The organism is Geodermatophilus sabuli (genome assembly GCF_010686765.1).
Classification (GTDB): Bacteria; Actinomycetota; Actinomycetes; order Mycobacteriales; family Geodermatophilaceae; genus Geodermatophilus; species Geodermatophilus sabuli_A.
In genome coordinates, this window is sequence record NZ_JAAGWF010000009.1 from 171,501 (window position 1) to 282,282 (window position 110,782).

Annotated in this window: 121 protein-coding genes and 4 tRNA genes (2 of these 125 only partly in view); 22 read left to right on the forward strand and 103 right to left on the reverse strand. The window is 73.2% G+C overall.

The annotated features are described in order from the left end of the window. From alr to GCU56_RS09520, 8 genes are all read right to left on the reverse strand, one after another. Nucleotides 1–224: the 5' end (the start) of an alanine racemase gene (gene alr, locus GCU56_RS09485; RefSeq protein WP_163481666.1), read on the reverse strand. Its footprint begins 910 nt before the window's first position; the window shows 224 of its 1,134 coding nt (coding positions 1–224); it begins with the start codon at nt 222–224; its stop codon lies beyond the left edge, outside the window. Continuing rightward, the gene (locus tag GCU56_RS09490; protein ID WP_163481484.1) at nt 224–1,687 is read right to left on the reverse strand and encodes an NAD(P)H-hydrate dehydratase; all 1,464 of its coding nucleotides are present in this window, start codon (nt 1,685–1,687) and stop codon (nt 224–226) included. Before GCU56_RS09490 ends, alr begins: the two co-directional genes overlap by 1 nt. Before the next feature lie 162 nt (nt 1,688–1,849). Then, nucleotides 1,850–2,248, reverse strand: a complete 399-nt coding sequence (locus GCU56_RS09495; RefSeq protein ID WP_163481485.1) for a holo-ACP synthase — start codon at nt 2,246–2,248, stop codon at nt 1,850–1,852. A 177-nt stretch (nt 2,249–2,425) separates the two neighbouring features. Continuing rightward, nucleotides 2,426–4,288, reverse strand: coding sequence for a glutamine--fructose-6-phosphate transaminase (isomerizing) (gene glmS, locus GCU56_RS09500; protein ID WP_163481486.1), 1,863 nt, complete (start codon nt 4,286–4,288; stop codon nt 2,426–2,428). Between the two features lie 61 nt (nt 4,289–4,349). Beyond that, on the reverse strand, nt 4,350–5,693 hold the full coding sequence (glmM, locus tag GCU56_RS09505) for a phosphoglucosamine mutase (RefSeq protein WP_163481487.1): 1,344 nt from the start codon (nt 5,691–5,693) through the stop codon (nt 4,350–4,352). 11 nt (nt 5,694–5,704) lie between these two features. After that, a complete protein-coding gene (gene rpsI, locus GCU56_RS09510; protein WP_163481488.1) occupies nt 5,705–6,124 on the reverse strand; it encodes a 30S ribosomal protein S9 in 420 nt (139 codons plus the stop codon). After that, entirely contained in the window at nt 6,121–6,564 is a 444-nt protein-coding gene (gene rplM, locus GCU56_RS09515) for a 50S ribosomal protein L13 (RefSeq protein ID WP_163481489.1), read from the reverse strand. The genes rpsI and rplM overlap by 4 nt, the downstream gene beginning before the upstream one ends. 156 nt (nt 6,565–6,720) lie before the next feature. After that, nucleotides 6,721–7,206, reverse strand: coding sequence for a carbonic anhydrase (locus GCU56_RS09520; RefSeq protein ID WP_163481490.1), 486 nt, complete (start codon nt 7,204–7,206; stop codon nt 6,721–6,723). Between the two features lie 79 nt (nt 7,207–7,285). Here GCU56_RS09520 and moeA point away from each other — a divergent pair, with 79 nt between their 5' ends. From moeA to GCU56_RS09535, 3 genes are all read left to right on the forward strand, one after another. Then, nucleotides 7,286–8,488, forward strand: coding sequence for a molybdopterin molybdotransferase MoeA (gene moeA / locus GCU56_RS09525; protein ID WP_204331763.1), 1,203 nt, complete (start codon nt 7,286–7,288; stop codon nt 8,486–8,488). Between the two features lie 79 nt (nt 8,489–8,567). Further along, nucleotides 8,568–9,038, forward strand: a complete 471-nt coding sequence (gene moaC / locus GCU56_RS09530; RefSeq protein WP_163481492.1) for a cyclic pyranopterin monophosphate synthase MoaC — start codon at nt 8,568–8,570, stop codon at nt 9,036–9,038. After that, entirely contained in the window at nt 9,035–9,532 is a 498-nt protein-coding gene (locus GCU56_RS09535; protein WP_163481493.1) for a molybdenum cofactor synthesis domain-containing protein, read from the forward strand. Before moaC ends, GCU56_RS09535 begins: the two co-directional genes overlap by 4 nt. A gap of 121 nt (nt 9,533–9,653) precedes the next feature. On the opposite strand, the gene fdhD is transcribed toward GCU56_RS09535, so the two are convergent. Next, complete coding sequence (gene fdhD, locus GCU56_RS09540) at nt 9,654–10,487, reverse strand: formate dehydrogenase accessory sulfurtransferase FdhD (RefSeq protein ID WP_163481494.1); 834 nt, start codon at nt 10,485–10,487, stop codon at nt 9,654–9,656. Between the two features lie 41 nt (nt 10,488–10,528). Here fdhD and mobA point away from each other — a divergent pair, with 41 nt between their 5' ends. Together mobA and GCU56_RS09550 are read left to right on the forward strand one after the other, a co-directional pair. Further along, nucleotides 10,529–11,146 (forward strand): NTP transferase domain-containing protein, encoded by a 618-nt coding sequence (mobA, locus tag GCU56_RS09545; protein ID WP_163481495.1) that lies wholly within the window; start codon nt 10,529–10,531, stop codon nt 11,144–11,146. A 9-nt stretch (nt 11,147–11,155) separates the two neighbouring features. Then, complete coding sequence (locus GCU56_RS09550) at nt 11,156–11,821, forward strand: NAD(P)H-binding protein (RefSeq protein ID WP_163481496.1); 666 nt, start codon at nt 11,156–11,158, stop codon at nt 11,819–11,821. Here the strand turns inward: GCU56_RS09550 and truA are convergent, their stop codons facing one another. From truA to rpsL, 37 genes are all read right to left on the reverse strand, one after another. Next, nucleotides 11,822–12,670 carry a tRNA pseudouridine(38-40) synthase TruA gene (gene truA / locus GCU56_RS09555; RefSeq protein WP_163481667.1) on the reverse strand — a complete coding sequence of 283 codons (849 nt, stop codon included), beginning with the start codon at nt 12,668–12,670 and terminating at the stop codon, nt 11,822–11,824. A gap of 4 nt (nt 12,671–12,674) precedes the next feature. Next, nucleotides 12,675–13,079: a hypothetical protein gene (locus GCU56_RS09560; RefSeq protein ID WP_163481497.1), complete on the reverse strand. Its 405-nt coding sequence runs from the start codon at nt 13,077–13,079 to the stop codon at nt 12,675–12,677. Further along, the gene (rplQ, locus tag GCU56_RS25135) at nt 13,076–13,708 is read right to left on the reverse strand and encodes a 50S ribosomal protein L17 (protein WP_163481498.1); all 633 of its coding nucleotides are present in this window, start codon (nt 13,706–13,708) and stop codon (nt 13,076–13,078) included. Before rplQ ends, GCU56_RS09560 begins: the two co-directional genes overlap by 4 nt. Before the next feature lie 151 nt (nt 13,709–13,859). Next, the gene (locus GCU56_RS09570; protein WP_163481499.1) at nt 13,860–14,939 is read right to left on the reverse strand and encodes a DNA-directed RNA polymerase subunit alpha; all 1,080 of its coding nucleotides are present in this window, start codon (nt 14,937–14,939) and stop codon (nt 13,860–13,862) included. A 154-nt stretch (nt 14,940–15,093) separates the two neighbouring features. After that, nucleotides 15,094–15,720: a 30S ribosomal protein S4 gene (gene rpsD, locus GCU56_RS09575; protein WP_163481500.1), complete on the reverse strand. Its 627-nt coding sequence runs from the start codon at nt 15,718–15,720 to the stop codon at nt 15,094–15,096. A 32-nt stretch (nt 15,721–15,752) separates the two neighbouring features. Then, entirely contained in the window at nt 15,753–16,160 is a 408-nt protein-coding gene (rpsK, locus tag GCU56_RS09580; protein ID WP_091380976.1) for a 30S ribosomal protein S11, read from the reverse strand. Between the two features lie 96 nt (nt 16,161–16,256). Next, nucleotides 16,257–16,637, reverse strand: coding sequence for a 30S ribosomal protein S13 (rpsM, locus tag GCU56_RS09585; RefSeq protein WP_163481501.1), 381 nt, complete (start codon nt 16,635–16,637; stop codon nt 16,257–16,259). A 14-nt stretch (nt 16,638–16,651) separates the two neighbouring features. Then, nucleotides 16,652–16,765, reverse strand: coding sequence for a 50S ribosomal protein L36 (gene rpmJ, locus GCU56_RS09590; protein ID WP_012950458.1), 114 nt, complete (start codon nt 16,763–16,765; stop codon nt 16,652–16,654). A 70-nt stretch (nt 16,766–16,835) separates the two neighbouring features. Beyond that, nucleotides 16,836–17,057 carry a translation initiation factor IF-1 gene (gene infA, locus GCU56_RS09595; RefSeq protein ID WP_012950459.1) on the reverse strand — a complete coding sequence of 74 codons (222 nt, stop codon included), beginning with the start codon at nt 17,055–17,057 and terminating at the stop codon, nt 16,836–16,838. A 283-nt stretch (nt 17,058–17,340) separates the two neighbouring features. Next, nucleotides 17,341–18,201 carry a type I methionyl aminopeptidase gene (gene map / locus GCU56_RS09600; RefSeq protein ID WP_239522012.1) on the reverse strand — a complete coding sequence of 287 codons (861 nt, stop codon included), beginning with the start codon at nt 18,199–18,201 and terminating at the stop codon, nt 17,341–17,343. Between the two features lie 14 nt (nt 18,202–18,215). Then, complete coding sequence (locus GCU56_RS09605; RefSeq protein WP_345771750.1) at nt 18,216–18,842, reverse strand: adenylate kinase; 627 nt, start codon at nt 18,840–18,842, stop codon at nt 18,216–18,218. Nucleotides 18,843–18,850: 8 nt separating this feature from the next. Continuing rightward, the gene (secY, locus tag GCU56_RS09610; RefSeq protein WP_163481503.1) at nt 18,851–20,161 is read right to left on the reverse strand and encodes a preprotein translocase subunit SecY; all 1,311 of its coding nucleotides are present in this window, start codon (nt 20,159–20,161) and stop codon (nt 18,851–18,853) included. A gap of 197 nt (nt 20,162–20,358) precedes the next feature. After that, the gene (gene rplO / locus GCU56_RS09615; protein ID WP_163481504.1) at nt 20,359–20,802 is read right to left on the reverse strand and encodes a 50S ribosomal protein L15; all 444 of its coding nucleotides are present in this window, start codon (nt 20,800–20,802) and stop codon (nt 20,359–20,361) included. 24 nt (nt 20,803–20,826) lie between these two features. Continuing rightward, a complete protein-coding gene (gene rpmD / locus GCU56_RS09620) occupies nt 20,827–21,009 on the reverse strand; it encodes a 50S ribosomal protein L30 (protein WP_163481505.1) in 183 nt (60 codons plus the stop codon). A 1-nt stretch (nt 21,010) separates the two neighbouring features. Beyond that, nucleotides 21,011–21,625 carry a 30S ribosomal protein S5 gene (rpsE, locus tag GCU56_RS09625; RefSeq protein ID WP_163481506.1) on the reverse strand — a complete coding sequence of 205 codons (615 nt, stop codon included), beginning with the start codon at nt 21,623–21,625 and terminating at the stop codon, nt 21,011–21,013. A gap of 31 nt (nt 21,626–21,656) precedes the next feature. Beyond that, complete coding sequence (rplR, locus tag GCU56_RS09630) at nt 21,657–22,061, reverse strand: 50S ribosomal protein L18 (RefSeq protein ID WP_163481507.1); 405 nt, start codon at nt 22,059–22,061, stop codon at nt 21,657–21,659. Then, entirely contained in the window at nt 22,061–22,600 is a 540-nt protein-coding gene (gene rplF / locus GCU56_RS09635) for a 50S ribosomal protein L6 (RefSeq protein WP_163481508.1), read from the reverse strand. The genes rplR and rplF overlap by 1 nt, the downstream gene beginning before the upstream one ends. Nucleotides 22,601–22,612: 12 nt before the next feature. Then, nucleotides 22,613–23,023 carry a 30S ribosomal protein S8 gene (rpsH, locus tag GCU56_RS09640; protein WP_163481509.1) on the reverse strand — a complete coding sequence of 137 codons (411 nt, stop codon included), beginning with the start codon at nt 23,021–23,023 and terminating at the stop codon, nt 22,613–22,615. A 160-nt stretch (nt 23,024–23,183) separates the two neighbouring features. Further along, a complete protein-coding gene (locus GCU56_RS09645; RefSeq protein WP_113838243.1) occupies nt 23,184–23,369 on the reverse strand; it encodes a type Z 30S ribosomal protein S14 in 186 nt (61 codons plus the stop codon). A 19-nt stretch (nt 23,370–23,388) separates the two neighbouring features. Next, nucleotides 23,389–23,976 (reverse strand): 50S ribosomal protein L5, encoded by a 588-nt coding sequence (rplE, locus tag GCU56_RS09650; RefSeq protein WP_163481510.1) that lies wholly within the window; start codon nt 23,974–23,976, stop codon nt 23,389–23,391. Nucleotides 23,977–23,981: 5 nt separating this feature from the next. Then, complete coding sequence (rplX, locus tag GCU56_RS09655) at nt 23,982–24,329, reverse strand: 50S ribosomal protein L24 (RefSeq protein ID WP_440588738.1); 348 nt, start codon at nt 24,327–24,329, stop codon at nt 23,982–23,984. Between the two features lie 2 nt (nt 24,330–24,331). Beyond that, nucleotides 24,332–24,700, reverse strand: a complete 369-nt coding sequence (gene rplN / locus GCU56_RS09660; RefSeq protein WP_091929103.1) for a 50S ribosomal protein L14 — start codon at nt 24,698–24,700, stop codon at nt 24,332–24,334. Between the two features lie 220 nt (nt 24,701–24,920). Then, complete coding sequence (gene rpsQ / locus GCU56_RS09665) at nt 24,921–25,223, reverse strand: 30S ribosomal protein S17 (RefSeq protein WP_163481511.1); 303 nt, start codon at nt 25,221–25,223, stop codon at nt 24,921–24,923. Then, a complete protein-coding gene (gene rpmC, locus GCU56_RS09670; RefSeq protein ID WP_135136019.1) occupies nt 25,220–25,453 on the reverse strand; it encodes a 50S ribosomal protein L29 in 234 nt (77 codons plus the stop codon). The genes rpsQ and rpmC overlap by 4 nt, the downstream gene beginning before the upstream one ends. Beyond that, a complete protein-coding gene (gene rplP / locus GCU56_RS09675) occupies nt 25,453–25,869 on the reverse strand; it encodes a 50S ribosomal protein L16 (protein WP_163481512.1) in 417 nt (138 codons plus the stop codon). The genes rpmC and rplP overlap by 1 nt, the downstream gene beginning before the upstream one ends. A 3-nt stretch (nt 25,870–25,872) precedes the next feature. Then, entirely contained in the window at nt 25,873–26,796 is a 924-nt protein-coding gene (rpsC, locus tag GCU56_RS09680) for a 30S ribosomal protein S3 (RefSeq protein WP_163481513.1), read from the reverse strand. Continuing rightward, nucleotides 26,796–27,263, reverse strand: a complete 468-nt coding sequence (gene rplV / locus GCU56_RS09685) for a 50S ribosomal protein L22 (protein ID WP_163481514.1) — start codon at nt 27,261–27,263, stop codon at nt 26,796–26,798. The genes rpsC and rplV overlap by 1 nt, the downstream gene beginning before the upstream one ends. 31 nt (nt 27,264–27,294) lie before the next feature. Beyond that, entirely contained in the window at nt 27,295–27,576 is a 282-nt protein-coding gene (gene rpsS / locus GCU56_RS09690; protein WP_135140046.1) for a 30S ribosomal protein S19, read from the reverse strand. Nucleotides 27,577–27,599: 23 nt separating this feature from the next. Beyond that, complete coding sequence (gene rplB, locus GCU56_RS09695; protein ID WP_163481515.1) at nt 27,600–28,433, reverse strand: 50S ribosomal protein L2; 834 nt, start codon at nt 28,431–28,433, stop codon at nt 27,600–27,602. Between the two features lie 52 nt (nt 28,434–28,485). After that, nucleotides 28,486–28,788 (reverse strand): 50S ribosomal protein L23, encoded by a 303-nt coding sequence (gene rplW, locus GCU56_RS09700; RefSeq protein WP_163481516.1) that lies wholly within the window; start codon nt 28,786–28,788, stop codon nt 28,486–28,488. Further along, nucleotides 28,785–29,600, reverse strand: a complete 816-nt coding sequence (rplD, locus tag GCU56_RS09705; protein WP_345771751.1) for a 50S ribosomal protein L4 — start codon at nt 29,598–29,600, stop codon at nt 28,785–28,787. The genes rplW and rplD overlap by 4 nt, the downstream gene beginning before the upstream one ends. After that, nucleotides 29,597–30,262: a 50S ribosomal protein L3 gene (gene rplC / locus GCU56_RS09710; RefSeq protein WP_163481517.1), complete on the reverse strand. Its 666-nt coding sequence runs from the start codon at nt 30,260–30,262 to the stop codon at nt 29,597–29,599. The genes rplD and rplC overlap by 4 nt, the downstream gene beginning before the upstream one ends. A gap of 15 nt (nt 30,263–30,277) precedes the next feature. After that, nucleotides 30,278–30,583 (reverse strand): 30S ribosomal protein S10, encoded by a 306-nt coding sequence (rpsJ, locus tag GCU56_RS09715; RefSeq protein ID WP_012950483.1) that lies wholly within the window; start codon nt 30,581–30,583, stop codon nt 30,278–30,280. A gap of 115 nt (nt 30,584–30,698) precedes the next feature. Then, nucleotides 30,699–31,892 carry an elongation factor Tu gene (gene tuf / locus GCU56_RS09720; protein WP_163481518.1) on the reverse strand — a complete coding sequence of 398 codons (1,194 nt, stop codon included), beginning with the start codon at nt 31,890–31,892 and terminating at the stop codon, nt 30,699–30,701. 61 nt (nt 31,893–31,953) lie between these two features. Beyond that, complete coding sequence (gene fusA / locus GCU56_RS09725) at nt 31,954–34,050, reverse strand: elongation factor G (RefSeq protein ID WP_163481519.1); 2,097 nt, start codon at nt 34,048–34,050, stop codon at nt 31,954–31,956. 86 nt (nt 34,051–34,136) lie between these two features. Beyond that, nucleotides 34,137–34,607, reverse strand: a complete 471-nt coding sequence (rpsG, locus tag GCU56_RS09730) for a 30S ribosomal protein S7 (RefSeq protein ID WP_026857011.1) — start codon at nt 34,605–34,607, stop codon at nt 34,137–34,139. Further along, nucleotides 34,607–34,981 carry a 30S ribosomal protein S12 gene (rpsL, locus tag GCU56_RS09735; protein WP_012950487.1) on the reverse strand — a complete coding sequence of 125 codons (375 nt, stop codon included), beginning with the start codon at nt 34,979–34,981 and terminating at the stop codon, nt 34,607–34,609. Before rpsL ends, rpsG begins: the two co-directional genes overlap by 1 nt. Nucleotides 34,982–35,535: 554 nt before the next feature. Between rpsL and GCU56_RS09740 the strand changes: the two genes are divergently transcribed. The 5 genes from GCU56_RS09740 to GCU56_RS09760 all read left to right on the forward strand — a co-directional run bounded on the left by GCU56_RS09740 (nt 35,536) and on the right by GCU56_RS09760 (nt 38,740). Further along, a complete protein-coding gene (locus GCU56_RS09740; RefSeq protein ID WP_163481520.1) occupies nt 35,536–36,507 on the forward strand; it encodes a hypothetical protein in 972 nt (323 codons plus the stop codon). Between the two features lie 131 nt (nt 36,508–36,638). Next, the gene (locus tag GCU56_RS09745; protein ID WP_163481521.1) at nt 36,639–36,854 is read left to right on the forward strand and encodes a hypothetical protein; all 216 of its coding nucleotides are present in this window, start codon (nt 36,639–36,641) and stop codon (nt 36,852–36,854) included. Between the two features lie 65 nt (nt 36,855–36,919). Continuing rightward, nucleotides 36,920–37,960, forward strand: a complete 1,041-nt coding sequence (locus tag GCU56_RS09750) for an LLM class F420-dependent oxidoreductase (protein WP_163481522.1) — start codon at nt 36,920–36,922, stop codon at nt 37,958–37,960. 59 nt (nt 37,961–38,019) lie between these two features. Further along, on the forward strand, nt 38,020–38,448 hold the full coding sequence (locus GCU56_RS09755) for a hypothetical protein (RefSeq protein ID WP_163481523.1): 429 nt from the start codon (nt 38,020–38,022) through the stop codon (nt 38,446–38,448). Next, entirely contained in the window at nt 38,438–38,740 is a 303-nt protein-coding gene (locus GCU56_RS09760; RefSeq protein ID WP_163481524.1) for a transcriptional regulator, read from the forward strand. Before GCU56_RS09755 ends, GCU56_RS09760 begins: the two co-directional genes overlap by 11 nt. A gap of 60 nt (nt 38,741–38,800) precedes the next feature. Here the strand turns inward: GCU56_RS09760 and GCU56_RS09765 are convergent, their stop codons facing one another. From GCU56_RS09765 to GCU56_RS09810, 10 genes are all read right to left on the reverse strand, one after another. Then, a complete protein-coding gene (locus tag GCU56_RS09765) occupies nt 38,801–42,706 on the reverse strand; it encodes a DNA-directed RNA polymerase subunit beta' (protein ID WP_163481525.1) in 3,906 nt (1,301 codons plus the stop codon). Between the two features lie 89 nt (nt 42,707–42,795). Next, a complete protein-coding gene (gene rpoB, locus GCU56_RS09770; RefSeq protein ID WP_163481526.1) occupies nt 42,796–46,305 on the reverse strand; it encodes a DNA-directed RNA polymerase subunit beta in 3,510 nt (1,169 codons plus the stop codon). 555 nt (nt 46,306–46,860) lie between these two features. Continuing rightward, nucleotides 46,861–47,253: a 50S ribosomal protein L7/L12 gene (gene rplL / locus GCU56_RS09775; protein WP_163481527.1), complete on the reverse strand. Its 393-nt coding sequence runs from the start codon at nt 47,251–47,253 to the stop codon at nt 46,861–46,863. 18 nt (nt 47,254–47,271) lie between these two features. Then, entirely contained in the window at nt 47,272–47,883 is a 612-nt protein-coding gene (gene rplJ / locus GCU56_RS09780; protein WP_163481528.1) for a 50S ribosomal protein L10, read from the reverse strand. A gap of 261 nt (nt 47,884–48,144) precedes the next feature. After that, entirely contained in the window at nt 48,145–49,050 is a 906-nt protein-coding gene (locus GCU56_RS25140; RefSeq protein WP_163481529.1) for a GNAT family N-acetyltransferase, read from the reverse strand. Between the two features lie 188 nt (nt 49,051–49,238). Then, nucleotides 49,239–49,958, reverse strand: coding sequence for a 50S ribosomal protein L1 (gene rplA, locus GCU56_RS09790; protein ID WP_163481530.1), 720 nt, complete (start codon nt 49,956–49,958; stop codon nt 49,239–49,241). Between the two features lie 140 nt (nt 49,959–50,098). Further along, entirely contained in the window at nt 50,099–50,527 is a 429-nt protein-coding gene (gene rplK / locus GCU56_RS09795; RefSeq protein WP_012950499.1) for a 50S ribosomal protein L11, read from the reverse strand. 112 nt (nt 50,528–50,639) lie between these two features. Continuing rightward, nucleotides 50,640–51,518 carry a transcription termination/antitermination protein NusG gene (nusG, locus tag GCU56_RS09800; RefSeq protein WP_345771752.1) on the reverse strand — a complete coding sequence of 293 codons (879 nt, stop codon included), beginning with the start codon at nt 51,516–51,518 and terminating at the stop codon, nt 50,640–50,642. Between the two features lie 41 nt (nt 51,519–51,559). After that, complete coding sequence (gene secE / locus GCU56_RS09805; protein WP_163481531.1) at nt 51,560–52,108, reverse strand: preprotein translocase subunit SecE; 549 nt, start codon at nt 52,106–52,108, stop codon at nt 51,560–51,562. A 107-nt stretch (nt 52,109–52,215) separates the two neighbouring features. Beyond that, nucleotides 52,216–52,288, reverse strand: a tRNA-Trp gene (locus GCU56_RS09810). A gap of 373 nt (nt 52,289–52,661) precedes the next feature. Here GCU56_RS09810 and GCU56_RS09815 point away from each other — a divergent pair. After that, nucleotides 52,662–53,918, forward strand: a complete 1,257-nt coding sequence (locus GCU56_RS09815) for a pyridoxal phosphate-dependent aminotransferase (RefSeq protein WP_163481532.1) — start codon at nt 52,662–52,664, stop codon at nt 53,916–53,918. A 51-nt stretch (nt 53,919–53,969) separates the two neighbouring features. On the opposite strand, the gene GCU56_RS09820 is transcribed toward GCU56_RS09815, so the two are convergent. The 7 genes from GCU56_RS09820 to GCU56_RS09850 form a co-directional block, all read right to left on the reverse strand. Then, nucleotides 53,970–55,403: a peptidase M1 gene (locus GCU56_RS09820; protein WP_345771753.1), complete on the reverse strand. Its 1,434-nt coding sequence runs from the start codon at nt 55,401–55,403 to the stop codon at nt 53,970–53,972. Continuing rightward, nucleotides 55,400–55,828, reverse strand: coding sequence for a MaoC/PaaZ C-terminal domain-containing protein (locus GCU56_RS09825; protein WP_163481533.1), 429 nt, complete (start codon nt 55,826–55,828; stop codon nt 55,400–55,402). The genes GCU56_RS09820 and GCU56_RS09825 overlap by 4 nt, the downstream gene beginning before the upstream one ends. Continuing rightward, nucleotides 55,825–56,271 (reverse strand): FAS1-like dehydratase domain-containing protein, encoded by a 447-nt coding sequence (locus GCU56_RS09830; protein WP_163481534.1) that lies wholly within the window; start codon nt 56,269–56,271, stop codon nt 55,825–55,827. The genes GCU56_RS09825 and GCU56_RS09830 overlap by 4 nt, the downstream gene beginning before the upstream one ends. A gap of 30 nt (nt 56,272–56,301) precedes the next feature. After that, the gene (gene rpmG / locus GCU56_RS09835; protein ID WP_163481535.1) at nt 56,302–56,466 is read right to left on the reverse strand and encodes a 50S ribosomal protein L33; all 165 of its coding nucleotides are present in this window, start codon (nt 56,464–56,466) and stop codon (nt 56,302–56,304) included. Between the two features lie 113 nt (nt 56,467–56,579). After that, nucleotides 56,580–56,653: transfer RNA gene (locus GCU56_RS09840), tRNA-Met, on the reverse strand. A gap of 45 nt (nt 56,654–56,698) precedes the next feature. Continuing rightward, a tRNA-Thr gene (locus tag GCU56_RS09845) sits at nt 56,699–56,771 on the reverse strand. 150 nt (nt 56,772–56,921) lie between these two features. Next, nucleotides 56,922–59,354, reverse strand: coding sequence for a putative bifunctional diguanylate cyclase/phosphodiesterase (locus tag GCU56_RS09850; RefSeq protein ID WP_345771754.1), 2,433 nt, complete (start codon nt 59,352–59,354; stop codon nt 56,922–56,924). Nucleotides 59,355–60,040: 686 nt separating this feature from the next. Between GCU56_RS09850 and GCU56_RS09855 the strand changes: the two genes are divergently transcribed. Then, nucleotides 60,041–60,469 carry a pilus assembly protein TadG-related protein gene (locus GCU56_RS09855; protein WP_163481536.1) on the forward strand — a complete coding sequence of 143 codons (429 nt, stop codon included), beginning with the start codon at nt 60,041–60,043 and terminating at the stop codon, nt 60,467–60,469. Nucleotides 60,470–60,537: 68 nt separating this feature from the next. Here the strand turns inward: GCU56_RS09855 and GCU56_RS09860 are convergent. Continuing rightward, nucleotides 60,538–60,619, reverse strand: a tRNA-Tyr gene (locus GCU56_RS09860). A 103-nt stretch (nt 60,620–60,722) separates the two neighbouring features. Between GCU56_RS09860 and GCU56_RS09865 the strand changes: the two genes are divergently transcribed. After that, a complete protein-coding gene (locus tag GCU56_RS09865; protein WP_163481537.1) occupies nt 60,723–61,214 on the forward strand; it encodes a YajQ family cyclic di-GMP-binding protein in 492 nt (163 codons plus the stop codon). Nucleotides 61,215–61,280: 66 nt separating this feature from the next. Here GCU56_RS09865 and htpX read toward each other — a convergent pair whose 3' ends face one another. Beyond that, entirely contained in the window at nt 61,281–62,156 is an 876-nt protein-coding gene (htpX, locus tag GCU56_RS09870) for a zinc metalloprotease HtpX (protein WP_163481538.1), read from the reverse strand. A gap of 196 nt (nt 62,157–62,352) precedes the next feature. On the opposite strand from htpX, the gene GCU56_RS09875 reads away from it, so the two are divergent. Both GCU56_RS09875 and GCU56_RS09880 read left to right on the forward strand, forming a co-directional pair. Then, nucleotides 62,353–64,302 carry a 2-oxoacid:acceptor oxidoreductase subunit alpha gene (locus tag GCU56_RS09875; RefSeq protein ID WP_163481539.1) on the forward strand — a complete coding sequence of 650 codons (1,950 nt, stop codon included), beginning with the start codon at nt 62,353–62,355 and terminating at the stop codon, nt 64,300–64,302. Next, entirely contained in the window at nt 64,299–65,390 is a 1,092-nt protein-coding gene (locus GCU56_RS09880) for a 2-oxoacid:ferredoxin oxidoreductase subunit beta (protein WP_163481540.1), read from the forward strand. Before GCU56_RS09875 ends, GCU56_RS09880 begins: the two co-directional genes overlap by 4 nt. 93 nt (nt 65,391–65,483) lie before the next feature. Here GCU56_RS09880 and GCU56_RS09885 read toward each other — a convergent pair whose 3' ends face one another. The 18 genes from GCU56_RS09885 to GCU56_RS09970 all read right to left on the reverse strand — a co-directional run bounded on the left by GCU56_RS09885 (nt 65,484) and on the right by GCU56_RS09970 (nt 86,752). Then, nucleotides 65,484–66,542, reverse strand: coding sequence for a PQQ-dependent sugar dehydrogenase (locus GCU56_RS09885; RefSeq protein WP_345771755.1), 1,059 nt, complete (start codon nt 66,540–66,542; stop codon nt 65,484–65,486). A 219-nt stretch (nt 66,543–66,761) separates the two neighbouring features. Continuing rightward, nucleotides 66,762–67,820, reverse strand: a complete 1,059-nt coding sequence (locus GCU56_RS09890; protein ID WP_163481542.1) for a polyprenyl synthetase family protein — start codon at nt 67,818–67,820, stop codon at nt 66,762–66,764. Then, complete coding sequence (gene nuoN / locus GCU56_RS09895; protein ID WP_163481543.1) at nt 67,820–69,382, reverse strand: NADH-quinone oxidoreductase subunit NuoN; 1,563 nt, start codon at nt 69,380–69,382, stop codon at nt 67,820–67,822. Before nuoN ends, GCU56_RS09890 begins: the two co-directional genes overlap by 1 nt. Continuing rightward, nucleotides 69,382–71,055, reverse strand: coding sequence for an NADH-quinone oxidoreductase subunit M (locus GCU56_RS09900; protein ID WP_163481544.1), 1,674 nt, complete (start codon nt 71,053–71,055; stop codon nt 69,382–69,384). The genes nuoN and GCU56_RS09900 overlap by 1 nt, the downstream gene beginning before the upstream one ends. A gap of 67 nt (nt 71,056–71,122) precedes the next feature. Continuing rightward, nucleotides 71,123–73,018 carry an NADH-quinone oxidoreductase subunit L gene (nuoL, locus tag GCU56_RS09905; protein ID WP_204331765.1) on the reverse strand — a complete coding sequence of 632 codons (1,896 nt, stop codon included), beginning with the start codon at nt 73,016–73,018 and terminating at the stop codon, nt 71,123–71,125. An 18-nt stretch (nt 73,019–73,036) separates the two neighbouring features. After that, complete coding sequence (nuoK, locus tag GCU56_RS09910) at nt 73,037–73,336, reverse strand: NADH-quinone oxidoreductase subunit NuoK (protein ID WP_163481545.1); 300 nt, start codon at nt 73,334–73,336, stop codon at nt 73,037–73,039. Nucleotides 73,337–73,409: 73 nt separating this feature from the next. Beyond that, complete coding sequence (locus tag GCU56_RS09915; RefSeq protein ID WP_163481546.1) at nt 73,410–74,270, reverse strand: NADH-quinone oxidoreductase subunit J; 861 nt, start codon at nt 74,268–74,270, stop codon at nt 73,410–73,412. Continuing rightward, nucleotides 74,267–74,941 carry an NADH-quinone oxidoreductase subunit NuoI gene (nuoI, locus tag GCU56_RS09920; RefSeq protein ID WP_163481547.1) on the reverse strand — a complete coding sequence of 225 codons (675 nt, stop codon included), beginning with the start codon at nt 74,939–74,941 and terminating at the stop codon, nt 74,267–74,269. Before nuoI ends, GCU56_RS09915 begins: the two co-directional genes overlap by 4 nt. Continuing rightward, nucleotides 74,934–76,409: an NADH-quinone oxidoreductase subunit NuoH gene (nuoH, locus tag GCU56_RS09925; protein WP_163481548.1), complete on the reverse strand. Its 1,476-nt coding sequence runs from the start codon at nt 76,407–76,409 to the stop codon at nt 74,934–74,936. Before nuoH ends, nuoI begins: the two co-directional genes overlap by 8 nt. Then, entirely contained in the window at nt 76,406–78,868 is a 2,463-nt protein-coding gene (locus GCU56_RS09930; RefSeq protein WP_163481549.1) for an NADH-quinone oxidoreductase subunit G, read from the reverse strand. The genes nuoH and GCU56_RS09930 overlap by 4 nt, the downstream gene beginning before the upstream one ends. A gap of 73 nt (nt 78,869–78,941) precedes the next feature. Beyond that, on the reverse strand, nt 78,942–80,270 hold the full coding sequence (gene nuoF / locus GCU56_RS09935; protein ID WP_163481550.1) for an NADH-quinone oxidoreductase subunit NuoF: 1,329 nt from the start codon (nt 80,268–80,270) through the stop codon (nt 78,942–78,944). Between the two features lie 3 nt (nt 80,271–80,273). After that, on the reverse strand, nt 80,274–81,284 hold the full coding sequence (gene nuoE, locus GCU56_RS09940; protein WP_163481551.1) for an NADH-quinone oxidoreductase subunit NuoE: 1,011 nt from the start codon (nt 81,282–81,284) through the stop codon (nt 80,274–80,276). Next, a complete protein-coding gene (locus GCU56_RS09945; protein ID WP_163481552.1) occupies nt 81,281–82,603 on the reverse strand; it encodes an NADH-quinone oxidoreductase subunit D in 1,323 nt (440 codons plus the stop codon). Before GCU56_RS09945 ends, nuoE begins: the two co-directional genes overlap by 4 nt. A 79-nt stretch (nt 82,604–82,682) precedes the next feature. Then, nucleotides 82,683–83,432, reverse strand: a complete 750-nt coding sequence (locus GCU56_RS09950) for an NADH-quinone oxidoreductase subunit C (protein WP_163481553.1) — start codon at nt 83,430–83,432, stop codon at nt 82,683–82,685. Continuing rightward, nucleotides 83,429–84,097, reverse strand: coding sequence for a NuoB/complex I 20 kDa subunit family protein (locus tag GCU56_RS09955; RefSeq protein WP_163481554.1), 669 nt, complete (start codon nt 84,095–84,097; stop codon nt 83,429–83,431). Before GCU56_RS09955 ends, GCU56_RS09950 begins: the two co-directional genes overlap by 4 nt. Before the next feature lie 14 nt (nt 84,098–84,111). Next, on the reverse strand, nt 84,112–84,474 hold the full coding sequence (locus GCU56_RS09960) for an NADH-quinone oxidoreductase subunit A (RefSeq protein WP_163481555.1): 363 nt from the start codon (nt 84,472–84,474) through the stop codon (nt 84,112–84,114). A gap of 98 nt (nt 84,475–84,572) precedes the next feature. Next, the gene (locus GCU56_RS09965; RefSeq protein WP_163481556.1) at nt 84,573–85,832 is read right to left on the reverse strand and encodes a geranylgeranyl reductase family protein; all 1,260 of its coding nucleotides are present in this window, start codon (nt 85,830–85,832) and stop codon (nt 84,573–84,575) included. A gap of 194 nt (nt 85,833–86,026) precedes the next feature. Further along, nucleotides 86,027–86,752 (reverse strand): demethylmenaquinone methyltransferase, encoded by a 726-nt coding sequence (locus GCU56_RS09970; RefSeq protein WP_163481557.1) that lies wholly within the window; start codon nt 86,750–86,752, stop codon nt 86,027–86,029. Between the two features lie 35 nt (nt 86,753–86,787). On the opposite strand from GCU56_RS09970, the gene GCU56_RS09975 reads away from it, so the two are divergent. The 3 genes from GCU56_RS09975 to GCU56_RS25150 are packed head-to-tail and all read left to right on the forward strand — an operon-like array spanning nt 86,788 to nt 88,981. Further along, the gene (locus tag GCU56_RS09975) at nt 86,788–88,062 is read left to right on the forward strand and encodes an isochorismate synthase (RefSeq protein ID WP_163481558.1); all 1,275 of its coding nucleotides are present in this window, start codon (nt 86,788–86,790) and stop codon (nt 88,060–88,062) included. 29 nt (nt 88,063–88,091) lie between these two features. Further along, nucleotides 88,092–88,640: a DNA polymerase beta superfamily protein gene (locus GCU56_RS25145; RefSeq protein WP_204331766.1), complete on the forward strand. Its 549-nt coding sequence runs from the start codon at nt 88,092–88,094 to the stop codon at nt 88,638–88,640. Continuing rightward, nucleotides 88,637–88,981, forward strand: coding sequence for a nucleotidyltransferase domain-containing protein (locus GCU56_RS25150; protein WP_204331876.1), 345 nt, complete (start codon nt 88,637–88,639; stop codon nt 88,979–88,981). Before GCU56_RS25145 ends, GCU56_RS25150 begins: the two co-directional genes overlap by 4 nt. A gap of 1 nt (nt 88,982) precedes the next feature. Here GCU56_RS25150 and GCU56_RS09985 read toward each other — a convergent pair whose 3' ends face one another. Genes GCU56_RS09985 through GCU56_RS09995 form a run of 3 tightly spaced genes read right to left on the reverse strand, consistent with a single transcriptional unit; the run spans nt 88,983 to nt 91,995 of the window. Further along, nucleotides 88,983–89,345: an iron chaperone gene (locus GCU56_RS09985; RefSeq protein WP_163481559.1), complete on the reverse strand. Its 363-nt coding sequence runs from the start codon at nt 89,343–89,345 to the stop codon at nt 88,983–88,985. Beyond that, nucleotides 89,345–91,051: a 2-succinyl-5-enolpyruvyl-6-hydroxy-3-cyclohexene-1-carboxylic-acid synthase gene (menD, locus tag GCU56_RS09990; RefSeq protein WP_163481560.1), complete on the reverse strand. Its 1,707-nt coding sequence runs from the start codon at nt 91,049–91,051 to the stop codon at nt 89,345–89,347. The genes GCU56_RS09985 and menD overlap by 1 nt, the downstream gene beginning before the upstream one ends. Beyond that, on the reverse strand, nt 91,048–91,995 hold the full coding sequence (locus GCU56_RS09995; RefSeq protein ID WP_163481561.1) for an o-succinylbenzoate synthase: 948 nt from the start codon (nt 91,993–91,995) through the stop codon (nt 91,048–91,050). The genes menD and GCU56_RS09995 overlap by 4 nt, the downstream gene beginning before the upstream one ends. 89 nt (nt 91,996–92,084) lie before the next feature. Here GCU56_RS09995 and menE point away from each other — a divergent pair, with 89 nt between their 5' ends. Beyond that, on the forward strand, nt 92,085–93,218 hold the full coding sequence (menE, locus tag GCU56_RS10000; protein WP_163481562.1) for an o-succinylbenzoate--CoA ligase: 1,134 nt from the start codon (nt 92,085–92,087) through the stop codon (nt 93,216–93,218). A 2-nt stretch (nt 93,219–93,220) separates the two neighbouring features. Then, complete coding sequence (locus GCU56_RS10005; protein ID WP_163481563.1) at nt 93,221–94,093, forward strand: 1,4-dihydroxy-2-naphthoate polyprenyltransferase; 873 nt, start codon at nt 93,221–93,223, stop codon at nt 94,091–94,093. Between the two features lie 71 nt (nt 94,094–94,164). On the opposite strand, the gene GCU56_RS10010 is transcribed toward GCU56_RS10005, so the two are convergent. Both GCU56_RS10010 and GCU56_RS25155 read right to left on the reverse strand, forming a co-directional pair. Continuing rightward, entirely contained in the window at nt 94,165–94,479 is a 315-nt protein-coding gene (locus tag GCU56_RS10010; RefSeq protein ID WP_163481564.1) for a DUF4229 domain-containing protein, read from the reverse strand. Then, nucleotides 94,466–94,909 carry an Lrp/AsnC ligand binding domain-containing protein gene (locus tag GCU56_RS25155; protein WP_163481675.1) on the reverse strand — a complete coding sequence of 148 codons (444 nt, stop codon included), beginning with the start codon at nt 94,907–94,909 and terminating at the stop codon, nt 94,466–94,468. Before GCU56_RS25155 ends, GCU56_RS10010 begins: the two co-directional genes overlap by 14 nt. Nucleotides 94,910–95,010: 101 nt before the next feature. On the opposite strand from GCU56_RS25155, the gene GCU56_RS10020 reads away from it, so the two are divergent. Then, entirely contained in the window at nt 95,011–95,229 is a 219-nt protein-coding gene (locus tag GCU56_RS10020; RefSeq protein WP_163481565.1) for a hypothetical protein, read from the forward strand. 42 nt (nt 95,230–95,271) lie between these two features. On the opposite strand, the gene GCU56_RS10025 is transcribed toward GCU56_RS10020, so the two are convergent. From GCU56_RS10025 to GCU56_RS10095, 15 genes are all read right to left on the reverse strand, one after another. Continuing rightward, nucleotides 95,272–95,556 carry a hypothetical protein gene (locus tag GCU56_RS10025; protein ID WP_163481566.1) on the reverse strand — a complete coding sequence of 95 codons (285 nt, stop codon included), beginning with the start codon at nt 95,554–95,556 and terminating at the stop codon, nt 95,272–95,274. A gap of 128 nt (nt 95,557–95,684) precedes the next feature. Beyond that, nucleotides 95,685–96,617, reverse strand: a complete 933-nt coding sequence (gene ccsB, locus GCU56_RS10030) for a c-type cytochrome biogenesis protein CcsB (RefSeq protein ID WP_163481567.1) — start codon at nt 96,615–96,617, stop codon at nt 95,685–95,687. Next, nucleotides 96,607–98,256 carry a cytochrome c biogenesis protein ResB gene (gene resB, locus GCU56_RS10035; RefSeq protein WP_163481568.1) on the reverse strand — a complete coding sequence of 550 codons (1,650 nt, stop codon included), beginning with the start codon at nt 98,254–98,256 and terminating at the stop codon, nt 96,607–96,609. The genes ccsB and resB overlap by 11 nt, the downstream gene beginning before the upstream one ends. Before the next feature lie 82 nt (nt 98,257–98,338). Then, nucleotides 98,339–99,160, reverse strand: coding sequence for a cytochrome c biogenesis CcdA family protein (locus GCU56_RS10040; protein ID WP_163481569.1), 822 nt, complete (start codon nt 99,158–99,160; stop codon nt 98,339–98,341). Between the two features lie 4 nt (nt 99,161–99,164). Further along, a complete protein-coding gene (locus tag GCU56_RS10045) occupies nt 99,165–99,740 on the reverse strand; it encodes a TlpA family protein disulfide reductase (RefSeq protein WP_163481570.1) in 576 nt (191 codons plus the stop codon). After that, on the reverse strand, nt 99,737–100,372 hold the full coding sequence (locus GCU56_RS10050) for a histidine phosphatase family protein (RefSeq protein ID WP_163481571.1): 636 nt from the start codon (nt 100,370–100,372) through the stop codon (nt 99,737–99,739). The genes GCU56_RS10045 and GCU56_RS10050 overlap by 4 nt, the downstream gene beginning before the upstream one ends. Then, nucleotides 100,372–101,745 carry a glutamate-1-semialdehyde 2,1-aminomutase gene (gene hemL, locus GCU56_RS10055; protein WP_163481572.1) on the reverse strand — a complete coding sequence of 458 codons (1,374 nt, stop codon included), beginning with the start codon at nt 101,743–101,745 and terminating at the stop codon, nt 100,372–100,374. The genes GCU56_RS10050 and hemL overlap by 1 nt, the downstream gene beginning before the upstream one ends. Beyond that, complete coding sequence (locus GCU56_RS10060) at nt 101,742–102,245, reverse strand: hypothetical protein (RefSeq protein ID WP_163481573.1); 504 nt, start codon at nt 102,243–102,245, stop codon at nt 101,742–101,744. Before GCU56_RS10060 ends, hemL begins: the two co-directional genes overlap by 4 nt. A gap of 2 nt (nt 102,246–102,247) precedes the next feature. Then, complete coding sequence (gene hemB / locus GCU56_RS10065) at nt 102,248–103,231, reverse strand: porphobilinogen synthase (protein WP_163481574.1); 984 nt, start codon at nt 103,229–103,231, stop codon at nt 102,248–102,250. Continuing rightward, nucleotides 103,228–104,775 (reverse strand): uroporphyrinogen-III synthase, encoded by a 1,548-nt coding sequence (locus GCU56_RS10070; protein ID WP_163481575.1) that lies wholly within the window; start codon nt 104,773–104,775, stop codon nt 103,228–103,230. Before GCU56_RS10070 ends, hemB begins: the two co-directional genes overlap by 4 nt. An 85-nt stretch (nt 104,776–104,860) precedes the next feature. Beyond that, entirely contained in the window at nt 104,861–105,799 is a 939-nt protein-coding gene (gene hemC, locus GCU56_RS10075) for a hydroxymethylbilane synthase (protein WP_163481576.1), read from the reverse strand. Next, complete coding sequence (gene hemA / locus GCU56_RS10080; RefSeq protein WP_163481577.1) at nt 105,796–107,238, reverse strand: glutamyl-tRNA reductase; 1,443 nt, start codon at nt 107,236–107,238, stop codon at nt 105,796–105,798. The genes hemC and hemA overlap by 4 nt, the downstream gene beginning before the upstream one ends. After that, entirely contained in the window at nt 107,235–107,900 is a 666-nt protein-coding gene (locus GCU56_RS10085) for a redox-sensing transcriptional repressor Rex (protein WP_163481578.1), read from the reverse strand. The genes hemA and GCU56_RS10085 overlap by 4 nt, the downstream gene beginning before the upstream one ends. A gap of 255 nt (nt 107,901–108,155) precedes the next feature. Next, nucleotides 108,156–108,407: a glutaredoxin family protein gene (locus tag GCU56_RS10090; RefSeq protein ID WP_163481579.1), complete on the reverse strand. Its 252-nt coding sequence runs from the start codon at nt 108,405–108,407 to the stop codon at nt 108,156–108,158. Next, nucleotides 108,400–109,959, reverse strand: coding sequence for an AMP-binding protein (locus GCU56_RS10095; RefSeq protein ID WP_163481580.1), 1,560 nt, complete (start codon nt 109,957–109,959; stop codon nt 108,400–108,402). Before GCU56_RS10095 ends, GCU56_RS10090 begins: the two co-directional genes overlap by 8 nt. A gap of 203 nt (nt 109,960–110,162) precedes the next feature. On the opposite strand from GCU56_RS10095, the gene GCU56_RS10100 reads away from it, so the two are divergent. Beyond that, nucleotides 110,163–110,782: the 5' portion of a sigma-70 family RNA polymerase sigma factor gene (locus tag GCU56_RS10100; RefSeq protein WP_163481581.1), read on the forward strand. Its footprint extends 82 nt past the window's final position; only the first 620 of its 702 coding nucleotides appear in the window; its start codon is at nt 110,163–110,165; its stop codon lies beyond the right edge, outside the window.

Genomic DNA, 110,782 nt, shown 5'->3' on the forward strand with positions numbered 1-110,782 from the left:
GTGACGCCCGCCGCGCGCAGCGCGAGCGCCTCCTCCACGACGGCCACGCCGAGCGCGTCGGCACCGCCGGCGAGGGTCGCCCGGGCAGCGGGGACCAGCCCGTGCCCGTAGCCGTCGGCCTTGACCACCGCCATCAGCGGGCGGCCGACCCGCTCGCGCAGCACCGCCGTGTTGGCGGCGATGGCGTCCAGGTCGACGACCACCTCGGCCCGGGCTCCGTTCATCACGGGTGCCAGTCTCCCAGGTGGTCGACGGCGCTCCGGGACAGCCGGGCCAGGGTCGCGGGCAGCCGGCGGACCAGGTCACCGGCGATCAGGGGTCCGCCCTCCGCGGCCAGCTGGCCGGCCCGCCCGTGCACGTGGGCGGCGACGGCGGCGGCCCGGACCGCCGGCAGCCCGGTGGCCAGCAGTGCCCCACCGATGCCGGAGAGCACGTCGCCGGTGCCCGCGGTGGCCAGCCAGGGCGTGCCGGTGCCGTTGACGTAGGCGGTGCCGTCGGCGCCGGCGACGACGGTGGCGTCGCCCTTGAGCAGGACGACGGCGCCGAGGTCGGCGGCCAGCCGGCGGGCGGCGCCGACCCGGTCGTCCCCCACCTCCGCCCCGAACCGGGCGAACTCGCGGTCGTGCGGCGTCAGGACGGTCGGGGCGTTGCGGTCCCGGACCAGCCCGGGGTCCCGTGCGGCGATCGTCAGGGCGTCGGCGTCGACCAGCACCGGCAGGTCGGTGGCCAGCACCTCGGCCAGCAGGCCGGCCGCGGCGTCGTCGGTGCCCATGCCGGGGCCGACCACCCAGGCCTGCACCCGGCCCGCGTCGGCCGGGCGGCCGTCGGTGACGATCGCCTCCGGCCACGCGGCCCGCACCCCGCCGGCCGCCGTCCCGGCGTAGCGGACCAGGCCGGGCCGGGTGCGCAGCGCCGCCCCGGTGCAGAGGACGGCGGCACCGGGGTACGCCGACGAGCCGGCGACGACGCCGACCACGCCGCGCGAGTACTTGTCGTCGTCGCTGGTGGGCGGCTCGATCGCGGCCGCGGCGTCCGCGTCGGTCAGCCGGCTGACCGACGGAGGCGGCAGGTGACCGGCCAGGCCGATGTCGACGAGGTGGACGCGCCCGGCGTACCCGCGCCCCCGGCCCACGACCAGCCCGACCTTGACCGCGCCGAAGGTGACGGTGTGCTGGGCGGGGAACGCCGCCCCCGCGACCGCGCCGGTGCTCGCGTCCACCCCGCTGGGGACGTCGACGGCGACCAGGAGCCCGGGTCCGGTGGCCGCGCGCTCCACCAGCGCGGCGGCGGCCGGGCGCAGTTCCCCGGTCCCACCGATGCCGACGATCCCGTCGAGGACGAGGTCGGCCCGCTCGAGTCCGGTCGGCCCGTCAGGACCGGTCACCCGCCCACCGGCCGCCCGCAACGCCACCAGGCCGGCCGGGTGCGCGCGGTCGGGGTCGAGGAGCACGGCGGTGACCCGCGCACCCCGGCGGGCCAGGTGGGCGCCGGCGAACAGGGCGTCCCCGCCGTTGTTGCCCGCGCCCACCAGCGCGGTGACCCGCACGCCGTGCGTCCGGCCCAGCAACTCCTGGCAGACGGTGGCCAGGCCGGTCGCCGCCCGCTGCATCAGGGCGCCCTCGCGGGTGGTGGCCAGGAGCGGCGCCTCGGCGGCCCGGACCTCCTCGGCGGTGTACAGCCCGCTCACGTGCCCTCCGGTTCGCTCCCGCGGGGCGCTCCGCTCCTCGCTCGCTGGCGCTCGCTGCGATGCTCACGCCCCTGTTCGCTCACGTGCCCTCCGGTTCGCTCCCGCGGGGCGCTCCGCTCCTCGCTCGCTGGCGCTCGCTGCGATGCTCACGCCCCTGTCCGCTCACGTGCCCTCCGGTTCGCTCCCGCGCGCCAGCCCCTCCGCGACGACCACCGCCGAGGCGATCCCGCCGTCGTGGCTCAGGGACAGGTGCCAGGAGGTGATGCCCAGCGCAGCCGCACGCCCGGCGACGGTGCCGCGCACGCGCAGGTGCGGCCGCCCGTTCTCCCCGGTGACCACCTCGGCGTCGTGCCAGCGCAGGTCGCCGGGAGCCCCCAGCGCCTTGACCATCGCCTCCTTGGCGGCGAAGCGGGCCGCCAGCGACTCCCCGGTGCGCGGCCCGCCGCTGGGAGTCCGCTGCTCGGCGGCGGTGAACAGCCGGTCGCGCAGGCCGGGGGTGCGGGTGAGCGACTCCGCGAAGCGGGCCACCGGCACCACGTCGATCCCGACCCCGATGATCACGCCGTCAGTCTGCCCTGCGTGCGCCGCCACCGCCGTCCTGCCCAGGCCCGGCGACGACGGCTCCGCCCTCGCCGAGACGGCTCCTGCCGCACCGTTCCCGCTCCGACCTCACGACCGGTGCTGAGGTCGGAGCCGGGAGGACCAGGTCACCTGATCATCGGCGGGGCGGGCGGCCGGTCATTCGACGGTGACGCTCTTGGCCAGGTTGCGGGGCTGGTCGACGTCGTAGCCGCGGGTGTCGGCGATCTCGCAGGCGAGCACCTGCAGCGGCACCGTGGTGACCACCGGCGCCATCAGGGTCGGCGTGCGCGGCACCCGGATGATGTGGTCGGCGTAGGGGACGACGTCCTCGTCCCCCTCCTCCGCGATCACGATGGTGCGGGCACCGCGGGCGCGGACCTCCTGGATGTTGGAGACCACCTTGCCGTGCACCGACTCCCGGGCGCGCGGGGACGGGACGACGACCACGACCGGGGTGCCCTGGTCGATCAGCGCGATCGGCCCGTGCTTGAGCTCCCCCGCGGCGAACCCCTCGGCGTGGATGTAGGCCAGCTCCTTGAGCTTGAGCGCTCCCTCGAGGGCCACCGGGAAGGCCACGTGCCGGCCGAGGAACAGGATCGTGCCGGCGTCGGCCAGGGAGCGGCCGAGCGCGCGCACCGGCTCCATCTGGGTCAGCACCTCGGCGACCGCCTCCGGCAGCTTCCGCAGGTCCTCGACGATGGTGGCCACCTCGTCGGCGTACTTGATGCCGCGCACCTGGGCAAGGAAGAGACCCACCAGGTAGCAGGCGACCACCTGGGTGAGGAACCCCTTGGTGGAGGCGACCGCCACCTCCGGACCGGCGTGCGTGTAGAGGACGGCGTCGGACTCGCGCGGGATGGTCGACCCGTTGGCGTTGCAGATGGCCAGCACGCGGGCCTTCTGGTCCTTGGCGTGCCGCAGCGCCATCAGGGTGTCCATCGTCTCGCCGGACTGGCTGATCACGACGACGAGCGTCGAGCGGTCCAGCACCGGGTCGCGGTAGCGGAACTCGCTGGCGACCTCCACCTCGACCGGGATCCGGGTCCAGTGCTCGATGGCGTACTTGGCGATCAGCCCGGCGTGGTAGGCGGTGCCGCAGGCGACCACGAACACCTTGTCGATGTCGCGCAGGTCCTGGTCGGAGAGTCGCACCTCGTCCAGGGCCAGCTCGCCGTTCGGGCCGAGCCGGCCGAGCAGGGTGTCGGCCACCGCCCGCGGCTGCTCGGCGATCTCCTTGAGCATGAACCAGTCGTAGCCGCCCTTCTCGGCGGCGGCGGCGTCCCAGTCGACGGTGTAGGCGTGCGGCTCGACGGCGTTGCCGGAGAAGTCGGTGACGGTCAGGCCGCGCTCGCGGTCGATCTCGACGACCTGGTCCTGGCCCAGCTCGCGCGCCTCGCGGGTGTGCGCGATGAACGCGGCGACGTCGGAGCCGAGGAAGTACTCGCCGTCGCCGACGCCGACCACCAGCGGGCTGTTGCGGCGCGAGGCGACGAGGGTGTCGGGCTCGTCGGCGTGGGAGGCGACGAGGGTGAAGGCGCCCTCCAGCCGGCGGCTGGTCGCGCGCATGGCCTCGGCCAGCCGTCCCGGGCCGGCCGGCGTCTGCGCGTAGACCGACGCGAGCAGGTGGGCGGTCACCTCGGTGTCGGTCTCCGAGCTGAACTCGATGCCGTCGGCCTCGCACTCGGCGCGCAGCGCGGCGAAGTTCTCGATGATCCCGTTGTGGATCACCGCGACCTTGCCGTCGGCGGAGACGTGCGGGTGGGCGTTGCGGTCGGTCGGCCCACCGTGGGTCGCCCAGCGGGTGTGCCCGATCCCGATCGTCGAGCCCGGCAGCGGCTGTTCACCGAGCTGCTTCTCGAGGTTGGCCAGCTTCCCGGCCTTCTTGGCCGTCGCCATCCCGCCGTCGGTCAGGACGGCGACGCCGGCCGAGTCGTAGCCCCGGTACTCCAACCGCCGCAGGCCCTCGAGGACGACGTCCAGGGCATTCTGCGGGCCGACGTATCCCACGATTCCGCACATTGGGACGAGGGTACCGGCGGAAGCCGCCCCGACCGTCCCTCGTGTGGGCGAGAGCCCGGTCTCAGTTGCAGCGGGCGACGACCTCGGCGAGCTTCGCGGCGATCCCGTCGGCCAGCTCCTGGGTGGGCGCCTCCACCATCACGCGCACCAGCTGCTCGGTGCCGGAGGGTCGCAGCAGCACCCGGCCGTCCGCACCCAGCTCGGCCTCGACGGCGTTCACCGCGTCGGCGACCTCGTCGCTCTCGGACACCGCCAGACGGTCGCGGACCGGCACGTTGACCAGGGTCTGCGGGAGCCGCTGCACCACCCCGGCGAGGTCGGCCAGCGAGGAGCCGGTCGCCGCCATGCGGGAGAGCAGCGCGAGGCCGGTGAGCAGGCCGTCGCCGGTGGTGGCGTGGTCGAGGAAGACCAGGTGGCCGCTCTGCTCGCCGCCGAGGCTCAGCCCGCGGGCGCGCAGTGCCTCCAGCACGTACCGGTCCCCCACGGCGGTGGTGTGCACCGCGATGCCGGCGTCGCGCATCGTGTGGTGGAAGCCGAGGTTGCTCATGACCGTCGCGACGACGGTGTCGCCGGCCAGCTCCCCGCGCTCGTGCAGGGCGAGGGCGCAGACGGCGAGGATCGCGTCGCCGTCCACCAGGTCGCCGTCGGCGGTGACCGCCAGGCACCGGTCGGCGTCGCCGTCGTGGGCGATGCCGAGGTCGGCGCCGTGCGCCCCGACCGCCTCGACCAGCGGACCGAGGTGGGTGGAGCCGATGCCGTCGTTGATGTTCCAGCCGTCGGGCTCCCCGCCGATCACGTGGACGGTCGCGCCGGCCCGGCGGTAGACCTCGGGGGCGCAGACCGCTGCCGCCCCGTGGGCGCAGTCGACGACGAGGGTGAGGCCGGCCAGCGACTGCGGCACCGTCGACAGCAGGTGCTCGACGTAGCGGCCTCCGGCCTCGGGGAGGTCGCGGACCCGGCCGATGTCGGCACCGGCGGGCCGGTGACCCGAGGAGTCGCCGCCGGCGACGACCTGCTCGATCTCCGCCTCGAGGGCGTCGGGGAGCTTGTGGCCGCCGCGGCTGAACAGCTTGATGCCGTTGTCGGGCATCGGGTTGTGACTGGCGGAGATCATCACGCCGAGGTCCGCGCCGGTCTGCGCGGTGAGGTACGCGATCGCCGGGGTGGGGAGCACCCCGGCGCGCAGCACCTCCGCACCGGCGCTCGCGAGGCCCGCCACGACGGCGGCCTCGAGCATCTCCCCGCTGGCGCGGGGGTCGCGGCCGACGACCGCGACGGGACGATGGGTCCCGTCGCGGTCGGCGAGCACGCCGGCGGCAGCACGTGCCACCGAGAGGGCCAACTCCGGCGTGAGGTCGGCGTTGGCCCGACCCCGGACGCCGTCGGTCCCGAAGAGGCGACCCACGGGCTGCCCGGTCAGCGCTTCGAGTACTGGGGCGCCTTGCGGGCCTTCTTCAGCCCGTACTTCTTGCGCTCCGTGACCCGGGGGTCGCGGGTGAGGAAGCCGGCCTTCTTGAGCGCGGGGCGGTCGTCGGGCTCCACCTCGATGAGCGCCCGGGCGATCGCCAGGCGGAGTGCGCCGGCCTGGCCGGAGACACCGCCGCCGTGCAGGATGCCCACGACGTCGTACTGCTCGTTCTTCTCCAGGATCACGAACGGCTCACGGATGAGCTGCTGGTGCACCTTGTTGGGGAAGTAGTCCTCGATGGTGCGGCCGTTGAGCCGGAACTGGCCGGTGCCGGGCAGCAGCCGCACGCGGACGATGGCCTCCTTGCGGCGACCGACGGTCTGGATCGGACGCCCGTCGGCGTCGGTCACGGTCAGTGCGCTGGTCACTGGGCCACCTGCTTGATCTCGTAGGACTGGGGCTGCTGCGCGGCGTGCGGGTGCTCCGGCCCGGCGTACACCTTGAGCTTCTTGAGCATCTGCCGGCCGAGGGTGTTGTGCGGCAGCATCCCCTTGATGGCGCGCTCGATGACGCGGTCGGGGTGGGTGCGCAGCTGGTCGCCCACGTTGATCGTCCGCAGCCCACCCGGGTAACCGGAGTGGCGGTAGGCGACCTTGTTGTCGCGCTTGGAGCCGGTGAGGGCCACCTTGCCGGCGTTGACGATGACGACGAAGTCGCCGACGTCGACGTGCGGGGCGTACTGCGGCTTGTGCTTGCCGCGGAGCAGGATCGCGGTCTGGCTGGCGAGTCGACCGAGCACCACATCAGTGGCGTCGATGACGTGCCAGGCCCGGCTGACCTCGCCGGGCTTGGGGGTGTACGTGCGCACGCGCTCGTGTCCTCCGTCGTCGTCGGGTGTCGGCTGGTGGGATCGCCTCACCGAGGACGGGAGACGGTGCAGCGCGCGCGGGACCAGCCGGGCCCGCACGCCAGCCGATCACGATACCAGCCTCCGGGTACCGCCCTCCCGGCGGACGACGGACCCTCAGACGACCTCGCGCAGCCGCCCGGTCTCGACGTCGTAGACCGTCCCCCGCACCTTGTGGGAGATCAGGTACGGGCAGTCCTGGATCTGCTTGATGGACGTCCGGACGTCGTCGTCGACATCGGTGAACGCCTGAACCGACCAGAACGGACGGCGGCCGGTCGCCTTCTCCACGCGGTCGGCGAAGGTCCGGTCATCGGTCGCCTGCAGGCCGCACTCGGTGTGGTGGACCAGCAGGATCTCGCGGGTCCCGAGCAGGTGCTGGGAGACGGTCAGTGACCGGATGACGTCCTCGGTGATGACGCCGCCGGCGTTGCGGATGACGTGGGCGTCACCGACGTCGAGGCCGAGGAGTCCGAACAGCGGCATGCGGGAGTCCATGCACGCCACGACCGCGACCTTGCGGGCCGGGCGCACCGGCTTGCTCCCGGGGAAGCGCGCGGCCCACTGCTCGTTGGCCGCCAGCATCCGGTCGATCTCCGACACCTGCCACCTCCGTCTCGACCGTTCGAGCCGGGACCCTATCCGGAGGGTGTCCCGGCCCGCACCAGAGCGATCGGACAGGATGAGCCCCGTGCGCACGGTCGAGGAACACCAGGCGGTCGTCGCCGCCCTCCTGCCTCCCCTCCCCGAGGAGGAGGTGTCGCTGGCGGCGGCGCACAACCGGGTGCTGGCCCGGGACGTCCGCGCCTCGGTCGCGCTGCCGGGGTTCGACAACTCCGCGATGGACGGCTACGCGGCCCGCTGGTCCGAGGTGGCGCCCCCGCCGGTGCGGCTGCCGGTGGCCGACGACATCCCGGCCGGGCGCACCGACGTCGTCCCGCTGGCGCCGGGCACGGTGCAGCGGATCATGACCGGCGCCCCGCTGCCGGACGGCGCCGACGTCGTCGTGCCGGTCGAGCTCACCGACGGCGGCACCGACGTCGTGGAGATCCGGGACTCCCCCGCCGCCGGCACCCACCTGCGGCACGCCGGCGAGGACATCGCCGCCGGCGCGGTCGCCCTCACCGCCGGCTCGCCGTTGGGCGCCGCCCAGCTGGGGCTCGCCGCGGCCGTGGGTGCCCGGACGCTGCCGGTGCGACGGCGTCCGCGTGTGCTCGTGCTCTCCACCGGCAGCGAGCTCGTCGAGCCCGGCGCCCCGCTGCTGCCCGGGCAGATCTACGAGTCCAACTCCGCGCTGCTTGCCGCCGCGGTCGAGGACGCCGGTGGCACGGCGCGGCGGCTGCACTTCGTCCCTGACGACGTCGACCAGTTCCTCGCCACCGTCCGCGCCGAGCTGGCCACGGCCGACCTGCTGATCACCAGCGGCGGGGTGAGCGCGGGCGCCTACGAGGTGGTCAAGGACGCGTTCGCCGCCCTGGGCACCGTCGAGTTCGCGAAGGTGGCCATGCAGCCCGGCGGCCCGCAGGGAGCCGGCACGGTGGACGGGGTCCCCGTGGTCACGCTGCCGGGCAACCCGGTGAGCTCCTTCGTGTCCTTCGAGGTGTTCGTGCGCCCCGCGCTGCGCCGCGCGCTGGGGCACGCGGCACCCGGCCGGCTGCGCGCCCCGGCGGTGCTGACCGCGCCGCTGCGCTCGCCGGCCGGGCGGCGGCAGTTCCTCCGCGGCCGGTACGACGGGGGGCTGGTCTCCCAGGTCGGTGGCCCGGGGTCGCACCTGGTGGCCCATCTGGCCCGCGCCAACTGCCTGGTCGTCGTCCCCGAGGACGTGACCGAACTGCCCGCCGGCGCCCAGGTGGACGTCGTGCTGATCGAGGGAGCACTGCAGTGAGGCGACAGCGAGCGAGCACCGCAGCGAGCGCCGGCGAGCGAGGAACGGGACGGGCGTCCGGAGCAACAGGAGGACGGCAGTGAGCGACCGTCTCACGCACGTCGACGAGTCCGGCGCCGCCCGGATGGTGGACGTCTCGGCCAAGCCGGTGACGGCGCGGGAGGCCACCGCGGCGGGCCGGGTGCTGGTCAGCCCCGAGGTGGTCGCGCTGCTCCGCGGCGAGGGGGTGCCCAAGGGCGACGCCGTGGCCGTCGCGCGCATCGCCGGCATCGCCGGGGCCAAGCGGACGCCGGACCTCGTGCCGCTGTGCCACCCGATCGCCCTGCACGGCGTCACCGTCGACGTCACGGTGGCCGACGACGCGGTCGAGATCACCGCCACCGCCCGCACGGCCGACCGCACCGGGGTGGAGATGGAAGCCCTCACCTCCGTCGCCGTCGCCGGGCTCACCGTCATCGACATGGTCAAGGCCGTCGACCCGCGGGCCACCATCACCGACGTCCGGCTGCTGGCCAAGTCCGGAGGCAAGAGCGGCGAGTGGCGCCGGTGACCGGGGTGCCTGCCCTCGCCCGGGCCGTCGTCGTCACCGCGTCCAACCGCGCGTCCGCCGGGGTGTACCCCGACCGCAGCGGTGAGGCACTGGCCGAGGGCCTGCGCGAGCTGGGCTTCGACGTGGCGGGGCCGCACGTGCGCCCGGACGACGTCGACGAGCTCGAGGCCGTGCTCCGCGCGGCGGTGGACGCCGGCGCCGACGTCGTCCTGACCACCGGGGGGACCGGGCTGTCCCCCACCGACGTGACCCCCGAGGCCACCCGGCGTGTGCTCGAGCGGGACGCCCCGGGGCTCGCCGAGGCGGTGCGGCGGTACGGCGCCGACCACGGGGTGCCGACGTCGGTCCTGTCCCGCGGCCTCGCGGGCACGGCCGGCCGCACCCTGATCGTCAACCTGCCCGGCTCCACCGGCGGGGTCCGCGACGGCCTCGCCGTCCTCGGCCCGCTGCTCCCCCACATCGTCAGCCAGCTGCGCGGCGGCGACCATGCCTGATGTCGCGCTCCACGCTCCGATCGCGGCCAGGTCCCGTCACCCGCTGCACTGAGCCGGCCCCGGCGCTCGATCGCGGGAGCCTCCGGCCCCCGCTCCTCCCTCGCCCCGCAGGGCGGCTCACCTATGGCGCGGGGAGGTCGAGGCGCTCCGGTCTAGAGTAGACGTTGCAGCCGTCGCCGCGGAGGAAGCCGACGAGGGTGATGCCGACGTCGGCGGCCAGCTCCACGGCCAGGGACGACGGCGCCGACACGGCCGCGAGCACCGGGATCCCGGCCATCGCCGCCTTCTGGGTCAGCTCGAAGCTGGCCCGTCCGCTGACCATGAGCACGTGGCCGGTCAGCGGTAGCCGACCCTCGCGCACCGCGTCACCGACGACCTTGTCGACGGCGTTGTGCCGGCCCACGTCCTCACGGAGGGCGACCAGCTCCCCCTCCGCGGTGAACAGCCCCGCGGCGTGCAGCCCCCCGGTCTTGTCGAACACCTCCTGGGCAGCCCGCAGGCGGTCGGGCAGCGCCAGCAGCGTGGCCAGGGGCACCCGGGTGCCGTCGGCGGCGACGTCGTGCCGCGTCCGCGTCCGGATGGCGTCGATGCTGGCCTTGCCGCAGACGCCACAGGAGCTCGACGTGTAGAAGTTCCGGTCCAGCGCGGTGTCCGGCGGCTCCACACCCGGGGCGAGGTCGACGTCGACGACGTTGTAGGTGTTGCGGCCGTCGGCATCGACCGAGTCGCAGTAGCGCAGCCCCAGCACGTCGTCGCTGCCGGCGATCACGCCCTCGGTGGCCAGGAAGCCGTGCACGAGGTCGAAGTCGTGCCCCGGCGTCCGCATGGTCACCGCCAGCGGCGTGCCGGACAGCCGGATCTCCAGGGGCTCCTCGGCGGCGACGGTGTCCGGTCGCGTGGTCCGCGCCGTCCCACGGATCCGCAGCACCGGCGTCCGGCTCGTGACTCGTCCCACGAACGGCGACGGTACCCACGTCGGGCCCCTACGGTCGCGGTGTGCCCCCGCTGCCCGCGTACGCCGCCGTCGTGCTGGCCGGCGGCCGCGCCGCGCGGATGGGCGGCCAGGCCAAGCCGCAACTGGACGTCGGGGGCCGGAGCATGCTCGCCGCGGTGCTCGCCGCCGTGGCCGACGCCGAGCAGCGGATCGTGGTGGGACCCCCGCAGCCGGTGCCCGCCGGTGTGGTGGTCGTGCGCGAGGAACCGCCCCGCGGCGGGCCGGTCGCCGCGATGCGGACCGGTCTCACGCAGGTGTCGAGCGAGGTGGTCGCCCTGCTCGCCGGCGACCTGCCGTTCCTGACCGCCGGGCTGGTCCGGTCGCTGCGGGAACGGCTGACCGGCGACGGGGTGCTCGTCGTCGACGACACCGGCCAGGACCAGCTGCTGCTGGGCGTGTGGCGGACGGCGACCCTGCGGGCGGCCGTGGCCGACGTCTCCGGCCCCACGTCCGTGCGCAAGGTGCTCGCCCCGCTGGCCGTGCGCCGCCTGCACCCGGTCGTGCCGCCGGGGCAGCCACCGCCGTGGACCGACTGCGACACCCCGGCCGAGCTCGCCCGCGCGCGGGCCGCGGCGGCCCGGCGCGTACCGGGCCGGGTACCGCCTCGACCGGCGGGGTAGGCCGGGGGCATGCGCATCGTCGTCGCCGGAGCACACGGCCAGGTCGCCCGTCGCCTCGACCGCCTGCTCTCCGCCCGCGGGGACACCGTCGTCGGCATCGTCCGCAACGCCGGCCACGAGGCCGACGTGGCGGCCGACGGGGCGCGCCCGGTGCTGCTGGACCTGGAGTCGGCGTCGGTCGACGACGTCGCGGCCGCGGTGGCGGGCAGCGATGCGGTCGTCTTCGCCGCGGGGGCCGGCCCGGGCAGCGGGACCGCGCGCAAGGACACCGTCGACCGCGCCGCCGCCGTCCTGCTGGCCGACGCCGCACAGCACGCGGGGGTGCGGCGGTACCTCCTGGTCTCCTCCATGGGCGTGGACTCCGTCGCCGACGGCGCCCGGCCCGAGGGGCTCGACGACGTCTTCACCGCCTACCTGCAGGCCAAGCTCGCCGCCGAGCGGGACGTCCTCGCCCGACCGGCCCTCGCGACCACCGTCGTCCGGCCCGGTGGCCTGACCGACGAGCCCGGCACCGGTCGCGTCACGCTGGCCCGGCACGTGGAGCGGGGCAGCGTGCCCCGGGACGACGTGGCCGCCGTGCTCGTCGCGCTCCTCGACGCCGGCGCGGACGGTGCCGTCCTCGAGCTGGTGGCGGGTCCCACGCCGATCGACGAGGCGGTCGCCGCCCTCGGCTGATCAGCCCCGGCGGGCCCGGGTGACGAGCGCCCGGGCAGCGAGCTGGTCGTCGGGCGGGTAGTCGACCGCGACCAGCGTCAGCCCGGCGGCCGGGGCGACGGTGAACTCACCGGACCGCTCGGTGCGCCCCAGGAGCCCGGCGGGCCACTCCGGCGGACGCCGGCCCTCCCCCACGGCGAGCAGCGCCCCCACCAGGCTGCGGACCATCGAGTGGCAGAAGGCGTCGGCCGAGGCCCGGACCATGACCAGATCGCCCTCCCGTGCCACCGACAGCGCCAGCAGCGTCCGCACGGTGGTCGCGCCCTCCCGGCGCCGGCAGAAGGCGGCGAAGTCGTGCTCGCCGAGCAGCAGCCCGGCCGCGCGGGCCATGCCCTCGACGTCCAGCCGCCGCGGCCAGCCGACGGTGTCCAGGCGGCGCAGCGGCGGCGGCCCGGACGGCGCGTCGGTCAGCCGGTAGACGTAGTGCCGGCGCAGCGCTCCGAAACGGGCGTCGAAGGCGGCCGGCGCCTCCTCCACCCCGGTCACCACGATGTCGGGGGGCAGCACGCCCCGCAGCCGGCGGACCAGCCGGTCCCGGTGCCCGAGCCACACCTCCCGCGGGACGTCCGCGTGCGCGACCTGTCCGGTGGCGTGCACACCGGCGTCGGTACGGCCCGCGACGGTGAGGTCGACCGGGCAGCGCAGCACCCGCGCCAGGGCCTCCTCCAGGTCGCCCTGGACGGTGCGCTGGGCGGGCTGACGCGCCCACCCGTGCAGCGTCGTCCCGTCGTAGCCGATGGCGAGACGAAGACGGACGAGCCCGTCCCCCCGGGAGGGGACGGGCTCGTCCGGGTGCTGAGGCGTGCTCAGCGGACTACTTCGGGTCCGGCGCTGCCTCGCCGCCGGGTGCCTGCAGGCTCGCGGTGGCGGAGTCGCCGAGCTCGGCGGCGTTCACCTCGGCGGCAGCAGCGGCGGCGAGCTCCGGGGACACGTTGTCGCCCTCGACGACGACGCCGTTCTCGGCGCCGGGCTGCGGGGTGACGGCGCGGTCGTCCTGGTGCTCGTCGTCGGGGTTGAAGACGTCGGTGACGATCGCCTGGGCCTCGTCGTCCACCGCACCGCTGACCACCACGGGCGAGGTGTCCCCACCGGGGCCGGTCGTCTCCCCGTCGAGTGTCGCGCCCTGGTCCCCACCACCGACGCGCACACCGGCCGCGCCGGCACCGGCGCCCGCGCCGGGAGTGCCCTGCGGGCGGGTGGCGTCGTCGGGCTCGCTCATCGGGTGCCGGCCGGGGTCTCGTCGTCCCCGGGCGACTCCGCGTCCGCGGCGACCGCGGTGTCGGCCTCGACGTCGGCCGGGGCGTCCTCGGCGACCGGCTCCACGTCGGAGGCCTCCGCGTCGGCCGCCACGGCGTCACCGTCGGTGGCCGGGGTGGCGTCCTCGAGCGCGTCCGCGGTGACCTCGCCGGACGCTGCAGCCGCGCCGGCGCCGGTCGCGAACCGGGTCCCGCGGGCGCGCTCGGCCTCACCGACGGCCTGCTGAGACACGGTCAGGGCCTCGACCAGCTCGATGACGGCCATGGGCGCGTTGTCGCCCTTGCGCGGGCCGACCTTGGTGATCCGCGTGTAGCCGCCCGGCCGGTTCTCGTACCGGGGACCGATCTCGGCGAACAGCGTGTGCACGACGTCCTTGTCCCGGATGGTCGTCATGACCTGGCGACGAGCGTGCAGGTCACCGCGCTTGGCGAAGGTCACCAGCTTCTCGGCCAGCGGACGCAGCCGCTTCGCCTTCGCCTCGGTGGTGGTGATCCGGCCGTGCTCGAACAGCGACGTGGCCAGGTTCGCCAGCATCAGCCGCTCGTGCGAGGGGGATCCGCCGAGACGGGGGCCCTTGGTGGGGGTGGGCATGTCGGTCCTTCCTCAGGCGGCCGGGCGGTGCGTGCCGGGCCACGTCATGGAGCTGTCATCCGTGGTGCTGTGCGTCGCTTCAGTGTGGCTGCCCGGGAGACGGCGCCGGACGGCGGGTCGCCCCGCCGTCCGGCCCGGACAGCAGCGCAGCTCAGAGCTGCTCGGTCTCCTGGTAGGTCCCGTCGCTGTACTCGACCCCACCGAACTGCTCGGTGCCGTACTCGGCGGTGCCCTGGTAGGCGTCGGTCTCGTAGCCCTCGTCGTAGCTCTCCACCGAGGTGGGGATGAACCCGGGCGGGCTGTCCTTGAGCGCGAGGCCCATCGCCGCGAGCTTCATCTTGACCTCGTCGATCGACTTGGCCCCGAAGTTGCGGATGTCGAGCAGGTCGGCCTCGGAGCGGGTGACGAGCTCACCGACGGTGTGCACGCCCTCGCGCTTGAGGCAGTTGTAGGACCGGACGGTGAGGTCCATGTCCTCGATCGGCATCGAGAAGTTCGCGATGTCGGCGGCCTCGGCCGGGCTGGGCCCGACCTCGATGCCCTCGGCGTCGATGTTCAGCTCGCGGAGCAGGCCGAACAGCTCGACCAGCGTGGAGCCGGCGCTGGCGATCGCGTCACGGGGCGCGATCGACGGCTTGGTCTCGACGTCGACGACCAGGCGGTCGAAGTCGGTGCGCTGCTCGACGCGGGTCGCCTCGACGGCGTAGGTCACCTTGAGGACCGGCGAGTAGATCGAGTCGACGGGGATCCGGCCGATCTCCTGGCCGGGCTGCTTGTTCTGCGGCGCCGGCACGTACCCGCGACCCCGCTCGACGACCAGCTCGATCTCGAGACGGCCCTTGCCGTTCAGCGTGGCGATGTGCAGGTCGGGGTTGTGCACCTCGACACCGGCCGGCGGCGCGATGTCGGCGGCGGTGACCTCGCTCGGGCCCTGCTTGCGCAGGTACATGGTCACCGGCTCGTCGGAGTCCGAGCTGACGACCAGGCCCTTGAGGTTGAGGATGAGCTCGGTGACGTCCTCCTTGACGCCCGGCACGGTCGTGAACTCGTGCAGGGTGCCCTCGATCCGGATGCTGGTGACAGCAGCGCCGGGGATCGAGGAGAGGAGCGTGCGGCGCAGGGAGTTGCCGAGGGTGTAGCCGAAGCCGGGCTCCAGCGGCTCGATGACGAACCGCGAGCGCGACTCGGTGATCGTCTCCTCGGTGAGGGTGGGGCGCTGTGCGATGAGCATGGTGGATCTCCTCCTGGTCCTCCGGCGACCGCCATATGACGCCGTGAGGGGGGTGGTGCCGGCGGGGTGGACATCGGTCCGCCCACCCCGCCGTCGGCCCCCTGCAGGGTCCCACCGCGAGCTCGCGAGTGGTGGGGTGCAGGGGGTCCTTCTGTTACTTCGAGTAGAGCTCGACGATCAGCTGCTCCTGGACCGGGGTGTCGATCACCTGGCGGGCCGGCACGCTGTGCACGAGCACCCGCAGCTGGCTGCTGATGACCTCCAGCCACGGCGGGACGGGACGCTCCCCGGCGCGGGCCTGGGCGATCTCGAAGGGCAGCATCCGCCGTGACTTCTCGGCGACCTCGATGATGTCGCTCGAGCTGACGCGGTAGGACGGGATGTCGACCTTGCGGCCGTTCACCCGGATGTGGCCGTGGCGCACCAGCTGGCGGGCCATGTCGCGGGACTCGGCGAAGCCGGCCCGGTAGACCACGTTGTCGAGGCGGGACTCGAGGATCTGCAGCAGGACCTCACCGGTCTTGCCCGACTTCTTGTTCGCCTCTTCGTAGTAGCCGCGGAACTGCTTCTCCAGCACGCCGTAGATGCGGCGGGCCTTCTGCTTCTCGCGCAGCTGCAGCAGGTACTCGCTGTCCTTGCTGCGGCCCCGGCCGTGCTCGCCCGGCGGGTAGGGCCGGATCTCGATCGGGCACTTCGGGGACTCGCACTTGCTGCCCTTGAGGAACAGCTTCATCTTCTCGCGCCGACACATGCGGCAGTCGGCTCCGGTGTAACGGGCCACGTCTGTCTACCTTCGCTCTCGTCGCTGGCCGGTCAGACCCGGCGGCGCTTCTTGGGGCGGCAGCCGTTGTGCGGCTGCGGCGTCACGTCCTGGATCTGGCCGACCTCGAGGCCGGTGGCCTGCAGCGACCGGATGGCCGTCTCGCGACCGGAACCCGGGCCCTTGACGAAGACGTCGACCTTGCGCATGCCGTGCTCCTGCGCCTTGCGGGCCGCGTTCTCGGCGGCCATCTGCGCGGCGAACGGCGTCGACTTGCGCGACCCCTTGAAGCCGACGTGGCCGGCCGAGGCCCAGCTGATCACGTTCCCGGTCGGGTCGGTGATCGACACGATCGTGTTGTTGAACGTGCTCTTGATGTGCGCGGCGCCGTGGGCGACGTTCTTCTTCTCCTTGCGGCGGACCTTCTTGGCACCAGCCGCAGTGCGAGCCCTGGGAGGCATGTCTCTCCGGTTTCTTCCTGATCAGTGGCCAGATGCAGCACGCGGCGCACCGTCGCTCCCGCCCTCACGGGTAGCTGCGACGGCGCACGTCGCGACTTACTTCTTGCCGGCCTTCTTCTTGCCGGCGATGGTCTTGCGCGGGCCCTTGCTCGAGCGCGCGTTGGTCTTCGTGCGCTGCCCGTGCACCGGGAGCCCACGGCGGTGACGCAGCCCCTGGTAGCAGCCGATCTCCACCTTGCGGCGGATGTCGGCGGCCACCTCGCGGCGGAGGTCGCCTTCGACGCGGAAGTGCTCGTCGATGTAGTCGCGGAGCTTCAGCAGGTCCTCGTCGCCGAGGTCCTTGACGCGCAGGTCCGGGCTCACGCCCGTCGCGGCCAGGGTCTCCTTGGCGTGGGTCTTGCCGATGCCGTAGATGTACGTGAGCGCGATCTCCATCCGCTTCTCGCGGGGGAGGTCGACGCCGGCCAGTCGTGCCATGTCCAGGTACTCCCTCAGCCCTGCCGCTGCTTGTGGCGGGCGTTGTCGCAGATGACCATGACCCGGCCGTGCCGGCGGATCACCTTGCACTTGTCACAGATCTTCTTCACCGACGGCTGGACCTTCACCGGTGCCGCCCCTCACTTCTCTTCGTTCGGACGCCGTCCGCGCCGCCCAGGAGGACGACCGGACCGGCGATCACTTGTACCGGTAGACGATGCGACCGCGGGTCAGGTCGTAGGGCGAGAGCTCCACGACCACGCGGTCCTCGGGCAGGATGCGGATGTAGTGCTGCCGCATCTTGCCGCTGATGTGGGCGAGCACCCGGTGCCCGTTCTGCAACTCGACCCGGAACATCGCGTTGGGCAGCGGCTCGACGACGCGACCCTCGACCTCGATGGCCCCGTCCTTCTTCGCCATGCCCTACACGCGCTCCTCGACTCGGTGGTACTGGTGTTCCTCGCGCGCCCACGCCGGATCGACCGGTGCGCGCTCGGTTGTTTGCAGAACAGGTGGTGCAGACGCTCTCGCGAGGGCGTCCCGGGTCATGCGGCCACAGCACGACGACAGGACGGCGCGAACGCCATCGGCCACTGTACCCCGCCCCGGCGCGCCCCTCCAACCCGGGCCTCTGTGATCCGGGAGGCTGGAGAGCTGACCCGATCGGCCCCGTCGGAGGAGCGGGGGGCGAGGGCGTCCTCTCTCACGTCCGGGGCGTGATGCCGAACGGGGCCAGCCCCGCGACGCCGCCGTCCTCGGCGGTGAGGACCCACGGGCCCTCCGGCGTGACGGCGACGGTGTGCTCGAAGTGCGCCGCGCGGGAGCCGTCCTTGGTGACGACGGTCCAGCCGTCCTCGAGCTCGACGGTCGCCGGGTCCCCCACGGTGACCATCGGCTCGATCGCGAGCGCCAGCCCGGGGACGAGCTTGGGCCCGCGGCCGGCCCGGCCGTAGTTCAGCACGTGCGGGTCCTGGTGCATCTCCGTGCCGATGCCGTGCCCGCCGTAGTGGTCGACGATCCCGTAGGGGTGCGACTGGGCGGAGATCGTCTCCTCGACGGCGTGGCTGATGTCGGTCAGCCGGCCACCGGCCAGCGCCCTCGCCAGGCCCGCCCACATCGAGCGCTCGGTGACGTCGATCAGCGCAGCGTCCTCGGCGGACGGCTCTCCCACGGTCACCGTGACCGCCGAGTCCCCGTGCCAGCCGGCCAGGATCGCGCCGCAGTCGATGGAGAGGTTGTCGCCGTGGGCGAGCGCGCGGCCCCGGTTCGGGATGCCGTGCACGATCTCGTCGTTGATCGACGCGCAGATGCTGCCGGTGAACCCGTGGTACCCCAGGAACGAGGGCACGGCGCCGGCCGACCGGATGTGGTCCTCGGCGATCGCGTCCAGCTCGCCCGTGGTCACCCCGGGCCGGACGGCGGCCCGCACGGCGGCGATGGCGCCGGCCACGACGAGCCCGGCCGCCCGCATCAGCTCGATCTCGTGCGGGGTCTTGATCTGGATCATGCGTCCACTCCACTTCGCCAGCAGCGGCAGGCGACCGAGCAGGCCGGCGGCCGTCATGTGCGGCGCCGCCCTCAGCCCGCGCTGGGCTGCCCGGTCGGTCCCCCGGGCTGCTCGGACCCCTCGGCACCGTCCTGGCCGAGGGCCCCGAGCGCCCGCTCGGTGACCTCGTCGACAGTCCCGATGGCGTCGATGCGGGCCAGCAGCCCCTCGGAGTCGTAGAACCCCGACAGTGGCGCGGTCTGTTCCCGGTACACCTGCAGCCGGTGCCGCACGGTCTCCGGCTTGTCGTCCTCACGCTGCACGCGCTGGCCGTCGACCTCGACCCACCGGGTGGACAGCCGGCGCACCAGCTCGTCCTCGTCGACGACGAGCTCCAGCACGCGGTCCAGCGCGTGGCCGAGGTCGTGCAGCGACGAGCGCAGCTGCTCGGCCTGGGCGATGGTCCGCGGGAACCCGTCGAGCAGGAACCCGGCCTTGGCGTCGGCCTCGGCCAGCCGGTCCTTGACCATGGCGACGGTCACCTCGTCCGGGACGAGGTCACCGGCGTCCATGTAGCTCTTGGCGGCGAGCCCCAGCTCGGTCTTCCCGCTGACGTTCGCCCGGAAGATGTCCCCCGTCGAGATCGCGGGGACGCCGAGCTGGCCGGCGATGATCTGCGCCTGGGTGCCCTTGCCCGCCCCGGGGGGGCCGAGCAGCACGACGCGCACTACTTCAGGAACCCTTCGTAGTTGCGCTGGTTGAGCTGCGTCTCGATCTGCTTCACCGTCTCCAACCCCACTCCGACCATGATCAGCACCGCGGTCCCGCCGAACGGGAAGTTCTGGTTCTGCCCCTCCTGCGTGATGGACAGGAACAGGTTGGGCAGGACCGCCACAAGCCCGAGGTAGATCGACCCGGGCAGGGTGATCCGGGACAGCACGTACTGCAGGTACTCCGCGGTCGGCCGGCCGGGGCGGATGCCGGGGATGAAGCCGCCGTAGCGCTTCATGTCCTCGGCCCGCTCCTCCGGGTTGAACGTGATCGACACGTAGAAGTACGTGAAGAAGATGATCATCCCGAAGTAGATCGCGATGTGCACCGGGCTGCTCTGGTCGATGACGTAGTTCTCGAAGAACCGCCGCACCGGACCGGTCTCGTTGCCCTGCAGCTGGGTGATCAGCTGCGGCAGGTACAGCAGGGACGAGGCGAAGATGACCGGGATGACGCCGGCCTGGTTGACCTTGAGCGGCAGGTACGTCGACGTCCCGCCGTACATCCGGCGGCCGACCATGCGCTTGGCGTACTGCACGGGGATGCGGCGCTGGGCCTGCTCGACGTAGACGACCGAGGTGATGATGACGACGGCCAGGAGGCACACCAGGGCGAACACGAAGCCGCCGCGGGTCTGCAGGATCGAGCCGCCCTCGGCGGGGATGCGTGCCGCGATCGAGGTGAAGATCAGCACGGACATGCCGTTGCCGATCCCCTTCTCCGTGAGCAGCTCGCCGAGCCACATGATGACGGCGGTGCCCGCGGTGAGGGCGATGACCAGCACGACCGTCGTCCAGATGGAGTCCGACGGGATGATGTCCTGGGAGCAGCCCGGGAACAGCTGGCCGCTGCGGGCCAGGGCGATGATGCCGGTGCTCTGCAGGATCGCCAGCGCGATCGTGAGGTAGCGGGTGTACTGGGTCAGCTTCGCCTGACCCGACTGCCCTTCCTTCTTGAGCTGCTCGAACCGCGGGATGACCACGACGAGCAGCTGCACGATGATGCTGGCCGTGATGTACGGCATGATCCCGAGCGCGAAGACCGACAGCCGCAGCAGCGCGCCGCCGGAGAACAGGTTGACCAGCGAGTAGAGGTCGCGCTGGTCGGAGGCCTGTGCCTGCTCGAGGCAGCTGTTGATCGCCTCCACCGAGACGCCGGGCCCCGGGACCGCGGCGCCCAGCCGGTAGACGGCGATGATCGCCAGGGAGAACAGCAGCTTGCGCCGGAGGTCTGGCGTCCGGAACGCCGCGGCGAACGCCTGCAGCACGTGCCCTCCCCTGGTCGGTCGGATGAGGTTAGCAACGGGACACGGACCCCCTGCCGCCCGCCACTCGGGAGCTCGTGGCGGGGCTCGTCAGGGGGCCGCATCAGGCCGGGTCGCGGGTGCGGCCGGCCGGGTAGCAGAAGGCCCCCCTGCCTGCCCCGCCGCTCGCTGAGAGCGACGGGGGGCAGGGGGGTCTCCAGTCAGATGCGGGTGGTGCTGCCGCCGGCGGCGGCGATCTTCTCGGCGGCCGAGCCGGAGAAGGCGTGTGCGGTCACGTCGACCTTCACGCCGCCCAGGTCGCCGGTGCCGAGCACCTTGACCGGCTGGCCGCGGCGCACCGCGCCGGCCTCGGCCAGGGAGTCCGGGTCGAGCGTGCCGCCCTGTGGGAACAGCGCCGCGATCCGGTCGAGGTTGACGACCTGGAAGACGACCTTGTTCGGGTTCTTGAAGCCCGAGAGCTTGGGCAGGCGCATGTGCAACGGCGTCTGCCCGCCCTCGAACCGCGCGGACGTGTTACCGCGGGCGCCGCTGCCCTTGGTGCCGCGACCGGCGGTCTTGCCCTTGGAGCCCTCACCGCGACCGACACGGGTCTTCGCGGTGTGGGCGCCCGGAGCCGGGCGCAGGTGGTGGACCTTGAGAGTCATGAGATGTCCCTACTCAGCCGGAGTTCAGCTGATCTCTTCGACGGTCACCAGGTGCGGCACCGTCGCGACCATCCCGCGGATCTCGGGACGGTCCTCCTGGACGACCGAGTCGTGGATGCGCTTGAGCCCGAGCGAGCGCAGCGTCTGACGCTGGTTCGGCTTGGTCCCGATGGCGGACTTGACCTGGGTGACCTTGAGCTGCGCCATGTCAGACCCCCTGGCCCGCACGCGCGCGCAGCATGGCCGCCGGGGCGACGTCCTCCAGGGGCAGGCCACGGCGGGCCGCGATCTCCTCGGGACGGACGAGGTCCTTCAGCGCCTGCATGGTCGCGTGGACGATGTTGATCGGGTTCGAGGACCCGAGGCTCTTGGAGAGCACGTCGTGGATGCCGGCGCACTCGAGGACGGCGCGCACCGGGCCACCGGCGATGACGCCGGTACCGGGGCTGGCCGGCTTGAGCAGCACGACACCGGCCGCCGCCTCACCCTGCACCGGGTGCGGGATGGTGCTGGCGATGCGGGGCACGGTGTAGAAGTGCTTCTTGGCCTCCTCGACGCCCTTGGCGATCGCCGCGGGCACCTCCTTGGCCTTGCCGTAGCCCACGCCGACCTTGCCGTCGCCGTCGCCCACGATCACGAGGGCGGTGAAGCTGAAGCGCCGACCACCCTTGACGACCTTGGACACGCGGTTGATGGCGACCACGCGCTCGATGAAGTTGCTCTTCTCGGCAGGCGCGCCGCCGGGGCCCCGCCCGCCGTCACGACGGTCACGGCGGTCGTTGCCGCCGCCGGCGCCGCCGCCGCGTCGCTGTGGTCCTGGCATCAGACGTCCCTCTCGATCAGCTTGTCGTTCATCAGAAGTCCAGCCCGCCCTCACGGGCACCGTCGGCGAGCGCGGCGATGCGCCCGGCGTACCGGTTGCCGCCACGGTCGAAGACGACCGCGGAGATGCCGGCAGCCTTCGCGCGGTCGGCGATCACGGCGCCCACCTGGCGGGCGAGGGCGGACTTGTCGCCCTCGGCCCCACGGAGACCCATCGTCGAGGCGCTGGCCAGCGTGCGGCCGACGGTGTCGTCGACCAGCTGCACGTGGATGTGCCGCGAGCTGCGCTTGACCACCAGGCGCGGGCGGTCCGGCGTGCCCTCGACGCGCTTGCGCAGCCGGTTGTGCCGGCGCAGGCGGGAGACCCGCCGTGCGGTGCTGACGTCGGTACCGACGGGCTTGTGGACCCGAGCGGCACTCTTCTCGGTCTGTGCCATCACTTACCCGTCTTCCCGACCTTGCGCTTGACGACCTCGCCCTGGTACCGCACGCCCTTGCCCTTGTACGGGTCGGGCTTGCGGATCTTGCGGATCTTGGCGGCCACCTCGCCGACCTGCTGCTTGTCGATGCCGCTGACCCGCAGGCGGGTGGGGGCCTCGACGGTGAAGGAGATCCCCTCGGGGGCCCGCACGACGACCGGGTGGCTGAAGCCGAGGGCGAACTCGAGGTCCGACCCCTTGGCCGCGACGCGGTAACCCACGCCGACGATCTCGAGGACCTTGGTGTAGCCGTCGGTCACACCGGTGATCATGTTGGCGATCAGGGTGCGGGACAGCCCGTGCAGCGCGCGGTTCTGCCGCGCGTCGTCGGGCCGCTGCACCTGGAGCGTGCCGTCCTCGGCCCGCTCGACCGTGATCGGCGCGGCGACGGTGTGGGTCAGGGCGCCCTTGGGGCCCGTGACGCTGACCGTCTGGCCGTCGATGGCGATGTCCACACCACCGGGGACGGGAATCGGGAGTCGTCCGATCCGTGACATCTGCTGGCTCCCTTACCAGACGTAGGCGAGGACTTCCCCACCCACGCCCTTCTTGTTCGCCTGCCGGTCGGTCAGCAGCCCGGTGGAGGTGGAGATGATCGCCACCCCGAGGCCGCCGAGCACCTTGGGCAGCGAGGTGGACTTGGCGTACACCCGCAGACCGGGCTTGGAGACGCGGCGGACGCCGGCGATGCTCCGCTCACGGTTGGGGCCGTACTTGAGGTCGACGACCAGCTCCTTGCGGGTGGTGCCGTCCTTCTCGACGTCGTTGACGGTCCAGCCGGCGATGTAGCCCTCCTGCTGGAGGATCTCGGCGATGTGCGTCTTCAGCTTCGACGACGGCATGGTCGCGGAGTCGTGGTACGCCTGGTTGGCGTTCCGCAGTCGCGTGAGCATGTCCGCGATCGGGTCGGTCATCGTCATGGGTGGTGCCTCTCTCGCCGCGGTTCCTCGTGCGCTGGGTCTCGGGGACTTGGCGCTGGGCCTCTCGGCGATCGGTGGTGCCGGTTACGTAACGGGATGGAACGGCCCGGCTGCAGGACCCGCGGCGCGCGGAGCGTGCCGTGGGGGGCAGCCGGGTCCTTCACCAGCTGGACTTGCTCACGCCCGGGAGCTCGCCCGCGTGGGCCATCTCCCGGAGGCAGATCCGGCACAGGCCGAACTTGCGGAAGACCGCGTGCGGACGGCCGCACCGCTGGCAGCGGGTGTAACCGCGGACCGCGAACTTGGGCTTGCGGGCCGCCTTGTTGATCAGCGCCTTCTTGGCCATTCTCTTCTCCCTGCCCGGCTCAGCGGGTGGTGGTGACGACGGGCTGGCCGGCGAACGGGAAGCCCAGCAGGCGGAGGAGCTCGCGACCCTCCTCGTCGTTCGTGGCGGTGGTCACGAGCGTGATGTCCATGCCGCGCTGCCGGTCGATCCGGTCGACGTCGATCTCGCGGAACATGGACTGCTCGTTCAGCCCGAACGTGTAGTTGCCGTGCCCGTCGAACTGCTTGGCGTTGAGGCCACGGAAGTCACGGATACGGGGCAGGGCCAGGGACAGCAGGCGGTCCAGGAACTCCCACATGCGGTCGCCGCGGAGGGTGACCTTGGCGCCGATCGGCATGCCCTCGCGCAGCTTGAACTGCGCGATGGACTTGCGGGCCCGGACGACGGCCGGCTTCTGCCCGGTGATGGCGGTGAGGTCGCGGACCGCGCCGTCCATCAGCTTGGCGTCGCGGGTCGCCTCGCCGACGCCCATGTTGACGACGATCTTCGTCAGCCGCGGGATCTGCATGACGTTCTCGTAGCCGAACTCGCTCTGCAGCGCCGGGGCGATCTCCTCGCGGTAGCGAGCGAGCACGCGGGGCAGCTCTCGGGTGGTGGGTGCGCTCATCGGGATCAGAGGTCCTTACCGGTGCGCCGCGAGACCCGGATGCTGCGGCCTTCCTCGTCCTTGCGGTAACCGACCCGGGTCGGCTTGTCCTCGGAGTCGATCACCATCACGTTGCTCACGTGGATGGGCGCCTCCTGGGTGACGATCCCGCCCTGCTGGGCCCCGCGCTGGGTCGAGCTGATCCGGGTGTGCTTCTTGACCCGGCCGACGCCCTCCACGAGGACCTTCTGGAGCTTCGGGTAGGCCGCGATGACCCGCCCCTTGGCGCCCTTGTCCTTGCCGGCGAGCACGACGACCGTGTCGCCCTTCTTGACCTTCATCGACGGGGTCTTCCCGCTGGCTGGCTGAGCCATGGTCACAACACCTCCGGAGCGAGCGAGATGATCCGCATGAAGCGCTTGTCACGCAGCTCCCGGCCCACCGGGCCGAAGATGCGCGTGCCGCGCGGGTCGCCGCTGTCGCGGATGATGACGGCGGCGTTCTCGTCGAAGCGGATGTAGGAACCGTCGGGACGACGGCGCTCCTTCACCGTGCGGACGACGACGGCCTTGACCACGTCACCCTTCTTGACGCCGGCACCCGGCAGCGCGTCCTTGACGGTGCCGACGATGACGTCGCCGATGCCCGCGTAGCGTCGCCCGGAGCCGCCCAGCACGCGGATGCAGAGGATCTCCTTCGCACCGGTGTTGTCAGCGACTCGCAGCCGCGACTCCTGCTGGATCACGTCCTACTCCCAATCTCGTGGCGACAGCCGGGCCGGATCGGTGAACCGGCTGTCCGACACCCAGGTGTCGACGCACCGGCAGCTCAGGGCGCCGGTGCGTCGAGCACAGGTGTCGGGATGCGGCGCGCTCCCCCGGAGGCGCGCCAGTGGTCCAGAGTACCTGGTACTGCAGCGGCCCCGGAGGGCCGCCTGTCACGGGGCCCGTACGGGCCCCGACGACCTACTTGGCCTTCTCGATGACCTCGACCAGCCGCCACCGCTTGGTGGCCGACGTCGGCCGGGTCTCCATGATCTGCACCCGGTCGCCGATGCCGGCGACCTGCTGCTCGTCGTGCGCCTTGAGCTTGCTCGTGCGCCGGATGACCTTGCCGTAGAGGCCGTGCTTCACGCGGTCCTCGACCTCGACGACGATGGTCTTGTCCATCTTGTCGCTGACCACGAGGCCCTCACGGACCTTGCGGTACCCGCGCCCGGCCAGACCAGGCCCGCTCGCGGCCTGGCTGGTCTCCTGGGTCTCGCTCATGCCACACCCTCGTTCGGGGCGACCGAGAGACCCAGCTCGCGCTCGCGCATGATCGTGTAGATCCGGGCGATGTCGCGGCGGACGGTCTGCAGTCGCCGGTTGTTGTCCAGCTGGCCGGTGGCCACCTGGAACCGCAGGTTGAACAGTTCTTCCTTGTGCTCGCGCAGCCGCGTGGCGAGCTCGTCGACGGAGAGCTCACGCAGCTCGGGAGCGGTCAGACCGGCGGCCATCACGCCTCTCCTTCACGAGTGATGAAGCGGCACTTCATCGGCAGCTTGTGGATCGCGCGGCGCATGGCCTCGCGGGCCACGGGCTCGGCGACACCGGACAGCTCGAACATGATCCGGCCGGGCTTGACGTTGGCGACCCACCACTCGGGCGAGCCCTTGCCCGAACCCATGCGGGTCTCGGCGGGCTTCTTGGTGAGCGGACGGTCCGGGTAGATCGAGATCCACACCTTGCCGCCACGCTTGATGTGGCGGGTCATGGCGATACGCGCGGACTCGATCTGCCGGTTGGTCACGTAGGCCGGCTCGATGGCCTGGATGGCGAACTCACCGAAGTTGATCTCGGTGCCACCCTTGGCCCGCCCAGAACGACTCGGGTGGTGCTGCTTGCGGTGCTTGACGCGCCGTGGGATGAGCATGGTTCAGCTCTCCGTGTTCTCGGTCGTCTCGGCCGCGACGGTCTCGGCGGCAGCAGTGGCCTCCGGACCGGCGACCTCGGCGACGGTGGTCTCGGGTGCGACCTCGCCCGAGGTCACCGCGACGGTGCTCTCGGCGGTGTCCGCGACCGGCCCCGTCGAGGACTCGACCGCAGCGCGGCCGGCCTCCGTACCGCCGGCGGTGGTGCCCGACGACCCGGAACGACGCTGCGGACGCTGGGCGCGCTCACGACGCTGCTGACGGTCGGCCAGGGCCTCGAGGGCAGCCCGCTCGGCACGCGAGCCGCTGACGTCGCCCTTGTAGATCCACACCTTCACGCCGATGCGACCGAAGGTGGTGCGGGCCTCGTACAGGCCGTAGTCGATGTTCGCGCGCAGCGTGTGCAGCGGCACCCGCCCCTCGCGGTAGAACTCCGACCGGCTCATCTCCGTGCCGCCGAGGCGACCCGAGCACTGCACCCGGATGCCCTTGACCTGCGGGCTGCGCTGGGCCGACTGCATGGCCTTGCGCATCGCCCGACGGAAGCTGACGCGGCTGGAGAGCTGCTCGGCGACGGCCTGGGCGACCAGCTGGGCATCGGACTCGGGGTTCTTGACCTCGAGGATGTTCAGCTGCACCTGCTTGCCGGTGAGCTTCTCGAGCTCCCCACGGATGCGGTCGGCCTCCGCGCCGCGACGGCCGATGACGATGCCCGGCCGGGCGGTGTGGATGTCGACGCGCACGCGGTCACGGGTGCGCTCGATCTCGACCTTGGAGATGCCGGCCCGCTCCATGCCCTTGGACATGAGCTTGCGGATCGCGACGTCTTCCTTGACGTAGTCCTTGTACAGCTTGTCCGCGTACCACCGGGACTTGTAGTCGGTGGTGATCCCGAGCCGGAACCCGTGCGGGTTGACCTTCTGACCCACTAGCGGGTCCCTCCTCTCGTGTTGCTCTTCTGCTGCTGCGTGGCCGGGCCGGACTGGCCGGTGCGGCGACGGGCCTGCCGGGACTTGCCGGCGAGCTCGTCGCTGCCGCCGACCTCGGCGACCTCGACGGTGATGTGGCACGTCCGCTTGTTGATGCGGAACGCGCGGCCCTGGGCACGCGGGCGGATGCGCTTGAGGGTCGGACCCTCGTCCACGTACGCCGCGCTGACGACCAGGGCGGCCGGGTCGAGCTGCAGGTTGTGCTCGGCGTTGGCGACCGCGGAGGCCACCACCTTGAGCACCGGCTCGCTGGCTGCCTGCGGCGCGAAGCGCAGCAGGGCCAGGGCCTCGTCGGTCGGCAGGTAGCGGATGAGGTCCACCACCCGTCGGGCCTTCATGGGGGTGACGCGGACGAACCGGGCCGTAGCCCGGGCGACCGGCGCCTCCTGTCCCAACTGGGAAGTCATCGAAACGTCTCTTCTCTACCTGGCCGGGCCGTCAGCCCCGCCGCGAGCGGCGGTCGTCCTTGACGTGCCCACGGAAGGTGCGCGTGGGTGCGAACTCGCCGAGCTTGTGCCCGACCATCGCCTCGGTCACGAAGACCGGGACGTGCTTGCGGCCGTCGTGCACGGCGATCGTGTGCCCGAGCATGTCGGGGATGATCGTCGAGCGACGCGACCAGGTGCGGATGACGGTCTTGGTGCCCTTGTCGTTCTGCGCGTCCACCTTCTTGAGCAGGTGGTCGTCGACGAACGGGCCCTTCTTGAGGCTGCGTGGCATGTCTGTCGGACTCCTCTTCCCGCTCAGCGCTTCTTGTTGGCGCGCCGGCGGCGCACGATCATGGCGTCACTGGCCTTGCGCTTGCGCGTACGGCCCTCGGGCTTGCCCTTCGGGTTCACCGGGTGGCGACCACCGGAGGTCTTGCCCTCACCACCACCGTGCGGGTGGTCGACCGGGTTCATCGCCACACCGCGGACGGTCGGGCGCTTGCCCTTCCACCGCATGCGGCCGGCCTTGCCCCAGTTGATGTTCGACTGCTCGGCGTTGCCCACCTCGCCGACGGTCGCGCGGCAGCGGACGTCGACGTTGCGGATCTCGCCCGACGGCATGCGCAGCTGCGCGAAGCGACCCTCACGGGCGACCAGCTGGACGCTGGTACCCGCGGAACGGGCGATCTTCGCGCCGCCACCGGGACGGAGCTCGATGGCGTGAACCACCGTGCCGACCGGGATGTTCCGCAGCGGCAGGTTGTTGCCCGGCTTGATGTCGGCCGCGGGGCCGCACTCGACGGTGTCGCCCTGCTTCAGGCGGGCCGGCGCGATGATGTAGCGCTTCTCGCCGTCGGCGAAGTGCAGCAGCGCGATGCGCGACGTCCGGTTGGGGTCGTACTCGATGTGCGCGACCTTGGCCGGCACGCCGTCCTTGTCGGCCCGGCGGAAGTCGATCACCCGGTAGGCACGCTTGTGACCGCCACCCTGGTGGCGGGCAGTGACCTTGCCGTGGACGTTGCGTCCACCGCGGCCGTGCAGCGGCCGGACCAGCGACTTCTCGGGATGGTCGCGGGTGACCTCGGCGAAGTCGGCGACGGACGAGCCGCGGCGGCCCGGCGTCGTCGGCTTGTACTTGCGGATGGCCATGGGTTCGGAGTCCCTGTCTGTTCTCTCTGGTCCGGTCGGTGGTCGGGCGCGGTCAGGCGCCCGGGCCGCCGAAGATCTCGATGCGGTCGCCCGGGGCGAGGGAGACGATGGCGCGCTTGGTGTCCTTGCGCTTGCCCATCTGCGCGCCCCGGCTCCGCTTGCGCTTGCCCTGGCGGTTGATCGTGTTCACGCCGAGGACCTTCACCTTGAAGATCTGCTCGACAGCGATCTTGATCTGCGTCTTGTTCGCCTCGGGCAGGACGATGAACGTGTACTGGTTCTCGTCCAGGAGCCCGTAGCTCTTCTCCGAGATGACCGGCGACAGCAGGACGTCCCGGGGGTCGCGGACGCTCATGCCTTCTCCTCGGTGTCGGTCGTGGCGTCGGCCGCGGAAGCGGTCTCGACGGTGCCCTCGCCCTCGGCGGGGGCGATCGACGGCAGGCCGCCCGGCGTCTCGTGCGTCGACAGGTCGGGCAGCACGACGTCGCGGCCCTTGCCCTTGACCGGCCCGGCGACGAACTCGGCCAGTGCCGTCTCGGTGAAGACCACCTCGTCGGAGACCAGCACGTCGTAGGTGTTGAGCTGACCGGCCTCGATGAGGTGCACCTGCGGCACGTTGCGCAGGCTCACCCAGTTGAGGACGTCGTCGCGGTCGAGGACCACGAGCACCCGCCTGGCCTGGGTGATCGTCTGCAGCATGGTGAGAGCGGCCTTCGTCTTGGGCGCGTCGCCGTCGACGAAGGAGGTCACCACGTGCACGCGGTCCTCGCGGGCCCGGTCGGAGAGGGCCCCGCGCAGGGCGGCGGCCTTCATCTTCTTCGGGGTCTTCTGCGTGTAGTCGCGCGGCTGGGGGCCGTGGACGATGCCACCGCCCTCGAACTGCGGCGCACGGATCGAGCCCTGACGGGCGCGGCCGGTGCCCTTCTGGCGGTAGGGCTTGATGCCACCGCCGCTGACCTCGCCCCGCGTCTTCGTCGAGTGCGTGCCCTGACGGGCGGCGGCCAGCTGGGCGACGACCACCTGGTGCATCAGGGAGACGTTCGCGTTCGCGTCGAAGAGCTCACCGGGCAGCGTGACGCTGCCGGCGGTCTCCCCCGTCGGCGTGCGGACGTCGACCTGACGGTCGGTCCGGGTCTGGCCCGACCCGCCGTTGATGGACGTGGTCACTTGTCGTCACTCCCCACGGGGCCGCCCTTGACGGCCGAACGGACGAGCACGAGGCCGCCCTTCGGACCGGGGATCGCGCCCTTGATCAGCAGCAGTCCGCGCTCGGCGTCCACCTTGTGCACGTTGAGCGACAGGGTCGTCGTCTTCACCGCGCCCATGCGGCCGGCCATGCGCAGGCCCTTGAAGACGCGGCCAGGGGTCGAGGCCCCACCGATGGAACCCGGCGACCGGTGCTTGCGCTGGGTGCCGTGCGAGGCGCCCAGACCCTTGAACCCGTGCCGCTTCATGACACCGGCGGTGCCCTTGCCCTTGCTGGTGCCGATGACGTCGACCTTCGCGACGCCGTCGAAGACGTCGGCGGTCAGCTCCTGGCCGACCGTGAAGTTCGAGGCGTCCTCGGTGCGCAGCTCCACCAGGTGCCGCCGGGGGGTCACGCCCGCCTTGGCGAAGTGCCCGCCCTCGGGACGGTTCACCTTGCGCGGGTCGATCTCACCGAACCCGAGCTGGACGGCGGAGTAGCCGTCGACCTCGGGGGTGCGCACCTGGGTCACCACACACGGACCCGCCTTGACGACGGTCACCGGCACGATGCGGTTGTTCTCGTCGAAGACCTGGGTCATGCCCAGCTTCTCTCCGAGGAGACCACGGAATGTGCTCGCCATGTCTGCTGACTGCCCTTACTGGATGTTGACGTCGACCGAGGCCGGCAGGTCGATGCGCATGAGCGCGTCCACCGTCTTCGGCGTCGGGTCGAGGATGTCGATGAGCCGCTTGTGCGTCCGCATCTCGAAGTGCTCCCGCGAGTCCTTGTACTTGTGCGGGGAGCGGATGACGCAGTACACGTTCTTCTCCGTCGGCAGCGGCACCGGGCCGACGACGCGCGCACCGGTCTTGGTCACCGTCTCGACGATGCGCCGTGCCGAGGCATCGATCGCCTCGTGGTCGTAGGCCTTCAACCGGATGCGGATCTTCTGTCCCGCCATCGCTGTCTTCTGCTCCTGCCGATCGGTTGTGAAAGTTCGAGTGGGTCTGCTGACCCGCGGGTCGGTGACCCGGGTGAGGGGCGGCGGCCGGGTCCCGGCCGCCGCCCGTCAGGTACTACTTGTTGATCTTGACGACCCGGCCGGCGCCGACGGTGCGGCCACCCTCACGGATGGCGAACCGGAGGCCCTCCTCCATGGCGATGGGCTGGATCAGCTCCACCGTCATCTCGGTGTTGTCGCCCGGCATGACCATCTCGGTGCCGGCGGGCAGGGTCACGACGCCGGTCACGTCCGTCGTCCGGAAGTAGAACTGGGGACGGTAGTTGTTGAAGAACGGCGTGTGACGGCCACCCTCGTCCTTCGAGAGGATGTAGACCGAGCCCTCGAAGTTGGTGTGCGGGGTGATCGAACCCGGCTTCACCACGACCTGGCCGCGCTCGACGTCCTCGCGCTTGATGCCGCGCAGCAGCAGCCCGACGTTGTCGCCGGCCTGGCCCTGGTCGAGCAGCTTGCGGAACATCTCGACACCGGTGACGGTCGTCTTGGTCGAGGTCGGGCGGATGCCGACGATCTCGATCTCCTCGGACACCTTGACGATGCCGCGCTCCACGCGACCGGTGACGACGGTGCCGCGACCGGTGATGGTGAAGACGTCCTCGACGGGCATGAGGAACGGCTTGTCGATCTCACGCTCGGGCTCGGGGATGGCGGTGTCGACCGCGTCCATGAGCTCCATCAGCTTGTCGCCCCACTCGGCGTCGCCCTCGAGCGCCTTCAGCGCCGAGACGCGCACCACCGGGACGTCGTCGCCCGGGAACTCGTACTCGGACAGCAGCTCGCGGACCTCCAGCTCGACGAGCTCGAGGATCTCCTCGTCGTCGACCATGTCGGCCTTGTTGAGCGCCACGACGATGTAGGGGACGCCGACCTGGCGGGCCAGGAGCACGTGCTCCTTGGTCTGCGGCATCGGGCCGTCGGTCGCGGCGACCACCAGGATGGCGCCGTCCATCTGCGCGGCACCGGTGATCATGTTCTTGATGTAGTCGGCGTGCCCGGGGCAGTCGACGTGCGCGTAGTGACGGTTCTCCGTCTGGTACTCGACGTGCGCGATCGAGATCGTGATCCCACGCGCCTTCTCCTCGGGCGCCTTGTCGATCTGGTCGAACGCGGACGCCTCGTTGAGGTTCGGGTACTTGTCGTGCAGGACCTTGGTGATCGCCGCCGTCAGCGTCGTCTTGCCGTGGTCGATGTGCCCGATGGTGCCGATGTTGACGTGCGGCTTGGTCCGCTCGAACTTGGCCTTGGCCACTGGTGTCCTCTCTTCGTGGTCACGCAGTCGTACGCGTGTCTGTGGGGCCGTGCTGGTGGGACTACTCGCCCGTCGCCTTCGCGATGATCTCCTTGGCGACGTTGGCCGGGACCTCGGCGTAGGTGTCGAACACCATCGAGTAGCTCGCCCGTCCCTGGGTGCGGCTGCGCAGGTCGCCCACGTAGCCGAACATCTCCGACAGCGGCACCAGGGCCCGGACGATGCGGGCGCCGGAGCGCTCCTCCATCGCCTGGATGGTCCCGCGGCGGGAGTTGAGGTCGCCGATGACGTCGCCCATGTTCTCCTCGGGCGTGGTCACCTCGACCGCCATCATCGGCTCCAGCAGGGCCGGGCTGGCCTTGCGTGCAGCCTCCTTGAAGGCGATCGAGCCAGCGATCTTGAAGGCCATCTCCGAGGAGTCGACCTCGTGGTACTGGCCGTCCAGGAGCGATGCCTTCACGCCGACCATGGGGTAGCCGGCGAGCACGCCGTACTGCATGGCGTCCTGCATGCCCTGGTCGACCGAGGGGATGTACTCGCGCGGGATGCGCCCACCGGTGACCTTGTTCTCGAACTCGTAGGTCGCCGAGTCGGCGGTCATCTCCAGCGGCTCCAGCGCGATCTGCACCTTCGCGAACTGGCCCGAGCCACCCGTCTGCTTCTTGTGCGTGTAGTCGTAGCGCTCGACGGCCTTGCGGATCGTCTCGCGGTAGGCCACCTGCGGCTTGCCGACGTTGGCCTCGACGTTGAACTCACGCCGCATGCGGTCGACCAGGATCTCCAGGTGGAGCTCGCCCATGCCGGAGATGACCGTCTGGCCGGTCTCCTCGTCGAGGCGGACCTGGAAGGTCGGGTCCTCCTCGGCGAGCTTCTGGATCGCGGTGCCCAGCTTCTCCTGGTCGCTCTTGGTCTTCGGCTCGATGGCCACCGAGATGACCGGCGCCGGGAAGGTCATCGACTCCAGGATCACCGGCTTCTGCGGGTCGCAGAGGGTGTCACCGGTCGTCGTCTGCTTCATGCCGTTGACCGCGACGATCTCGCCGGCACCCACGCCCTGGCGCTCCTCGCGCTTGTTGGCGTGCATCTGGTAGATCTTGCCGACCCGCTCCTTGCGGTCCTTGGTGCTGTTGAGCACCGGGGACCCGGCGTCGAGCTTGCCGGAGTAGACGCGGATGTAGGTCAGCTTGCCCAGGTGCTGGTCGGTCTGGATCTTGAACGCCAGCGCGGCGAACGGCTCGGCCTCGTCGGCGTGCCGCAGGACCTCGGTCTCACCGTCGAGCGCGGTGCCGACGATCGCCTCGATGTCCAGCGGGCTCGGCAGGTAGTCGGTGACCGCGTCGAGCATGGGCTGGACGCCCTTGTTCTTGAACGCGGAACCGGTGACCACCGGGTTGACCTGCCCGGCGATGGTGGCCTTGCGGATCGCGGCCTTGATCGTGTCGACCGAGATCTCCTCGCCGCCGAGGTAGGCCTCCATGATCGCGTCGTCGTTCTCGGCCACGCCCTCGAGCAGCTTCTCGCGGTACTCCGCGGCCTGCTCGGCCAGCTCGGCCGGGATCTCCTCGATCTCGTAGTCCTCACCGAGCTTGGTCTCGCCGCGCCAGGTGAGGGCCTTCATCTGGACCAGGTCGACGACGCCGATGAAGTCGGCCTCGGCGCCGATCGGGATCTGCAGCACCAGCGGGTTGGCACCCAGGCGCTCGACCATCATGTCGACGCAGCGGAAGAAGTTCGCACCGGTGCGGTCGAGCTTGTTGACGAAGCACATGCGCGGGACGCCGTACTTCTCGGCCTGCCGCCACACCTGCTCGGTCTGCGGCTCGACGCCGGCGACACCGTCGTAGACGGCGACGGCACCGTCGAGCACCCGCAGCGACCGCTCCACCTCGACGGTGAAGTCGACGTGCCCGGGGGTGTCGATGATGTTGATGTCGAAGCCGTTCCAGGAGCACTTCGTCGCGGCGGACGTGATGGTGATGCCGCGCTCCTGCTCCTGCTCCATCCAGTCCATCGTGGCCGCGCCGTCGTGGACCTCACCGATCTTGTAGTTGATACCGGTGTAGAAGAGGATGCGCTCCGTCGTCGTGGTCTTGCCGGCGTCGATGTGCGCCATGATCCCGATGTTGCGGGTCTTGGCGAGCTGGGCCCCTGTGGCCATCTCTTACTCCTCGTCGTTCGGGTCCGCGTGCGGGCACCGGGGATCGCCCGGGGTTCCCGCGGGCAGCGGGTGCTGATGGACGGACGTCACCAGCGGTAGTGCGCGAAGGCCTTGTTCGACTCGGCCATCTTGTGCGTGTCCTCGCGCCGCTTCACGGCGGCACCGAGGCCGTTGCTCGCGTCGAGCAGCTCGTTCATCAGACGCTCGGTCATCGTCTTCTCGCGACGGGCGCGGCTGTACTGGATCAGCCAGCGCAGGCCGAGGGTGGTGCTGCGGGAGGCGCGGACCTCGACCGGGACCTGGTAGGTCGCGCCACCGACGCGGCGGCTGCGGACCTCGAGGGACGGCTTGACGTTGTCCAGCGCGCGCTTGAGCGTGACGACCGGGTCGGTGTCGCTCTTGGCGCGGGCGCCCTCGAGGGCGCCGTAGACGATCGCCTCCGCGATCGAGCGCTTGCCGTCGACGAGCACCTTGTTCACCAGCTGGGTGACCAGCTGCGACTGGTACACCGGGTCGACGACGAGCGGACGCTTCGGCGCGGGGCCCTTGCGCGGCATTAGCTCTTCTCCTTCTTCGCGCCGTAGCGGCTGCGAGCCTGCTTGCGGTTGCGGACGCCCTGCGTGTCCAGCGAGCCACGGATGATCTTGTAGCGCACGCCGGGGAGGTCCTTCACGCGGCCGCCGCGCACCAGCACCATCGAGTGCTCCTGCAGGTTGTGGCCGACGCCCGGGATGTAGGCGGTCACCTCGATGCCACTGGTGAGCCGGACGCGAGCGACCTTGCGCAGCGCCGAGTTCGGCTTCTTCGGCGTCGTCGTGTAGACGCGGGTGCACACGCCGCGACGCTGAGGGGAGCCCTTCAGCGCCGGGGTCTTGGTCTTCTCGACCTTGTCCTCGCGGCCCTTGCGGACCAGCTGGTTGATCGTGGGCATGGGTGGCCTGGATCTCCTACCTGCGCTGGGTCGTGCTGTGGACGGTGCTCTGGCTGGTCGTGCCGGGTGCCGGTCCTGCTGGGGTCCACCCGCTCCTGGCCGTGGGCCACCTCCGGTCCCCGCGGTCGGGCGTGTCGCCCTTCCCAGGACCGTCCCGTGGTTCCAACCGGATCGGTCGCCCCCCGCGACTCGGCGCCACCACCTATCGGCGAGCGCACCGCGAACGGGAGCAGGCCCAGGGCACCCTGGGCACGGCTGACCACGATACCCGCGTGCTCGAACCCGGTCAAAGCCGGGTCCGCCACACTCCGGCGGGCGGGGCGAGCCCCGTGTCCGCCGGGCTGGTACGTGGGTGTGAACAGGGGCGCGACCGGGGACATTCCCGGCCGGGAGCCCGGCGGTGGCGGGGACTGTACCGGCCGGGACGGCCCGTCAGGCCGCGCTCCGCCGCGACACCCGGGACTGCCGTGCCCACCCGGGGACGTCGGGCGGCTGTCGTAGCCCAGTTCTACGGTCTGTGCCAGGACGCCCACCGAACGCCACCGGAGGAACCCGTGCACGTCGACCTGGCCCGCGAGCTGAAGGCCCACCTCTCCGCCCGGCTGGCCGCCTCCGCCGCCCAGGTCAGCGCCAGCGACCTCGACGACCGGGGTCGCTGGGCGCGGCCGGCGCTGGGCCTGGCCCCGATCGGCCCCGCCCAGGCGCACCTCGCCATCCGGCTGGCGGTCAAGGACGACGCCGACGTGTTGCTGGCCGGCCTGGACGACGCGGTGCTGGAGGAGATCGACGTCCGGGTCATCGGGGCGGTGCGGGCGCTCTCCTCCCCCACGCCCGAGGAGCTGCAGCGCCGGACCCGGCCGCTGCACCCCGGGCTGTCGGTGGCCCACCCCGAGGTGACCGCCGGCACCCTCGGCGGCTTCGTGCGGGTCGGGGGGCGACTGGCCATGCTGTCGAACAACCACGTCCTGGCCGCCAGCGACGCCGCGGCCGCCGGCGACCCGGTGCTGCAGCCGGGGCCGGCGGACGGCGGGGTCGCAGCCGACCGGGTGGCCACCCTGGCGGCGTTCGCCCGGTTCTCCGCCGGGGAGCGCAACCTCCTCGACGCGGCGGTGGCCGTCATCGACCCCGAGGTGCCGGTCGAGCCGGGGCGGCTGCCCGGCGGGCCGCTGACCGACGCTCCCGTCGAGGTTGACGACCTCGACGGGGAGGAGCGGGTGGAGAAGGTCGGCCGCACCACGGGCCACACCATCGGCCGGATCACCGCCGTCGAGGTGGACGGCGTCTCCGTGCAGTACGACGAGGCGGTGCTGACCTTCGACGACCAGGTGGAGATCGAGGGGCTCAGCGGCCCGTTCAGCGCGGGCGGGGACAGCGGGTCGGTCATCTGGCGCAGCGCCGACCGGGCACCGCTGGGCCTGCTCTTCGCCGGCAGCGAGACCGGCGGCCGCGCCGGTGGCGGCGTCACCTTCGCCAACCCGATGGCCACGGTGCTCTCGGTGCTGGACCTGGAGTGGGTCGCCGGCTGAGGCCCGCCCCGGGCCTGCGAGCGGCGAGGGCAGGGCGGCCCCGCTCGGGGAACCGCCCCGAGCGCAGCGAGGGCTGGGGAAGCGGGGGCCTCTCTCTGTCGCGCCGACCGGATCCGGGGCACCATGGGTCCATGACCGACCGCGCCGCCGCCCGGGCCGCCAAGCTCTCCCTGAGCGCCCGGCTGGCCGCCGACCCGGGAGTCGTCGGCGTCGGGCTGGCCCGCCGGGACAGCGGCTACGTCGTCAAGGTCGACCTGGCCGACGCGCACGCGGCGGCCCGGGTCCCGGGCGACATCGACGGGGTCCGCGTGGTCACCGAGGTCATCGGGGTGGTCCGGCCCCTCTAGCGGCCTCCTGCGAGGACCCGCCAACGGTCGGGAGCAGGTGGTCCTCCCCCCGGTAGCCTGCGCGGATGCGTATCGGCATCCAGGCCAGCTACAGCGGGGGCTTCCGCGAGACCGCTGCCGAGATCCGCGACCTCGAGGCCGCCGGCCTCGACATCGCGGCGGTGGCCGAGGTGTACACGTTCGACGCGGTGAGCCAGCTGGGCTACCTCGCCGCCGTCACCGAGCGGGTGGAACTGCTCAGCGCCATCCTCCCGATCTACAGCCGCACGCCCGCTCTGACGGCCATGACGGCGGCCGGCCTGGACTTCGTCTCCGGTGGCCGGTTCACCCTCGGCCTCGGCGCCTCCGGCCCGCAGGTCATCGAGGGCTGGCACGGTGTCCCCTACGACGCCCCCCTCCAGCGCACCCGCGAGGTGGTGGAGATCTGCCGGCAGGTGTGGCGCCGCGAGCGGCTCGACCACCAGGGCAAGAAGTACACGGTGCCGCTGCCGGCCGACCAGGGCACGGGGCTGGGCAAGCCCCTCAAGCTGATCAACACACCGGTCCGCGAGCAGATCCCCGTCATGCTGGCCGCCCTGGGCCCGAAGAACGTCGAGCTGGCCGCCGAGATCGCCGAGGCGTGGGAGCCGATCTTCTTCTACCCGGAGAAGGCCGCCTCGGTGTGGGGCGACTCGCTGGCGGCCGGCCGGGCCAAGCGCGACCCGGCTCTGGGCGACCTCCAGGTCGTCACCGGGGTGCCCGTGGCGATCGGCGAGGACGTCGAGCCGCTGGTGGACGTCGTGCGTCCGGCGCTGGCGCTCTACATCGGCGGCATGGGCGCGCGCGGCAAGAACTTCTACAACGACCTCGCCGTCCGGTACGGCTACGAGGCGGAGGCGAGGACGATCCAGGACCTCTACCTGGACGGCAAGAAGGACGAGGCCGCGGCCGCCGTCCCCCTCGAGCTGGTCAGGGCGTCGTCGCTGATCGGTCCCGAGGCGTACGTGGCGGAGCGGATCGCGGCCTTCGCCCAGGCCGGCGTGACCACGCTGATGCTCCAGCCCCTCGACGGCAGCCGCGAGGCCCGCCTCCAGACCGTCGAGACCATGAAGCGCCTCGCCGGCTGACCGACGGGCCACCCCCCGCGGTGTTGCCACGGAGGAAACTCGACCCTACTGTTTCCCGCATGGAAACGCCGTCTCCGCAGGACGCCCGGGCGATGCTCGACCAGCTGGCCGCTGACGAGACCGCCGTCCGTTACCCGCCCCTCCCCCGGTGGTTCTTCCCCGCCCAGGCCGCCCTGACGGCCGCCCTGCTCCTGGCGCAGACGCTGCCGCCGTCCGACGCGCGGCCCGCCACGTTCGCCGTGGCCGTCGCGGCGATCGTCCTGGGCGGCCGGTACTGGGTCTTCCGCGACCAGGTCGCAGGCGTCCGCCCGTCGGCCGGCGACATGCTGCCGTTCCTCGGCGGCGTCCTCGGCGCGGTGGTCGTGTGCCTGGTCGTGCAGGAGACGACCGGCGCGTGGTGGGTCTGGATCCCCGGCGCGGTGGTCGTGGCGGGCATCGTGCTGGGCACCGGCCGGCGCTACCGGGAGACCTACGGCGATGCCGGCTGAGGCGCCGGCGTTCGACGAGGTGATCCACGCGCCGCAGCGACTGCGCATCTGCGCGACGCTGCACGCGGCGCAGGAGGTGGAGTTCGGCTTCCTGCAGGACCGGCTGGGGCTGTCCAAGTCCGCCCTCAGCAAGCACCTGTCCTATCTGTCCGACGCCGGCTACGTCAGCCAGCGGCGCGTCGTCCGCGACTCCCGGAGCCGGCTGTGGCTGTCCCTGACGCCCGCCGGCACGCACGCCTACGCCGCGCACGTCCGGGCGCTGGAGGAGATCGTCGGGAACTCCGGCAGCTGACGCGCGAGAGGGCCCCGCAGACCGGACGGTCTGCGGGGCCCTCTCGTCACCTACCGGGGCTCAGCCCCGCCAGTCGTACTCCTCGAGGCGCACGGCCTCGCCCGTGCCCTGACCGAAGACGTCCGGGCTGTAGTACTGCCCGTCGTCGTACCCGGCCATCGTGTAGACGGCGGCGCGGGCCTCCTCGGTCGGCTCGACCGTGATGTTCCGGTAGCGGCTGATCCCGGTACCGGCCGGGATCAGCTTCCCGATGATCACGTTCTCCTTGAGGCCGAGCAGGCTGTCGCTCTTGCCCTGGATCGCCGCGTCGGTGAGCACCTTGGTCGTCTCCTGGAAGGAGGCGGCCGACAGCCAGGACTCGGTGGCGAGCGAGGCCTTGGTGATGCCCATGAGCACCGGGCGGGCCGAGGCCGGCTCGTTGCCCTCGGCGACGACCCGACGGTTCTCGGTCTCGAACAGCGTCCGCTCGACCAGCGCACCGGGCAGGAACTCCGTCGCGCCCGAGTCGATGATGGTCACCCGCTTCAGCATCTGGCGGATGATCACCTCGATGTGCTTGTCGTGGATCGACACGCCCTGGCTGCGGTAGACCTCCTGGACCTCGCGGACCAGGTGCAGCTGCACCTCGCGCGGGCCCATGATGCGCAGCACCTCGTGCGGGTCCACCGCACCCTCGGTGAGCTGCTCGCCGACCTCGACGTGGGCGCCGTCCTCGACCCGCAGCCGCGAGCGACGCGACAGCTTGTCGTAGACGACCTCGTCGGAGCCGTCGTCCGGGGTGATGGTCAGCTTGCGGAACTGCTCGCCGTCCTCGATCCGGACCGAGCCGGCCAGCTCGGCGATCGGGGCCTTGCCCTTGGGGACACGGGCCTCGAAGAGCTCCACCACACGCGGCAGACCGTGGGTGATGTCCTCACCCGCGACACCACCGGTGTGGAAGGTGCGCATCGTCAGCTGCGTGCCGGGCTCACCGATCGACTGGGCGGCGATGATGCCGACCGCCTCGCCGACGTCCACCAGCTTGCCGGTCGCGAGCGACCGGCCGTAGCAGGTGGCGCAGGTGCCGAGCAGCGACTCGCAGGTGAGCACGCAGCGCACCTTGACCTCGGCCACCTGGGCGTCGATCAGGGCGGCGATGAGCACGTCACCGAGGTCGGCGCCGGCCTGCGCGATGAGCGTCCCGTCCTCGGCCACCACGTCGGCGGCCAGGGCGCGGGCGTACACGCTCGTCTCGACGTGCGCGTCACGGGTGACCGTGCCGTCGACGACGGTGCCGATCGGCATGATGACGCCGCGGTCGGTCCCGCAGTCCTCCTCGCGGATGATGACGTCCTGGGAGACGTCCACCAGCCGGCGGGTGAGGTAGCCGGAGTCGGCGGTGCGGAGCGCCGTGTCGGCCAGACCCTTGCGGGCACCGTGCGTGGAGATGAAGTACTCCAGCACGGACAGACCCTCCCGGAAGTTGGCCTTGATCGGCCGCGGGATGATCTCGCCCTTCGGGTTGGCCACCAGGCCGCGCATGCCGGCGATCTGGCTGATCTGCATCATGTTGCCTCGGGCGCCCGAGTTGACCATGACCCAGACCGGGTTGGTGGTCGGGAAGTTGTCCACCATCGCCTGGCTGACCTCGGCCCGCGCGCGGGTCCAGATCTCGATCAGCTCGCCACGACGCTCGGAGTCGGTGATGACGCCGCGCTCGTACTGCTTCTCGATCTTGGCGGCCTCGTCCTCGTGCCGGTCCAGGATCGCCTGCTTCGACGGCGGCGTGACGACGTCGTCGATGGCGATCGTGATGCCGGCCCGGGTGGCCCAGTGGAACCCGGCGGACTTCAGCGCGTCCAGCGTCGCCGCGACCTGCACCTTGGGATAGCGCTCGGCGAGGTCGTTGACGATCGCCCCGAGCTCCTTCTTCGGCACCTGGTAGTTGACGAAGCGGTAGTCCTCGGGGAGGGCCTCGTTGAACAGCACCCGGCCCAGGCTGGTGAGCACGCGCGCGGGGGCGCCCGGCGTCCAGTCCTCCGGCTGCTCCCACGCCTCGTTCACCGCACCGTTGTCGACGCCGAACACCTCGTCGAGACGGATGTAGGCCCGCTCCTGCAGACCGAGCGCACCCTTGTCGTACGCCATGACCGCCTCGGCGGTCGAGGAGTACGAGTGCGGCTGGCCACCGTCGGCCTCGGCCGGCGCGGCCACGAGGGTCGTCAGGTGGTACAGGCCCAGCACCATGTCCTGGGTCGGCGCGGTGATCGGGCGACCGTCGGCCGGGCTCAGGATGTTGTTGCTGGACAGCATCAGGATCCGGGCCTCGGCCTGCGCCTCGGCCGACAGCGGCAGGTGCACCGCCATCTGGTCGCCGTCGAAGTCCGCGTTGAACGCGGTGCAGACCAGCGGGTGGATCTGGATGGCCTTGCCCTCGACCAGCTGGGGCTCGAAGGCCTGGATGCCGAGGCGGTGGAGCGTCGGCGCGCGGTTGAGCAGCACCGGGTGCTCGGTGATGACCTCTTCCAGCACGTCCCACACGACCGGCCGCGCGCGCTCCACCATCCGCTTGGCGGACTTGATGTTCTGCGCGTGGTTGAGGTCGACCAGCCGCTTCATGACGAAGGGCTTGAACAGCTCCAGCGCCATCTGCTTGGGCAGGCCGCACTGGTGCAGCTTGAGCTGCGGGCCGACGACGATGACCGAACGGCCGGAGTAGTCGACGCGCTTGCCGAGCAGGTTCTGGCGGAACCGGCCCTGCTTGCCCTTGAGCAGGTCGCTCAGGGACTTCAGCGGACGGTTGCCCGGGCCGGTGACCGGCCGGCCGCGCCGGCCGTTGTCGAACAGCGCGTCCACGGACTCCTGGAGCATCCGCTTCTCGTTGTTCACGATGATCTCGGGGGCGCCGAGGTCGAGCAGACGCTTGAGCCGGTTGTTCCGGTTGATCACCCGGCGGTACAGGTCGTTCATGTCGCTGGTGGCGAAGCGGCCACCGTCGAGCTGCACCATCGGGCGCAGGTCCGGCGGGATGACCGGGACGCAGTCCAGCACCATGCCCATGGGCGAGTTGCGGGTCTGCAGGAACGCCGCGACGACCTTCAGCCGCTTGAGGGCCCGCAGCTTGCGCTGGCCCTTGCCGCTGCGGATGGTCTCGCGCAGGGAGACGGCCTCGGCGTCGAGGTCGAAGTCGGCGAGCAGCTTCTGCAGCGCCGCGGCACCCATGCCGCCCTCGAAGTACTCCCCGAAACGGTCGCGCAGCTCGCGGTAGAGGCCCTCGTCGGCGATGAGCTGCTTGACCTCGAGCTTGCGGAAGGTGTCGAGCACCTCCTCGAGGCGGTCGATCTCCCGCTGGGCGCGGTCGCGCAGCTGGCGCATCTCGCGCTCGCCGCCCTCGCGCACCTTGCGGCGGACGTCGGACTTGGCGCCCTCCGCCTCGAGCTCGGCCAGGTCGGCCTCGAGCTTCTGCTGACGCGCCTCGACGGTGGCGTCGCGGGCGTCCTCGAGGTTGTGCTTCTCGGCGCTGATCTCGGCCTCGATGGTCGGGAGGTCGCGGTGCCGCGCCTCGTCGTCCACCGTGGTGATCAGGTAGGCCGCGAAGTAGATGATCTTCTCGAGGTCCTTGGGCGCCAGGTCCAGCAGGTAGCCCAGGCGCGAGGGGACGCCCTTGAAGAACCAGATGTGCGTGACCGGAGCGGCCAGCTCGATGTGGCCCATCCGCTCGCGACGGACCTTCGCCCGGGTCACCTCGACGCCGCAGCGCTCACAGATGATGCCCTTGAACCGGACCCGCTTGTACTTGCCGCAGTAGCACTCCCAGTCCCGGGTGGGACCGAAGATCTTCTCGCAGAAGAGACCGTCCTTCTCCGGACGGAGCGTCCGGTAGTTGATGGTCTCGGGCTTCTTCACCTCACCGTGGCTCCACTGGCGGATGTCGTCGCCGGTGGCCAGACCGATGCGCAACTCGTCGAAGAAGTTGACGTCCAGCAAGTTGATGACCCCTTTCCGGGGCTAGTTCTTCGCTTCTTTGTCGTTGGGTGGGCGCGCCGGCCGGCCCGTCCGGGCCGGCCGGCGGCCGATCACACGTCTTCGACCGAGGACGGCTCGCGGCGGGACAGGTCGATGCCCAGCTCCTCCGCGGCCCGGAAGACCTCGTCGTCGGTGTCACGCAGCTCGATCGCCTGACCGTCGCCGGAGAGGACCTCGACGTTGAGGCAGAGCGACTGGAGCTCCTTGAGCAACACCTTGAACGACTCGGGGATGCCCGGCTCGGGGATGTTCTCGCCCTTGACGATCGCCTCGTAGACCTTGACGCGGCCGAGGATGTCGTCGGACTTGATGGTCAGCAGCTCCTGCAGCGCGTACGCGGCGCCGTAGGCCTGCATCGCCCAGCACTCCATCTCACCGAAGCGCTGGCCACCGAACTGCGCCTTACCACCCAGCGGCTGCTGCGTGATCATCGAGTACGGGCCGGTCGAGCGGGCGTGGATCTTGTCGTCGACCAGGTGCAGCAGCTTCAGGATGTAGACGTAGCCCACGGAGATCGGCTCGGGGAAGGGCTCCCCGGAGCGGCCGTCGAACAGCCGCGCCTTGCCGGTCTCCTGGACCATCCGGTCGCCGTCGCGGTTCGGGATCGTCGAGCCGAGCAGGCCGACGATCTCGTCCTCCTTGGCACCGTCGAACACCGGCGTGGCCGTGCGGGTGCCCGGACCCGCGGACTTCGCGGCCTCGGGCAGGTTCTTCGCCCAGTCCGGGGTGCCCTCGACCTGCCAGCCCTGCTTGGCGACCCACCCGAGGTGGGTCTCCAGCACCTGGCCGACGTTCATGCGGCCGGGCACACCGAGCGGGTTGAGGACGATGTCGACCGGCGTGCCGTCCTCGAGGAACGGCATGTCCTCCTGCGGCAGGATCTTCGAGATGACGCCCTTGTTGCCGTGGCGTCCGGCGAGCTTGTCGCCGTCGGAGATCTTGCGCATCTGGGCGACGTAGACCCGGATCAGCTCGTTGACGCCGGCGGGCAGCTCGTCGCCGTCCTCGCGCGAGAACACGCGGACGCCGATGACCTTGCCCGACTCACCGTGCTTGACCTTCAGCGACGTGTCGCGGACCTCGCGCGCCTTCTCACCGAAGATCGCCCGCAGCAGCCGCTCCTCGGGGGTCAGCTCGGTCTCGCCCTTGGGCGTGACCTTGCCGACGAGGATGTCGCCGGGGACGACCTCGGCACCGATGCGGATGATGCCGCGCTCGTCGAGGTCGGCGAGGACCTCCTCGGAGACGTTCGGGATGTCCCGGGTGATCTCCTCGGCACCGAGCTTGGTGTCGCGGGCGTCGACCTCGAACTCCTCGATGTGGATCGAGGACAGGACGTCGTCCTGCACGAGGCGCTGCGACAGGATGATCGCGTCCTCGTAGTTGTGGCCCTCCCACGGCATGAAGGCGACGAGCAGGTTCTTGCCCAGCGCCATCTCGCCCTGGTCGGTGCACGGACCGTCGGCGATGACCTGACCGACCTCGACGCGCTGGCCCTCCTCGACCACCGGGGTCTGGTTGATCGAGGTGCCCTGGTTCGAGCGGCGGAACTTCAGCAGCCGGTAGGTCTGCCGGGTGCCGTCGTCGGCCATGACGGTGACGTAGTCGGCGGTGGAGTCCTCGACCACACCGGCCTTCTCGGCCACGACCACGTCGCCGGCGTCGACAGCCGCACGCAGCTCCATGCCGGTGCCGACCAGCGGCGCCTCGCTGCGCAGCAGCGGGACGGCCTGACGCTGCATGTTCGCGCCCATGAGCGCGCGGTTGGCGTCGTCGTGCTCGAGGAACGGGATCATCGCCGTCGCGACCGAGGTCATCTGCCGCGGCGAGACGTCCATGTAGTCCACGTTCTCGGGGACGAGGTAGTCGACCTCGCCGCCCTTGGTGCGGACCAGGACGCGGTCCTCGGCGAACCGGCCAGCGGCGTCCAGCGGCGAGTTGGCCTGGGCGACGACGAAGCGGTCCTCCTCGTCGGCGGTCAGGTAGTCGATCTGGTCGGTGACCGTGCCGTTGACGACGCGGCGGTACGGCGTCTCGATGAAGCCGAACGGGTTGACCCGCGCGAACGCCGACAGCGAGCCGATCAGGCCGATGTTCGGGCCTTCCGGCGTCTCGATCGGGCACATCCGGCCGTAGTGGCTGGGGTGCACGTCGCGGACCTCCATGCCGGCCCGCTCACGCGACAGACCACCCGGACCCAGCGCCGACAGGCGGCGCTTGTGGGTCAGACCCGAGAGCGGGTTGGTCTGGTCCATGAACTGGGACGACTGGCTGGTGCCGAAGAACTCCTTGATGGAGGCGACGACCGGCCGGATGTTGATCAGGGTCTGCGGCGTGATCGCCTCGACGTCCTGGGTCGTCATCCGCTCGCGGACCACGCGCTCCATCCGGGAGAGGCCGACCCGGATCTGGTTCTGGATCAGCTCCCCGACGGTGCGCAGCCGGCGGTTGCCGAAGTGGTCGATGTCGTCGACACCGTGGTCGGGCTCGCCGGCGTGCAGACGCACGACGTACTCGATGGTGGCGACGATGTCGTCCTCGGTGAGCGTCGACGTGCCCTGCGGCACGCCGACACCGAGCTTCTTGTTGACCTTGTACCGGCCCACCTTCGCCAGGTCGTAGCGCTTGGCGTTGAAGAAGAGGTTCTCCAGCAGCGCCTGCGCCGACTCACGCGTCGGCGGCTCCCCCGGCCGCAGCTTGCGGTAGATGTCGAGCAGCGCCTCGTCCTGCCCGGCGATGTGGTCCTTCTCGAGGGTGGCCAGCACCGTGGGCGACCACTGGAAGTGCTCGCGGATGCGGTCCTCGGTCCAGCCCAGCGCCTTGAGCAGGACGGTGACCGGCTGGCGGCGCTTGCGGTCGATGCGCACGCCGACGGTGTCGCGCTTGTCGACGTCGAACTCCAGCCACGCACCACGGCTGGGGATGACCTTGGCGCTGAAGACGTCCTTGTCCGAGGTCTTGTCCAGGGTCTTGTCGAAGTAGACGCCGGGGCTGCGGACGAGCTGGGAGACGACGACGCGCTCGGTCCCGTTGATGACGAACGTGCCCTTGCGCGTCATGATCGGGAAGTCGCCCATGAACACCGTCTGGCTCTTGATCTCGCCGGTGGTGTTGTTCATGAACTCGGCGGTGACGAACAGCGGCGCCGCGTAGGTCATGTCCTTGTCCTTGCACTCCTCGAGGGACGCCTTGACGTCCTCGAAGCGCGGGTTGGAGAAGGACAGCGACATCGAGCCGCTGAAGTCCTCGATCGGCGAGATCTCCTCGAGGATCTCGGCCAGGCCGCCGACGGCGTCGGCCTGCTCCTCGGGAGAGAGGGTGGCCCGCCACTCGGGGCTGCCGATCAGCCAGTCGAAGGAGGCGGTCTGCAGCGCCAGCAGGTCCGGCACCTCGAGCGGCTCGGAGATCTTGGCGAACGAGACGCGCAGCGGCGCGCCGGGGATCTTCTGCTGGTCGGCCTCACCGGTGCGGGGGCCGGTCTGGGGGGCCTGCGGCGTGGTCTGGGTGGTGCCTGACTCGGTGGTGCTGGCGGAGATGCTGGTGGGGCGAGAGCCTGCCAAGATGCGTCCTTCCAAGGACCTCACGACGTGCGGGCGGGTGCTGGTTCGTCCTGGGTCGTCGTCGGTAGTGGCGGCGCCGTCCACTGTTCCGCCCGAGGCCCTGTCCGGGTGGTCGCCGGGTGTCCAGGAGGTCCTCCAGGGCACCCCTGGTGACCCGTCTCGGCGGGCAAGCAGTCAGGGGGCAGCGCAACAGGGAACCCTACCCCTTGCGCAGCGGGCTGTCCACGTCGGGGAGGCCGGTGCGACCAGGCACACACCCGGGAAGGTCAGCCGCCCACCGAAGGAGTGGGGCGTCCGCGAGCCATGATGCCAGTCCGGCGGCGAGTCGGGAGCCGCCACGCCCAGAAAGACCCCCGAGAGGACCACGTCCTCCCACCACTCGCGGGCTCGCGGCGGTGCCCTGGACGGAGCCTTCGCCCCTCGCACGCTCGGCGCGAGCCTCCGGACGGGGCCGGACACGACAGACAGCAGGGGCCGACCCACCGGAGTGGATCGGCCCCTGCTGTGCGGTGCGGCGGTGCGAGCCCGGCTCAGGCCGGGTCGGGCCTCGCCCTCCTACTTGACGGTGACGGTGGCGCCGGCGCCCTCGAGGGCGGCCTTGGCCTTCTCCGCGGCGTCCTTCGCGACCTTCTCCAGGACCGGCTTCGGCGCGCCGTCGACCAGGTCCTTGGCCTCCTTGAGGCCGAGCGAGGTCAGGCCGCGCACCTCCTTGATGACCTGGATCTTCTTGTCGCCGGCAGCCTCGAGGATGACGTCGAACTCGTCCTGCTCGGCAGCGGCCTCCTCGCCACCACCGCCGCCACCGGCGGCCGGGGCGGCAGCGAGAGCGACGGGGGCGGCAGCGGTGACCTCGAAGGTCTCCTCGAACTGCTTCACGAAGTCCGACAGCTCGAGGAGAGTCATCTCCTTGAACGCGTCGAGCAGCTCGTCAGTGGACAGCTTGGCCATGGTGTCTCCTTCTTCGGGTCAGTCGGTGCTGACCGCGGCGTCCGCGGCAGCATCCTGGTCGTCGGTGGCCGGGGCGGCCGGGGTGGTGTCAGCAGCAGTGGCCTCGGCAGGAGCGTCCGCGGACTTCTTCTCCTGCAGCGCGGCGGCCAGGCGGGCGACCTGGGACAGCGGGGCCTGGAACAGACCCGCGGCCTTGGTGAGGTTGCCCTTCATGGCGCCGGCGAGCTTGGCGAGGAGCACCTCGCGGCTCTCGACGTCGGCGAGGCGGGTGACCTCGGCGGCGTCCACCGTGCGGCCCTCGACCACGCCGCCCTTGACGACGAGCAGCGGGTGAGCGCGCGCGAAGTCACGGATGGCCTTGGCCGCGTCGACCGGGTCACCCTCGATGAAGGCGATCGCGGTCGGGCCGTTGAGCAGCGGCGCCAGGTCGGCGAAACCGACCTGCTCCGCGGCCCGCTTCGTCAGGGTGTTCTTGACGACGGCGTAGCTGCTGCCCTCACCGAGGGAACGGCGCAGCTGGGTCAGCTGGGCCACGGTCAGCCCGCGGTACTCGGTGAGCACCGCCGCGCTGGACGACTGGAACCGCTGGGTGATCTCGTCGATCACCGCGGCCTTCGCCTGCGTGGGCATGGGCCTCCTCTCGTCTGTCGGGCGACCACCGGCCGGGGCACTGGCGGATCGACGGCCCGGAGACGAGGAACGCCCCGGCGCAGGGCGCACGGGGCGAGGGGCCGGCGCACGGCGCCAGCCGATCGAACCGTCCTCCTGCGCGGGTCGCCCGGGGGTCTCCGGACCTTCGATCGCACGCGGACGTGCGACGACCAGCGGTCTTGGGGGGAACGGGACCCAGCGTACGCGATGCACCGGCGCTGCCGGTGGCCGACGTCCGGTTCACCGCTGCACGCGCTCCCATCCGCGCCGCACCCGCCCGATCCGCCGCCAGCCGAAGCGGGCGAACCAGGGCTCGAGTCCGACGTCCTCGCCGCCGAGCGCCACCAGGAAGCGGTCGGTGCCGCCGAGCCGCAGCCACGCGACGAGGTGCTGGACGAGCCACGTGCCGATGCCCTGGCCGCGGACGTGCTCGGCCACGTGCAGCTCCGCCAGGTCGGCCCAGCCGTCCAGCCGGGAGAGGCTGCCGCCCCGGGTGTGGTCGTCCTGCGCCTCGGCGAAGCCCACGACGTCGCCGTCGAGGACCGCGTCGAACCGGGCGCCGAAGGTGCCCACGACCCGGCGGACCGCCAGTCCCGGCAGCGGCGCCGGCCCGGGTTCGGGCACGTCGTCCAGCCCGCCGGCCAGGTGGACCTCCTCGCGGGCGGAGCTCCCGTCGAAGCCCGCAGCGGTGAGGACGCGGGCCACGTGCGGCCAGCCGTCGGGGATGCCGTAGGTGGCCGGCGTGGGCAGGTCGCCGTCGGCCGAGCACCGGCGCACACCCCAGGCATCGAGCACCCGCACAGAGGTCGCCGCGAGGGCGTCGCCGGCGGGCTCGTGAGCCGGCCAGCAGACCAGCCACGCGATCTCGCCGGTGCCGCGCCAGTCCGGCGCGACGTCGGCGTCATCGCGGTAGCGGCGCAGGTGCGCGGCGCCGACGAGGCGGCCGGAGACCTCCGCCACCAGGGTCGCCCGGTCGTCGACCCACGGGTCGGTGACGTACTGACCGGGATCCCGCTCGATCTGCGCGAGCAGGACGGCGGTGGACACCGCCCACCCGGGGACGACGGTCGAGATGTGCGCGTTGACCAGGACGGTCAGCTGGTCGCGGTCGGCCCGGTGGAACGGGCGGACGACGGGATCGGGCACGGTAGGACTCCAGGGCCGAGCGCCGTGGCGGCGCAGTGGTCGGGGAGCCGCTACCCGTGCGGCACGGCTGGACCGTAGCAGCGCCGGAACGCACGGGGGCCCCGCAGCGACGTGCGCTGCGGGGCCCGTGGCCGGCTGGCCCCGTCCAGAGGCTCACCCCGAGCGGGCGAGGGGACGGGGTCCTCTTTTCAGGCGGTGGGCTCGTCCACCATCAGGTTGCGCGTGCGGTTCGGGTCGACCGGGATGCCCGGGCCCATGGTCGTGGAGATGGTGACCTTCTTGAGGTACCGGCCCTTGGCGGCGGCCGGCTTGGCCCGCAGGACCTCGTCCAGCGCCGCGGCGTAGTTCTCCACCAGCTTCGCCTGGTCGAACGAGGTCTTGCCGATCACCAGGTGCAGGTTGGCCTGCTTGTCGACGCGGAAGTTGATCTTCCCGCCCTTGATGTCGTTGACGGCCTTGGTGACGTCGGGGGTCACCGTGCCGGTCTTCGGGTTGGGCATCAGGCCACGCGGGCCGAGGATGCGGGCGATCCGGCCGACCTTGGCCATCTGGTCGGGGGTGGCGATCGCCGCGTCGAAGTCCAGGAAGCCGCCCTGGATCTGCTCGATCAGGTCGTCCGAGCCGACGACGTCGGCACCGGCGGCCTCGGCCTCGGCCGCCTTGTCACCGGTCGCGAAGACGATGACGCGGGCGGTCTTGCCGGTGCCGTGGGGCAGGTTGACCGTGCCACGGACCATCTGGTCGGCCTTGCGCGGGTCCACCCCCAGCCGCATGGCGACCTCGACCGTGGCGTCGTAGGACGTCGGCGACGTCTCCTTGGCCAGGTTGGCGGCCTGCAGGGGGGAGTACAGGCTCTCCCGGTCGACCTTCGCGGCCGCCTCGCGGAACTTCTTGCCGTGCTTCGCCATGGTGGTTCCTCTCCGGGGGCTCGAGGCCCCGGTCGTGTGGTTCCCGGGCCTGGCGTGGCCCTCCCACTGGTGACGTGCTGAGCGGCCCGGTGCAGGGCCCCGGCCCGGGCGGAGCGAGGGCTGGGGGCACCGGGGTCCTCTTACTGGACGGTGATGCCCATCGACCGGGCGGTGCCGGCGATGATCTTCTCGGCCTCGTCGAGGGAGTTGGCGTTGAGGTCGGCCATCTTGGTCTGGGCGATCTCGCGCACCTGGTCGCGGGTCACGGTGGCGACCTTGGTCTTGTGCGGCTCGCCGGAGCCCTTCTCCACACCGGCCGCCTTGAGCAGCATGCGCGCCGCCGGCGGGGTCTTGGTGACGAAGGTGAACGAGCGGTCCTCGTAGACCGAGATCTCGACCGGGATCACGTTGCCGCGCTGCGACTCCGTGGCGGCGTTGTACGCCTTGCAGAACTCCATGATGTTGACGCCGTGCTGGCCGAGCGCCGGACCCACGGGCGGGGCGGGGGTGGCCGCACCGGCGTTGATCTGGAGCTTGATGACCGCGGTCAACCGCTTCCTGGGGGGCATGACTTCCTTCTTCTGTCTACGTGCTTCTGTCTACGTGGCCTGGGACGGAACGGCTCGGTCGCAGGGTCCCGCCGCGAGCGTGCGAGCGGTGGGGGGCGACCGGGTCCTTCGACTACAACTTCTGGACCTGGCTGAACGAGAGCTCGACCGGCGTCTCCCGGCCGAAGATGGAGACGAGCACCTGCAGCTTCTGCTGCTCGGCGTTGATCTCGTTGATCGTGGCGGGGAGGGTGGCGAACGGGCCGTCCATGACGGTGATCGACTCGCCGACCTCGAAGTCGACGACGGCGACGGGCGCCGCTGCGGCGGCCGCCGTCTCGGTGGCCTTCGCCGCCTGCGGCGTGGTGGCCGGGGCGAGGATCTTGACGACCTCGTCGAGGGTGAGCGGCGAGGGCCGCGAGGTCGCCCCGACGAACCCGGTCACGCCGGGGGTGTTGCGCACGGCGCCCCAGGACTCGTCGTTGAGCTCCATGCGGACCAGCAGGTAACCGGGGAACACCTTGCGGTTGACCTGCGTGCGCTTGCCGTTCTTGATCTCGGTGACCTCCTCGGTGGGCACCTCGATCTGGTAGATGTAGTCCTCCATGTCCAGCGACTGGATGCGGGACTCGAGGTTGGTCTTCACCTTGTTCTCGTAGCCCGCGTAGGAGTGCACGACGTACCAGTCGCCGGGGGCGATCCGCAGCGCCTTGCGCAGCGCCTCGACCGGGTCCTCGTCCTCCTCGGGCTCCGCGACGTCGGAGTCGGGGGCCGGGTCGACCAGCGGGTCGGTGACCAGGCTGTCGACGTCACCGTCCTCCACCTCGGGGGTCGCGTCGGCCACGGCGGTCAGGGTGTCCTGGTCGGCGGTGTCGGAGGAGCCCTCGGCGGCGCCGGTCTCCCCCGCGCCGGTCTCGAGGTCCACGCTGCCGGGCACGTCGAATCGGGCGTCGTCGAGGTCGATGGACTCGACGTCGCTGTCGGTGTCGAAGGGCTCGCGGGGGTCGGTCACGGGGATCTCTTCCTTGTCGGTGGCGTGCAGGCGGGGTGGGCTCAGCCGAAGACGGCGAGCACGCCCTGGGCGAAGAGGAGGTCCAGGCCGGCCACCAGCGCCACGATGAAGGCCACGAAGACGATGACGACGGTCGTGTAGGTGATCAGCTCGCGCCGGCCCGGCCAGATGACCTTGCGCAGCTCGGCCACGACCTCCCGCAGGAACCGGCGGATGCTCCGGCGCTGCCGGACCTCGTCGGCGCGGGCCCGTTCGGCGGCCGCGCGCGACCGCGTGCCGCTCCCCTCGGTCGCCCGGCCCGCGGGCCGGGAGGACGCGCCGCCCCGGGCCGGACGGCGGGTGCGGGACGCGACCGGCTCGTCGTCGTCCGCCTCGTCGTCGGTGGTGATCCGGCCACCCCGCCGGCGAGCGGACCGGGCCACGACCTTGTCCTCGTCGGCCTCCGCCTCAGCGGCGATCTCGTCCTCGGCGGCCTCGAGCTCGGTGGCGTCGTCGACGCCGGGCGCCTCGCGGTCGAGCTCCTCGTCGGTCAGTTCGGCGTCGGAGGCGGCGCGAGGGTCGTCCTCGCGTGCCGGCTTCTCGTCGCTCACTGCGCCTCGCTCGCCTCGTGGTGGTGGCCGCTGCTGGGTGGCCGTCGGTCGGTGTCCTGCGGTGGTGCTGGTCGTGCACGTCGCCGGCGGTCAGCCGGCGGCACGGGCAGGGGTGACAGGACTTGAACCTGCAGCCTGCGGTTTTGGAGACCGCTGCTCTGCCAATTGAGCTACACCCCTTGAAGGACGCCGCCCTCCCACCCTCCGCACGCTCGGGGCGGGACCCGCGACGGGGCCTTCGGGACGGCCTGGCCCACCACGGTCAGCACCGAGCCCCACTGGGGATCCGGGGCACGCCGGTGGCGGGGGTCGACCGCCCCAGGTAGCGAGTGTACGGGACCGCCGAGGGTGGCAGCCAACAGCTCCGGGGCCCACCGCCACCCGGCCGCCCGCCCGGTGGTCCGGGCAGCAGGAACGGCCCCTCGGGGACGTCGGCGGCGCCCTCGACGAGCGGGGCCGCGCGGGGTCCGCCCCGTCGGAGTCCGCGGCCCACGTCCGGTCGGCTCCGGGAACGGGCGCGACCGACGGCGGCGGCCTTTGACACGATGGACGCATGACCGCCGTCTCCCCGCCGGAGCCCGCTGCCCCCGCCACCGAGCTGCCGCCCGCCCAGCGGCGCATCTCCCGACGGATCGCCTCGATCGCCGAGTCCGCCACGCTCGCGGTCGACGCCAAGGCCAAGGCGCTCAAGGCCGCGGGCAAGCCGGTGATCGGCTTCGGAGCGGGTGAGCCGGACTTCCCGACCCCGGACTACGTCGTCGAGGCCGCCGTGGCCGCCTGCAGTCAGCCGGCGATGCACCGGTACACCCCCGCCGGCGGGTTGCCCGCGCTCAAGGAGGCGATCGTCGCCAAGACCGCCCGTGACTCCGGGCTGCAGGTGACCCCGGCGCAGGTCCTGGTGACCAACGGCGGCAAGCAGGCCGTCTACGAGGCGTTCGCGACGATGCTCGACCCGGGTGACGAGGTCCTGCTGCCGGCCCCGTACTGGACCACCTATCCCGAGGCGATCACCCTCGCCGGGGGCGTGCCGGTGCCGGTGGTGGCCGACGAGGAGAGCGGCTACCTGGTGTCGGTGGCCCAGCTCGAGGCGGCGCGGACGCCGCGGACCAAGGTGCTGCTGTTCTGCTCGCCGTCCAACCCGACCGGTGCGGTGTACCCGCCGGAGGTGGTCGAGGAGATCGGCCGCTGGGCACTGGACAACGGCCTGTGGGTGCTGACCGACGAGATCTACGAGCACCTGACCTACGACGGGGCGACCGCGCCGTCGATGCCGGTCGTGGTCCCCGAGCTCGCCGACCGCTGCGTCGTCGTCAACGGGGTGGCCAAGACCTACGCGATGACCGGCTGGCGGGTCGGGTGGGTGATCGGGCCGACCGACGTCGTCAAGGCCGCGACCAACCTGCAGTCGCACGCGACGTCCAACGTCGCCAACGTCTCGCAGGCGGCGGCGATCGCCGCGCTCACCGGCGACCTCTCCGCGGTCGCGACGATGCGGGAGGCCTTCGACCGGCGCCGCCGGACCATCGTGTCGATGCTGCGCGAGATCCCCGGGGTGGCCTGCCCCGAGCCGCGCGGTGCCTTCTACGTGTACCCGTCGGTGAAGGCGCTGCTCGGGCGGTCGATCGCCGGGCGCACTGCCGCCGACAGCGTGCAGCTGGCCGAGATCATCCTGGAGGAGGCGGAGGTCGCCGTCGTCCCGGGTGAGGCGTTCGGCACGCCGGGCTACGTGCGGATGTCCTACGCCCTGGGCGACGAGGACCTCGTGGAGGGCGTGCGCCGGATGCAGCACCTGCTGGGGTCCGCGGGCTGACGCCGGCCCCCTCCCCGAGCTCGCCGGGGATGGGGAGGAGGGGGTCCTCCCTCAGTCGGGGAGGTCGTCCTCGTCGAGGGCGCCGGCCGCGGTGAGGACGTCGAGCGCGGCGGGCAGACCGGCCAGCGCCCGCGCCACGTCGTCGGGCGTGGCGATCGTCCAGGCGTTGGCGTCGACGTAGCACCGGATCGCGGCGTCGAAGGCCTCGGCCCCCGCGGCGTCCCGGGCGGCGACCAGCGCGGCGCCGCCCTTCCCGTAGACCCGCGCGAAGTAGTCCTCGGTGCCGCGGAACTCGTCCATCGCCGCACCCACGTCGCCGGGGATCTCGAGGGTGCGCCGCAGGTCCCCGGGTGCCACCGGGAAGGTGACCGACTCCGCGTAGGTGGCGAACGCCTCGTCGAGCCACGGGTCCCGGAACTGCGAGTCCCCGACCATCCCGTAGAAGTACATGTGCGCGACCTCGTGCAGCAGCACCAGCGGGCTGGCGCCGGCCATGAGGATCGAGCTCGGGTACTCGATCCCGCCGCCGTAGTCGGGCAGCAGGGGCACGGTCAGCGTCCGGTAGGGGAACGGGCCGAAGCGGCGTTCGAGGTCGCCGATGGCCGTCACCGTCCAGTCGGCCAGCTCGTCGGCGCCCACGTCGGCATCGGGCAGCACGCCGGTCGTCACCTCCGCGCCGCCGGGCGTGGTGACGGTGCTGGTGGTGAACCGCCCGACCGCGACGCTGACGTCCCGGGCGACCGGCTCCGTCGAGCTCCAGGTGCGGCGGCCGGCGCGGGCGGCGGACGGGGCGTCCTGGTCCCCGGTCATGAGCACGGTGAGCTCGGCCGGAGCCGAGACCGTGATGCGGGTGTCGGCGACCGGGCTGCTCGCGGTCTCGCCGAGGACCTCGACGAAGGGGTCCCGCGCCCAGCCGACGCCGGGTTCCCACGCCAGCAGCGGCGCGCCGCTGGCCCACCAGGACACGTTCTCGTCGGCGCCGACCCGCTCGAACGACCCCGACCCCAGGGTCAGCGTGAAGTCCAGCTCCACCTCGGTGGACTCGCCGGGGGCGAGGTCGGCGTCGAGCCGCACGACGTAGAGCCCGCCCGGCTCCTCCGCCCCCGCCTCGACGTAGCCGCCCTCGGCGACGTCGTCCCCCCGGACCGCGTCGACCACCAGCCGGTTGCCGACGTCGGCCGCCTCCGGGGAGTTGGGCACGAGCCGGAAGACCAGCTCGCCGGTGGCGACGTCGGGGGTGAAGACGACGGTCTCGGTGCCGGTGACCGTCCGGAGGTCGCCGTCCAGGCGGAAGTCGAGGGCGACCACGGGCCGGTCGGGGTCGGGCTCGGCGCGCTGGTCGCACCCCTCGACCGGCGCGGCCTCCGGGGCGGGGCTGGGGTCGGCGGCGTCCTCGGCCGCCAGCGTGTCGACGAAGGAGGTGCCACAACCGGCGAGGAGGAGCAGCGCCGTGGCTGCCAGAGCGGCATGGCCGCGCGTCCTCACGCCAGCTGCACGGTGGCGCGGGCCAGGGAGAGAACCTTCTCCCCTCCGCTGGTGACCGTCAGGTCCACGCGGACCCGGCCGCCGTCGCCGACCGCCCCCACCTTCCCGCGGACGGTCACCGTGGCCCCCGCGTCGTCATCGGGGACGACGACGGGCCGGCCGAAGCGGACGTGGTACTCCACGAGCGCGGCGGGGTCCCCGGTCCAGGCGGTCACGGCTCGTGCGGCCAGCGCCATCGTGAGCATGCCGTGGGCGATGACCCCGGGCAGGCCCACGTCGGTCGCGGTCCGGTCGTTCCAGTGGATGGGGTTGAAGTCGCCCGACGCCCCGGCGTAGCGGACCAGGTCGGCCCGGGTCACCGGATAGCTCCGCTCGGGCAACTCGGTGCCGACGGCGACGTCCGCGGCGCGCACAGGAGCGCTCACGATGCCCCCCGGGCCACGAGCATCGACGTCGCGGCGCACACCGGCTCGCCGGTCTCGGTCGCGACGTCGACCCGCGTGGTGAGCAGGTCGTTGCCGGCGACGCTGCGCACGGCCTCGATGACCGGCGTGGCGACCAGCCGGTCGCCGGCGCGGATCGGCCGGTGGTGGGTGAAGCGCTGCTCCCCGTGCACCACCCGGCTGTAGTCCAGGTCGACGTCGGGGTCCTCGACCACCACGCCGGCTGCCGACAGGGTCAGCACGATGGCGAACGTCGGCGGGGCGATCACGTCGGGATGACCCGCCGCGCGGGCGGCGTCGGCGTCCCGGTGCACGGGGTCGGTCTCGCCGATCGCGGCGGCGAACTCGGCGATCTTCTCGCGGCCGACCTCGTAGACGGCTGAGGGCGGGTAGCTGCGCCCGACCAGTGTCGGATCAAGCGCCATGCTCCCGCCCTCCCTGCCGCGCCGCTGGGGTCAGCGGGTCTCGCGGTGGACCGTGTGCTTGCGGTCCGTCGGGCAGTACTTCTTCAGCTCGAGCCGGTCGGGGTCGTTGCGCCGGTTCTTGCGGGTGATGTAGTTGCGGTTCTTGCACTCCTGGCAGGCCAGGGTGATCTTCGGACGGATGTCGGTGGCTGCCATGGAGGCTCTCCTCGCCTTGTGCGGACGGGCCGGCAGGGCCCGCTGCGTGGGCGGGTTGCCCACGCGGTGGTACGACATGCCGACGGACCCCGTGGTGCGGGGTCCGTCGAGAGTAGCGGTGACCGGATTTGAACCGGTGACACAGCGATTATGAGCCGCTTGCTCTGCCTGGCTGAGCTACACCGCCGGGAAGACCGTGCGGCCCGGTCTCGCGACAGGACCGGTAGGTCGGAGCCCCTTTACGGAATCGAACCGTAGACCTTCTCCTTACCATGGAGACGCTCTGCCGACTGAGCTAAAGGGGCGTGCTCGAGGAGCCGTCGAGAACTGTACCTGACGCCCTTCGGCCTCCTGCAGGGACCCGCCGCGAGCGTGCGAGCGGTGGGGAGGCAGTCGAAGGACCCCGTCCCTCTCACCCCCCGCAGGCTCGGGGTGAGCCTCCGGACGGGGCGTGCTCAGGTGCGGACGAACAGCCGGCGGTGCGGCGCACCCGGCGCGGCCGACCGGACGCCCGTGCGGGCCAGCAGCCAGCTCTCCAGCCGCTCGTCGGGCAGCGGCCGGCTGACGAGGAAGCCCTGCAGCTTGTCGCAGCCCATCTCCGCCAGCAGGTTGCGGGTCAGCTCGTCCTCCACGCCCTCGGCGACGACGCGCAGCCCGAGGTTGTGGGCCAGCTCGATGATCGAGCGGGCGATGAAGGACTCTCCCTGGCTCGTGGACATGCCGAGCACGAAGGACTTGTCGATCTTCACCTCGTCGATCGGCAGCTGGCGCAGCTGCGACAGCGAGGAGTAGCCGGTGCCGAAGTCGTCCATCGACAGCCGCAGGCCCAGGGCGTGCAGATCGGCGAGCACGGTGCTGCTGCGCACCGAGTCGTCGACGACGCTGCCCTCGGTGAGCTCCAGGGTGAGCAGCTCCCCGGGCACGCCGTGCCGCCGCAGCGCGCGCCGGACGCGGTCGACCAGGTCCGGCTCCGTGAGGCACCGCGCCGAGAGGTTGACCGAGACCGAGAGGGCGATGTCCTGGTCGAGCCACTTGCGGCACCGGGCGAGCGCGAGGTCGAGGACGTGGTCGGTGAGCAGCCCGATGCGACCGATCTGCTCGGCGAGGTGGATGAAGTCGTCGGGCGCGATCGCGCCGTAGCGCGGGTGCGCCCACCGGACGAGCGTCTCGACCGAGACGATGTCGGAGGTGCGGGCGTCGATGATGGGCTGGAACACGACGCTGATCTGACCCTCGGCCATCGCCTGCTCGAGCTCGGTGCCCAGCTGCAGGCGGCGCAGGCTCTGCTGGTCGAGGACCGGGTGGTAGCTGGCCACCCCGCTGGAGCCCGAACCGGCCAGCAGCGCCACGTCGGCGCGCTGCATGAGCGTGCCGGCGTCGGTGCCGTGGACGGGGGCGGCCGCGACACCGATGGAGAGGGTCACCTCGAGGTCCAGGCCGGCCACCCGGGCCCGCGTGGAGGTGGCCTCGCGCAGCCGCCGGGCGGCCCGCTCGGTGGCCGCCAGCGACAGGCCCGGCAGGAGGACGGCGAACTGCTCGCCCTCCATGCGGGCCACCAGGGCCTGCGGCGGGGCGTGCTCGCGGAGCAGTCCGGCCGTCACCAGCAGCAGCTCGTCGCTGGCCGCGTGGCCGAGGGTGTCGGTCACCTCGGTGTAGTTGTCGAGCGCGGCGAGGATCAGCCCGGCCCTCCCGGCGACCGGGTCGGCCGCGAGCAGCGCGTCGATCTCCACGGCGAGGCGCTGCCGGTTGGGCAGGCCGGTGAGCCGGTCGTGGTCGGCGTCGTACTTGATCTGGGTCAGCAGCTGCTGTTGCCGGATGGCGGCGTTGACGTGCGTGAGCATGGAGTCCAGTGCCGCGCGGTCGCCGTCGGCGAAGGACACCACGTCGCTGCGGCGGTCGCAGATCTCCAGGTACCCGGGCTCGCCGGCCGCGGTCGCCACCGGGGCGGCCAGGAGGTCCTCGGCACCGCGGCGGGCCAGCGCCGCGGCCTCGGCCTCGGTCGCGCGGGCCAGGGAGACCAGCACCGGCCCGTCGGCCCACCCGTCGGTGGCGCGCCGGCGGATCAGGTCGTCGGGGTCGCCGGGGCCGTCGTACCAGCCGCGGCCGTCGTCGGAGGCGACCACCAGCCGCGGCCCCTCGTCGAGGTAGGGCGGCAGCCACAGGGCCACCCGGTCGGCGTTGAGCAGCTCCCGCACCGCGTCGACGATCCGGCGGGTGCCGTCCTCGTCGGACCCGACGTGCTCCACCCGCCGGGCGAACTCGTAGACGAGCACGGGGAGGATCAGCAGCCACGCCCAGGCATGGGACCGGGTGAGCAGGACGGTCGCGACGCCGGCCGCGACGCTGAGCGGCCCGATGACGAACTGCGGCACGAGGGCGTCGATCCAGAAGCGGCGCCCCAGCCGGCCGTCGGTCAGCGTGATGATCGCGGCGACGCACACCGCGGAGACCACGTCGGCGGCCGTGATGGCCACGGCGAGGGCGGCCCAGGTGACCGGCGAGCCGAGGTCGGACTCCGGGAACAGCTGGAGGACGGCGACGGCCGCGGTCACCTCGAGGACGGCGAGCGCGACGTTGAAGACCGTCTTGGCCGGCACGTAACGCTGGCGGACGAGGACGACGACGACGGCGGCGCCGCGTGCGACGGCCGTCCAGAGGCCGCCGATCTCGACCAGGCCGATGACGACGACCAGCTCGATCGGGGTGACCGTGAAGGTCTGGCGACGGACCTCGAGGTCGAGCTTCACCGACTCGGTGGCCACGAAGGCGACGAACATGGCCAGCACGGCGAGCACCGGCAGCGACGTCCACGCCGACGGCAGCACCAGACCCCCGAACACGACGGCGGCCACCGCGGTGGAGCCGATCGGGACCCATGGCTGTCGCACGGGCGCGTGCGGCTGCTCGGGCGCCGCGGCCGAGGGCTCGCGGTGCTCCACAGCTGGAGCCAGGGGCTCGGCCAACGGAACCCTGTCTGTTAGGGGGGCGGACGTCGGCCGAGGCTAACAGCGCAGGGGGCGGACGCAGTCCCTCCTCACCCTTCGGGGGCAGCCGCCGGAGCCCGGTGGCCGCCCCCGCTCAGGGAGTACCTGCGGTCAGCTCCAGCGGTTGCCGCGGCTCCACCGGTTGCCCCGGCTCCAGCGGTTGCCGCGGGTGGTGGTGGTCGTGGACGTGGTGGTGTGGCTCATGACGCCTCCTCAGGCATGAAGGACCGCTTCGCGTGCGGCAGTCACCCAGGCGCGGGGGCAGAGCGTCGTTCGGTACGGACCGCGCCCGAGAGATTGCTGCCCGTCACCCGATCGGGGCAAGCACCGAAGATCACGACGGAACGGCGGACCGTCATGCCCTCACGCTCAGTGAGGAGATCTCTCTCTGCGTCACCCGATTGGGTGGCGCGCGTGCTCCGGGAGGCGCCAGGGACGCCTGGGACCTGGCGTGTCCGGCCCCCGCGCGTCGGCCCGGGTCCACAGCCGCCACCGCGCGGGTCCGGGGGGCTGCCGGTCGCGTCCACAGCCGTCCACATCCCCCGGTCCACAGGTCGTGGACGGCCGCGGCCGGCCCCTACGCTGCCCGGGTGCACGGGGACGCCCACGGCGAGCGCGGCTCGACACTGCCGCTGGTCCTCGTGTGCTGGCTGGTGGCGGCACTCATGGCGTTCGGGGCGATCGCGGCCTCCGACGCCTTCCTGGAGCAGCAGCGGGTGCAGTCGGACTGCGACGGCGCGGCGCTCGCGGCGGCCAACGCCACCGACGAGGCGGCGCTCTACCGCCAGGGGGTCGGGACGACACTGCCGCTCACCCGCGCCAGCACCGCCGCTGCCGTCGCCGACCAGCTCGCCGACGCCGGGACGCTGCTGGACGCCTGGTCCACCGAGACCGACGGCGTCGAGGTCACGGTGCGGTGCACGCGACAGACCGAGATCGCCTTCGGCTGGCTGTTCCTCGCCGGCCGGCCGCTGGAGCGCACCGCGCTGGCGAGCGCCCGGGCGCCCACCGGCCCCTGAGCCACCCGGCCCCGGGACGAGGACGGCCCCCGACCTCGTCGAGGTCGGGGGCCGTCGCGTACCGGGTGTGGCGGGTGAAGGATTCGAACCTTCGTAGGCTAAGCCGACGGATTTACAGTCCGCTCCCATTGGCCACTCGGGCAACCCGCCGTGGTGGTACCGCTGGAGCGTACAAGACGACGGCGACCGGCCTCCCCGGTGTCCCGCACGCGGGGACCGGCAGCCGGCCGGCCGACGAGAGGAGACACCGGACATGGCCGACTCGTCCTTCGACGTGGTGAGCAAGGTCGACCGCCAGGAGGTGGACAACGCCCTCAACCAGGCCGCGAAGGAGCTCTCGCAGCGCTTCGACTTCCGGGGCACCAACGCGACGATCTCCTGGGCCGGCGAGGAGGGCGTCAGCCTCACCGCCGACACCGAGGAGCGGGTGGCCGCGGCGCTGGAGGTGTTCAAGGAGAAGCTGATCAAGCGCGGCATCTCGCTCAAGGCGCTGGACGCCGACGAGCCGCAGTCCTCCGGCCGCAGCTACAAGATCTCCGCCCGCATCAAGCAGGGCATCGAGTCGGACAAGGCCAAGCAGATCGCCAAGCTCATCCGGGACGAGGGCCCCAAGGGCGTGCAGGCCCAGATCCAGGGCGACCAGCTGCGGGTCAGCGGCAAGAAGCGGGACGACCTGCAGGCGGTCCAGCAGCTGCTCAAGGGCGCGGACCTCGACGTCGCCCTGCAGTTCGACAACTACCGGTGACGTGCCGGCCCCCTCGCAGGGGCCCCTCCCCGAGGAACGAGGGGTGGAGGCGGGGGGGCCGTCACGTCAGCGCTGGTCGAGTTCCCGTGCCATGCCCTCCAGCCGGGCGATGCGCTCGGGCATCGGCGGGTGGGTGGCGAACAGCGACGCCAGTCCCTGGCCGCGGAACGGGTTGGCGATCATCAGGTGGCTCTGGGTCACCAGGCGGTCCTCCTGCGGCAGTGGCCGGGCCGACGTCCCCGCAGCGATCTTGGCGAGGGCGGCGGCCAGCGCGCGCGGGTCCTGCGACAGCGCCGCACCGGAGGCGTCGGCCTGGAACTCGCGGCTCCGGCTGACCGCCATCTGCACCAGTCCGGCCGCGAGCGGGCCGAGGACGACCAGCAGGAGGCTCCCCAGCGCGTTGCCGCCGCCGCGGTCGTCGGAGCGGCCTCCGAACAGGGAGGCGAACATCGCCAGGTGGGCCAGGTAGGTCACGACGGTGGCCATGGCCCCGGCGACGGAGCTGATCAGGATGTCGCGGTTGTAGACGTGCGAGAGCTCGTGGGCCAGGACGCCCCGCAGCTCCCGGCGGTCGAGCAGTTCCAGGACGCCCTGGGTGACGCACACGGCCGCGTTGCGCGGGTTGCGGCCGGTCGCGAAGGCGTTGGGCTGGTCGGTGGGGCTCACGTAGAGCCGGGGCATCGGCTGCCGGGCCGCGGTGGCCAGCTCGCGGACCATCGCGTACAGCTGCGGCGCCTGCGTCTCGGTGACCGGGAAGGCCCGCATGGCACGCAGCGCCAGGGTGTCGGACCTCAGGTAGGCGAACCCGTTGACCCCCAGGGCGACCACGAGCGCGACCAGCAGGCCACCGCGACCACCGATGAGCGCGCCGGCGGCGAGGATGAGCCCGCCCATGAGACCGAGGAGCAGGGCGGTCTTCACCCCGTTGTTCCAGCGCTGCACGCCCGACCAACGGAACTCCCGCGGGCGCCGTTCCCGGCCGCGCGGAGCGCTGGGACCACGGTCACGGAATGCGCCCGCCGGGCACGGGGTTGCTCGAACCAGGTGCCGGGGCCCCCGGTCTTTCTCGCTGTGATCCCCGCCATGCGACCACGGGTGGTACAGCCACGTAACCTCGGCCGGTGGAGGTAGACCACTGATGACTGCGACCAACACGCCCGTCACCGCTCCGGCGGCGACCTCCGCGCCCGGCGGTCTCGTCAAGAGCGTCGTCGAGCTGGACCGGGTCGTCATCCGGCTGGCCGGCGACTCCGGCGACGGCATGCAGCTGACCGGCAACCGCTTCACCAGCGAGACCGCGTCGTTCGGCAACGACCTGTCGACGCTGCCCAACTTCCCCGCCGAGATCCGTGCGCCGACGGGGACCCTGCCCGGCGTCAGCTCGTTCCAGCTGCACTTCGCCGACCACGACATCATGACGCCCGGCGACGCCCCCGACGTGCTCGTCGCGATGAACCCGGCCGCGCTGAAGTCCAACCTCTCCGACCTGCCCGGCGGCGGGCTGCTGATCGTCGACGCCGACGAGTTCACGCCCCGGAACCTGGCGAAGGTCGGCTACGCCACCAACCCGCTCGAGGACGGTTCCCTCGAGGGGTGGCAGACCGTCGCCGTCCCGCTGACCAGCATGACGCTGGACGCGCTCGCCGACTCGGGCCTGGGCAAGAAGGAGGCCGAGCGCTCGAAGAACATGTTCACGCTCGGCCTGCTGAGCTGGATGTACCACCGGCCGACCGAGGGCACGATCCGCTTCCTCGAGCGCACCTTCCGCCGCAAGCCCCAGGTCGCCGCGGCCAACATCGCCGCCTTCCGCGCCGGCTACAACTACGGCGAGACGACCGAGGCCTTCGCCGTCTCCTACGAGGTCAAGCCCGCGCCGATGGCGCCGGGCCGGTACCGCAACATCTCCGGCAACCAGGCGCTGGCCCTCGGCCTGGTCGCGGCCGGGCAGCGCTCGGGGCTGCCGCTGTTCCTCGGCGCCTACCCGATCACCCCGGCGTCGGACATCCTGCACGAGCTGTCCCGGCACAAGTCCTTCGGCGTCCGCACGTTCCAGGCCGAGGACGAGATCGCCGGCGTCGCCTCGGCGATCGGCGCGTCCTTCGGTGGTGCGCTGGGCGTGACGACGACCTCGGGGCCGGGCATCTCGCTGAAGTCCGAGGCCATCGGCCTCGCGGTCATGACCGAGCTGCCGCTGCTCGTCATCGACGTGCAGCGTGGTGGGCCCTCGACGGGGCTGCCCACCAAGACCGAGCAGTCCGACCTCCTGCAGGCGATGTTCGGGCGCAACGGCGAGGCACCCCTGCCGGTCATCGCGCCGCGCTCCCCCGGTGACTGCTTCGACGCGGCGCTGGAGGCCGCGCGCATCGCCCTGACCTACCGCACCCCGGTGATGCTGCTGTCCGACGGGTACCTGGCCAACGGTGCCGAGCCGTGGGCCATCCCGGACGTCGAGTCGCTGCCGGACCTCCGGGTGGAGTTCGCCACCGAGCCCAACGGCGAGGACGGCGAGTTCCTCCCCTACCTGCGCGACCCCGAGACCCTCGCGCGGCCGTGGGCCATCCCGGGCACCGCGGGGATGCAGCACCGCATCGGCGGCCTGGAGAAGGCCGACAAGACCGGCAACATCTCCTACGACCCGGCCAACCACGACCTCATGACCCGGCTGCGCCAGGCCAAGGTCGACGGCATCGCCGCCACCCTGCCGCCCACCGAGGTCGAGGACCCCGACGGCGACGCGCGGGTCGCCGTCATCGGCTGGGGCTCCACCTACGGCCCCATCGGTGCCGCCTGCCGGCGGATCCGCCGCTCCGGCCGGTCGGTGGCCCAGCTCCACCTGCGCCACCTCAACCCGATGCCCGCCGACCTCGGCGACATCCTGCGCGGCTACGACCGGGTGATCTGCCCCGAGATGAACCTCGGGCAGCTGGCCCTGCTGCTGCGCGCCAAGTACCTCGTCGACGTCCAGAGCCACACGCAGGTGCGCGGGCTGCCCTTCCGGGCCGCCGAGCTCGCCGCGGTGATCCAGGACGTCATCGACTCCACCAGCGGCGCCCCGCTCGCCGCCGACCCCACCGGAGGGGCGGAATGACCACCGTCGAACTCGGCATGCCCGCAGAGGGCCCCATCGCCGACGCCATCGCGGCCTCGGTCGAGACGCAGGGCGAGAAGCAGACAGTCCTCAAGGCCAAGGACATGAAGACCGACCAGGAGGTGCGCTGGTGCCCCGGGTGCGGTGACTACGTCATCCTCAACGCGGTCCAGAGCTTCCTGCCCAGCCTCGGCATCGCCCGCGAGGACATGGTCATCGTGTCGGGCATCGGCTGCTCGTCGCGTTTCCCGTACTACATGAACACCTACGGGATGCACTCGATCCACGGCCGCGCCCCGGCGATCGCGACCGGCCTGGCCGCCTCCCGCCCGGACCTGTCGGTGTGGGTGGTCACCGGGGACGGCGACGCGCTGTCCATCGGCGGCAACCACCTGATCCACACGCTGCGCCGCAACGTGAACATGACGATCCTGCTGTTCAACAACCGGATCTACGGGCTCACCAAGGGCCAGTACTCGCCCACCAGCGAGGTCGGGAAGGTCACCAAGTCCACCCCGATGGGCTCGCTGGACCACCCGTTCAACCCGGTGTCGCTGGCGCTGGGCGCCGACGCGACGTTCGTCGGGCGGGCGATGGACTCCGACCGCAAGGGGCTGACCGACGTGCTGCGGCAGGCCGCCGAGCACCAGGGCACCTCGCTGGTGGAGATCTACCAGAACTGCAACATCTTCAACGACGGTGCGTTCGACCTGCTCAAGGACCCGACCACCGGCCCCATGTGGAGCATCCCCCTGGAGCACGGCAAGCCGCTGGTGTTCGGCCCGGACGGCGCCTCGTGCGTGGTCCGTGACGAGTCCGGTGGGCTGCGGATCGCCGAGACCAACCAGGTCGACGCCGCCGAGATCGTCGTCCACGACGTCACCCGGCAGGACCCGTCCTACGCCTTCGCGCTGTCCCGGCTGTCCAGCCAGGACCTCCGGTACACCCCCATGGGCGTGTTCCGGGCGGTCCAGAAGCCGACCTACGACGCGATGATGGCCGAGCAGCTCGACGAGGCCCGGACGTCGTCCCCGGCCGACCTCGACGCCATCCTGACCGGCGCCGACACCTGGACGGTCAGCGCCTGACCGTCGGACCCACCGCAGCGGCCGGGGAGCGTTCACCGCTCCCCGGCCGCTGCGCTGTCGTGGAGGTGCGGCCCGGACCCGTCCGGCGGCGTGTCAGCCCGGCGTGACCCGCAGCAGGACGTCGTCGTCGCCGTTGTCGGTGGTGACGTAGAGGGCGCCGTCGGTGCCCAGCTGCACGGTCCGGATCCGGCCGTACGTGCCGTCGAGCTCCGGCAGCCGGAACTGCTCGAGCAGGGCGCCGTCCTCCCCGACCCGGAGCGCCAGCACGCCCTCGTCCTTCTGGACGCCGAGCAGCAGCAGCCCGTCGTAGGCACCCCAGGCCTCCCCGGCGAGGAAGGTGGCGCCGGAGACGGCGATCGTGGGGTCGCCCGAGGCCCAGGTCGCCGGCAGCACGTCGGGCAGGGCCGGATCGGTCATCGGCACCCGCTCGTCGTACCCGCCGTCCCCCGCCGGGTCGTAGCCGCCGTTGCCGCCGGCCTGCAGCAGGGTGACCTCGTCGTCGCGGTCGGTGCCCTGTTCGGCGGCGTACACCTGGCCGGACCCCGGGCGGACCGCCAGCCCCTGCACGTTGCGGTGGCCGTAGGTCCACGCGAACGCGGCGGCGCCGGGCCGGTCGGCGAACGGGTTGCCCGCCGCGGGAGCCCCCGTCCCCGGATCGATCCGCAGCACCTTGCCCGCCAGCGTGGCGAGGTCCTGGGGGTTGGTGCCGACGGCGTTGTCCCCGGTGGAGACCAGCAGGGCGCCCGAGGGGTCGACGCGGAGCCGGCACCCGCCGTGGCGCCCCGTGCGTTCGTTGACCGGGATGCCGGCCAGCAGCGGATCGGCCACCCGGGTGGCCGTGCGCCACCCGGCGTCCACGGTCCAGGCGACCACCACGATCGACCGGTCGCCGCCGTCCTGACGGCCCTGGCAGGTGTAGAAGCGGCGGTTCTGCCCGAACCCCGGGTCGAGCGTGAGTCCCATGAGGCCGGTCTCCCCGGTGGCGAACAGGTCGTCGAAGTCGGCCGCCACCTCCTGCACGGTGCCGTCGGGCAGGACGGCGGTCAGGCCGCCGCCGCGCTCGTCGAGCAGCAGGGTCCCGTCCGGGGCCTGGGCGACGTCCCACGGGTGGTCCAGCCCGTCGGCGAGGACGTCGACGGTCAGCGCCGGCACGACCGGGGGGGTCGCAGCCGCGGGCGGGGGGACCGACGGTGTCCGGGTGGCGGCCGAGGACGGCGGCGGCTGCTGCTCAGGCGTCCCGCTGCAGGCGGTCACGAGCAGGACGGCCGCCATGCAGCAGGAGGACCTCGCCCCCCTCACCCCTCGCACGCTCGGGGCGAGCCTCCGGACGAGGCCATGCCCGCGAGCGGTGGGGGGCATGGGGGTCCCTTCTCAACTCGTGCGCGTGACGACGTAGTCGCACAGGGCCGACAGCGCCTCGCGGACCGGCCCCTCCGGGACGTCGGCCAGCAGCACCCGCGCCCGGTCGGCGTACTCCTCCAGCACCTCGGTGGCCCGCACGAGCGCGGTCGACGAGCGCAGCAGCTCCAGTGCCTCGGCGTGGTCGGCGTCGTCGGTGATCGGACCGGACACCAGCTCCCGCAACCGCTGCTCGGCCGGGTCCTCCCCGGCGAGGGCGAACAGCGCCGGCAGCGTGGCGATGCCCTCCCGCAGGTCGGTGCCCGGCGACTTCCCGGAGGCGCCGTCCCGGCTGACGATGTCGAGCAGGTCGTCGGACAGCTGGAAGGCGACCCCGACCTCCTCCGCGAACGCGGTCAGGGCGACGACCAGTGCGTCGTCCACCCCCGCGAACGAGGCGCCGAAGCGCGCCGAGGTGGCCACCAGCGAGCCGGTCTTGTCGGCCAGCACGTCGAGGTAGTGGGCGACCGGGTCGTCGCCGGGCCCGGCGCCGACGGTCTCCCGGATCTGCCCGGTGACCAGCCGCTCGAAGGTGCGGGCCTGGATGCGCACGGCCTCCGGGCCGAGGTCGGCGAGCAGGTCGGAGGCGCGGGCGAAGAGCAGGTCGCCGGTGAGGATGGCGATGCTGTTGGACCACCGGCTGTTGGCGCTGGGCGCCCCGCGCCGGACGACGGCCTCGTCCATGACGTCGTCGTGGTAGAGCGTGGCCAGGTGGGTGAGCTCGCAGACGACGGCGGCCTCGGTCACGCCGGGCGCGGACGGGTCCCCGAGCTCGGCGGCCAGCAGGGCGAGCAGCGGCCGGAACCGCTTCCCCCCGGCGGTCACCAGGTGCCCGGCGGCGTCGGCGATGAAGGCGTGGTCGCTGTGCACGGCGGCGCGCAGGGCGGCCTCGACCCGGGCCAGCCCGTCGGCCAGCCGGACGCCGAGATCGCCCTCGGGCAGCCACGGGCCGATCGTCGAGGCGGGGGTCGAGGTCCGCTGCCAGGTGTCGGCCGGGGTGTCCCCGTCGAGGGCGGCGCTGGCTCCGGTCATCAACCGACGAATCTAGCCGCCTGCTCGGCCAGATCGAGCACCGCCCCGGGGACGACGCCGAGCACGACGGTCGCGGTGACCGTCACGGCGAGCACGATCGTGGTGGGCAGGCCGGGGACGCCGACCGTCGGGCCGTCGGCGGCGGGCTCGGAGAAGTACATGAGCACCAGGACCCGCAGGTAGTAGAACGCCGCCACCGCGCTGGCCAGCAGGGCCACCACCACGAGCGGCCAGGCGCCGTCGTCGATCGCGGCCCGGAAGACGGCGAACTTGCCGGTGAACCCGCTCGTCAGCGGGATGCCGGCGAGCGCCAGCAGGAACAGACCCATGACCGCCGCGGTCAGCGGCGAGCGCCGGGCCAGGCCGGCCCACTGCGACAGGTGGGTGGCCTCGCCGTCCCCGTCGCGGACCAGGGTGAGCACCGCGAAGGCGCCGAGCGTGGTGAGGCCGTAGGCGAGCAGGTAGAACATCGTGCCGCCGAGGCCCGAGCTCTGGCCGTCGGCACCGCCGCCGAAGCCGATGACGCCGGTCAGCAGGAAGCCCGCGTGCGCGATCGAGGAGTAGGCCAGCATCCGCTTGAGGTCGGTCTGGGTGAGCCCGAGGACCGCGCCCACCACCATCGACACGATCGCGATGCCGTAGACCAGCGGCCGCCACGTCCACTCGCTGGTGCCGAAGGCGACGTAGAGCAGCCGCAGGATCGCGCCGAACGCGGCGACCTTGGTGCAGGCGGCCATGAAGGCGGTGACCGGCGTGGGGGCGCCCTGGTACACGTCCGGCGTCCAGGCGTGGAAGGGGGCGACGCTGGCCTTGAACATCAGGCCCACGATCAGCAGCGCCAGGCCGAGGACGAGGAGGACGTCGGTGCCGCCGGCGCCGGCGGACTCCCGGATGTCGGAGAACCGGATGCTGCCCGTCGACCCGTAGACCAGGGCCAGCCCGTAGAGGAAGAACGCCGAGGCGAAGGCGCCCAGCAGGAAGTACTTGACCGCCGCCTCCTGCGAGAGCAGCCGCCGGCGCCGGGCCAGGCCGCAGATCAGGTACAGCGGCAGGCTGAGCACCTCGAGCGCGACGAACATGATCAGCAGGTCGTTCGACGCGACGAACAGCATCATGCCGCCGATCGCGAAGGTCGCCAGCGGATAGACCTCGGTCTGCACCCGCTCGGCGGTGAGCAGCTCCCGGTCCCGCGGGCTGCCGGCGGGCACGGCCGCGGCCGCCACGAACGTCGACCGGGCCGGGTCCAGCGCGCGTTCGGCGAACAGCAGGATCGAGAGCGCACCCAGGCCGGCGATGGTGGCCTGCAGGAAGATCGCCGCGCCGTCGACGGCCAGCGCGCCGGCGGCGGTGACCGTCCGGTCCCCGGCCAGCAGCAGGGTGGTGACCAGCCCGCCCAGGGTGCCGACGAGGGCGACGGCGACCTGCACCGGGTGGCGGACGTCCCGGGGCGCGAACGCCTCGACCAGGACGCCGATGCACGCGGCGCCGAACACGAACAGGAGCGGCGCCAGGGCGCCCAGCGAGAGGCTGGGTGCCTGGATCGCGTCGGCCGCGGTGAGCATCAGTCGGTCCCCTCGGTGGTGGCCGGCTCGACGCCGCCCGGGTCGGCGCCGACGTCCTCCATCGTGGCGGCGACCGCCGGCTCGATGAGGTCGATCAGCGGCTGCGGGTAGAAGCCGAGGGCGATGATCAGCGCGACCATCGGCGCGGCGACGGCCAGTTCCCGGCGGCCGAGGTCGCGGACCCGCAGCCGACCGGGTGCCGGGGCGGTCAGGGTGGCGGTGCTGCCGCCGGTCGCGGGGCCGCCCCCGCTCGCGGTGGCGCCGCCGGTCGTGGTGCTGCCCGCCGTCGCGGTGCTGCCGCCGGGCGCCGCGGTCCCGTCGTCGGTCAGGAGCACGCCCCGGGCCGGGCCGTGCATGGTGCGCTGGTACATGAGCAGCACGTAGAGGGCGGCGAGGATGATCCCGACCGTGGCCAGGATCGCGTAGACCGGCACGGTCGGGAACGAGCCGATCAGCACGAGGAACTCGCTGACGAAGCTGTTGGTCCCCGGCAGGGCGAGCGAGGCCAGGCCGGCGACGAGGAACACCCCGGCCAGCAGCGGTGCCTGGGTGGCCATGCCGCCGTAGTCCCCGATCTGGCGGGAGCCGCCGCGGGCGATGAGCATGCCGACCACGAGGAACAGCAGCCCGGTGGCGATGCCGTGGTTGACCATGTACAGCACCGCGCCGGTGGCCGCTTCCGTGGTGAAGGCGAAGATGCCGAGCGCGATGAAGCCGAAGTGCGCGATGGACGTGTAGGAGACCAGCCGCTTCATGTCGCTCTGACCCATCGCGAGCAGCGCGGCGTAGAGGATGCCGGCGACGGCGAGCACCAGCACCAGCGGCGCCAGGTCGCGGGATGCGTCGGGGAACAGCGGCAGGCAGTAGCGGATGAAGCCGAACGTGCCGACCTTGTCCAGGACGCCGACCAGCAGCACCGACCCGCCGATCGGCGCCTCGGCACCGGAGTCGGGCAGCCAGGTGTGGAAGGGCACCAGGGGCGCCTTGATGGCGAAGGCGATGAAGAAGCCGAGGAACAGCAGCTTCTGCACCCCTGGGTCGATCTCGATCTGCCGGAGCGCGTCGAACGCGAAGGTGCCCTCCCCCAGCTCGCTGCTGCTCACCACGTAGAGCCCGATGACCGCGGCCAGCATGATGAGCCCGCCGACCAGGCTGTAGAGGAAGAACTTGACCGCCGCGTACTGCCGTCGCGGCCCGCCGAAGCTGCCGATCAGGAAGTACATCGGGACCAGCATCGCCTCGAAGAAGACGTAGAAGAGGAAGACGTCGGTCGCGGCGAAGACCCCGACCATCATCGCCTCGAGCAGCAGCAGCCAGGCGCAGAACGTCGTCATCGACCGGTTCCCGGGTGGGGTGTCCCGCCAGGAGGCGACGACGACCACCGGCACGAGGACGCCGACCAGCAGCAGCATCACCAGTGCGATGCCGTCGACGCCGAGGGCGAAGTCGACGCCGAAGTCGGGGATCCAGGAGACCGACGTGGTCAGCTGGAACCGGTCGCCGCCGGCGTCGAACGCGATCGTCGCGAGCACCGCGAGCAGGAACACCACCAGGGTGATCCCGAGCGTCACCTGCTTGGCCAGGAGCTCGCGGCCACGCGGCAGGGCGGCCACGACGGCCGCCCCCACCGCCGGGACCGCGATCATCGCGAGCAGGAACGGGAAGTCGGTCACGACATCGCCTCTCGGTCCGGGATCGACCCGCTCATCGCCATCGGTTCGCCACCGCGGGGCGCTCCGCTCATCCGGCCGTCACCGCCAGCAGCGCCCCGGCCACGATGACCGCGCCACCGAGCATCCCGAGGGCGTAGGAGCGGACGAACCCGGTCTGGGTGCGGCCCAGCCGGGACGACGAACCGCCCAGCGTCGCGGCCAGGCCGTTCACCGCGCCGTCCACCCCGCGGTTGTCCACGAAGACCAGCGCGCGGGTCAGCCACTGGCCCGGCCGCATGAACAGCGACTCGTTGACCGTGTCGGCGTAGAGCGCCCGGCGGGCGGCGCGGACCACCGGCGAGACCCGGGCCGGGGCGACCACCGGGACCTCGCGGCGGCCGACGACCAGCCACGCCGCCGCGGCGCCCAGCAGCATCACCAGGGTGACCAGGATGCTGACCAGGATCGGGGCGACGACGTGCTCGGCCCCCTCGGGCTCGCCGAACACCGGCGACAGCCACTCCTCCAGGGGGAAGACGACGACCAGCAGGAACCCGGCCAGCACCGACCCCACCGACAGCACGATCATCGGCGCGGTCATCACCGTCGGGGACTCGTGCGGGTGGACGCCGTCCTCCCAGCGCGGCCGCCCGAAGAAGGTCATCAGCATCAGCCGGGTCATGTAGAAGGCGGTCAGCCCGGCGGCGAGGATCGCCAGCCCGCCGAGCACGTAGCCCCAGCCGTCACCCCGGTCGAACGCGGCCTCGATGATCGCGTCCTTGGTGTAGAAGCCGGACAGGAACGGGAAGCCGATCAGCGCGAGGTAGCCCAGGCCGAAGGTGACGAAGGTGGTCTTCATCCTGGACGCCAGCCCGCCGAACCGGCGCATGTCCACCGAGTCGTTCATCGCGTGCATGACCGAGCCGGCACCGAGGAAGAGGCCGGCCTTGAAGAAGCCGTGGGTGAGCAGGTGCGCGAGGCCGGCGACGTACCCGGCGGGGCCGAGCCCGACCGCGAGGAACATGTAGCCGATCTGGCTGACCGTGGAGTAGGCCAGCACCTTCTTGATGTCGTCCTGGGCGCAGCCGACGATCGCCCCGATCATGAGCGTGATGGCACCGACGGCCAGGACGACGGCGCGGGCGGTGGGCGTCTGGTCGTAGATCGGCGCGCTGCGGGCGATCAGGTAGACGCCGGCGGTGACCATGGTCGCGGCGTGGATGAGCGCCGACACCGGGGTCGGGCCCTCCATGGCGTCGGGGAGCCACGCCTGCAGCGGGAACTGGCCGGACTTGCCGCACGCCCCGAGCAGCAGGAGCAGGCCGATCGCGGTCACCGTGCCGCCGGCGACCGCCTCGATCGAGCCGAAGACGCCCTCGTAGGACACCGTCCCGAGCTGGGCGAACATGAGGAAGATCGCCAGCGCCAGGCCGACGTCGCCGACCCGGTTCATGATGAACGCCTTCTTGGCGGCGGTGGCCGCCGACGGGCGCTCGTGCCAGAAGGCGATGAGCAGGTAGGAGGCCAGGCCCACGCCCTCCCAGCCGACGTACAGGGCCACGAAGTTGTCGCCGAGGACCAGCAGCAGCATCGCGGCGACGAAGAGGTTCAGGTAGGCGAAGAAGCGCCGGCGCCGCGGGTCGTGCGCCATGTAGCCGATCGAGTAGACGTGGATGAGCGCGCCCACACCGGTGATCAGCAGCACGAACACCGCCGACAGCGGGTCGAACAGCAGCCCCGCCTGCACGTCCAGCGAGCCGGTGGCGACGAACGTGAACAGGTCGACGTCGACCTGCCGCCCGTCGAGGGCGAGGGTGCACGACAGCCCCAGCACGAACGCCGCGGCGACCGTGGCGGTGCCGAGCAGGTGACCCCACCGGTCGGTGCGGCGTCCGCCCAGCAGCAGCACGGCGGCGCCGGCCAGCGGCAGCGCGATGAGCAGCCAGGAGGCAGCGATCAGCCCCTCGGCGGGCACGGTGTCCATTCCCCGGGTCCCCGTCTCTCAGTACTTGAGCAGGTTGGCGTCGTCGACCGACGCCGACCGGCGGGTCCGGTAGATCGACATGATGATGGCCAGCCCGACGACGACCTCGGCGGCGGCGACGACCATGACGAAGAACGCCATGATCTGGCCGTCGACGGTGCCGTTCGCGCGGGCGAAGGTGACCAGCGTGAGGTTGACCGAGTTGAGCATCAGCTCGACGCACATGAACACGACGATCGCGTTGCGCCGCACGAGCACGCCGACCGCGCCGATGGTGAACAGGATCGCGGCCAGTACCAGGTAGTGCGTGAGACTCACGACTCCTCCTCTCCGGCGCTCGTCGCGGTCGTCCGCGGGACCGCTGTGCTCATGCGTCGGCTCGCCCGCTCGCTCACCTGGGCGTGCTCCCCGCGTCCTGGCCGCCGGGGACGTCGCTGACCGTGGGCTCCAGCGAGCCCAGCGACGCGTCGGGCGTGCCGAGCTCCGCCCGGCCGGTGGGCCGTGGCATCTGGTCGACCTCCTGCGGATCGATCCCGGTGGCGAAGCTGTCCTCGGTGACCCGCCCGTCGGGCAGCAGCGCCGGCGCGGCGACGGAGTTGGCCCGGGCGTAGACGCCCGGACCGGGCAGGGTCTGCGGCCGGTCGGTGAGGAAGCGGGCCCGGGAGAGCTCCTTCTGGGTGGGACGGGTGCCGGGGTCGCGCTCGATGTGCGCCAGCACCATCGCCCCGACCGCGGCGGTGATCAGCAGCGCGCTGGTCACCTCGAAGGCCAGGAGGTACCGCGTGAACAGCAGCTCGGCGATCGCCTCGATGTTGCTGGTCTCCCCGCCCTGCACGGCGTCCAGGCCGGTGACCGGGAGGTCCTGGGTCGCGCGGGCGATGCCGGCACCGACCAGCCCGGCGAAGCCGAACCCGAGCAGGATCCCGGCGACCCGCTGGCCGCGGAGGGTCTCGACGACGGAGTCCGAGGAGTCCCGGCCGACCAGCATCAGGACGAACAGGAAGAGGATCATGATCGCGCCGGTGTAGACGATGATCTGCACCGCGCCCAGGAACGGCGCCTCCTGGACGACGTAGAAGACGCCCAGCGCCAGCATCGTGTTCACCAGCCACAGCGCCGAGTGGACGGCGTTGCGGGACAGCACCATGCCCAGCGCCCCGGCCAGCGCGATCGGCCCGAGCACCCAGAAGACGACGGCCTCGCCGGTGCCGATCTGCACCCCGCCGTCGGCGGCCGCGGCGAGCACGTTCACGCCCGGCCCCCCGGGACCGGCTGGTCCTCCCGGGACCCGGCCGAGCGGTCGACCGGCGGGGCCGTGCCACCCGGCGTCCGCACGTAGTAGTCCTTCTCGTCCCCGAGCCGCATCGGGTGCGGCGGGGCCTCCATGCCGGGCAGGAGCGGGGCCATGAGCTGTTCCTTGGTGTAGATCAGGTCGCGGCGGTTGTCGTCGGCGAGCTCGAAGTCGTTGCTCATGGTCAGCGACCGGGTCGGGCACGCCTCGATGCACAGGCCGCAGAAGATGCAGCGCAGGTAGTTGATCTGGTAGACGCGGCCGTACCGCTCGCCGGGCGAGTACCGCTCGTCCTCGCTGTTGTCCCCGCCCTCGACGTAGATGGCGTCAGCCGGGCAGGCCCACGCGCACAGCTCGCAGCCGACGCACTTCTCCAGTCCGTCGGGGTGCCGGTTGAGCACGTGCCGCCCGTGGTAACGCGGCTTGGTCACCTTCGGGACCTCGGGGTACTCCTCGGTCGTCACCTTCCGGAACATCTGCGCGAAGGTGACCCCGAAGCCCTGACCCGGGGCGGGCAGCCAGCTCGCCCGCTTGGCGGGGGTGGCGTCGCTGTCGCGTCGGGCGAGCTCGCCGCGGGAGGCCTGGGCCAGCCCCTTCTGCTCCCCGCCGGCCGTCGGATCGCCGTCACTCATCGCCGTCCTCCTCCTGGGTGGTGGCGCGCCCGCGGCGGCCGGTGCTGACGACGCTGCCGGCGGCGACGGCCTCGCGGCTGCGCAGCCGCGGCGACGGGGGCACCTTCAGGTCCATGGGCGGCACGGGGAAGCCGCCCTCGGCGCGGCTGGGCCCGCTCGGCCGGGCCGGTCGGCGGCGCGGCCCCGCGGCGGGCAGGACCTCCGGCTCGGCGTCGGTCGGGTGGATCGAGCCGGCCGCGGCCTTGGTGGCCGCGATGCGGGTCGCCCGGTTGCTGGCCCGGCTGGCGACGAGCAGCCCGGCCAGCACCAGCAGGGCGATCGGGACGCCGACGAACAGCGCCACCTCGCCGGTGGACAGGTCGGCCTCCCGGGCCACGGTGCGCATGGTCGCGACGGCGAGGATCCAGAGCAGCGCCGTCGGCACCAGCACCTTCCAGCCGAAGCGCATGAACTGGTCGTAGCGCAGCCGCGGGAGCGTGCCGCGCAGCCAGATGAAGACGAACAGCGCGACGACGACCTTGAGGAAGAACCAGAGCAGCGGCCACCAGCCGGTGTTCGCGCCGTCCCACAGCGAGATCGGCCACGGGGCCCGCCAGCCACCGAGGAACAGCGTCGCGGCCAGCGCGGAGACGGTGACCATGTTGATGTACTCGGCGAGGAAGAACAGGGCGAACTTCAGCGACGAGTACTCGGTGTGGAAGCCACCGACCAGCTCGCTCTCGGCCTCGGGGAGGTCGAACGGGGCCCGGTTGGTCTCGCCGACCACGGCGATCACGTAGATGACGAAGGACACCGGCAGCAGGATCGCGAACCAGCTCGGACCGGTGAAGTCGAGCCCGAAGAACGACAGCTGGTTGCCGTCGGCCTGGGCGGCGACGATCTCCGAGGTCGACATCGAGCCGGAGTAGAGGAACACCGCGACGATCGACAGGCCCATCGCGATCTCGTAGCTGACCATCTGCGCGGCGCTGCGCAGGCTGCCCAGCAGCGGGTAGGTCGAGCCGGAGGCCCAGCCGGCCAGCACGATGCCGTAGACGCCCATCGCGGAGCAGGCCAGCACGACCAGGACGCCGATCGGGGCGTCGGTGAGCTGCAGCGGGGTGCGCTCGCCGAAGATGCTGACCGTCGGGCCGAGCGGGATGACCGAGAAGGCCAGGAACGCCGGGATCGTGGCGATCACCGGGGCCAGGAAGTACACCGGCTTGTCCGCCAGCGCCGGCATGATGTCTTCCTTGAACGCCAGCTTCAGGCCGTCGGCCAGGCTCTGGAGGTAGCCGCGCGGGCCGACCCGGTTGGGGCCGATCCGCTGCTGCATCCGGGCGACGACCTTGCGCTCGAAGACGATGGCGAACAGCGTCAGCAGCACGAGCACGACGAAGACGCCGACGATCTTGATGAGGACGATCCACCAGACGTCGGTGCCGAAGTCCTCGAGGGTGGGCTGGTCGGCCGCGGCCAGCACGCTCACGCGGCACCTCCGGCGATCAGGCGGACGACGCCGCCGGGGGCGGTGCCCAGGACGGCGCGGACCTCGCTGCCCGGTGAACGCATCGGCAGCCAGACCACCTGGTCGGGCATCTCGGAGACCTGGACCGGGAGGCTGATCTCCCCCATGACGCCGCAGACGGTCACCCGCTCGCCGTCGGAGACCCCCAGCCGCCGTGCGGTGTCCTTGCCGATGCGGGCGACCGGCGGCCGGGCGGTGCCGGCCAGCTCGGGCTCGTCCCGCTGCAGCGTGCCGACGTCGAGCAGCTGCCGCCAGGAGGCCAGCACGGCCTCGTCGTCGGCCAGCTCCGGGTCGGCCGGCGGTGCGACGTCGAGCCCGGTGACCCGCGGCCGGACCGCGACGGCGCCGAGGGCGGCCAGCTCGGCCCGGGCCACCTCGGGAGCCGGCAGCCGCAGGTCGACGTCGAGCTCGTCGGCGATGCCCTGCAGCACGCGGCCGTCGGGCAGCAGTCCGGTGCCGTGCAGGGTCGCGTCGAAGGGCCGCAGCCGGCCCTCCCAGTCCAGGTAGCCGCCGGCCTTCTCGGGAGCCGCGGCGACCGGCAGGACGACGTCGGCGTGCTCGGTGACCGCGCTCGGGAACAGCTCGAGGCTGACCACGAACCCGGCCGCGGCCAGCGCCGCCCGGGCCAGGCGCGGGTCGGGCAGGTCGGCGGGGTCCACGCCGCCGACGAGCAGCCCGCCCAGCCGGCCGTCGCGGACCGCGGTCAGGATCCCGGACGTGTCCCGGCCGGGGGCCTCCGGCAGGTCGGCGATCCCCCAGGCCGCGGCCACCTGCGCGCGGGCACCGGCGTCGGACACCGACCGGCCGCCGGGCAGCAGGGTCGGCAGCGCGCCGGCCTCCACCGCGCCCCGCTCCCCGGCCCGGCGCGGCACCCACGCCACCCGGACGCCGGTGGCGCGGGCGAGGGCGGCCAGCGCGGAGAACGCCCCCGGCACCTCGGCCAGCCGCTCACCGGCCAGGACGACGGCGCCGGGCTGCCGGAGCGCCTCGACCGCCGGACCGCCCCACGTGCCCTCGGTCAGGGCGCGCAGCGACCGCGCCTCGGTGCCCGGGAGCGTGCTGAGCACGGTGGCCGAGAGCTTCTCGGCGGCGCGGGTGACGAACGGCGCGAGGTCGAAGACAGGCAGCCCGCGGGTGCGCACGGCACGGCGCAGCCGGAGGAAGACGATCGGCGACTCCTCCTCGGGCTCGAAGCCGGCCAGCAGTACGGCCGGCGCCGCGGCGATGTCGTCGTAGGTGACCGCGCCGTTGAACGGCCCCGTGCCGGCCACGTGCGCGGCGAGGAAGGCCAGTTCCTCGGCCGAGTGCGCGCGGGCGCGGGCGTCGACGTCGTTGGTGCCCAGCGCCACGCGGGCGAACTTGGCGTAGGCGTAGGCGTCCTCGACGGTCAGCCGGCCGCCGGGCAGGACGCCGACCCCGCCGGCCGCACGCGCGGCACGCAGTCCCGCGGCCGCCGCCTCGAAGGCCTCGGGCCAGGAGGCCGGCTGCAGCTCGCCGTCCCGCCGGACCAGCGGGGTGGTCAGCCGGTCGTTGGCGGTGGCGTAACGGAACGCCCACCGCCCCTTGTCGCAGTTCCACTCCTCGTTGACCTCGGGGTCCTCCCCCGCCAGCCGGCGCAGCACCTTGCCCCGGCGGTAGTCGGTGCGCTGGGCGCAGCCGGACGCGCAGTGCTCGCAGACGCTGGGCTCGCTGCGCAGGTCGAACGGGCGGGAACGGAACCGGTACTGCGCGCTGGTGAGCGCGCCGACCGGGCAGATCTGGGTGGTGTTGCCGGAGAAGTAGGACTCGAACGGCTCGTCCTCGTAGACGGCGACCTGCTCCAGGGCGCCGCGCTCGAACAGCTCGATGAAGGGGTCACCGGCGACCTGCTGGGAGAAGCGGGTGCACCGGGCGCAGAGCACGCAGCGCTCGCGGTCGAGCAGGACCTCGCTGCTGATCGGCAGCGGCTTGGGATAGGTCCGCTTGACGTCGACGAACCGGCTCTCGGTGCGGCCGTTGCTCATCGCCTGGTTCTGCAGCGGGCACTCGCCGCCCTTGTCGCAGACCGGGCAGTCCAGCGGGTGGTTGATCAGCAGCAGCTCCATCGTGCCCTGCTGTGCCTTGTCCGCCACCGGGCTGGTGAGCTGGGTCTTCACCACCATCCCGTCGGTGACCGGCATCGTGCAGGAGGCCACCGGCTTGCGCTGGCCCTCCACCTCGACCAGGCACTGCCGGCAGGCGCCGATCGGCTCCAGCAGCGGGTGGTCGCAGAACCGCGGGATCTGCACGCCGATCTGCTCGGCGGCCCGGATGATCAGCGTCCCCTTCGGCACGGCGACGTCGAAGCCGTCGATGGTGCAGCGGACGGCGTCCGGCGGCGTGTGCGGACCGGGCGCGCCCGGCGGGACCGCAGGCGCCGGACCAGGGTTGACGAGGGTCACTGGTCCTCCTCGCTGGCGCTCGTCGTCCCGGTGCCCCGGGGTGCTGGTTGCTGGCAGGCCCTCGCGAGCTCGGTCATGAGGCCACCTTCACGGGCTCGATGCGGAGGGAGCGGCCCAGCCGGGCCTGCTCCTCCGGGGGCAGCAGGGCGACGTAGTCGTCCTTGAAGTACTTCAGCGAGCTGGTGATGCAGCTGGTGGCGCCGTCGCCGAGCGCGCAGAAGGAGCGGCCCAGGATGTTGTCGCAGGTGTCGACGAGGACGTCGAGGTCCTGTGCCGTGCCCCGGCCGTGCGCGATCCGCTCCAGGATCTGCACGAGCCAGTAGGTGCCCTCGCGGCACGGGGTGCACTTGCCGCAGCTCTCGTGCGCGTAGAACTCGGTGAACCGGAGGGTCGCCTCGACGATCGAGTCGGTCTCGTCGAACACCATCAGCGCGGTGGTGCCGAGCATCGAGCCGGCCGCGGCGACCGAGTCGAAGTCCAGCGGGACGTCGAGGTGCTCCGGCGTGAAGTACGGGGTCGAGGAACCGCCGGGCGTCCAGAACTTGAGCTGGTGCCCGGGGCGGACGCCGCCGGCCATCGCCAGCAGCTCCCGCATCGTCGTCCCCATGGGGGCCTCGTACTGCCCCGGCCGGACGACCCGGCCCGACAGCGAGTAGATCTTCGGCCCGGGCGACTTCTCCGGGCCGAACTCCTTGAACCAGTCGGCGCCGCCGCGGACGACGAACGGCACGCTGGCCAGCGTCTCGACGTTGTTGATGACCGTCGGCGCCCCGTACAGGCCGGCCACCGCGGGGAACGGCGGCTTGAGCCGGGGCTGCCCGCGGTAGCCCTCGAGGGAGTCCAGCAGCGCCGTCTCCTCACCGCAGATGTAGGCGCCCGCGCCGGCGTGCACGACGAGTTCCAGGTCGTAGCCCGAGCCCAGGACGTCCCTGCCGAGGTAGCCGGCGGCGTAGGCCTCCTCGACGGCGGACATCAGTCGCCGGTGGGCGTGCACCGCCTCGCCGCGCACGTAGATGACGGCGAAGGAGGACCGGATCGCGTAGGCCGAGATGATCACGCCCTCGACCAGCGAGTGCGGGTCGGCCATCATCAGCGGCAGGTCCTTGCAGGTGCCCGGTTCGCCCTCGTCGGCGTTGACCACCAGGTACTTGGGCATCGCGGCCGGTCCGGTGGGCGTCTCCCCCGGCTTGGGCTGCGGGATGAAGCTCCACTTCATGCCGGTCGGGAAGCCGGCGCCGCCGCGGCCGCGCAGACCGGAGTCCTTGACCAGCCCGACCAGCTCGTCCGGGGTCATCGACAGCGCCGTGCGCAGCGCCGAGTAGCCCTCGAGCCGCTCGTAGGTCGCCAGCCGCCAGGACCGGTCGGCGCCCCAGCGGGTGGTGAGCACGGGTGTGAGGGGCATGGCTCAGGCCTTTCCGGGGCCCTGGCCGGACGTACCCGGCTCGGACCCCGCGGGGGTGTCGGTGCCTGCACGGCCGTCGGGCAGCCGCCGGCCGGCGGGTTCGGGGGCGTCGGGGTGCGAGCCCGCGGCGCCGGCCTCCTCGGCAGGGGTGTCGGCCGCGGCGACCCGCGCGTCGGCCGCCTCCTGTCCGGGCGTCTGGCCGGTGCGCCCGGACGGTGCGACGGTGTCCCGTGGTTCCTGGGCGTCGCGGGCCGGGGTCCCCGGGGTGGGCATGGGTGGCGCCGCCTCGCCCCGTTCCTCGGCCAGGCGCAGGCCCGCCAGGGTCGGCCCGAGGGAGCTGGGCGCGTCGATGGCGGCGGCCATGTCGTAGGGGTCCTCGTACTGGGAGAAACCGGCCAGCTGCCGCGAGACGCCGCGGAAGTCGGTGAGCGGCGCGCCGCGGGTGGGCGACGGCTTGTCGCCCCGCCGCAGGGCGGCCACCAGCTCGCGGGCGCTGGCGACGTCCTGCTGGTCGTAGAACTCGTAGTCCACGGTGACCACGGGGGCGTAGTCGCAGGCGGCCAGACACTCGGCGTGCTCGAGGGTGATCGAGCCGTCGGCCGCGGTCTCGTCGTGGTGGACGCCGAGGTCGGCGGAGAGCGCGTCCATGATCCGCTGGCCGCCGAGCACGCTGCAGAGGGTGTTGGTGCACACGCTGACCAGGTGCCGGCCGGTGGGACGGCGCTTGTACATCGTGTAGAAGGTCGCGACCGCGCCGACCTCGGCCTTGGTGAGGCCCAGCTCCTCGGCGCACAGCGCGACGCCCTCGGGCGAGACGTACCCCTGGTAGCTCTGCACCAGGTGCAGCATCGGCAGCAGCGCCGAGCGCGGCTGCGGATAGCGGGCGATGATCTCCCGCGCCTCGAGCCGGGCCTGGTCGGGAAGCGGTGGCAGGTCGACCGGCGCCGGCTGCACCGGACTGGAGTCCAGTCCGGTGACCGCCGTCCCCTCCGCCGAGCCGGGCAGTGCGCTCATCGGTCCACACCCCCCATGACCGGGTCGAGCGAGGCGATCGCGGCGATGACGTCGGCGATCATGCCGCCCTCGCTCATCGCCGCCGTCGCCTGCAAGTTCACGAAACTGGGGTCGCGGACGTGGACCCGCCACGGGCGGGTGCCACCGTCGCTGACCACGTGGTAGCCGAGCTCGCCGCGCGGGCTCTCGATCGGCACGTACACCTGGCCGGCAGGCACCCGGAAACCCTCGGTGACCAGCTTGAAGTGGTGGATCAGGGCCTCCATCGACTGGCCCATGATGTGCTTGACGTGTTCCAGGGAGTTGCCCATGCCGTCGGGGCCGAGGGACAGCTGCGCCGGCCAGGCGACCTTCCGGTCCTCGACCATCACCGGGCCGGGCGCGAGCCGGTCGAGGGCCTGCTCGACGATCTTGAGCGACTCGTTGACCTCGGCCATGCGGACCAGGTAGCGGCCCCACGCGTCGCAGGTGTCGGCGGTCGGCACCTCGAAGTCGTAGGTCTCGTAGCCGAGGTAGGGGTCGACCTTGCGCAGGTCCCACGGCAGCCCGGCGGCGCGCAGCACGGGACCGGTGACGCCGAGGGCCACGCAGCCGGTGACGTCGAGGTAGCCGGCGTCCTTGAGCCGGGCCTGCCAGATCGGCTGGCCGGTGAGCAGCTTGTGGAAGTCGGCCACCTGCGCCGGCATGACCCGGAGGAACTCGCGGATGTGCTCGACCGCCCCCTCGGGGAGGTCCTGCGCGAGGCCGCCGGGACGGATGTAGGCGTGGTTCATCCGCAGTCCGGTGATCTCCTCGAGCAGGTCGAGGACCAGCTCCCGCTCGCGGAAGCCGTTGGTCATCCCGGTCAGGGCGCCCATCTCCATGCCGAAGGTGGCGAGGGCGACGAGGTGGGAGGCGATCCGGTTGAGCTCCATGACGAGCACGCGGATGGTGGCGGCGCGCTGCGGGATCTCGATGCCGAGCAGCTTCTCGACGGCCATGCAGTAGCCGGCCTCGTTGTACAGCGGCGCCAGGTAGTCCATCCGGGTCACGAACGTCGTGCCCTGCGTCCAGTTGCGGTACTCGGTGTTCTTCTCGATGCCGGTGTGCAGGTAGCCGATGACCACCCGGGCCTTGGTCACCGTCTCGCCCTCGAGGTCGAGGACCAGCCGGAGGACGCCGTGGGTGGAGGGGTGCTGCGGGCCCATGTTGACGACGAGCCGCTCCTCGCCGTACGCCTCGGTGCCGAGGGTCTGGTCCCAGTCGCCACCGGTGACCGTGTAGACGCGGCCCTCGGTGGTCTCCCGCGAGCCGGCATAGGGGTCGTGCGTGGTGGTCACTGTGCGCTCCGTTCGACTCCGGACTCGTTCCGCTCCTCGGTCGCCGGCGCTCCCTGCGATGCTCGCTCGCCCGTCGTCTTCATCGGTAGGACCTCCGGGTGTCCGGCGGCGGGATGGTCGCGTCGTGGTACTCGACGGGCACGCCGCCGAGCGGGTAGTCCTTGCGCTGCGGGTGGCCGTCCCAGTCGTCGGGCATGAGGATCCGGGTGAGCGCCGGGTGGCCGTCGAAGACGATGCCGAACATGTCCCAGGTCTCGCGCTCCTGCCAGTCCGCCGTCGGGTAGATCCCGGTGACCGACGGGACGTGCGGGTCCTCCGCGGTCACGGCCACCTCGAGCCGGATCCGGCGGCGGTAGGTCATCGACGTCAGGTGGAGGACGACGTGGAAGCGCGGTCGGCCCGCGTCGGCCGCGGGGCCGCCGCTGTCGAGGTAGTCGACCCCGGAGACGCTGCTGCACAGCTCGAAGCGCAGCGCCTCGTCGTCCCGCAGGGCCTGGACGAGGGTGAGCAGGTGCTCCCGGGCGACGAAGTAGGTGATCTCGCCACGGTCGACCAGCACCCGCTGCACGGCGGCGGCGTACGTGGCCGCGCCGACCGCCTCGATCAGCGCGTCGGTGACCTCGTCGAACCAGCCGCCGTAGGGCCGCTCGGTGGAGTGCAGCGCGACCGCACCACCCGGCTCGACGCGCACCAGTCCGCCGAAGCCGGAGGTGTCCCCGCTGCCCGAGACGCCGAACGAGCCCTTGCGGAAGCCCCCACCGGATGCGGTGCTCGCCGCGTAGCCGGCCTCCTCGCGGCCCGGGACGACCTCGCCGCCGTCGTTGCTCATCGCCGTTCCTCCGGGAGGAGGACGGCGTTGCCGCCCCGCTGCTCGATCGCGAACTGGCCGGTGCGGCGGTCGGCGGCGGCCCGCTCGTAGGCCTGCCGTGCGGCCTTGTCCACCCGCACGGTCGAGGGCATCTCCACGTGCAGGTCCGGCGCCGTCCCGGCGGCGCGGGCCTCCGCCAGCTGCTTGGCCCGCTTCGGCCCGAGCGGCTCGTTCATGATCTTGTGGTGCAGCTTGAGGATCGCGTCGGTGAGCATCTCCGGCCGCGGCGGGCAGCCCGGCAGGTACATGTCCACCGGGACGATGTGGTCGACGCCCTGCACGATCGCGTAGTTGTTGAACATCCCGCCGGAGCTGGCGCACACGCCCATCGCCAGCACCCAGCGCGGCTCGGGCATCTGGTCGTAGATCTGCCGGAGGACCGGGGCCATCTTCTGGCTCACCCGCCCGGCGACGATCATCAGGTCCGCCTGCCGCGGGGAGGCCCGGAAGACCTCCATGCCGAAGCGGGCCAGGTCGTAGCGGCCGGCACCGGTGGCCATCATCTCGATCGCGCAGCAGGCCAGGCCGAAGGTGGCCGGCCAGAGGGAGGACTTGCGGGTCCAGTTGACCAGCTTCTCCACCGTCGTCAGCAGGACGCCGTTCGGCAGCTTCTCCTCGAGTCCCATCAGGCAGCCCCTCGTCAGTCCCAGTCGAGCCCGCCGCGACGCCAGACGTAGGCGTACGCGATGAAGACGGTGCCGATGAACACGACCATCTCGACGAGCCCGAACAGGCCCAGCGCGTCGTTGGCCACGGCCCACGGATAGAGGAAGACGATCTCGATGTCGAAGACGATGAACAACATCGCGACCAGGTAGTACTTGACCGGGAAGCGGCCACCGGTCAGCGGCTGGTCGACCGGCTCGATGCCGCACTCGTAGGCGGCCAGCTTGGCCCGGTTGTAGCGGCGCGGCCCGACGAACGGCGCGACCGTGACCGAGAACAGCGCGAACGCCGCGGCCAGCGCGAAGAGCCCCACGATCGGGACGTAGGTCGAGAGCATCAGCGGCACCCTACGGTGGCGGAGATCACGGACAGGGCAGGGGACGACGATCGACACAGCGTGTCGACATGGCGTCGGAGCGGAAGGACTCGCACGGCTCAGACCGCCGGGACCAGTCGGGTGAGGACGGCGACGGCGCGGTCGAAACGGTCGCCGTCCCGACCGTCGGAGAGGTTGCCCATCAGCCGCAGCGCGGCCGCCACCATCGCCGGCCGCTTGAGCCCGTGCGCCGTCGCGAAGCGGACGAGGTCCGGCCGGTCGAGGAGGGCGAGGAACGCGGTGCCGAGCCGGTGGTGGCGGCCGTAGGCCTCGCGCAGCCGGGCGGGGTAGCGGCGCAACGCCGCCTCCCCGGACGGGCCCTCGGGCCGGGCCAGCGCGTCGGTCGCGGCCTCGGCGGCCATCGCACCGGTCTCCAGGGCGTAGCTGATGCCCTCGCCGTTGAACGGGTTCACGGTGCCGGCGGCGTCGCCGGCCAGGAGCAGCCCGCGGGTGTAGGCGGGCTGCCGGTGCAGCGCCATGGGCAGCCCGGCGCCGCGCAGCGGGCTGACCGCGTGCTCCTCGCCCAGCTGCCACTCCGGAGGGAGGGTGGCCAGCCAGTCGCGCAGCACCGCGCGGGGCTCGGCGCCCGTGCCGCGCCGGGTGTCCAGCAGGCCGAACCCGACGTTGCTGGTGCCGTTCCCCATGCCGAAGGCCCAGCCGTAGCCGGGCATCGAGTCCTCGCTCGGGCCGGCGGGCGACAGGTCGAAGGAGATGTCGAGGAGGTCGTCGTCGGCCCGCGGGCTGGCCACGTAGCGGCGGACGGCGACACCGAGCGGCCGGTCCTCCCGGCGGACGAGCCCGAGCGCCTTGCCCAGCCGCCCGGACAGGCCCTCGGCCGAGACGACCAGCCGGGCTCGCCAGGTGACCGGCTCCCGCTCGGGGCCCGCGGCGGCGTGCACGCCGGCGACGCGGCCGGCCTCGTCGAGGAGCGGCTCGGTCACCGTGACGTCCTCGACCACGCGGGCACCGGCCGCCGCCGCGTGCGCGGCCAGCTGGGCGTCGAGGTCGCGCCGGTTGCGCACCAGGCTGTACGACGGCCAGGAGGCCAGCCGGGGCCAGTCCACCTCCACCACCTGGCCGCCGCCGGTGACCCGCAGCCCCCGGTGCCGGACCCAGCCGACCGTGTCGACGCCCATGTCGGCGAGCGCCTTCACCCCGCGCGGGGTCAGCCCGTCCCCGCAGACCTTGTCCCGGGGGAACCGGGCCTTCTCGAGGACGACGACGTCGAGGCCGGCGCGAGCTAGGTGCCAGGCGGCCGACGAGCCCGCCGGGCCGGCACCGACGACGAGGACGTCGGCCTGCCGGTCGCCCTCGGTCACGGCGACGCCCCCTCCCCGGAGTTCCCCACTCGCTTGTGAATTGCTTCACAAAGTCGGTCGGTCCCTACTCTAGGCCGGGATGTGAGCCTGGTGACAAGTGGCCACCGGAGACCGCACGTCACGGTTCCGGAAGAGACCCGTCCTCCTCACCGCTCGCATGCTCGCGGCGAGCCTCGCTGGACGGGCCGCCCCGGTCAGACGGTGGGCTTGCGGCCGCGGTGCAGGGCGACGATGCCGCCGGTCAGGTCGCGCCAGCCGACGTCGGCCCAGCCGGCCGCCTGCAGCCGCGCGGCCATCGCCGGCTGGTCGGGCCAGGCCCGGATGGACTCGGCGAGGTACACGTAGGCGTCGGGGTTGCTGCTCACCGCGCGGGCGATCCGCGGCAGCGCCCGCATCAGGTACTCCGTGTAGACGGTGCGGAACGGCGCCCAGGTCGGGCTCGAGAACTCGCAGACCACCAGCGTGCCGCCCGGCCGGGTGACCCGCGAGAACTCCCGCAGGGCGGCGTCGGGGTCGGCGACGTTGCGCAGCCCGAAGGAGATGACGACGGCGTCCACGCTCGCGTCGGCCAGCGGCAGTGCCATGGCGTCGCCGGCCACCTTGGGCACCGGCCGCGCCGCCCCCGCGCGGAGCATGCCCTGCGAGAAGTCGCAGGCGATCGCCCGCACGCCGTCGCCGGCCAGCTCGACGGTGGAGACCGCCGTCCCGGCGGCGACGTCCAGCACGGTCTGCCCCGGCCGGGCAGCCAGCGCCTCGCGCGTGGCCCGGCGCCAGGAGGCGTCCAGGCCCGCGGAGAGCACGGTGTTGGTGAGGTCGTAGCGGCGGGCGACGCGGTCGAACATGGCCGCGACCTCGGCCGGCTGCTTGTCCAGGCCCGCCCGCACCCCGGCGGTGTGTGCGCTCTCTCGCCGGTCTCCCACGGCGCCGACGCTACCGGCCTGCCTACCCTGGGTCCGTGACCGCGGCCGCCGTGACCTCGCCCGGGGCCCGCACGCGCGCCGTCACCACCACCGTCCTGGACGGCGTCCCGGCGCTGCTGGACCTGCTCCCCGCGGCCGGCGCGCTCTCCTGGGTCCGCCGCGGCGAGGGGCTGGTCGGCTGGGGCGAGGCGGCCAGGCTGGAGGTGTCCGGCCCGCGGGCGCTGGCCGAGGCGGCGGCCTGGTGGGCCGACCACAGCGCCGGCCTCGACGTCGACGACACCCTGGACGTGCCCGGCTCCGGGCCGGTGCTGTTCGCCAGCATCGCCTTCGACCCCGCCGCGGGGACGTCGGTGTTCGTCGTCCCCGAGGTGGTCGTCGGACGGCGGGACGGTGTGGCGTGGGTGACCACCACCGGCGGCGCGGACCCCGCCGACGTGCTCGCCGCCTCCCCCGCCCTCGTGCCGGCCCCGCTCGGGCGGCTGCGGTACGCCGACGGCGCGCTGGACCCGGCGTCCTGGTGCGCGACGGTCGACGCGGCGGTGCAGCGGATCACGGCCGGCGACCTCGCCAAGGTGGTCCTGGCCCGCGACCTCCTGGTGACCGCGGACGCCCCCCTGGACCCGCGGGACCTGCTCGGCCGCCTGGCCGCCCGGTTCCCCGGCTGCTGGACCTTCGCCGTCGACGGGCTGCTCGGCGCGACGCCGGAACTGTTGCTGCGGCGGACCGGCCGCGAGCTCTCCTCCCGGGTGCTGGCCGGGACGGCGCCGCGCGGTGCGGGCGCGGAGGACGACCGCCTGGCCGCCGCCCTGCTCGGGTCGGCCAAGGACCGCGCCGAGCACGCGCTCGCCGTCGACTCGCTGGTCGCCGCGCTCGAGCCCTACTGCACCACCCTCACCGCGCCCGCGGAACCCGAGCTGCTGACGCTGGCCAACGTGCGGCACCTGGCCAGCGACGTCACCGGCGTCCAGCGCGGGACGGGAGCCCGCGGCCGGGCCGGGCTGCTCGAGCTGGTCGGCGCCGTGCACCCGACCGCCGCGGTGTGCGGCACCCCCACCGACGCCGCCGCGGCCCTCATCGGCGAGCTCGAGGGCATGGACCGCGGCCGCTACGCCGGACCCGTCGGCTGGCTCGACGCCCGGGGCGACGGCGAGTTCGGCCTGGCACTGCGCTGCGCCCAGCTCAGCGACGACGACCCGGCCACCGCCCGGCTGTTCGCCGGCTGCGGGATCGTCGCCGGGTCGGAGCCGGCCGCGGAGCTGGCCGAGACCCAGGCGAAGTTCGCCGCCTTCCAGGCCGCGCTGGAGGGCTGAGCGCCGGGTCCCGGTGACACAGTGCCGGGGTGAGTGACCTCCCCGACCGGCCGCGCGTCATCCGTGGCGACCGCTCGCTGCCGCCCGGCTATCGGCATCCGCACGCCTCCGAGGAGGCCCGGGCGATCGCCGAGCGCGGGACGGTGCTGCGCGCCCAGGTCGGGTCCGGCGTCCACGGGACGGCGGTGGCCGGGCAGGACGACCGTGACGAGATGGGCCTGTGCCTGGAGCCACCGGAGTTCGTCACCGGCCTGGCGCGGGTGCCCGCGGGGGTCGGCGCGACCACCACCGTGCGGTTCGAGCAGTACCACCGGCACACCGCGTGGGACCGGCCCGGAGGCCTCGCCAGCCGCTCGGGGGCAGGCGACCTCGACGTCGTCGTCTACTCGGCCCGCAAGTGGGCCCGGCTGGCCCTGGCCGGCAACCCGACGGTCCTGCTGCTGCTGTTCGTGCCCGACGACGAGGTCCAGCACCGCGACGAGGCCGGCGTCGAGCTGACCGCGAACGGCACCGGTTCGTCTCCCGGCTGGCCGCCGACCGGTTCCTCGGTTACCTGCGCACCCAGAGGGCGGCGATGACCGGGGAGGCCGGGGCGCGGACCAACCGCCCGGAGCTGGTCGCCGCGCACGGCCACGACGTCAAGTACGCGATGCACGCGCTCCGGCTGGGCGTGCAGGGCGTCGAGCTGCTCACCACCGGCCGGATCACCCTGCCGGTGCCCGAGCCGGACCGCACCCGGCTGCGCGCGGTGCGCCGCGGCGACGTCCCGCTGGCCGAGGTGCTGGCCGAGGTCACCGCCGTCGAGCGGCGGCTGGCGGACCTCCGGGAGAGCGCTGCGGTCCCGCCGGAGCCCGACCGCGGCTGGGTCGACGGCTGGCTGCACCGTTCCCACGAGGCGTACTGGGCGTCGCTGGCCTGAGTCAGTCGCCGGTACGGGCGGCCAGCAGCGTGACGACGCGGACGACGAGGTCCAGCGGCAGGGGATCGCGGTGCCGGAGGTGCATGGCGTCCTTGGCGCCGCGGTAGGGGGCCACGGCCTGCGCCAGCTCGGGGTCGTCCACCTGCTGCGGCAGCGGGTACAGCGCGATGTGCTTCGTCCAGGCCGCGACGTGCACCAGCGACCGGCCGTCGAGGGTGAACGTCGGCATCGCGTAGCGGATCGTCTCGCCCACGCCGGGCACCGCCTCGGCGATGGCCGCCCTGAGGGCCTGCATGCGCTCCCGCACCCGCTCGTCGGGGAGGGCGGCGACGTACTCGTCCACGGTGCTCGGCTCGGCTGCCATCACGGGCTCTCCAGGGCGTCGGAGGCGGCGGTCCGGAGCGCGATGGCGAGCTCCGCCTCGGCCCGCTGGTCGGTGCGCACGACGAGCACCTGGGGGCCCCCGGCCGCGACCGCCGCCGCGAGGTCGGCCGGGGACGCCACGTCGGTGGCCCGCCAGCCGAGCGCGTCGGCCACCGCGACCAGGTCGCGCCCGTGGGGGGTGCCGAACACCCGGCGGTAGCCCGCCTCGAACCGCGGCTGGCCCGGCTCCAGCTGGGCGAAGATGCCGCCGCCGTCGTTGTCGGGGACCACCACGGTGAGGTCCGGCAACTGCTCGCCCTCCCCGCCGAGCAGGCCCTGCAGGTCGTGCAGGAACGTCAGGTCGCCCATCAGCGCCACCGCCGGGCCACCGCCGGCGCGCTGGTGCACCAGCGCCGCCCCGATCGCGGTCGAGATCGTGCCGTCGATGCCCGCGACGCCGCGATTGGCCAGCACGGTGAGCCCGGCGCGGGGCACGGCCAGCCGGTCGACGTCGCGGACCGGCGTCGACGAGCCCAGCACCAGCAGCGCGCCGTCGGGCAGGCCGGCGACCAGGTCGCGGGCCAGGCGGGCGGCGGTCAGCACCGGTCCGGCGTCCAGCAGGCCGTCCACCGCGCGACCCACCCGGTCGGCCGCCGCCCGCCAGGCGGGCAGCCACTCCCGGTCGACCGCCCCGGGCTCGCCGGCGGGGAGTCCCCGGGTGAGGGCGGAGGTCGACCGGCCGGCGTCCGGCCACCGCGGCGACACCGCCGCGGTGACCACCTCGACGGCCGGGTCGGCGAGCAGCGCCCCGACCGGCCGGGAGAGGGTGGGGCGCCCGACGACGACGACCCGGTCGGGTCGGTGGGCGGCCAGCCAGTCCCGCGCGCCCAGCAGCAGGGCACCGCCGCGGACGGCGCCGGAGGGCCAGGCACCGCTGCTGGGCTCGGCGACCACCGGCCAGCCGTACGCCTCGGCCAGCTCCCCCGCCGCCGCGCCCTGGCCGGCCGGCGCGTCGCCCAGCACGACGAGCGTGCGCGGCCGATGCGGCAGCCAGGTGGGTGCGGGCTCGACCGGCGAGGAGGCCGCGGTCCACGGCGCACCGCCGGGTCGGCCGGCCCACGGCTCGGGGAGCGCGGCCGGCGCCGCGTCGTCGGGCAGCAGCGGCTCGCGGACGGGCAGGTTGAGGTGCACGGGCCCGGGGTCGCCGGACAGCGCACCGCGGGCGACGACCAGCGCCTTGGCCACCAGCGAGCGCCAGTACCTGTTCTGCGCGGCCTCGCGACCGGCCTCGGGCACGCCGACGTCGACGGCCGCCCGGACCGCGGCGCCGTAGAGGCCGGGCTGCACGATCGTCTGGTTGGCGCCGGTGTCCCGGAGCTCCGGCGGGCGGTCGGCGGTCAGCGCGAGCAGCGGCACGCCGGCCGCGTCGGCCTCGAGGACGGCGGCGTGCAGGTGCGCGGTCGCCGTGCCGGAGGTGGTGAGCACCGGCACCGGCCGGCCCGACGCCTTGGCCAGGCCGAGCGCGAGGAAGGACGCCGTCCGCTCGTCGATCCGCACGTGCAGGGTCAGCCGGCCGGCCCGCTCGGCCTCGAACAGCGCCAGCGCGACCGGCGCCGACCGCGACCCGGGGGCGAGCACCGCGTCGGTGACGCCGCCGCGGACCAGTTCGTCCACCAGCACGCGGGCGAACGCCGTGGACGGGTTCACCCGCGCACCGCCGTCACCCGGGCCCGCCAGCGCACCTCGACGTCGGACGGGGCGGCGAGGTCGGCCAGCCGGTCGGGCTCGACGGCCCGCACCGGCAGCGCGCCGTCCACCGGGAGCAGCGGCTCACTCGTGACGTCCCCGGTGAACAGGGCGACGGTGGCCAGCCCGCAGGCGAACGGCAGCTCCGGCAGCGCCGCGGCCAGCGCCACCCCGGCGGCGATGCCGACCGACGACTCCAGCGCGGAGGAGACGACGCAGGGCAGGCCGTGCGCCTCGGCCACCCGCAGCGCCGCGCGCACCCCGCCGAGGGGCTGCACCTTGAGGACGACGACGTCCCCGGCCTCGCGCAGGTCCACCCGCAGGGGGTCTTCCGAGCGGCGCACTCCCTCGTCGACGGCGACCGGGACGTCGATCCGCCGGCGCAGCGCGGCGAGCTCGTCGAGGGTGGCGCAGGGCTGCTCGACGTACTCCAGCCCCACCCGGCCCAGCTCGCGGATGCGGCCGACGGCGGTGTCGACGTCCCAGGCGGCGTTGGCGTCCACCCGGATCGCACCGGAGGGCCCGAGCGCGTCCCGCACGGCCTCGACCCGGGCGAGGTCGTCGGCACGGGACTGCCCCGGCTCGGCGACCTTCACCTTCGCGGTGCGGCAACCGGAGGCGGTGACGATCGCGTGCGCCCGGTCCGCGTCGACGGCGGGCACGGTCACGTTGACCGGCACCGTCCGCCGCACCGGCGTCGGCCACCCCTCGCAGGCGGCCTCGACCGCCGCGGCCCACCAGCGCCGGCTCTCCGCGACGTCGTAGTCCCAGAAGGGCGAGAACTCGCCCCAGCCGGCCGGCCCGCGCACCAGGACGCCGTCGCGGACGTCGAGGCCGCGGAAGCGGGTGCGCAGCGGGACCGACCAGACCTGCGGCTGGAGCTGCTCCCCGGCCGCGGCGATCACAGGGCCAGCCTAGGAGAAGGACCCGCTGCCCCCACCGCTCGCGAGCTCGCGGCGGGTCCCGGCAGAGGGCCGCAGTAGCCTGGACACTCGTGGCCCGGCACCTGACCCTCGTGCGCGCGCCGCAGGACCCGCTCGACCTGCTGCCCGCCGTGCACGCCGCCCTCGACGGGCGGGCGCCGCTCGCGGTGCTCCCCGCCGGGCCGCCGGCCGCGGAGGCCGCCGCCCGCGCGGTGCTGCGCCCCGAGCAGCCACTGGAGGACGGCGCCGACCTCGTCGTGGTCACCTCGGGCTCGACCGGGAGCGGCCGCGGCGTGCTGCTGCCGGCCGGCGCGCTGCGTGCCTCGGGCGAGGCGACCCTCGCCCGCCTCGGCGGCCCGGGGTCCTGGCTCCTGACGCTGCCGGTGTCGGCGGTCGCCGGGCTGCAGGTGCTGTGCCGGTCGCTGCTCGCCGGGACGGCGCCCACCGTGCTCGCGCGGGGCGAGCCGCTGGCCGGTGCCCTGGCCCGGATGCCGGGCGGCCGCCGGTACACCGCGCTGGTGCCGACCCAGCTGCGCCGCTTCCTCGACGCCGAGCCCACTGCCCTGCGGGCGTTCGACGGGGTGCTGGTCGGCGGCGCGGCCACCGATCCCGCGCTGCTCGCGCGGGCCCGGGCGGCCGGGGTCGCCGTGGTGACCACCTACGGGATGACCGAGACCGCGGGGGGCTGCGTCTACGACGGGGAGCCCCTGGACGGCGTCCGGGTGCGCACCGGCGGCGGCGGGATCGAGCTGGCCGGCCCGGTGCTGGCCCTGGGCTACCGCCTGGACCCGGACGGGACCGCGACGGCGTTCGAGGGCGGCTGGTTCCGCACCCGGGACGCCGGCACCCTCGACCCTGCCGGCCGGCTCACCGTGCACGGCCGGCTGGACGACGTCGTGGTCACCGGTGGGGTGAACGTCGCCCCGCAGGCCGTGGAGGGGGCGCTGCGCGAGCACCCGGACGTCGCCGACGCGGTGGTCTTCGGCCGCCCCGACGACGAGTGGGGCCAGCGGGTGGTGGCCGCGATCGTGCCGGCGTCCGGCGCCGACCCGGACCTGGCGGTGCTGCGCCCGTGGGTCGCCGAGCGCCTCGGCGCGCCGGCGGCGCCGCGGGAGCTGCACCGCATCCCCGCCGTCCCGACCCTGCACACCGGCAAGCCCGACCGTCGCCGCGTCTCGGCGGCACTGTCCCAGGAGGCGCACTGACCGTGGCCACCCCCGCCCAGTGGCTGGCCGGCGCCCGCCCCCGCACGCTGCCGGCGGCGCTGGCCCCGGTGCTCGTCGGCACCGGGGCGGCCGCGGCGCTCGGCGGCTTCCGGCTGGTCCCGGCGCTGCTGGCGCTGGTCGTCGCCCTCGCCCTGCAGGTGGCGGTCAACTACGCCAACGACCACTCCGACGGCAAGCGCGGGACCGACGCCGACCGGGTGGGGCCGATGCGGCTGGTCGGCTCGGGCGCCGCGACCGCGCGGCAGGTGCTGGTCGCGGCGCTGCTGGCCTTCGGTGTCGCCGCGCTGGCCGGGCTGGTCCTGGCGGCGATGTCGAGCTGGTGGCTGGTGGCGGTGGGCGCGGCCTGCATCGCGGCCGCGTGGACCTACACCGGTGGCCCCCTCCCCTACGGCTACCGGGCGCTGGGCGAGGTCTTCGTCTTCGTCTTCTTCGGCCTGGTCGCCGTCGTCGGGACGACGTTCGTGCAGACCGGCTCGGTCGACGGGCTCGCGGTGGCCGCTGCGGTGCCGATCGGGCTGCTGATCGTGGCGATCCTGGTGGTCAACAACCTGCGCGACATCGCGGGCGACGCCACCGCCGGCAAGCGCACGCTGGCGGTCCTGATGGGCGAGCGCGGCACCCGGGTGACCTTCGCGGCGCTGGTCGTCGTGGCGTTCGCCGCGGTGGTCGCCATCGGGGTGGTCCGGCCGGAGGTGCTGCTCGGCCTGGTCGCCGTCCCGCTGGCGGTGCCGCCGGTGCGCACCGTGCTCTCCGGTGGGCGCGGCCCGGCGCTGATCGGCGCGCTGCAGGGCACCGGGCTGCTCACCCTCGCCGCCGGCGTCCTGCTCGGGATCGGCCTCGCCCTCAGCGGCTGACGGCGCGGCCCATTGCGCCCAGAACCACCTCATCGCGGACCCGGTGGGGTGGTTCTCGGCGCGATCGGCCGTCAGGTGTCGTCGCCGGTGAGCCGGGCGTCGAGGTCCTGCTTGGCGTGCTTGCGCGCGATGCTCCGCGCGGCGAGGCCCTCGGTCAGCCGCTCCCGCGAGGGACGCAGCAGCAGGTAGGACACCGGCATCGACAGCAGCAACCCGAACAGCAGGCCCGGGAAGCCCTCGAGCCCGAGCCACCACAGCAGCAGCACCAGGGCGGCGGCGATGGCGATCCGGCCGACGGTGTAGACGACCAGCCAGGGCGCGATCTTCGGTGGGGCCGCGGGACCCCCTGTCGGCGCGCCCGGCACCGTCGGTTCAGCCTCGGCCATGGCGGCCCTCCCACTTGGTCGACAGGACGACGGTCGTCCGGGTGCGTGCCACGCCCCTGATCCGGTTCAACGTGCTGATGGCCGCCTCCAGTGCCGGGATGTCGGTCACGCGCACCTTGAGCACGTAGCCCTCGCTGCCGGCCACCCGCCAGCAGTCCTCGACCTCCGGCATGGCAGCCAGCGCCTGCTCGAGGCCGGTGTCGTCCACCGCGTCGCTCTCGATGACGCTGATCAGCGCCGTGACGTCCAGACCGACCGACGGCGGGTCGATGACCGCCCGGTAACCGGTGATGACACCGGCGGCCTCGAGCTTGCCGACCCGCTCGTGGACCGCGGGCGAGGAGAGTCCCACCTGGCGGGCGAGCTCGGCGTAGCTGGCCCGGCCGTTGGCGCGCAGCAGGTCGATCAGCTGCCGGTCGACGGCGTCGATGGCGCTCTCCTCCCGCTGTCGCGTGCACTGCCGCGGTCGAGTATCGCTGCGGACGTACTGTGGGGTGCACGCGGGCTCGAACGAGCAGGGGGTGGACCGCCATGGCGTTCCTGGTGGTGTTGGTGGTGGCGATCGCGGTGGTCGTCCTGGTGATGCGTGCGGCCTCGGCCGCGGGCGGCCCGGGAGGTGCGGCCCGCACCCCGAGGCGGCCGCGTCCCCGGCCGCAGCGCCCGGTCCGCCCGATGGCACCGGACGACGACCCCGAGTTCCTGCGCGAGCTCGAGCGCCGCGCCAAGCGCGACGACGGCTCGCCGGCGTAGCGCAGCTCCTCCCCGGAGGGCGACCCTGGAGGGGGCCCTCCTTCAGGCGGCGCGGAAGAAGCGCCGCCACCCCCGCCGCGGCTGCGGTGCGGGCTCCCCGTGGTCCGCGCCGTCCAGCGCGCCGCGCTCGCCCGGATCGGGCATCCCCCCGGGCCAGCCCACGCGCTCACCGGTGCGGACCGGGCCCGGCCAGCCCAGGCCGCTCTCGCTCCCGTCGGCCCGCAGCTGCCCGTGCCGACCCGGCGACGTGTCCAGGGACCGCCGCGCCAGCGCCTCGGCGACCACCGGGTGCACCTCGGCGCCGTCGAGGGCCGAGTGCCTACCCACGGCGGGATCCCCGCACATGCGTCATGGACGCATGGAAACACGGGCCTGCGGGACCCGTCACCATCCTGCGCCCCCGGCGGGGGGAGATGTCACCCGGTGTGGCGAGAGGTTCCCGTGCGACGGATGGGTCAGCTGACCCCGGCGTAGCTGTGCAGTCCGGTCGACACCATGTTGACGAAGAGCAGGTTGAAGATCATCACGGCGAGGCCCACGACGTTCACCCAGGCCGCGGGCCGCCCCCGCCACCCGGCCGTCGTCCGGGCGTGCAGGTAGCCCGCGTAGACCACCCACGCGATGAAGGCCCACGTCTCCTTGGGGTCCCAGCCCCAGAAGCGGCCCCAGGCGCTCTCCGCCCAGATCGCCCCGGCGATCACCGCGAAGGTCCAGATCGGGAAACCGAAGACGGCGGTGCGGTGGGCGACCCGGTCCAGCGTCACCGCGCCGGGCAGCCGGGCGAGCACCGGGGACGCGTCCCCGCCGCGGGCGTCGACACGCAGCCGGACGAGGTACAGCACGCTCGCGATGCCGCTGACGAAGAAGACGCCGAAGCCGAGGATCGCGCTGCTGACGTGCACGGCCAGCCAGCTCGACCGGAGCGCGGCGACCAGCGGGCCGGCCTCGGCGTAGAGGAACAGCCCGATGGCGACGAGGGAGAGCACGACCGGCGCCAGCACGAACGCGCCCATGTCCCGCACCGGCGGCATGCGCACGGAGAGCACCACGAACGAGACGACCCCGACGAGGACGACCGCCGTGGCGAACTCGTACATGTTGCCCCACGGCAGCCGGTCGGCCGCCATCCCGCGGGTGACCAGCACGCCGGTGTGCACCACTGCACCGAGGGCGGTGAGGGCGACACCGACCTGACCCCAGCGGGAGCTGCGGTCAGCCGCGGGGACCGGATCGGCGACACCGGGAGCCCCGGCGCCCACGAGCTGCTGCGCCGGACGGCGCCCGAAGGCCAGCTGCGCGCAGAACGCGACGACGGCCACCGAGTAGAGCGCGACGGAGATCGAGAAGAGCGTGTCGGACAGGTCGGCCAGCGACTGGTCAACGGTCACTCGGGAGGGCCTCCGGTTCCGGTGCGGCCCCGCCGGACGGCGGAGCGGGTGGTGCGGGGGCGCGGTCGGCCAGCGCCGTCCGCAGCCGGTCGGTCAGCTCGGCGAACCGGGTGGCGCTCTCGCCGCCGCCCCGGGTCAGCGAGCCGACGGTGAGCACGGTACCGCCGCCGTCGGGGGCGGGTTCGGCGCGGGCGAAGACCCGCTGCCGGCGCAGCAGCAGCAGGGCGAGCAGGCCGAGCAGCAGGCTGATGGCCGCGCCGAGCACCCACAGCTGGCCCGGGTCGTGGGAGAACTGCAGGGCGGCGAACTGCCGGTAGCCGTCGAACGTGATCGCCGTGCCGTCGGGGAGTTCCAGCGTCTCCCCGACCGACAGGTTGGCCCGGCCGACCTCGGTCAGCCGGCCGCGCTCGATCTGGTCGGCGTCCAGCGAGTACACCGACTGCGGCAGGCCCGAGTCCAGCCCGAGGTAGCCCTGGTAGGCCAGGATCGCCACCTGCGGGGCCAGCGGCCGCGGGTCGATCGAGGTGAGGATGCCGCCCTGCAGCACGCCGGTGGGCGCGAAGAAGCCCTCGATGGCCAGCTGGTCGTCGGTGCCGGCGCCGAGGTCGGGCAGCTTGAGGGCGCCCTCGCTGGCCATCGTCGCCTGGTCGGCGGGCAGGAAGGGCGCGGAGACGTCGGTGAACGCCGTCCCGTCGGGGAGCGTGATGCTGAACCGGGGGCTGTAGCCGTGGCCGGTCACGTAGACCCGGTCGCCGTCGACGCGCAGGGGGTCGTTGACGCCGATCGTCGTGGGCCGGCCCTCCTCCCCGGGAGCGCCGTAGGAGATGTCGGCGGTGAAGGAGGCCGCGGTGAGGTCCTCCTCGTACTCGGCGCGGAAGTCCTCGAGGTCGACGCACAGCGGGGTCAGGTCGCCGCCCTCGACCAGCGGACCGGCCGAGTAGGTGTCGTACTGCTGGAACGAGTTGCAGAAGCCCTGTTCCTCGGTGACCAGGATGCTGCCCTCGTAGCCCCACAGCTTGCCGCCGGCCAGGCCGAGCAGGAGGGCCACCAGCGAGAGGTGGAAGAGCAGGTTGCCGGTCTCCTTCCACGCGCCCTTCTCCGCAGAGAGCTCGGGACCGGCGTCCCCGGAGCGGCGGACGACGCGGAAGCGGGCCACCCGGAGCTCCTCCTCGACCACGTCGAGGGCGGCCGCCTCCGCGAGCGGGGTGGGCAGCGCGGCGGAGTCGGGCAGTCGCAGCAGCCGGCGCGGGGCCGGGGGCGGCGCGGCCGTCAGCGCGCGTGCGTGTTCGACCGCCCGGGGCACGACGCAGCCGATGAGGGAGACGAACAGCAGCAGGTAGACCGCGGCGAACCACGGGGAGCTGAAGACGTCGAACAGGTAGAGCCGGTCCAGCAGCGGTGCCAGCGTCGGGTGGTCGGCGAAGTACTGCGAGACGTTGTTCTGGGACAGCGCCCGCTGCGGCAGCAGCGACCCGGGGATCGCCGCCAGCGCGAGGAGGAACAGCAGGATGATCGCCGTGCGCATGGCGGTCAGCCGGCGCCACCAGCGCAGCCACAGCCCCAGCGCACGGTGGCCGGCGGAGGGCCGGGCCGGCGGCTGCGGCGCGGCGGCCGGCCGCGGCGGGGCGACCGTGCTCACGGCTGGACTCCGAGCTCGTTCCGCTCCCCGCTCGACGCCGCGGGTCGCCTCCGCGCTCGCTCCGCTCCTCGCTCGCTGGCGCTCACAGGGCCGACTCCCCGAACCCGGTCGCGGCGAGCCAGGAGCGCAGCCAGCCCATCATCTCCGTCCACGCGCCGGTCACCAGCAGGACGCCGACGACGACCAGCACCGCCCCGCCGATCCGGGTGACGGTGCGGGCGTGCCGGCGCAGGAGCGAGGTGGCGCCGAGGGCCCAGCGGGCACCGAGGGCGACGAGGACGAACGGGACGCCGAGGCCGAGGCAGTAGGCGACCCCGAGCACCGCGCCCCGCCCGGCGGTGGCCTCGACGTAGGCCAGGGAGTTGACCGCGGCCAGCGTCGGGCCCAGGCACGGGGTCCAGCCGAGCCCGAAGACGACGCCGAGCAGGGGTGCCCCGGCCAGCCCGGTGACCGGCCGGGCCGACAGCCGCGCGGTCCGCTGCAGGACCGGCAGCCAGCCGAGGAAGGCCAGGCCCATGACGATGGTGACGACGCCGAAGACGCGGGTGAGCACGTCGGCGTGCTGGAGCAGCAGCCGGCCCAGCCCGCCGAAGGCCGCGCCGAAGGCGACGAAGACGACGGTGAAGCCCAGCACGAACAGCAGCGCGCCGAGCACCATCCGCCCGCGCGGGGACCGCTCGTCCACCGTCGTGCGGACGGCGGCGGGCGCGCCTCCGCCACCCGAGGGGGCAGGAGCCGTCGTCCGTGCGCCCGTGCCGGCCAGGCCGGTCACGTAGGAGAGGTAGCCCGGCACCAGCGGGAGGACGCACGGGGAGGCGAAGCTGACCAGCCCGACCAGCGCCGCGACGGCGGCGGCCACGAGCAGCGGGCCGTCGGTGACCAGGCCGCTGAAGGTCTCCCCCATCTCCTCAGCCCTCCTCGGCCAGCAGCATGTCGAGCACCGCGCGCAGGTCCTCCTGCGCCACCTCGCCGGTGTAGACCGCGGCCACCCGGCCCTGGCGGTCCAGCACGATGGTGGACGGGATCGCGTTGGCCGGGTAGTCCCGGAACGCCAGGGCCACCTCGCCGCGGGGGTCGTAGAGCGACGGGAACTCGATGCCCTCGCTGGCCACGAAGGCCGTCGCGAACTGCTCGCTGGTCTCCTTGACGTTCAGGCCGAGGAAGGCGACGCCCCGATCACGGACGTCGGCGTAGACCTCCTGGAACTGCGGCGTCTCCACCCGGCAGGGCGGGCACCACGAGCCCCAGAAGTTGAGGACGGCGACGTCGCCGTCCAGCTCGGCCGAGGAGAACTCCCCGCCGCCGAGCAGCGTGCCGGAGAACTGCGGCGCGCCGGCCCGCTCGCCGGGCGGGAGCACCTCACCGGCCGGCGTGCCCGCGACGAAGCGGAACTCGCCGCCGTTGTTGACGTCGACGGCGCTGGTCCCGGTGCTGCAGCCGGCGAGGACGAGGGCTCCCAGCAGGCCGGTGAGCAGCCTCCTCATGCCCCGGGCACCGCGTCGGTCGGCGTCGCGCCGGCCGGTTCGGCGTAGGCGAGCGACACGAACCGGTCGCCGTCGAAGGTGAGGGAGGTGACGCTGGCCAGGCCGCACTGCCGCCGGCGCGGGTCGTGCACGTAGCGGCGTCCCTCGACGTGCAGGCGGGTGGTCCAGATCGGCAACTGGTGGCTGACGCAGACCGCGGCGCCACCCCGGGCGGCGTCCCGCGCCGCCTCGACGGCCGCCACCATGCGGGCGGCGATCTCGACGTAGGGCTCGCCCCACGAGGGCCGGAGCGGGTTGCGGAGCTTCCACCAGTGCCGGGGGGCACGCAGGGTGCCGTCGCCGACGCCGACCCGCAGGCCCTCGAAGGCGTTGGCCGCCTCGATCAGCCGGTCGTCGACGTGCGTCTCCAGGCCCAGGGTCTCGGCGATCGGCGCCGCGGTCTGCCGGGCCCGCTCCAGGGGGCTGGACACCAGGTGGGTGATGCCCCTGCCCGCCATCCACTCGGCGGCCGCCCGCGCCATGGCCTCGCCGGTCTCCGACAGCCGGTACCCGGGCAGCCGTCCGTAGAGGATCTTGTCCGGGTTGTGCACCTCGCCGTGGCGCAGCAGGTGGACGACGGTGCGCTCGGCCATCAGGTGCTCACCTCGGCCGGGTCCTCCGCGGCCGGGGCGGTCGCCGGGTCGGCCGCGGCGGCCGCGCGGGCGGCCGCGGGCAGCGCGTCGAGGACCCGGGAGACCGCCTCCTCGTCGAGGGCGGCGCTGACGAACCAGGCCTCGAACGCCGACGGCGGCAGGTAGACCCCGCGGGCGAGCATCGCGTGGAAGAAGGCCGTGTACCGGGCGGCGTCCTGGGAGCGGGCGTCGTCGTAGTCCCGCACCCGGCGGTCGTCGGGCACGAAGAAGATCGAGAACATCGAGCCGGCCTGCTGCACCCGGTGCGGCACACCCGCGGCGAACAGTGCGGCGCTGGCCGCCCCGCGCAGGGTGGCCGCGACCTCGTCGCACCGCGCGTAGACGTCGTCGGTGCAGTGCCGGAGCGTGGTGAGACCCGCCGCGACGGCGACCGGGTTACCCGACAGCGTGCCGGCCTGGTAGACCGGGCCGGCCGGGGCGAGGTGGTCCATGAGGTCCGCGCGGCCACCGAACGCCGCCGCGGGCATCCCACCGCCCATGACCTTGCCGAAGGTGAACAGGTCGGCGTCCACCGGGTCCAGGCCGTACCAGCCGGAGCGCGAGACGCGGAAGCCCGTCATCACCTCGTCCATGACCAGCAGCGCGCCGTGCTCGGCGGTGACCCGCCGCAGCGCCTGGTTGAACCCGTCCAGCGGCGGGACGACGCCCATGTTGCCCACCGCGGCCTCGGTGATGACGGCGGCGATCTGGCTGCCCCGCTCGGCGAAGACCGCCTCGAGCGCCGCGACGTCGTTGTAGGGCAGGACGACGGTGTCGGCGGCCGCGCCGGTGGTGACGCCGGGGGTGTCCGGCAGGCCGAGGGTGGCGACGCCGGAGCCGGCCGAGGCGAGGAGGGAGTCCACGTGGCCGTGGTAGCAGCCGGCGAACTTCACCAGCAGCGGGCGGCCGGTGACGCCGCGGGCCAGCCGGACCGCCGACAGCACCGCCTCGGTGCCGGAGTTGACCAGCCGCACCCGCTGCACCGGGGGCATGCGGGCGATGATCTCCTCGGCCAGCTCCAGCTCCCCCTCGGTGGGCGCGCCGAAGGTCAGCCCGCGGCGGGCGGCGGCGGTGACCGCCTCGACGACGGCGGGGTGCGCGTGACCCAGGATCAGCGGCCCCCAGGACGCGACCAGGTCCACGTAGCGGCGTCCGTCCGCGTCGGTGAGCCAGGCGCCCTGTCCCGAGACCATGAACCGCGGGGTGCCGCCGACGGCGCGGAAGGCGCGCACGGGGCTGTTCACGCCACCGGGGGTGACCCGTTGCCCGCGGGCGTACAGGTCGGCCGACGCGGGGGCCTCGTAGGGATACGGCGTGCTGTCCAGCGAGGTCACGAGCCCAGTGTCCCCTTCGTCCGTGGAGCGCCGTCCGGGGTGTCCGGGGCGGCGGCGAGCAGTGCGGCGGCCAGCGCGGCCGGGTCTCGGGTGGGCGCCAGCACGGTCCGGCCGTCGGCCAGCCGCAGCGGCAGGCCGGCCCGGCCGCGCGGCACCGACCAGCCGCCGCCCAGCACCGGGGCCCCGGCGTCCACCCCCGCCGTCCCCTCGCCGACGGCGCGCAGGTGGGCGGTGTCGACGTCGGCCAGCAGCACCCGCTCCCGCCCGACGGCCAGGGCCGGGTCGGCGCCCTCGCGGTCGACGCGGACGGTCCAGGCCCGGCGCGCCGAGAGCACGCCGCCGGCCGCCACGCCGAGGACGGCGACCGCCACCAGCGCCCAGACCGGTGCCGGGAGGTCCGGCCCGGGCAGCAGCGCGGCGAGCACGACGACCAGCCCCAGCGCCCCGGCGACCAGCCAGAACGGGCGCCAGGAGCCCCCCGGCTCGACGTAGGGGCCCACGGTCAGGAGCGGGAGACCAGGCGCGCCGCCTCGACCGCCCAGTAGGTGAGGACCGTTCCGGCACCCGCCCGGCGGATCGCCGTGAGCGTCTCGAGGATGGCCCGCTCGCGATCGACCCAGCCGTTGGCGGCGGCCGCCTCGACCATCGCGTACTCGCCGCTGACCTGGTAGGCGCTGACCGGGACGTCGACGGCGTCGGCGACCCGGGCGACGATGTCCAGGTAGGGCAGCGCGGGCTTGACCATGACCGCGTCGGCGCCCTCGGCCAGGTCCTGCGCCACCTCGCGCAGCGCCTCGTCGGCGTTCGGCGGGTCCATCTGGTAGGTCGAGCGGTCGCCGAACTGCGGCGCCCCCTCGGCGGCCTCCCGGAACGGGCCGTAGAACCCCGAGGCGTACTTCGCGGCGTAGGCGAGGATCGGCACCTCGGTGTACGCGGCGGCGTCCAGGCCGGCACGGATGGCGGCGACCTGCCCGTCCATCATCCCGCTGGGCGCCACCAGGTGCGCCCCGGCCTGGGCCTGGGCGACGGCCACCGCGGCGTAGCGGTCCAGCGTGGGGTCGTTGTCGACCACGCCGGCCGGCGTGACGACCCCGCAGTGGCCGTGGTCGGTGTACTCGCACAGGCACAGGTCGGCCAGGAGGACCAGCTCGTCGCCGAGGTCGGCACGCAGCTGCTGCAACGCGACGTTGACGATGCCGTCGGCGGCGTCGGCCTGGGACCCGACCGGGTCCTTGTCCGCGGGGATGCCGAAGAGCATCAGCCCGGAGATGCCGGCCTCGGCCGCCTCGTGCGCGGCCTTCCGCAGCGAGTCCAGCGTGTGCTGGACGACGCCGGGCATGGAGTTGATCGGCACCGGCTCGGCGATGTCCTGCTTGACGAAGACCGGCAGCACGAGGTCGGCGGGGGCCAGCCGGGTCTGCGCGGTCATCCGCCGCAGCGCGGGCGTCGACCGCAGCCGCCGACCGCGCGCGAACCCGGCAGTCACTTCGTGTCCCCGTCCTCCGCCTTGAGCGACTCGGCGTAGTCGGCGAGGGCGTCGACCAGCGGCCCGACGGCGGCGGTCTCCGGCTGCACGTCGACCCGCAGGCCGAACTCCGTGGCGCTCTCGGCGGTGGCCGGGCCGATGACCGCGACGACCGTCTTCGCGTGCGGCTTGCCGGCGATGCCGACCAGGTTGCGCACGGTGCTCGACGACGTGAAGCAGACGGCGTCGAAGCCGCCGCCCTTGATCGCCTCGCGGACCGCGGCAGCCGGCGGGGCGGCCCGGACGGTCCGGTAGGCGGTGACGTCGTCGATCTCCCAGCCGCGCTCCTTGAGGCCGGCCGCCAGCGTCTCGGTGGCGATGTCGGCACGGGGCAGCAGCACCCGGTCGATCGGGTCGAACACGTCGTCGTAGGGCGGGAAGTCGGCCAGCAGGCCCTGGCTGGACTGCTCACCCGAGGGCACCAGCTCCGGCTGGATCCCGAACGCGCGCACCGCGTCGGCGGTCTGCTCGCCGACGCAGGCCACCTTCACGCCGGCGAAGGCGCGGGCGTCCAGGCCGAGCTCGGTGAACTTCTCCCGCACGGCCTTGACCGCGTTCACCGAGGTGAACACGATCCAGCCGTAGCGGCCGGTGACCAGGCCCTTGACGGCGCGGTCCATCTGCGCCGGGCTGCGCGGGGGCTCGACCGCGATCGTCGGCACCTCGACCGGCACGGCGCCGTACGCGCGCAGCCGGTCGCTCATCTCGCCGGCCTGGTCCTTGGTGCGCGGCACCAGGACCCGCCAGCCGAACAGCGGCCGGCTCTCCCACCAGGAGAGCTTGGCCCGCTTGTCGACCGCCGTGCCCACGGTCGCCACGACGCGGCCGGTGACGGCGTCGAGCCCGGCGGTCTTCTCCGCGACGGCGGCCAGCTTCGCGGTGACGCTCTTCTGACCGGTGCCCGAGCCGCTGGTGGTGACCACGATCGGGGTGGACCCGGAGAGGCCGCCCTCGACCAGCCGCGCGGCGGCGTCGGGGAGGTCCTCGGCGTTGCCCTGCAGCACCAGCGGCGCGCCCAGGCCGGTCGCCGCCGCGGCCAGTGCGGCCAGGTCGGCCTCACCGCCGCGCAGGTCGGCCGACAGCGACGTGCCGCCCAGCGCGACCCCGGCGAAGGCCGGCACCGCCGTGGACGGCGCGACACCGGGGACCACGTCGAAGCCGACCGAGGTCCGGCCGACGGCGAGCACCTCCTTGACCACGCCGTCGGAGGTGAACGGGTCACCGGCGACCAGCCGGACGACGGTGGCGCCACCCTTGGCCGCGGCGACGGCGGCCTTGGCGATCTCGGCCGGCTCGCCGGTGGCGGGCGTCAGCTCCAGGTCCGGCCGGTCGGCGCGGACGGCGTCGGCGAGCGCCGGCGGCACGTCCGGGTCGACGAGGACGACCTCGGCCCCGGCGAGCGCTGCCGTCGCGCGGGCGGTCAGCATCCCGGGGTCGCCCGGGCCGGCGCCGACGAAGACGACCTTGCCGGCCGACCCGCCGTTCTGCTTGCGGAAGCGCGTCATCGCGTGCTCCTCTTCCTGGCCCCGGAGGGCCTGTGTGCGGGGGTTCGGGAGGCCGGGGACTGCTGCCCGGCCCGGGGGGAGGAGCTCATCTGCGGGCGACCGCCATGAGGTCGGCGGCGCCGCGGTCGAGCAGGTCGGCGGCGAGCTCACGGCCCAGCCGCAGCGCGTCGGCCGGCGGCCCGGTCAGCGACCCGCGGACGCCGTCGCTGCCGTCGAGCGCGGTGACCGAGCCGCGGAGGAACAGCTCGGGGCCCTCCTCGCCCTCGGCCAGCTCGGCGTAGGCGGCGACCGGCGCACTGCAGCCGGCCTCGAGGGTGGCCAGCGTGGTCCGCTCGGCCAGCACGCACGCCCGGGTGGCGGCGTCGTCGAGCTCCCCCAGGAGCGCCAGGGTGCCGGCGTCGTCGGCCCGGCACTCCACGGCCAGGGCGCCCTGCGCCGGCGCGGGCAGCACCTGCAGCGGGTCGAGGGTCTCGGTGACGGCGTCCAGCCGGCCCAGCCGGGCCAGCCCGGCGCGGGCGAGCACGACGGCGTCCAGGTCACCCGGCACGACCCTGGCCATGCGCGTGTCGACGTTGCCCCGGATGGGCACGACCTCCAGGCCGAGCCCCAGGGCGCGCAGCTGGGCGACCCGGCGCGGCGCACCGGTGCCGACGGTGGCCCCGGCCGGCAGCTCGCCGAGCGTCAGCCCGTCGCGGGCGACGAGCGCGTCCCGCGGGTCCTCCCGGGGTGGGACGGCCGCGATCGTCAGGCCCGGCTCGGGCAGCGTGGGCAGGTCCTTGTAGCTGTGCACGGCGACGTCGACGACGCCGTCGAGGAGGGCGCGGCGGATGGCCGCGACGAAGACGCCGGTGCCGCCGAGCTGGGCGATGGCCGCGGACGACCGGTCCCCCTCGGTGCTGATGTGCACCAGCTCGACCGGCACCCCGCTGGCCGCGGTGATCGCGTCGGCGACCGACTGCGACTGGGTGTGCGCCAGCCGGCTGGCCCGGGTGCCCAGCCGCAGCGTCGAGGTCGTGGTCGTCACGCGCCACCACCGGCGCCCAGGTCGTCGGGGTCGACGGCGACCGCCTCGGCGAGGTTCGACCGGTCCGGGGCCACCTCGGCGTCGATGCCGAGGCCGAACAGCGCACGCAGGGCGTCCGCGTAGTCCACCCCGCCCGGGGCGCTGGCCAGCTCCTTCACCCGCACCGTCGGCTCGTGCAGCAGCTTGTCCACGACCCGGCGCACCGTGCGGGCGACCTCGTCCCGGGCCCGGGTGTCGAGGTCGGGCAGCCGGGCGGACAGCCGCAGCAGCTCGGCGTCGACGACGTCGGCGGCCTGGCTGCGCAGCGCGGAGACCGTCGGCGCCACGGCGGCCGCCTGCCGCTCCGCGCGCAGGAGGGCGGTCTCTGCCTCGATCAGGGCGTGCGCGGCGGCGACGTCGTCGGCGGCCACCGGGCTGGCCGAGGGGTGCCCGCCGAGGCTCCGCTCCGGCGACAAGAGGGCGTCCGCCGGGTCGCCGTGCAGCAGGGCCCCGGCGCCGCCGCCCTGCGCGAGGGCGCCGACCCGTTCGCCCTGCAGGAGGGCGAGGTCGACCACGTGCACGCCGGGCAGCCCGGCGACGCCCGGGTCGACGTCCCGGGGCAGGGCGAGGTCGATGACCACCAGCGGGCGGTGTGCCCGGTCGGCCATGGCGTGGGCGACCACCTCGGTGCCCACGACGAGGCCGCGGGCCCCGGTGCAGGTCACCAGCACGTCGGCGGCGGCGAGCTCCGCGGGCAGGTCGGCCAGCTCGGCGGCGCGGCCCTCGACGGACGTGGCCACGCGCTGCGCGTGCGCGGGGGTGCGGCTGATGACGGTGACCGCGGCGCCGCGCCGGGCCAGGGTCGTGGCGGCCAGCGCGCCCATGGAGCCGGCACCGACGACCAGCACCGGGCGTCCGTCGAGGGAGCCGATGCGGTCCTCGGCGCGCTCCAGCGACACCGACACCAGCGAGGCGCCGGCCCGGTCGATGCCGGTCTCCGAGTGCACCCGCTTGCCGACCCGCAGCGCCCGCTGGGCGACCGGGTGCAGGGCGCGGCCGACGGCGCCCTCCTCCCGGGCCAGGGCGTAGGCGGCGCGCAGCTGGCCGAGCACCTGGGTCTCGCCGACGACCATGGAGTCCAGCCCGGCGGCCACGGTGAACAGGTGGGTGACCGCCTGGTCCTCGTAGTGCACGGTCACGTACGGGGAGAGCTCCTCCACCGTGGCGCCCGCCTGCCGGGCGAGCACCCGGCTCACCTCGGTGACGCCGCCGTGGAAGCGGTCGACCTCGGCGAAGACCTCGACCCGGTTGCAGGTGGCCAGCACGATGGCCTCGCTGACGTGCTCGGTGCCGACGAGCTCGTGCAGCGCCTTGACGGTCTCGTCGGCACCCATCGCGAACTGCTCGAGCAGCGCGACCGGCGCGGTCTGGTGGCTGACACCCACGGCCAGGAGGCTCACGCGAGCACCTCCAGGGACCCGGCCGCGTCGGAACGCTGCTGACCGAGGAAGGCGAGCACCTGCAGCTCGACGGAGAGGTCGACCTGGCGGACGTCGACCTCGGGGGGTGCGGCGAGTGCCACCGGCGCGAAGTTCAAGATGCTCCTCACCCCGGCCGTGGTGAGCCGGTCGCAGACCGGCTGCGCCACCTCGGCCGGTGTCGCGATGACCCCGATCGTGGCTGCCGTCGCGGCGACCACCTCGTCCAGCTCCGCCATGGGACGGACCGGCTGGCCGCCGATCCGCTGGCCCACGCGGGCGGGCGCGGCGTCGAACAGCCCGACGAAGCGGAACCCGCGGCTGCCGAAGCCCGCGTAGTCGGCCAGGGCCGTGCCCAGGTTGCCGATCCCCACCAGGACACAGGCGCGGGACTGCTCGACGCCGAGCACGCGGGCGATGCGGTCGCGCAGGGTGGCCACGTCGTAGCCGACGCCCCGCACGCCGCACGGGCCCAGGTGCGAGAGGTCCTTGCGCAGGCCGGCCGGGTTGACGCCGGCCGCGGAGGCCAGCTCACCGGAGGACACGGTGCTGCGACCACCCCCGGCGAGGCCGGTGAGCACCCGCAGGTACACGGCCAGGCGGGCGACGGTGGCCTCGGGGATCCGGGGCCGGGACTGCGTCACGGGGGCAACTCCACAGCGGCCGCAGCCGCTCGTCCGGCGGGTGCCGGATGCGGGCCTACGACATCGGGGACGCCGGGCGGGACACCGTCCGGCGTGCGCCACGGTAACCGCTTGTGAACGCAGGAACAAAGTCGCGGAGGACCGGATCGGCCTCAGTCCGGGACATACGGCACCGACTGTGGTGGAGACCATAGCAAGGCCCCTCCCGCCCCCCGCGACTCGGCTGCCCCCCGGCGGGCCACCGCGAGGGGCCGATCAGGCCAGGCCGAGGTCCCGGCGCAGCCGCGGCACGTCCACCGTGAAGTAGGAGTGCTCGGTCCCGTCGAGGAGCACGACCGGCACCCGGTCGCCGTACTCGGCCTGCAGCGCCGGATCGGCGTCGACGTCGACCGCGCTGACGCCGACCCGCGCCTCGGCGGCGATCTGCTCCAGCGTGGTGGCCGCCGTCGCGCAGAGATGGCAGCCGGCGCGGGTCATCAGCTGCAGCCGGACCGCGGGCTCAGTCATCGCCGCCACCTCCCGCTGCCGGCTCGGTGCCGCCGTCCTCCTCCGACCGGGTGAGCCCCAGCTCACGCAGCCGCGCCCGGCTGACCTTGCCGGTGAGCGAGTGCGGCAGCGCGCTCATCACCTGCACCGACGTGGGCACCTTGTACCGCGCCAGGGCTCTGGCCGCGTGCTCCCGCAGCTGCTCGAAGGTCAGTTCCGCGCCCGGTCGCAGCGCGACCACCGCCCGGACCGCGGCGCCGGTGCGCGCGTCGGGCACCCCGATGACGGCGCTCTCGGCGACGGCGGGGTGCGCGTCGAGCACCCGCTCGACCTCGGCCGGGTACACGTTGAAGCCGCTGACCAGGATGAGGTCGCTGCGCCGGTCGACCAGGTGCAGGTCGCCGTCCTCGTCGGCGTACGCGAGGTCGCCGGTCGCCAGCCAGCCCCCGGCGTCAGGGCCGTCGGTGCCGTCGGGCCAGTAGCCGGCGAACAGGTTGGCGCCGCGCACCCAGATCTCACCGGGACCGTCCTCGGCCAGCCGACCGGAGGAGTCGCCGTCGGCCGGCTCGTGCAGGGCGGTGTCGCGCAGCTCGACCTCCACCCCGGGGAGCGGTCCACCGATGCAGGCGGGTTTGGCCCGGCCCGTCGCCAGCGTGCTGGCGACCACCGGGCAGGCCTCGGTGAGCCCGTAGCCCTCCCAGACGGTGACCGCCGCGCGGTCCCGCATGGCGGTCCACACCGCCGCGGGCAGCGGCGCGGCGCCGGAGGAGGCCATCCGGACGGCGGCGAACGCGCGACGCAGGTCGGCGTCGGAGCCCGCGGCGTCGGCGGCGGCCAGCCAGGCCTGGTACATCGGCGGTGCCCCCGGGACGGCGGTCACCTGCTCGCGCGCCATGAGCGCCAGTGACTCAGCCGGGTCGAAGGTCTCCAGCAGCACGGCGCAGGCGCCGGTGGCCGCGACCAGCCCGAAGCCGGCGTTGAGCCCGTAGACGTGGAACAGCGGCAGCACCAGCAGCACCCGGTCGTCGGACCGCACCGGCGGCGGCTCCAGCGCCAGGCACTGCTCCTGGTTGGCACGCAGGGCCGCCGCCGGGAGCATCGCTCCCCGCGGCCGGCCGGTCGTGCCGCTGGTGTACGCGAGGAAGGCCAGCGCGCCGGGCGTCTCGCCGAGGTCGGGGGCCGCCCGGTCGCCGGACGGCGGGCCGGCCGTCACCGGGACCCCGGCCACCTCCGGCCGCGCGCCGGCGGCGACGAGCAGCGCCGCGCCGGAGTCCGCCAGCACGAACTCCAGCTCCGGGTCGGTGTAGGCGGTGTTCACCGGCACCACCACCAGCCCCGCGCGCAGCGCGCCGAGCGTGGCCCGGAGCCAGTCGACCCCGTTGGGCAGCTGCACGGCCACCCGCTCCCCCGGCGTCAGGCCCCGTGCGGCGTAGCCCGCGGCCGCCCGGTCCACCTCGGCGTCGAGCTGGGCCCAGCTCAGCCGCTGGTCCCCGGCCACCACGGCCGGTGCGTCGGGGCGGTCACGTGCCGCCGCGCGGACGAGCGTGGACAGCGACGAGCCGGCCTCTGACACGGACCTCTCCTCCGGTGGCGCGCTCCGACCGCCGCCCGGGACGGGCCTCCACACGCCGAGGACGCGGGTGGCGTGGACGGGCTGCAGCGATGTTGTCACCATGGGCGCAGCCCCGCAGCACCGCGCGCCGCGCCCGACCCGGGCCGGCGCGCCCGGACCGGCCGGACGCGGCCAGCGGGCCCACGAGGAGGTCGGACGCCCGCATGCCGCAGTCGCGCCCGGTGGACGAGCGCCTGCCCGGCGCCCTCCCGGCGGGATCCCCCGAGCGCTCGCGTCCGGAGCCCCGGCCGCGACCGCAACCCTCCCGCCGCGCCACACCCCCGGAGGCCGCTGCCCCGCCGGAGGACGCCGTCCCGCCGGCCCCGGACGTGTGGGAGCTGGTCCGCCGGGCGCAGGAGGGGGACGCCGAGGCGTTCGGCCGGATCTACGACCACTACGTGACGATGGTCCACCGCTACGCCCGCCACCGGGTCGGCGACCGGGCCCTGGCGGAGGACGTCACCAGCGAGACCTTCGTGCGGGCGCTGCGGCGGATCGACTCGCTGTCGTTCCAGGGCCGCGACGTCGGCGCCTGGCTGGTCACCATCGCCCGGAACATCATCATCGACCAGGGCAAGAGCAGCCGGTACCGGTTGGAGGTCAGCACGGCCGACATGCGCGACGCCGACCAGGCCACCGAGGGCCCGGAGGACGCCGTCGTCACCCGGCTGGCCAACGAGGAGCTGCTCTCCTGCATCCGGCAGCTCGGCGGTGAGCAGCAGGAGTGCGTGTCCCTCCGCTTCCTGCAGGATCTGTCGGTCGCCGAGACCGCCGAGGTCATGGG

What these genes read in the sequence shown, in the direction of transcription:
- rpsG (WP_026857011.1), bottom strand. Translation starts at nt 34,607, where the DNA reads ATGCCGCGCAAGGGCCCCGCGCCGAAGCGTCCGCTCGTCGTCGACCCG.
- GCU56_RS10070 (WP_163481575.1), bottom strand. Translation starts at nt 104,775, where the DNA reads ATGACGCGCTTCCGCAAGCAGAACGGCGGGTCGGCCGGCAAGGTCGTC.
- GCU56_RS09985 (WP_163481559.1), bottom strand. Translation starts at nt 89,345, where the DNA reads ATGGCAGCCGAGCCGAGCACCGTGGACGAGTACGTCGCCGCCCTCCCC.
- fusA (WP_163481519.1), bottom strand. Translation starts at nt 34,050, where the DNA reads ATGGCCACAGGGGCCCAGCTCGCCAAGACCCGCAACATCGGGATCATG.
- GCU56_RS09880 (WP_163481540.1), top strand. Translation starts at nt 64,299, where the DNA reads ATGACCACCGTCGAACTCGGCATGCCCGCAGAGGGCCCCATCGCCGAC.
- GCU56_RS10010 (WP_163481564.1), bottom strand. Translation starts at nt 94,479, where the DNA reads ATGGCCGAGGCTGAACCGACGGTGCCGGGCGCGCCGACAGGGGGTCCC.
- infA (WP_012950459.1), bottom strand. Translation starts at nt 17,057, where the DNA reads ATGGCGAAGAAGGACGGGGCCATCGAGGTCGAGGGTCGCGTCGTCGAG.
- rpsQ (WP_163481511.1), bottom strand. Translation starts at nt 25,223, where the DNA reads ATGAGCGAGACCCAGGAGACCAGCCAGGCCGCGAGCGGGCCTGGTCTG.
- moeA (WP_204331763.1), top strand. Translation starts at nt 7,286, where the DNA reads ATGAGCCCCGTGCGCACGGTCGAGGAACACCAGGCGGTCGTCGCCGCC.
- rpsM (WP_163481501.1), bottom strand. Translation starts at nt 16,637, where the DNA reads ATGGCACGACTGGCCGGCGTCGACCTCCCCCGCGAGAAGCGGATGGAG.
- rpsL (WP_012950487.1), bottom strand. Translation starts at nt 34,981, where the DNA reads ATGCCCACGATCAACCAGCTGGTCCGCAAGGGCCGCGAGGACAAGGTC.
- GCU56_RS09815 (WP_163481532.1), top strand. Translation starts at nt 52,662, where the DNA reads ATGACCGCCGTCTCCCCGCCGGAGCCCGCTGCCCCCGCCACCGAGCTG.
- GCU56_RS09955 (WP_163481554.1), bottom strand. Translation starts at nt 84,097, where the DNA reads ATGGGACTCGAGGAGAAGCTGCCGAACGGCGTCCTGCTGACGACGGTG.
- GCU56_RS09960 (WP_163481555.1), bottom strand. Translation starts at nt 84,474, where the DNA reads ATGCTCTCGACCTACGTCCCGATCGTGGGGCTCTTCGCGCTGGCCGCG.
- nuoI (WP_163481547.1), bottom strand. Translation starts at nt 74,941, where the DNA reads ATGAGTGACGGCGATCCGACGGCCGGCGGGGAGCAGAAGGGGCTGGCC.
- rplJ (WP_163481528.1), bottom strand. Translation starts at nt 47,883, where the DNA reads ATGCCCACGCAGGCGAAGGCCGCGGTGATCGACGAGATCACCCAGCGG.
- rpmD (WP_163481505.1), bottom strand. Translation starts at nt 21,009, where the DNA reads ATGGCGCAGCTCAAGGTCACCCAGGTCAAGTCCGCCATCGGGACCAAG.
- GCU56_RS09875 (WP_163481539.1), top strand. Translation starts at nt 62,353, where the DNA reads ATGACTGCGACCAACACGCCCGTCACCGCTCCGGCGGCGACCTCCGCG.
- GCU56_RS09560 (WP_163481497.1), bottom strand. Translation starts at nt 13,079, where the DNA reads ATGAGCGAGCCCGACGACGCCACCCGCCCGCAGGGCACTCCCGGCGCG.
- glmS (WP_163481486.1), bottom strand. Translation starts at nt 4,288, where the DNA reads ATGTGCGGAATCGTGGGATACGTCGGCCCGCAGAATGCCCTGGACGTC.
- GCU56_RS09645 (WP_113838243.1), bottom strand. Translation starts at nt 23,369, where the DNA reads ATGGCCAAGAAGGCGCTGATCAACAAGGCGGCCCGCAAGCCCAAGTTC.
- GCU56_RS10020 (WP_163481565.1), top strand. Translation starts at nt 95,011, where the DNA reads ATGGCGTTCCTGGTGGTGTTGGTGGTGGCGATCGCGGTGGTCGTCCTG.
- nuoF (WP_163481550.1), bottom strand. Translation starts at nt 80,270, where the DNA reads ATGCCCCTCACACCCGTGCTCACCACCCGCTGGGGCGCCGACCGGTCC.
- rplP (WP_163481512.1), bottom strand. Translation starts at nt 25,869, where the DNA reads ATGCTCATCCCACGGCGCGTCAAGCACCGCAAGCAGCACCACCCGAGT.
- GCU56_RS09745 (WP_163481521.1), top strand. Translation starts at nt 36,639, where the DNA reads ATGACCGACCGCGCCGCCGCCCGGGCCGCCAAGCTCTCCCTGAGCGCC.
- rplA (WP_163481530.1), bottom strand. Translation starts at nt 49,958, where the DNA reads ATGGCGAAGCACGGCAAGAAGTTCCGCGAGGCGGCCGCGAAGGTCGAC.
- GCU56_RS09890 (WP_163481542.1), bottom strand. Translation starts at nt 67,820, where the DNA reads ATGACCGGAGCCAGCGCCGCCCTCGACGGGGACACCCCGGCCGACACC.
- rpsK (WP_091380976.1), bottom strand. Translation starts at nt 16,160, where the DNA reads ATGCCTCCCAGGGCTCGCACTGCGGCTGGTGCCAAGAAGGTCCGCCGC.
- rplC (WP_163481517.1), bottom strand. Translation starts at nt 30,262, where the DNA reads ATGGCGAGCACATTCCGTGGTCTCCTCGGAGAGAAGCTGGGCATGACC.
- rplE (WP_163481510.1), bottom strand. Translation starts at nt 23,976, where the DNA reads ATGAGCGCACCCACCACCCGAGAGCTGCCCCGCGTGCTCGCTCGCTAC.
- GCU56_RS09550 (WP_163481496.1), top strand. Translation starts at nt 11,156, where the DNA reads ATGCGCATCGTCGTCGCCGGAGCACACGGCCAGGTCGCCCGTCGCCTC.
- rplV (WP_163481514.1), bottom strand. Translation starts at nt 27,263, where the DNA reads ATGACTTCCCAGTTGGGACAGGAGGCGCCGGTCGCCCGGGCTACGGCC.
- nuoE (WP_163481551.1), bottom strand. Translation starts at nt 81,284, where the DNA reads ATGAGCGCACTGCCCGGCTCGGCGGAGGGGACGGCGGTCACCGGACTG.
- rpsE (WP_163481506.1), bottom strand. Translation starts at nt 21,625, where the DNA reads ATGCCAGGACCACAGCGACGCGGCGGCGGCGCCGGCGGCGGCAACGAC.
- GCU56_RS09950 (WP_163481553.1), bottom strand. Translation starts at nt 83,432, where the DNA reads ATGAGCAACGACGGCGGCGAGGTCGTCCCGGGCCGCGAGGAGGCCGGC.
- rplX (WP_440588738.1), bottom strand. Translation starts at nt 24,329, where the DNA reads ATGGCTCAGCCAGCCAGCGGGAAGACCCCGTCGATGAAGGTCAAGAAG.
- GCU56_RS09830 (WP_163481534.1), bottom strand. Translation starts at nt 56,271, where the DNA reads ATGGCGCTTGATCCGACACTGGTCGGGCGCAGCTACCCGCCCTCAGCC.
- GCU56_RS09750 (WP_163481522.1), top strand. Translation starts at nt 36,920, where the DNA reads ATGCGTATCGGCATCCAGGCCAGCTACAGCGGGGGCTTCCGCGAGACC.
- rplL (WP_163481527.1), bottom strand. Translation starts at nt 47,253, where the DNA reads ATGGCCAAGCTGTCCACTGACGAGCTGCTCGACGCGTTCAAGGAGATG.
- GCU56_RS10090 (WP_163481579.1), bottom strand. Translation starts at nt 108,407, where the DNA reads ATGACTGAGCCCGCGGTCCGGCTGCAGCTGATGACCCGCGCCGGCTGC.
- nuoL (WP_204331765.1), bottom strand. Translation starts at nt 73,018, where the DNA reads ATGGACACCGTGCCCGCCGAGGGGCTGATCGCTGCCTCCTGGCTGCTC.
- rplO (WP_163481504.1), bottom strand. Translation starts at nt 20,802, where the DNA reads ATGACTCTCAAGGTCCACCACCTGCGCCCGGCTCCGGGCGCCCACACC.
- rpmC (WP_135136019.1), bottom strand. Translation starts at nt 25,453, where the DNA reads ATGGCCGCCGGTCTGACCGCTCCCGAGCTGCGTGAGCTCTCCGTCGAC.
- rplK (WP_012950499.1), bottom strand. Translation starts at nt 50,527, where the DNA reads ATGCCCCCCAGGAAGCGGTTGACCGCGGTCATCAAGCTCCAGATCAAC.
- GCU56_RS09755 (WP_163481523.1), top strand. Translation starts at nt 38,020, where the DNA reads ATGGAAACGCCGTCTCCGCAGGACGCCCGGGCGATGCTCGACCAGCTG.
- nuoN (WP_163481543.1), bottom strand. Translation starts at nt 69,382, where the DNA reads ATGCTCACCGCGGCCGACGCGATCCAGGCACCCAGCCTCTCGCTGGGC.
- GCU56_RS10050 (WP_163481571.1), bottom strand. Translation starts at nt 100,372, where the DNA reads ATGGCCGAGCGCACCGTCGTCCACCTGCTGCGCCACGGCGAGGTGCAC.
- rpsH (WP_163481509.1), bottom strand. Translation starts at nt 23,023, where the DNA reads ATGACGATGACCGACCCGATCGCGGACATGCTCACGCGACTGCGGAAC.
- rpsJ (WP_012950483.1), bottom strand. Translation starts at nt 30,583, where the DNA reads ATGGCGGGACAGAAGATCCGCATCCGGTTGAAGGCCTACGACCACGAG.
- rpsS (WP_135140046.1), bottom strand. Translation starts at nt 27,576, where the DNA reads ATGCCACGCAGCCTCAAGAAGGGCCCGTTCGTCGACGACCACCTGCTC.
- rplR (WP_163481507.1), bottom strand. Translation starts at nt 22,061, where the DNA reads ATGGCACAGACCGAGAAGAGTGCCGCTCGGGTCCACAAGCCCGTCGGT.
- rplQ (WP_163481498.1), bottom strand. Translation starts at nt 13,708, where the DNA reads ATGCCCACCCCCACCAAGGGCCCCCGTCTCGGCGGATCCCCCTCGCAC.
- rplF (WP_163481508.1), bottom strand. Translation starts at nt 22,600, where the DNA reads ATGTCACGGATCGGACGACTCCCGATTCCCGTCCCCGGTGGTGTGGAC.
- rplB (WP_163481515.1), bottom strand. Translation starts at nt 28,433, where the DNA reads ATGGCCATCCGCAAGTACAAGCCGACGACGCCGGGCCGCCGCGGCTCG.
- GCU56_RS10045 (WP_163481570.1), bottom strand. Translation starts at nt 99,740, where the DNA reads ATGAGGAGGCTGCTCACCGGCCTGCTGGGAGCCCTCGTCCTCGCCGGC.
- GCU56_RS09865 (WP_163481537.1), top strand. Translation starts at nt 60,723, where the DNA reads ATGGCCGACTCGTCCTTCGACGTGGTGAGCAAGGTCGACCGCCAGGAG.
- GCU56_RS25150 (WP_204331876.1), top strand. Translation starts at nt 88,637, where the DNA reads ATGACCGGGGAGGCCGGGGCGCGGACCAACCGCCCGGAGCTGGTCGCC.
- GCU56_RS09760 (WP_163481524.1), top strand. Translation starts at nt 38,438, where the DNA reads ATGCCGGCTGAGGCGCCGGCGTTCGACGAGGTGATCCACGCGCCGCAG.
- GCU56_RS10040 (WP_163481569.1), bottom strand. Translation starts at nt 99,160, where the DNA reads ATGGGGGAGACCTTCAGCGGCCTGGTCACCGACGGCCCGCTGCTCGTG.
- map (WP_239522012.1), bottom strand. Translation starts at nt 18,201, where the DNA reads ATGACGGCCGCCGGCCTGCTCGGTCGCCTGCCGCTGCTGGCGAAGTGG.
- rplW (WP_163481516.1), bottom strand. Translation starts at nt 28,788, where the DNA reads ATGAGCGTCCGCGACCCCCGGGACGTCCTGCTGTCGCCGGTCATCTCG.
- rpmG (WP_163481535.1), bottom strand. Translation starts at nt 56,466, where the DNA reads ATGGCAGCCACCGACATCCGTCCGAAGATCACCCTGGCCTGCCAGGAG.
- GCU56_RS09570 (WP_163481499.1), bottom strand. Translation starts at nt 14,939, where the DNA reads ATGCTCATCGCACAGCGCCCCACCCTCACCGAGGAGACGATCACCGAG.